This window comes from Rhodococcus mengyinensis (assembly GCF_048381435.1).
Classification (GTDB): domain Bacteria; phylum Actinomycetota; class Actinomycetes; order Mycobacteriales; family Mycobacteriaceae; genus Rhodococcus_F; species Rhodococcus_F opacus_D.
The window spans coordinates 1-115,343 of the sequence record NZ_JBLWIT010000133.1; the positions used below are offsets into that span (position 1 = coordinate 1).

The 115,343-nt window shown below is 68.1% G+C and carries 105 protein-coding genes and 3 pseudogenes (1 of these 108 running past the window's edge); 72 read left to right on the plus strand and 36 right to left on the minus strand.

The window, feature by feature from the left end; all coding sequences use genetic code 11:
• Positions 1-251, minus strand: a 251-nt coding sequence (locus ACNJ7E_RS31110) for a DJ-1/PfpI family protein (RefSeq protein WP_418341750.1), incomplete at its 3' end; no start/stop codon positions are given.
• Between the two features lie 131 nt (positions 252-382).
• Here ACNJ7E_RS31110 and ACNJ7E_RS31115 point away from each other — a divergent pair.
• Positions 383-1,021: an HD domain-containing protein gene (locus tag ACNJ7E_RS31115; RefSeq protein ID WP_418341753.1), complete on the plus strand. Its 639-nt coding sequence runs from the start codon at positions 383-385 to the stop codon at positions 1,019-1,021.
• A 55-nt stretch (positions 1,022-1,076) separates the two neighbouring features.
• Entirely contained in the window at positions 1,077-1,514 is a 438-nt protein-coding gene (locus tag ACNJ7E_RS31120) for a carboxymuconolactone decarboxylase family protein (RefSeq protein ID WP_418341754.1), read from the plus strand.
• 90 nt (positions 1,515-1,604) lie between these two features.
• Here ACNJ7E_RS31120 and ACNJ7E_RS31125 read toward each other — a convergent pair whose 3' ends face one another.
• A complete protein-coding gene (locus ACNJ7E_RS31125) occupies positions 1,605-1,826 on the minus strand; it encodes a hypothetical protein (protein WP_418341755.1) in 222 nt (73 codons plus the stop codon).
• A gap of 258 nt (positions 1,827-2,084) precedes the next feature.
• Here ACNJ7E_RS31125 and ACNJ7E_RS31130 point away from each other — a divergent pair, with 258 nt between their 5' ends.
• From ACNJ7E_RS31130 to ACNJ7E_RS31170, 9 genes are all read left to right on the plus strand, one after another.
• Positions 2,085-3,629 (plus strand): flavin-containing monooxygenase, encoded by a 1,545-nt coding sequence (locus ACNJ7E_RS31130; RefSeq protein ID WP_418341832.1) that lies wholly within the window; start codon positions 2,085-2,087, stop codon positions 3,627-3,629.
• A complete protein-coding gene (locus tag ACNJ7E_RS31135) occupies positions 3,626-4,558 on the plus strand; it encodes a metal-dependent hydrolase (protein WP_418341756.1) in 933 nt (310 codons plus the stop codon). The genes ACNJ7E_RS31130 and ACNJ7E_RS31135 overlap by 4 nt, the downstream gene beginning before the upstream one ends.
• Positions 4,555-5,658, plus strand: a complete 1,104-nt coding sequence (locus ACNJ7E_RS31140; protein WP_280782213.1) for a PDR/VanB family oxidoreductase — start codon at positions 4,555-4,557, stop codon at positions 5,656-5,658. Before ACNJ7E_RS31135 ends, ACNJ7E_RS31140 begins: the two co-directional genes overlap by 4 nt.
• Positions 5,655-6,167, plus strand: coding sequence for an SRPBCC family protein (locus tag ACNJ7E_RS31145; protein ID WP_418341757.1), 513 nt, complete (start codon positions 5,655-5,657; stop codon positions 6,165-6,167). The genes ACNJ7E_RS31140 and ACNJ7E_RS31145 overlap by 4 nt, the downstream gene beginning before the upstream one ends.
• Positions 6,164-7,648: an aldehyde dehydrogenase family protein gene (locus ACNJ7E_RS31150; protein WP_418341758.1), complete on the plus strand. Its 1,485-nt coding sequence runs from the start codon at positions 6,164-6,166 to the stop codon at positions 7,646-7,648. The genes ACNJ7E_RS31145 and ACNJ7E_RS31150 overlap by 4 nt, the downstream gene beginning before the upstream one ends.
• Positions 7,648-8,619: an SDR family oxidoreductase gene (locus tag ACNJ7E_RS31155; protein ID WP_418341759.1), complete on the plus strand. Its 972-nt coding sequence runs from the start codon at positions 7,648-7,650 to the stop codon at positions 8,617-8,619. The genes ACNJ7E_RS31150 and ACNJ7E_RS31155 overlap by 1 nt, the downstream gene beginning before the upstream one ends.
• Entirely contained in the window at positions 8,616-10,457 is a 1,842-nt protein-coding gene (gene fadD11, locus ACNJ7E_RS31160; protein ID WP_418341760.1) for a fatty acid--CoA ligase FadD11, read from the plus strand. Before ACNJ7E_RS31155 ends, fadD11 begins: the two co-directional genes overlap by 4 nt.
• A 49-nt stretch (positions 10,458-10,506) precedes the next feature.
• Complete coding sequence (locus ACNJ7E_RS31165; protein ID WP_489686849.1) at positions 10,507-11,676, plus strand: acyl-CoA dehydrogenase family protein; 1,170 nt, start codon at positions 10,507-10,509, stop codon at positions 11,674-11,676.
• A gap of 178 nt (positions 11,677-11,854) precedes the next feature.
• A complete protein-coding gene (locus ACNJ7E_RS31170; RefSeq protein ID WP_418341761.1) occupies positions 11,855-12,151 on the plus strand; it encodes a hypothetical protein in 297 nt (98 codons plus the stop codon).
• Positions 12,152-12,430: 279 nt separating this feature from the next.
• On the opposite strand, the gene ACNJ7E_RS31175 is transcribed toward ACNJ7E_RS31170, so the two are convergent.
• Positions 12,431-13,684: an MFS transporter gene (locus ACNJ7E_RS31175; RefSeq protein ID WP_280782207.1), complete on the minus strand. Its 1,254-nt coding sequence runs from the start codon at positions 13,682-13,684 to the stop codon at positions 12,431-12,433.
• 21 nt (positions 13,685-13,705) lie between these two features.
• Between ACNJ7E_RS31175 and ACNJ7E_RS31180 the strand changes: the two genes are divergently transcribed.
• A complete protein-coding gene (locus ACNJ7E_RS31180; protein WP_280782206.1) occupies positions 13,706-14,056 on the plus strand; it encodes an ArsR/SmtB family transcription factor in 351 nt (116 codons plus the stop codon).
• A gap of 87 nt (positions 14,057-14,143) precedes the next feature.
• Here ACNJ7E_RS31180 and ACNJ7E_RS31185 read toward each other — a convergent pair whose 3' ends face one another.
• From ACNJ7E_RS31185 to ACNJ7E_RS31230, 10 genes are all read right to left on the minus strand, one after another.
• The gene (locus tag ACNJ7E_RS31185; protein ID WP_418341762.1) at positions 14,144-15,367 is read right to left on the minus strand and encodes an acetyl-CoA C-acetyltransferase; all 1,224 of its coding nucleotides are present in this window, start codon (positions 15,365-15,367) and stop codon (positions 14,144-14,146) included.
• Positions 15,360-16,199 carry an MBL fold metallo-hydrolase gene (locus ACNJ7E_RS31190; RefSeq protein ID WP_280782204.1) on the minus strand — a complete coding sequence of 280 codons (840 nt, stop codon included), beginning with the start codon at positions 16,197-16,199 and terminating at the stop codon, positions 15,360-15,362. The genes ACNJ7E_RS31185 and ACNJ7E_RS31190 overlap by 8 nt, the downstream gene beginning before the upstream one ends.
• A 5-nt stretch (positions 16,200-16,204) precedes the next feature.
• Entirely contained in the window at positions 16,205-18,070 is a 1,866-nt protein-coding gene (locus ACNJ7E_RS31195) for an acyl-CoA synthetase (protein WP_418341763.1), read from the minus strand.
• A 139-nt stretch (positions 18,071-18,209) separates the two neighbouring features.
• Entirely contained in the window at positions 18,210-19,010 is an 801-nt protein-coding gene (locus ACNJ7E_RS31200; RefSeq protein WP_280782202.1) for an enoyl-CoA hydratase/isomerase family protein, read from the minus strand.
• 28 nt (positions 19,011-19,038) lie between these two features.
• Positions 19,039-19,335 (minus strand): hotdog family protein, encoded by a 297-nt coding sequence (locus tag ACNJ7E_RS31205; protein WP_280782201.1) that lies wholly within the window; start codon positions 19,333-19,335, stop codon positions 19,039-19,041.
• Positions 19,332-20,651, minus strand: coding sequence for an MFS transporter (locus ACNJ7E_RS31210; RefSeq protein ID WP_418341764.1), 1,320 nt, complete (start codon positions 20,649-20,651; stop codon positions 19,332-19,334). Before ACNJ7E_RS31210 ends, ACNJ7E_RS31205 begins: the two co-directional genes overlap by 4 nt.
• Positions 20,652-20,952: 301 nt before the next feature.
• Positions 20,953-23,064: a 3-hydroxyacyl-CoA dehydrogenase NAD-binding domain-containing protein gene (locus ACNJ7E_RS31215; protein WP_418341765.1), complete on the minus strand. Its 2,112-nt coding sequence runs from the start codon at positions 23,062-23,064 to the stop codon at positions 20,953-20,955.
• A gap of 30 nt (positions 23,065-23,094) precedes the next feature.
• Positions 23,095-23,883 (minus strand): crotonase/enoyl-CoA hydratase family protein, encoded by a 789-nt coding sequence (locus ACNJ7E_RS31220; RefSeq protein WP_418341766.1) that lies wholly within the window; start codon positions 23,881-23,883, stop codon positions 23,095-23,097.
• Between the two features lie 35 nt (positions 23,884-23,918).
• Complete coding sequence (locus ACNJ7E_RS31225; protein WP_418341767.1) at positions 23,919-24,698, minus strand: SDR family oxidoreductase; 780 nt, start codon at positions 24,696-24,698, stop codon at positions 23,919-23,921.
• A gap of 92 nt (positions 24,699-24,790) precedes the next feature.
• Positions 24,791-26,539 carry an acyl-CoA dehydrogenase family protein gene (locus ACNJ7E_RS31230; protein ID WP_489686850.1) on the minus strand — a complete coding sequence of 583 codons (1,749 nt, stop codon included), beginning with the start codon at positions 26,537-26,539 and terminating at the stop codon, positions 24,791-24,793.
• A gap of 313 nt (positions 26,540-26,852) precedes the next feature.
• Here ACNJ7E_RS31230 and ACNJ7E_RS31235 point away from each other — a divergent pair, with 313 nt between their 5' ends.
• Positions 26,853-27,467, plus strand: coding sequence for a response regulator (locus ACNJ7E_RS31235; RefSeq protein WP_280782195.1), 615 nt, complete (start codon positions 26,853-26,855; stop codon positions 27,465-27,467).
• 18 nt (positions 27,468-27,485) lie between these two features.
• On the opposite strand, the gene ACNJ7E_RS31240 is transcribed toward ACNJ7E_RS31235, so the two are convergent.
• The 5 genes and pseudogenes from ACNJ7E_RS31240 to ACNJ7E_RS31260 all read right to left on the minus strand — a co-directional run bounded on the left by ACNJ7E_RS31240 (position 27,486) and on the right by ACNJ7E_RS31260 (position 30,306).
• Complete coding sequence (locus tag ACNJ7E_RS31240; protein ID WP_280782194.1) at positions 27,486-28,592, minus strand: PAS domain-containing sensor histidine kinase; 1,107 nt, start codon at positions 28,590-28,592, stop codon at positions 27,486-27,488.
• An 88-nt stretch (positions 28,593-28,680) separates the two neighbouring features.
• On the minus strand, positions 28,681-28,809 hold the full coding sequence (locus ACNJ7E_RS31245; protein WP_418341768.1) for a hypothetical protein: 129 nt from the start codon (positions 28,807-28,809) through the stop codon (positions 28,681-28,683).
• Positions 28,782-29,567, minus strand: a pseudogene (locus ACNJ7E_RS31250) (IS3 family transposase); the annotation flags it as partial. The gene ACNJ7E_RS31245 and the pseudogene ACNJ7E_RS31250, both read right to left, overlap by 28 nt.
• A 5-nt stretch (positions 29,568-29,572) precedes the next feature.
• Positions 29,573-29,836, minus strand: a pseudogene (locus ACNJ7E_RS31255) (transposase); the annotation flags it as partial.
• An 80-nt stretch (positions 29,837-29,916) separates the two neighbouring features.
• Positions 29,917-30,306, minus strand: a complete 390-nt coding sequence (locus ACNJ7E_RS31260) for a RidA family protein (protein ID WP_418341769.1) — start codon at positions 30,304-30,306, stop codon at positions 29,917-29,919.
• A 115-nt stretch (positions 30,307-30,421) separates the two neighbouring features.
• On the opposite strand from ACNJ7E_RS31260, the gene ACNJ7E_RS31265 reads away from it, so the two are divergent.
• Entirely contained in the window at positions 30,422-31,474 is a 1,053-nt protein-coding gene (locus ACNJ7E_RS31265; protein ID WP_280782192.1) for an Rv2578c family radical SAM protein, read from the plus strand.
• On the opposite strand, the gene ACNJ7E_RS31270 is transcribed toward ACNJ7E_RS31265, so the two are convergent.
• Positions 31,461-31,883, minus strand: coding sequence for a PPOX class F420-dependent oxidoreductase (locus ACNJ7E_RS31270; RefSeq protein WP_280782191.1), 423 nt, complete (start codon positions 31,881-31,883; stop codon positions 31,461-31,463). The two genes, ACNJ7E_RS31265 and ACNJ7E_RS31270, sit on opposite strands and share 14 nt — an antisense overlap.
• Before the next feature lie 130 nt (positions 31,884-32,013).
• Here ACNJ7E_RS31270 and ACNJ7E_RS31275 point away from each other — a divergent pair.
• A pseudogene (locus ACNJ7E_RS31275) lies at positions 32,014-32,474 on the plus strand (hypothetical protein).
• Between the two features lie 17 nt (positions 32,475-32,491).
• Here ACNJ7E_RS31275 and ACNJ7E_RS31280 read toward each other — a convergent pair.
• The 3 genes from ACNJ7E_RS31280 to ypfJ all read right to left on the minus strand — a co-directional run bounded on the left by ACNJ7E_RS31280 (position 32,492) and on the right by ypfJ (position 34,829).
• Positions 32,492-33,208 carry an SRPBCC family protein gene (locus ACNJ7E_RS31280; protein ID WP_280782188.1) on the minus strand — a complete coding sequence of 239 codons (717 nt, stop codon included), beginning with the start codon at positions 33,206-33,208 and terminating at the stop codon, positions 32,492-32,494.
• Between the two features lie 2 nt (positions 33,209-33,210).
• A complete protein-coding gene (locus ACNJ7E_RS31285; RefSeq protein WP_105421883.1) occupies positions 33,211-33,837 on the minus strand; it encodes an ArsR/SmtB family transcription factor in 627 nt (208 codons plus the stop codon).
• A 65-nt stretch (positions 33,838-33,902) separates the two neighbouring features.
• A complete protein-coding gene (ypfJ, locus tag ACNJ7E_RS31290) occupies positions 33,903-34,829 on the minus strand; it encodes a KPN_02809 family neutral zinc metallopeptidase (protein ID WP_105421881.1) in 927 nt (308 codons plus the stop codon).
• Between the two features lie 143 nt (positions 34,830-34,972).
• Between ypfJ and aspS the strand changes: the two genes are divergently transcribed.
• From aspS to aroB, 14 genes are all read left to right on the plus strand, one after another.
• Entirely contained in the window at positions 34,973-36,781 is a 1,809-nt protein-coding gene (aspS, locus tag ACNJ7E_RS31295; RefSeq protein WP_418341770.1) for an aspartate--tRNA ligase, read from the plus strand.
• A gap of 70 nt (positions 36,782-36,851) precedes the next feature.
• On the plus strand, positions 36,852-37,823 hold the full coding sequence (locus ACNJ7E_RS31300; RefSeq protein WP_105421877.1) for a DUF389 domain-containing protein: 972 nt from the start codon (positions 36,852-36,854) through the stop codon (positions 37,821-37,823).
• Entirely contained in the window at positions 37,823-40,402 is a 2,580-nt protein-coding gene (locus tag ACNJ7E_RS31305) for a circularly permuted type 2 ATP-grasp protein (RefSeq protein WP_418341771.1), read from the plus strand. The genes ACNJ7E_RS31300 and ACNJ7E_RS31305 overlap by 1 nt, the downstream gene beginning before the upstream one ends.
• Positions 40,399-41,349 carry a transglutaminase family protein gene (locus ACNJ7E_RS31310; RefSeq protein ID WP_418341772.1) on the plus strand — a complete coding sequence of 317 codons (951 nt, stop codon included), beginning with the start codon at positions 40,399-40,401 and terminating at the stop codon, positions 41,347-41,349. The genes ACNJ7E_RS31305 and ACNJ7E_RS31310 overlap by 4 nt, the downstream gene beginning before the upstream one ends.
• Positions 41,350-41,414: 65 nt before the next feature.
• Positions 41,415-42,590: a phosphotransferase family protein gene (locus tag ACNJ7E_RS31315; protein WP_009480406.1), complete on the plus strand. Its 1,176-nt coding sequence runs from the start codon at positions 41,415-41,417 to the stop codon at positions 42,588-42,590.
• Positions 42,591-42,644: 54 nt separating this feature from the next.
• Positions 42,645-44,081: a replication-associated recombination protein A gene (locus tag ACNJ7E_RS31320; protein ID WP_016880315.1), complete on the plus strand. Its 1,437-nt coding sequence runs from the start codon at positions 42,645-42,647 to the stop codon at positions 44,079-44,081.
• Between the two features lie 88 nt (positions 44,082-44,169).
• Positions 44,170-46,842 carry an alanine--tRNA ligase gene (alaS, locus tag ACNJ7E_RS31325; protein ID WP_280782184.1) on the plus strand — a complete coding sequence of 891 codons (2,673 nt, stop codon included), beginning with the start codon at positions 44,170-44,172 and terminating at the stop codon, positions 46,840-46,842.
• A 2-nt stretch (positions 46,843-46,844) separates the two neighbouring features.
• The gene (gene ruvX, locus ACNJ7E_RS31330; protein WP_105421869.1) at positions 46,845-47,381 is read left to right on the plus strand and encodes a Holliday junction resolvase RuvX; all 537 of its coding nucleotides are present in this window, start codon (positions 46,845-46,847) and stop codon (positions 47,379-47,381) included.
• On the plus strand, positions 47,378-49,087 hold the full coding sequence (locus tag ACNJ7E_RS31335) for an endolytic transglycosylase MltG (RefSeq protein WP_280782182.1): 1,710 nt from the start codon (positions 47,378-47,380) through the stop codon (positions 49,085-49,087). Before ruvX ends, ACNJ7E_RS31335 begins: the two co-directional genes overlap by 4 nt.
• Entirely contained in the window at positions 49,077-49,904 is an 828-nt protein-coding gene (locus tag ACNJ7E_RS31340) for a shikimate dehydrogenase (RefSeq protein WP_280782181.1), read from the plus strand. The genes ACNJ7E_RS31335 and ACNJ7E_RS31340 overlap by 11 nt, the downstream gene beginning before the upstream one ends.
• A 34-nt stretch (positions 49,905-49,938) precedes the next feature.
• Entirely contained in the window at positions 49,939-50,598 is a 660-nt protein-coding gene (locus ACNJ7E_RS31345) for a prepilin peptidase (RefSeq protein WP_280782180.1), read from the plus strand.
• 75 nt (positions 50,599-50,673) lie between these two features.
• On the plus strand, positions 50,674-51,861 hold the full coding sequence (gene aroC / locus ACNJ7E_RS31350; RefSeq protein ID WP_009480413.1) for a chorismate synthase: 1,188 nt from the start codon (positions 50,674-50,676) through the stop codon (positions 51,859-51,861).
• A gap of 38 nt (positions 51,862-51,899) precedes the next feature.
• Positions 51,900-52,406, plus strand: coding sequence for a shikimate kinase (locus ACNJ7E_RS31355; RefSeq protein WP_005241678.1), 507 nt, complete (start codon positions 51,900-51,902; stop codon positions 52,404-52,406).
• Between the two features lie 94 nt (positions 52,407-52,500).
• The gene (gene aroB / locus ACNJ7E_RS31360; RefSeq protein ID WP_005262316.1) at positions 52,501-53,613 is read left to right on the plus strand and encodes a 3-dehydroquinate synthase; all 1,113 of its coding nucleotides are present in this window, start codon (positions 52,501-52,503) and stop codon (positions 53,611-53,613) included.
• A gap of 86 nt (positions 53,614-53,699) precedes the next feature.
• Here the strand turns inward: aroB and ACNJ7E_RS31365 are convergent, their stop codons facing one another.
• Positions 53,700-54,446 carry a B-4DMT family transporter gene (locus tag ACNJ7E_RS31365; protein ID WP_283332340.1) on the minus strand — a complete coding sequence of 249 codons (747 nt, stop codon included), beginning with the start codon at positions 54,444-54,446 and terminating at the stop codon, positions 53,700-53,702.
• A 135-nt stretch (positions 54,447-54,581) separates the two neighbouring features.
• On the opposite strand from ACNJ7E_RS31365, the gene ACNJ7E_RS31370 reads away from it, so the two are divergent.
• The 19 genes from ACNJ7E_RS31370 to ACNJ7E_RS31460 all read left to right on the plus strand — a co-directional run bounded on the left by ACNJ7E_RS31370 (position 54,582) and on the right by ACNJ7E_RS31460 (position 75,415).
• Positions 54,582-55,685, plus strand: coding sequence for an aminopeptidase P family protein (locus tag ACNJ7E_RS31370; RefSeq protein ID WP_280782178.1), 1,104 nt, complete (start codon positions 54,582-54,584; stop codon positions 55,683-55,685).
• Between the two features lie 34 nt (positions 55,686-55,719).
• On the plus strand, positions 55,720-56,283 hold the full coding sequence (efp, locus tag ACNJ7E_RS31375) for an elongation factor P (RefSeq protein WP_009480417.1): 564 nt from the start codon (positions 55,720-55,722) through the stop codon (positions 56,281-56,283).
• Positions 56,284-56,793, plus strand: coding sequence for a transcription antitermination factor NusB (gene nusB / locus ACNJ7E_RS31380; protein WP_280782177.1), 510 nt, complete (start codon positions 56,284-56,286; stop codon positions 56,791-56,793). It begins immediately after the preceding gene.
• Positions 56,794-56,933: 140 nt separating this feature from the next.
• The gene (gene pyrR / locus ACNJ7E_RS31385) at positions 56,934-57,563 is read left to right on the plus strand and encodes a bifunctional pyr operon transcriptional regulator/uracil phosphoribosyltransferase PyrR (protein ID WP_280782176.1); all 630 of its coding nucleotides are present in this window, start codon (positions 56,934-56,936) and stop codon (positions 57,561-57,563) included.
• On the plus strand, positions 57,564-58,508 hold the full coding sequence (locus ACNJ7E_RS31390) for an aspartate carbamoyltransferase catalytic subunit (RefSeq protein WP_418341773.1): 945 nt from the start codon (positions 57,564-57,566) through the stop codon (positions 58,506-58,508).
• An 11-nt stretch (positions 58,509-58,519) separates the two neighbouring features.
• Positions 58,520-59,863: a dihydroorotase gene (locus ACNJ7E_RS31395; RefSeq protein WP_280782174.1), complete on the plus strand. Its 1,344-nt coding sequence runs from the start codon at positions 58,520-58,522 to the stop codon at positions 59,861-59,863.
• Positions 59,860-60,426: a PH-like domain-containing protein gene (locus ACNJ7E_RS31400; protein ID WP_120659116.1), complete on the plus strand. Its 567-nt coding sequence runs from the start codon at positions 59,860-59,862 to the stop codon at positions 60,424-60,426. The genes ACNJ7E_RS31395 and ACNJ7E_RS31400 overlap by 4 nt, the downstream gene beginning before the upstream one ends.
• On the plus strand, positions 60,423-61,583 hold the full coding sequence (gene carA, locus ACNJ7E_RS31405; protein WP_222820817.1) for a glutamine-hydrolyzing carbamoyl-phosphate synthase small subunit: 1,161 nt from the start codon (positions 60,423-60,425) through the stop codon (positions 61,581-61,583). The genes ACNJ7E_RS31400 and carA overlap by 4 nt, the downstream gene beginning before the upstream one ends.
• Positions 61,583-64,951, plus strand: coding sequence for a carbamoyl-phosphate synthase large subunit (gene carB, locus ACNJ7E_RS31410; RefSeq protein WP_418341774.1), 3,369 nt, complete (start codon positions 61,583-61,585; stop codon positions 64,949-64,951). The genes carA and carB overlap by 1 nt, the downstream gene beginning before the upstream one ends.
• Complete coding sequence (gene pyrF / locus ACNJ7E_RS31415) at positions 64,948-65,787, plus strand: orotidine-5'-phosphate decarboxylase (protein ID WP_183102180.1); 840 nt, start codon at positions 64,948-64,950, stop codon at positions 65,785-65,787. The genes carB and pyrF overlap by 4 nt, the downstream gene beginning before the upstream one ends.
• Positions 65,788-65,913: 126 nt before the next feature.
• Entirely contained in the window at positions 65,914-66,234 is a 321-nt protein-coding gene (gene mihF / locus ACNJ7E_RS31420; RefSeq protein ID WP_005262298.1) for an integration host factor, actinobacterial type, read from the plus strand.
• Positions 66,235-66,242: 8 nt separating this feature from the next.
• Complete coding sequence (gene gmk, locus ACNJ7E_RS31425; protein ID WP_418341775.1) at positions 66,243-66,866, plus strand: guanylate kinase; 624 nt, start codon at positions 66,243-66,245, stop codon at positions 66,864-66,866.
• 41 nt (positions 66,867-66,907) lie between these two features.
• On the plus strand, positions 66,908-67,213 hold the full coding sequence (gene rpoZ / locus ACNJ7E_RS31430) for a DNA-directed RNA polymerase subunit omega (protein WP_005241734.1): 306 nt from the start codon (positions 66,908-66,910) through the stop codon (positions 67,211-67,213).
• 14 nt (positions 67,214-67,227) lie between these two features.
• Positions 67,228-68,532, plus strand: coding sequence for a bifunctional phosphopantothenoylcysteine decarboxylase/phosphopantothenate--cysteine ligase CoaBC (gene coaBC / locus ACNJ7E_RS31435; RefSeq protein ID WP_280782169.1), 1,305 nt, complete (start codon positions 67,228-67,230; stop codon positions 68,530-68,532).
• A gap of 132 nt (positions 68,533-68,664) precedes the next feature.
• Positions 68,665-69,879, plus strand: a complete 1,215-nt coding sequence (gene metK / locus ACNJ7E_RS31440; protein WP_005241739.1) for a methionine adenosyltransferase — start codon at positions 68,665-68,667, stop codon at positions 69,877-69,879.
• 46 nt (positions 69,880-69,925) lie between these two features.
• Entirely contained in the window at positions 69,926-71,944 is a 2,019-nt protein-coding gene (locus tag ACNJ7E_RS31445; protein WP_418341776.1) for a primosomal protein N', read from the plus strand.
• Positions 71,945-72,115: 171 nt separating this feature from the next.
• Positions 72,116-73,543, plus strand: coding sequence for a rifampin monooxygenase (rox, locus tag ACNJ7E_RS31450; protein WP_280782167.1), 1,428 nt, complete (start codon positions 72,116-72,118; stop codon positions 73,541-73,543).
• 139 nt (positions 73,544-73,682) lie between these two features.
• Positions 73,683-74,339 carry a PadR family transcriptional regulator gene (locus ACNJ7E_RS31455; protein ID WP_105421831.1) on the plus strand — a complete coding sequence of 219 codons (657 nt, stop codon included), beginning with the start codon at positions 73,683-73,685 and terminating at the stop codon, positions 74,337-74,339.
• Positions 74,340-74,437: 98 nt separating this feature from the next.
• Positions 74,438-75,415 (plus strand): esterase/lipase family protein, encoded by a 978-nt coding sequence (locus tag ACNJ7E_RS31460; RefSeq protein ID WP_280782166.1) that lies wholly within the window; start codon positions 74,438-74,440, stop codon positions 75,413-75,415.
• A gap of 61 nt (positions 75,416-75,476) precedes the next feature.
• Here the strand turns inward: ACNJ7E_RS31460 and ACNJ7E_RS31465 are convergent, their stop codons facing one another.
• Positions 75,477-75,716, minus strand: a complete 240-nt coding sequence (locus tag ACNJ7E_RS31465; protein ID WP_418341833.1) for a hypothetical protein — start codon at positions 75,714-75,716, stop codon at positions 75,477-75,479.
• Between the two features lie 31 nt (positions 75,717-75,747).
• On the opposite strand from ACNJ7E_RS31465, the gene fmt reads away from it, so the two are divergent.
• From fmt to ACNJ7E_RS31480, 3 genes are all read left to right on the plus strand, one after another.
• Positions 75,748-76,671, plus strand: a complete 924-nt coding sequence (fmt, locus tag ACNJ7E_RS31470; protein WP_280782165.1) for a methionyl-tRNA formyltransferase — start codon at positions 75,748-75,750, stop codon at positions 76,669-76,671.
• Positions 76,668-78,095 carry an RsmB/NOP family class I SAM-dependent RNA methyltransferase gene (locus tag ACNJ7E_RS31475; RefSeq protein ID WP_011598870.1) on the plus strand — a complete coding sequence of 476 codons (1,428 nt, stop codon included), beginning with the start codon at positions 76,668-76,670 and terminating at the stop codon, positions 78,093-78,095. The genes fmt and ACNJ7E_RS31475 overlap by 4 nt, the downstream gene beginning before the upstream one ends.
• A 129-nt stretch (positions 78,096-78,224) precedes the next feature.
• On the plus strand, positions 78,225-79,082 hold the full coding sequence (locus tag ACNJ7E_RS31480; RefSeq protein ID WP_016880326.1) for a mycofactocin-coupled SDR family oxidoreductase: 858 nt from the start codon (positions 78,225-78,227) through the stop codon (positions 79,080-79,082).
• A gap of 61 nt (positions 79,083-79,143) precedes the next feature.
• On the opposite strand, the gene ACNJ7E_RS31485 is transcribed toward ACNJ7E_RS31480, so the two are convergent.
• On the minus strand, positions 79,144-79,482 hold the full coding sequence (locus ACNJ7E_RS31485) for an MmcQ/YjbR family DNA-binding protein (protein WP_120659108.1): 339 nt from the start codon (positions 79,480-79,482) through the stop codon (positions 79,144-79,146).
• Positions 79,483-79,540: 58 nt separating this feature from the next.
• Here ACNJ7E_RS31485 and rpe point away from each other — a divergent pair, with 58 nt between their 5' ends.
• The 15 genes from rpe (at position 79,541) to ppc (ending at position 95,860) form a co-directional block, all read left to right on the plus strand.
• Complete coding sequence (gene rpe, locus ACNJ7E_RS31490) at positions 79,541-80,224, plus strand: ribulose-phosphate 3-epimerase (RefSeq protein ID WP_280782164.1); 684 nt, start codon at positions 79,541-79,543, stop codon at positions 80,222-80,224.
• A 29-nt stretch (positions 80,225-80,253) separates the two neighbouring features.
• Entirely contained in the window at positions 80,254-81,306 is a 1,053-nt protein-coding gene (gene ribD / locus ACNJ7E_RS31495) for a bifunctional diaminohydroxyphosphoribosylaminopyrimidine deaminase/5-amino-6-(5-phosphoribosylamino)uracil reductase RibD (protein ID WP_280782308.1), read from the plus strand.
• 11 nt (positions 81,307-81,317) lie between these two features.
• Positions 81,318-81,926 (plus strand): riboflavin synthase, encoded by a 609-nt coding sequence (locus ACNJ7E_RS31500; protein ID WP_105418502.1) that lies wholly within the window; start codon positions 81,318-81,320, stop codon positions 81,924-81,926.
• A gap of 80 nt (positions 81,927-82,006) precedes the next feature.
• Positions 82,007-83,260, plus strand: coding sequence for a bifunctional 3,4-dihydroxy-2-butanone-4-phosphate synthase/GTP cyclohydrolase II (locus tag ACNJ7E_RS31505; protein ID WP_009480441.1), 1,254 nt, complete (start codon positions 82,007-82,009; stop codon positions 83,258-83,260).
• The gene (gene ribH / locus ACNJ7E_RS31510; protein WP_005241766.1) at positions 83,257-83,748 is read left to right on the plus strand and encodes a 6,7-dimethyl-8-ribityllumazine synthase; all 492 of its coding nucleotides are present in this window, start codon (positions 83,257-83,259) and stop codon (positions 83,746-83,748) included. Before ACNJ7E_RS31505 ends, ribH begins: the two co-directional genes overlap by 4 nt.
• Before the next feature lie 13 nt (positions 83,749-83,761).
• Complete coding sequence (locus tag ACNJ7E_RS31515; RefSeq protein ID WP_120659106.1) at positions 83,762-84,214, plus strand: PH domain-containing protein; 453 nt, start codon at positions 83,762-83,764, stop codon at positions 84,212-84,214.
• Positions 84,215-84,282: 68 nt separating this feature from the next.
• Positions 84,283-86,490 carry an excinuclease ABC subunit UvrC gene (gene uvrC / locus ACNJ7E_RS31520; RefSeq protein ID WP_280782163.1) on the plus strand — a complete coding sequence of 736 codons (2,208 nt, stop codon included), beginning with the start codon at positions 84,283-84,285 and terminating at the stop codon, positions 86,488-86,490.
• Between the two features lie 44 nt (positions 86,491-86,534).
• Positions 86,535-87,401: an RNase adapter RapZ gene (rapZ, locus tag ACNJ7E_RS31525; protein ID WP_050787545.1), complete on the plus strand. Its 867-nt coding sequence runs from the start codon at positions 86,535-86,537 to the stop codon at positions 87,399-87,401.
• Complete coding sequence (locus ACNJ7E_RS31530; protein WP_280782162.1) at positions 87,398-88,423, plus strand: gluconeogenesis factor YvcK family protein; 1,026 nt, start codon at positions 87,398-87,400, stop codon at positions 88,421-88,423. Before rapZ ends, ACNJ7E_RS31530 begins: the two co-directional genes overlap by 4 nt.
• Entirely contained in the window at positions 88,414-89,397 is a 984-nt protein-coding gene (gene whiA / locus ACNJ7E_RS31535; protein ID WP_005262275.1) for a DNA-binding protein WhiA, read from the plus strand. Before ACNJ7E_RS31530 ends, whiA begins: the two co-directional genes overlap by 10 nt.
• Before the next feature lie 263 nt (positions 89,398-89,660).
• The gene (gene gap / locus ACNJ7E_RS31540) at positions 89,661-90,680 is read left to right on the plus strand and encodes a type I glyceraldehyde-3-phosphate dehydrogenase (RefSeq protein ID WP_005241784.1); all 1,020 of its coding nucleotides are present in this window, start codon (positions 89,661-89,663) and stop codon (positions 90,678-90,680) included.
• A gap of 17 nt (positions 90,681-90,697) precedes the next feature.
• Positions 90,698-91,909 (plus strand): phosphoglycerate kinase, encoded by a 1,212-nt coding sequence (locus tag ACNJ7E_RS31545; protein WP_280782161.1) that lies wholly within the window; start codon positions 90,698-90,700, stop codon positions 91,907-91,909.
• Between the two features lie 3 nt (positions 91,910-91,912).
• Complete coding sequence (gene tpiA / locus ACNJ7E_RS31550) at positions 91,913-92,698, plus strand: triose-phosphate isomerase (RefSeq protein ID WP_280782160.1); 786 nt, start codon at positions 91,913-91,915, stop codon at positions 92,696-92,698.
• 125 nt (positions 92,699-92,823) lie between these two features.
• Entirely contained in the window at positions 92,824-93,057 is a 234-nt protein-coding gene (gene secG, locus ACNJ7E_RS31555) for a preprotein translocase subunit SecG (RefSeq protein WP_005241788.1), read from the plus strand.
• 46 nt (positions 93,058-93,103) lie between these two features.
• On the plus strand, positions 93,104-95,860 hold the full coding sequence (ppc, locus tag ACNJ7E_RS31560) for a phosphoenolpyruvate carboxylase (protein WP_317567312.1): 2,757 nt from the start codon (positions 93,104-93,106) through the stop codon (positions 95,858-95,860).
• 321 nt (positions 95,861-96,181) lie between these two features.
• On the opposite strand, the gene pgl is transcribed toward ppc, so the two are convergent.
• Genes pgl through tkt form a run of 5 tightly spaced genes read right to left on the minus strand, consistent with a single transcriptional unit; the run spans position 96,182 to position 102,617 of the window.
• Entirely contained in the window at positions 96,182-96,925 is a 744-nt protein-coding gene (gene pgl / locus ACNJ7E_RS31565) for a 6-phosphogluconolactonase (RefSeq protein ID WP_005564790.1), read from the minus strand.
• Complete coding sequence (opcA, locus tag ACNJ7E_RS31570; RefSeq protein WP_009480448.1) at positions 96,918-97,829, minus strand: glucose-6-phosphate dehydrogenase assembly protein OpcA; 912 nt, start codon at positions 97,827-97,829, stop codon at positions 96,918-96,920. The genes pgl and opcA overlap by 8 nt, the downstream gene beginning before the upstream one ends.
• On the minus strand, positions 97,830-99,374 hold the full coding sequence (gene zwf, locus ACNJ7E_RS31575; RefSeq protein WP_054248525.1) for a glucose-6-phosphate dehydrogenase: 1,545 nt from the start codon (positions 99,372-99,374) through the stop codon (positions 97,830-97,832). It lies immediately after the preceding gene.
• 3 nt (positions 99,375-99,377) lie between these two features.
• Positions 99,378-100,502 carry a transaldolase gene (gene tal, locus ACNJ7E_RS31580; protein ID WP_280782158.1) on the minus strand — a complete coding sequence of 375 codons (1,125 nt, stop codon included), beginning with the start codon at positions 100,500-100,502 and terminating at the stop codon, positions 99,378-99,380.
• A gap of 6 nt (positions 100,503-100,508) precedes the next feature.
• Positions 100,509-102,617 carry a transketolase gene (gene tkt / locus ACNJ7E_RS31585; RefSeq protein WP_317567311.1) on the minus strand — a complete coding sequence of 703 codons (2,109 nt, stop codon included), beginning with the start codon at positions 102,615-102,617 and terminating at the stop codon, positions 100,509-100,511.
• 216 nt (positions 102,618-102,833) lie between these two features.
• On the opposite strand from tkt, the gene ACNJ7E_RS31590 reads away from it, so the two are divergent.
• Positions 102,834-103,817 carry a heme o synthase gene (locus tag ACNJ7E_RS31590; RefSeq protein WP_280782156.1) on the plus strand — a complete coding sequence of 328 codons (984 nt, stop codon included), beginning with the start codon at positions 102,834-102,836 and terminating at the stop codon, positions 103,815-103,817.
• Positions 103,818-103,876: 59 nt separating this feature from the next.
• Here the strand turns inward: ACNJ7E_RS31590 and ACNJ7E_RS31595 are convergent, their stop codons facing one another.
• Positions 103,877-104,842 (minus strand): quinone oxidoreductase family protein, encoded by a 966-nt coding sequence (locus ACNJ7E_RS31595; protein ID WP_283332357.1) that lies wholly within the window; start codon positions 104,840-104,842, stop codon positions 103,877-103,879.
• An 80-nt stretch (positions 104,843-104,922) separates the two neighbouring features.
• Between ACNJ7E_RS31595 and ACNJ7E_RS31600 the strand changes: the two genes are divergently transcribed.
• Positions 104,923-105,288: a hypothetical protein gene (locus tag ACNJ7E_RS31600; protein ID WP_005565772.1), complete on the plus strand. Its 366-nt coding sequence runs from the start codon at positions 104,923-104,925 to the stop codon at positions 105,286-105,288.
• On the opposite strand, the gene ACNJ7E_RS31605 is transcribed toward ACNJ7E_RS31600, so the two are convergent.
• The 5 genes from ACNJ7E_RS31605 to mptB form a co-directional block, all read right to left on the minus strand.
• Positions 105,285-106,247: a COX15/CtaA family protein gene (locus ACNJ7E_RS31605; RefSeq protein WP_283353660.1), complete on the minus strand. Its 963-nt coding sequence runs from the start codon at positions 106,245-106,247 to the stop codon at positions 105,285-105,287. The genes ACNJ7E_RS31600 and ACNJ7E_RS31605 overlap by 4 nt on opposite strands.
• Before the next feature lie 69 nt (positions 106,248-106,316).
• On the minus strand, positions 106,317-107,762 hold the full coding sequence (locus ACNJ7E_RS31610) for a hypothetical protein (RefSeq protein WP_418341777.1): 1,446 nt from the start codon (positions 107,760-107,762) through the stop codon (positions 106,317-106,319).
• Complete coding sequence (locus ACNJ7E_RS31615) at positions 107,759-108,559, minus strand: ABC transporter permease (protein ID WP_105418530.1); 801 nt, start codon at positions 108,557-108,559, stop codon at positions 107,759-107,761. The genes ACNJ7E_RS31610 and ACNJ7E_RS31615 overlap by 4 nt, the downstream gene beginning before the upstream one ends.
• Complete coding sequence (locus ACNJ7E_RS31620) at positions 108,556-109,500, minus strand: ABC transporter ATP-binding protein (RefSeq protein ID WP_037203409.1); 945 nt, start codon at positions 109,498-109,500, stop codon at positions 108,556-108,558. Before ACNJ7E_RS31620 ends, ACNJ7E_RS31615 begins: the two co-directional genes overlap by 4 nt.
• 6 nt (positions 109,501-109,506) lie before the next feature.
• Positions 109,507-111,291, minus strand: coding sequence for a polyprenol phosphomannose-dependent alpha 1,6 mannosyltransferase MptB (gene mptB, locus ACNJ7E_RS31625; RefSeq protein WP_411194543.1), 1,785 nt, complete (start codon positions 111,289-111,291; stop codon positions 109,507-109,509).
• Positions 111,292-111,423: 132 nt separating this feature from the next.
• On the opposite strand from mptB, the gene ACNJ7E_RS31630 reads away from it, so the two are divergent.
• The 4 genes from ACNJ7E_RS31630 to sufC all read left to right on the plus strand — a co-directional run.
• Entirely contained in the window at positions 111,424-112,173 is a 750-nt protein-coding gene (locus ACNJ7E_RS31630; protein ID WP_280782152.1) for a helix-turn-helix transcriptional regulator, read from the plus strand.
• 95 nt (positions 112,174-112,268) lie between these two features.
• On the plus strand, positions 112,269-113,729 hold the full coding sequence (sufB, locus tag ACNJ7E_RS31635; protein WP_009480461.1) for a Fe-S cluster assembly protein SufB: 1,461 nt from the start codon (positions 112,269-112,271) through the stop codon (positions 113,727-113,729).
• Positions 113,729-114,958: a Fe-S cluster assembly protein SufD gene (sufD, locus tag ACNJ7E_RS31640; RefSeq protein ID WP_280782151.1), complete on the plus strand. Its 1,230-nt coding sequence runs from the start codon at positions 113,729-113,731 to the stop codon at positions 114,956-114,958. The genes sufB and sufD overlap by 1 nt, the downstream gene beginning before the upstream one ends.
• Before the next feature lie 45 nt (positions 114,959-115,003).
• On the plus strand, positions 115,004-115,343 hold the 5' portion of the coding sequence (gene sufC, locus ACNJ7E_RS31645) for a Fe-S cluster assembly ATPase SufC (RefSeq protein WP_280782150.1). The gene runs 470 nt beyond the window's last position; the window shows 340 of its 810 coding nt (coding positions 1-340); it begins with the start codon at positions 115,004-115,006; the stop codon falls past the right edge of the window.

Genomic DNA, 115,343 nt, shown 5'->3' on the forward strand with positions numbered 1-115,343 from the left:
GGGTAGATGTCGCCGCCGGCCACGAGGAAGGTGTCGGGGGCAGGCTCCGATCCTGCGTCGCCGTCGACGGAGACTCTTATGCCAATAGACGACGCCACGTCTGCCCCGGTCGGCGACAACAACACGATCTGGTAATCGGCGCCGCATAGATTCGCCTCCGCGAACACCTCGGCAGGGCCGGCGACATCGAGCAGTTTCACCCCGTCGTAGACCAGGACCGCGACCCGATGCGGGTGGGGGCTGGTGTGCATGCTCACTGCCTGTCCGGATTCGAGTGGGTCATGGCCGGACTGAGGCGGCGCCGGAGGCCAGGTGTGCGGCACCGTTGGGGGACGGACACATCGTCTGTTCTACAACATCGAAACCTGAAAGTGCAGGATCCATGACCGAGATCATCGCAGGAGTGGAGATTCCCGAGACGCAGGCGGCGGCCGAGGCCACTCGCCTCGTCCAGGATACGACGAACCCGCTGATTTTCCATCACTCGCGGCGGGTGTTCCTCTTCAGCACGCTGCGGGCTCGCGTACTCGGCCTGCGGCCGGACCCTGAGCTGCTGTATCTGTCGGCGCTGTTCCACGACACGGGTCTGCTCACGCCCTTCTCGGATGTGGAGCAGCGGTTCGAGCTCGATGGGGCCGATCATGCTCGTAAGTTTCTGCTCGATCGCGGTTTCTCCGACGCCGCCGCCGAGGTGGTGTGGACGGCGATCGCGTTGCACACGACGCCGGGGATTCCCGGCCGGATGGGGGATGAGGTCGCTGCCACGAACTTCGGTGTTCTCACCGATGTGGTCGGGTTGGGTTTGGACGGTCTGGACCCGGATCAGGTGGAGGAGATCACCGCTGTCCATCCGCGGGGTGACTTCAAGAACGAGTTTCTGCGTGCTTTCGTCGACGGGCTCAGCTATCGGCCGGACACGACCTACGGCACCGTCAATGCCGACGTGCTCGAGCACTTCGTTCCGGGCTTCCGCAGCATGAGCATGGTCGATCGGATCACGGGGTCGGCGTGGTCCGCGTGACCGGAACGCACGCGCGACCATTCGTCAGTCCGGCACACTATTCGAAGGAAACATGATGACCAGCGTGAATCTCGGTAAGCAGCACCCGTCCGTTTACCAGAGCCTGACGAAGTTGGACGCGGAGGTGAAGGCAGCTCTGGAGGCGGCGGAGGTGGACCCGCTGCTGGTGGAGTTGGTGAAGATTCGGGTCTCGCAACTCAACGGCTGCGCGTTCTGTCTTCGTTTGCATACCCGCGACGCGCTGGCCAACGGGGAGAGCGCGGATCGACTTGCGGTCGTGGCGGCGTGGTGGGAATCGCAGTACTTCAGCGACCACGAGCGGGCGGCGCTCGGGCTCGCCGAACAGGTCACGGCGCTCGCTGTCCCGGAACGGCGGACCTGGGACGACGGCTCACTCACCGACGTGCAGGTGTCCGCGATCAGCTGGCTGGCGACCGTGATGAACGCCTGGAACCGGGTCGCGATCACCAGCCACTACCCGGTTGCGCCGTAGAGTTCTCGGTCGTCGCGGCACGAGGCAGACGGTGACGGCGAATCGGGCCGGCGCGAGTGCGGGAATCGCGGTGGTTGTCCATGGCGAGTGTCACCTGGTTGGATCCGGCGTGCTGTTGACGTTGGCCTGGGCTTCGATTGCCAGCGAAACATGGTCTATGAACCGGCTTTTGGAAATTTTCGAGTTGCCGGTGAGCCAGTGCTGATACCGGAACGCGAGAGCGCCGAACATCGTTATCGAGTTGAGTTGAGTGGTGACCTTGTCGCGTTTTTCGTCGCCGCTCAGCGTGTCGAGCGATGCCGCGATCGGCACCGTCCGTGCCCATGATTTCCAGGCCTGCTTCGATCAGTTGTTCCCGGCGCGTGGCCCGTCGGTCTTCCGGCTCCTGTCCACACCATCGGCGGGGTGCGCGCGGCCGGTCTCGGTCATGTCCTCATCCTCTCACTGCGGCGTGCAGGTCGGATGCCGGTGTGATCCTCTCCCTAATGTTGACATCGATCGCTGTTGACAGCGTGTGATGTCAGTTCTAGTGTTGCCGGCATGCGCGGCATCAACGAGGAGGGCGCCCGAATGGTCAGGTCTGCAACACCGGTGGAACTTCCGGTCGACAGCGTCGATGACCCACCCGAAGTGATCGACGTACTCGTCGTCGGAGCGGGATTCGGTGGGCTGGGAACTGCGATCAGACTGAAACAAGCCGGCATCGACGACTTCGTCGTGCTCGACCGCGCGGAGGACATCGGCGGGACGTGGCGGGTCAACACCTACCCGGGAGCGCAGTGCGACATCCCCTCGATCCTCTATTCATTCTCTTTTGCGCCCAACCCGAACTGGACCAGGCTTTACCCGCTGCAGCAGGAGATCCACGACTATCTCCGCGCCTGCACTGAGAACTTCGGCATCGTCCCGCATCTGCGGATGGGTCACGACGTGCGGGACGCGACCTGGGACGACGACTCGCAGGTGTGGCACGTGACCACCAGTCGTGGAACCTGGGAGGCGCGGATCCTGGTCGGGGCGATGGGCCCGTTCAGTGAACCGGCGGTACCGAACCTCCCGGGACTTGCGAGCTTTCGAGGCGCTGTCTTTCACTCGGCTGCCTGGGATCACGAGCACGATCTCGCGGGGGAAAGGGTCGCGGTGATCGGAACCGGTGCCTCTGCGGTCCAGATCATCCCCCGAATCCAGCCGATCGTCGGTTCGATGACAGTGTTCCAGCGGACCCCGACGTGGATACTTCCGCACCCCGACCAACCGATGACCGGATGGCCCCGGAAACTGTTCGCGCGGGTACCTGTTGCCCAGCGGCTGGCACGGACCGGTCTCGATCTGGTCCAAGAGGCGATGGTTCCCGGATTCGTGTACAAGCCGGCGCTACTGAAAGGGCTGGCGGCACTCGGCCGCGCCCACCTGCGCCGCCAGATCCACAACCCCGAACTGCGGACAAAACTTACGCCCACCTATGCGTTCGGCTGCAAACGACCAACGTTTTCCAACTCGTTCTATCCGGCGCTCGCGCAGCCGAATGTGGACGTGGTCACCGACGGAATTCGTGAAGTGCGATCGAACGGGATCGTCACCGAGGACGGCGCTCTCCACGAGGTCGACACGATCGTGATGGGAACGGGCTTCCGGCTGACCGACAATCCCGCGTTCGATGTGGTGCGAGGGCGCGACGGTCGTACCCTGGCCGAGGCGTGGAACGGCAATGCCCGAGCCTATCTAGGCACCACAATCAGTGGATTCCCCAACTTCTTCATGTTGCTCGGCCCCAATTCCGTCGTCTACACCTCGCAGGTGGTGACCATCGAAGCTCAGATTGCGTACATCCTCAGTTGCCTGCAGGAAATGAACGCGCAGGGGGCGGCGAGTATCGACGTCCGCCCCGAGGTTCAGCAGGCATTCGTCGACGAGGTCGACAAGAGGCTACAGACCTCGGTGTGGAACACCGGTGGGTGCACCAGCTATTACCTCAGCGGCGAGGGCCGCAACTTCACCTTCTACCCGGGGTTCAACCGCCGCTTCCGCGCGCGGACCCGGCGGGCGGACCTCGACCAATACATCCTCAGCGGGGTCGGAGCCTCGGCAAAATCGACAGTGAGGACAGCAGGATGATGTCGTTTCCCCGAATAGGCCGAAACCCTGTGGTCGATCCGGTCGGTGCGCGGCGATACACGGACGAAGCGCACGCGATCACCGCTCGTGACGTCGAGTTCTCCTGGGACGGAGTGCCGTTGCACTATGTTCCCGGCGAGCCGATGGCTACGCATGTCATCAACTTCATGCACTTGGTACTTCCCGAAGGCGAGCGCGCGATGTCCGCGACGTTGGCCGAGGCGCTGCCACTGATCGAGGACGAGCGGCTCCACGAGGAGGTCGTCGGGTTCGTCGGCCAGGAGGCGACTCACGCCGCGTCGCACAAGGGGGCCCGTGAACACCTCGCGGAACTGGGCATGGACATCGAACCGATGTCGAAGAAGATGGACTGGCTCGTAGACCGGATTCTGGGAGATCGAGGGCTGTCCGGCCGTGCGAAACGGGCGTGGCTGTGTGAGCGGCTGGGTTTGTTCGCCGCCATGGAGCACTACACCGCCGTGGTGGGGGAGTGGCTGCTGACGGACCCCGCACTGGAGAAGGCGGGCATGCACCCGATGATGCTCGACATGGTCCGGTGGCACGGCGCCGAGGAGGTCGAGCACCGGAACGTCGCCTTCGACGCCTACATGTACGTCGACGGCAGCTATGCCCGCCGCGTACGAACGGCGCTGATCGCCAGCCTCACGCTCAGCTTGCTGTTCCTGACATCGATGAACTACCTCTTCTGCACCGACCCGTCGACGGACAAGGGTCGCTTCTGGCCGCTGCAGCTGATCCGTGCAACCAGGCGGGGGCTCGTGCCCAACATCACATTCCTGATCACGGAGATTCCGCCGTACCTCCGTCCCAGCTTCCATCCCTCGCAGATCGGTGACATGGATGTGGCGATGCGATACCTCGCACAGTCGCCTGCCGCCAACCGTTCCCACCGAGAAAGTCACTCATGACGATGACGACGTCGGACAGGTCCGCAGGTTCGGACTCCGATACGCCCCACTTCGAACCCTCCAGGGTTCTCCGGCTGGCCGCGCGGGCGACGGTCGCGTACCGGCACGTGTTCGCCGCCAGCCGGGCAGCTCCATGGCTGTCGAGGCCGAAGCCTGTGCGCAACTGGGGGTTCGATAGGGATCTGATTGTTGCGGAGGTGCGGACCGAGGCTGCTGATGTGGTCAGCCTGAAAGTGGTGTCGCCGGACGGGCGCGATCTTCCGTCCTGGATCCCGGGCGCTCACCTCGACCTGATCCTCCCGTCGGGAAAGCAACGGCAGTACTCTCTGTGCGGCGACCCCGACGACCTGTCGTCCTACCGCATCGCGGTCCGCCGGATCGACACCGGTCTGGGTGGCTCGATCGAGGTACACGACTCCCTGCGGGCAGGGACGTCGATCACCGTGCGGGGGCCGCGCAACGCCTTCCCGCTGGTGGCCGCGGACTCGTATCTGTTCGTCGCGGGCGGAATCGGAATCACTCCGATCCTGCCGATGCTGAAGAGATGCCACGACCGTGAACTGCCATGGCGGCTGGTGTATCTCGGCCGCTCCCGAGCGACCATGCCGTTCCTCGACGAACTCGCCCGGTACTCCCGTGGCCAGGTCGAGATCCGGCCGGACGACGAACTCGGCCCTCCCGACATCGCCGGAATCGTCGCCACGGCTTCACCGGGTTCCGCCGTCTACATGTGCGGCCCGACACCGTTGATGACGACCGCACGTCGGGTGATGCGCGAGATCGACCCGACCGGATCGCTTCACACCGAACGCTTCTCACCACTTCCGGTGGCCGATGGCCGCGAGTTCGAGATACACCTCGCCCGCCGAGGGGCGACCGTGTCCGTCGGGCCGGACGAGACCGCGCTGGCCGCGATCCGCCGGGAGGTCCCCGGCGTCGCCTACTCGTGTCAGCAGGGCTTTTGCGGCACCTGTCGCGTACGTGTTCTGGCCGGCGAGGTCGATCACCGCGACAGGATCCTGACGCACAACGAGAGGGAGGATTCGATGCTGATCTGTCTGTCCCGCTCGGCCGGTGGGTCACTGGTGGTCGACCTGTGACGCGCTGGTACCCACTCGCCGCGACCGACGACGAGTTCCTGCAGACCGCCCGATTCCGGATCGTGCACGTCGTGAATCTCTCGACGGACACCGGCCACGTGTGGAGTGTGTTGACCGCACACGACGCACTGGTGTCGTGGGCGCGGCTGATCACGGACAGCGAGTGGACATCGTCGCGGCCGTTCGGCGTCGGCACCACCAGGACCGTGACGCTCGGACACGGAGCCGCAGCGCTGAGGGAACGCTTCTACCGCTGGGACGAGGGCAGACGGATGACCTTCACCGCCGAGTCCGCCAGCAGACCCGGATTCCGCCGGTTCGCCGAGGACATCACCCTGGAACCGACGTCCGACGGAACCCGGCTCACCTGGACCTTTGCGATGGACACCACGCCCGGGTTCGCCCCATTCCTCGTACTGTCCCTGCCAATCCTCCGTCGGGTGACACGGGGATGGGCGCGCGCGCTCGCCGACAAGACGCTCGACGAACCGAAGGGAACCCGCCGATGATCACCACCACGGCTGCGGCCGACATGTTCGATGTGATCAGTCCGGCGACCGGGCAAGTGGTCGGTACTCACCCACGTGGGTCGGCCGACGACGTCGACGACGCGGTGCGCCGCGCGCGTGAGGTCGCCGGATGGTGGGCGGAACTGGGATTCGAGGCACGCGCCCGGCGACTCGATGCGTGGCGGGGCATCATCGCCCGCCGGGCACCGGAACTCGCGGAACTCACCCACCTCGAGATGGGCAAGCCGCAAGCGGACGCGATGCTCGAAATTGCGATGGCCTTGGAACACCTCGCGTGGGCAGCGAAGAACGCCGCCCGGGTACTGGGTCGTCGCACGGTCCGCCCAAGCCTCCTCACCGTCAACCAGGCGGCCGGCATCGAGTATCTCCCCCTCGGAGTCGTGGGGGTGATCGGACCGTGGAACTTCCCGATTTTCACCCCGCTCGGTTCTCTGTCCTTCGCGCTCGCAGCCGGGAACACCGTGGTCTACAAGCCCAGCGAGTACACCCCGGGAGTCGGTGTGTGGTTGGCCCAGACATTGTCCGAGGTCGTGCCGGAACACCCGGTTCTGCAGGTGGTCACGGGTGACGGCTCGACGGGAGCAGCGCTGTGCCGATCGGGTGTGGACAAGATCGGGTTCACCGGTTCCACCGCCACCGGAAAGCAGGTGATGACCGCGTGCGCGGCGACGCTCACCCCGGTCCTGATGGAGTGCGGCGGAAAGGACGCCTTGATCGTGGACGCTGACGGCGACCTCGACGCCGCGGCCGATGCGGCGGTGTGGGGTGGGTTCTCCAACGCCGGTCAGACCTGCCTCGGGGTGGAGCGGGTGTACGTGCACGAAGAGGTATTCGACCTCTTCGTCGATCGGGTGGTCACCCTCGCAGGCACGATCCGGGCCGGTACCGGCGGGAACGCCCAGATCGGCCCCGTCACCATGCCCACGCACATCGACGTCATCCGTCGCCACATCGACGACGCGATCGGAAGGGGCGGCCGCGCCGTGCTCGGAGGACCGGACGCCATCGAGGGCAACGTGGTGCAGCCGACCATTCTTGTGGACGTGCCGGAGGACAGTGTCGCGGTCACCGAGGAGACATTCGGGCCGACACTGACCGTCGCCAGGGTGCGGGATATGGACGAGGCGGTCGAACGGGCCAACGCGACCCGATACGGGTTGGGGCTGAGCATCTTCTCCCGCCGTCACGGCGACGAGATCGCGACACGAATCCGCACCGGCGCGGTGTCGGTCAATTCGTACGTCATGTACGCCGCCGTCCCGAGCCTGCCGCTGGGTGGTGTCGGTGATTCCGGATTCGGCCGGGTGCACGGCGCTGACGGGTTGCGGGAATTCACGTTTCCCCGTGCGATGACGAGGCAGCGATTCCCGTCGATTCTTCCGCTCACCACGTTCCGGCGCACACCACGCATCGACGCTCTGGTCCGCGTTCTCGTCCGACTGCTCCACGGAAGGCATTGATGATGGCCACGTTCAGAACCCGGTCGACAATTGCGCGCACCCTGAGAGACCTGGGCCTCCCAGTTCCCGGTCGAGGCGCCGAGTACAACGTTGCCGGCAAGGTGGTCCTGATTACCGGCGGAGGTGACGGTATCGGCCTGGCATCGGCGCGAGCGCTGCATGCCCGCGGCGCAACGGTCGCACTGCTCGACGTCAATCAATCATCGCTGACGGCAGCCGAATTCGCGCTCGGCCGACGGCGGGTCCTCACCCTGGTCGCCGATGTCCGCGACCGTCCCGGCATGGATGCGGCCGTGCACGCGGTGATCGAGCGGTATGGGCGGATCGATGTGGTGATCGCGAACGCCGGAGTGACCCCGCCCCCGTCCACCCTCCGCCAGATCGATCCGGCGGGCTTCGACCGCGTCATCGACATCAACCTCACCGGTGTCTTCAACACCGTCCATCCTGCGATCGACGAAGTGATCGCGCGACGCGGCCACATCGTGGTGGTGTCGTCTGCCGCGGCCTTCGCACCCGGTCTCGGTGGCGCGTCCTACATGATCAGCAAGGCCGCCGTCGAACAACTCGGCCGGGCGCTCCGTCTCGAACTCGCCGGATACGGCGCCTCCGCGGGTGTGGCGTACTTCGGGATGGTCGACACCCAACTGGCTCGGGCAACACTCGACGACGACGAGATCGGCAGAAGGCTCGATGCGCGCCTTCCGCGTCCGCTGCGCCGCCGCATCAGCCCGGAGGATGCGGCGACGGTGATCGCAGACGCTATCGCCCGCCGCGCGGGACGCACCCTCGCTCCAGCGGCATGGCAACCGTGGGCCCTGGGACGAGGACTGGTGAACGTGCTCGCCGACGGCTACCTCGCGGCCGACGCCGAATGCCACCAACTGATCCGTGAGCTCGAAGAACGCCCCATCACCACACATGCGAGTGGATCCACGACAGCCGGTCCCGACGCGAGGAGAACACCATGACCATCGAGGAAGCGCCCCACACCCTGTGCGCAGCTTTTCAACGCACCGCCGCCATCGACCCGGACGCCATCGCGCTGCGAACGGTCGGTGATGCACAGACGTTGACCTGGCGGCAGTACTCGAGCCAGGTCCGCGACGTGGCAGCCGGATTCGCCGCACTCGGAGTCCGCCGCGGCGACACCGTCGCCGTGATGATGGCCAATCGTGTGGAGTTCTACCCCATCGATGTCGGAGCCCAACATGTCGGGGCGACGTCGTTCTCGATCTACAACACGCTTCCCCCCTCTGCCATCGCATACGTTCTCGGCAACGCCGAAGCCAAGGTCGTGGTGTGCGAGGCCCAGTACGTGGAGCGGATCAGGGAATCCGGCGCACAGCTGAACCAGATCGTCGTCATCGACGCCGAGGGAGGAATTGCCCCGGCCGGGACACTCACCTTGAACCAGATGAAGGCGCTCGGCTCACCGGACTTCGACTTCGACGCCGCGTGGCAATCGGTGCGGCCCGACGATGTTGCAACCCTGATCTACACCTCGGGCACCACCGGCAAACCGAAAGGCGTGGAGTCGACTCATGCCGCATTGCTGTTCGAGGCCGGCGCGGTGTGCTGGATCCTCCCGATCGAGTTCGGAGACCGCATCACCTCCTTCATGCCGTCGGCACACATCGCCGATCGGATGACGGCGCTGTACTTCCAGATGGTGTTCGGAACGCAAGTCACCGTCGTCGCGGACGTGCGGGAGATCGCTGCCGCACTTCCCGACTGCCGGCCGACCATCTGGGGCGCGGTGCCGCGTGTCTGGGAGAAGCTGAAGATCGCGGTCGAACGGGCGGTGGCGAACGAGCCGGACGACGCACGACGGCACGCGTTGCAGTGGGGGCTCGATGTCGGCGCACGCCGGATCGAGATGCTCCGGGCAGGGCTGCCGGTACCGGAGGAACTGGAACACGAGTTCGTCAAGGCAGAATCGATGGTGTTGGCGCCGATGCGCGCCGAACTCGGATTCGACAAGCTCAGATGGGCCGTGTCGGGGGCGGCACCGATACCCGCCGACACGTTGGCGTTCTTCTCCGGGCTCGGGCTGCAGATCTCCGAGATCTGGGGGATGTCGGAACTGACCTGCATCGCCAGCGCGGCCCCGGCCGATCCCGCCAAACTGGGAACGGTCGGCAAGATCGTGCCCGGCATGGACATGCGGGTCGCGAACGACGGTGAGCTTTTCGTTCGTGGCCCCCTCGTCATGAAGGGTTACCGGGGGGAGCCCGCCAAGACTGCCGACGCCGTCGACGCCGACGGATGGCTGGCCACCGGTGACGTGGTGTCCATCGACCCGGACGGATACCTCGCCGTGATCGATCGGAAGAAGGAACTGATCATCAACTCGTCGGGGAAGAATATGTCCCCCGCCACCATCGAGAACGCAATCAAGGCCACCTCCTCGCTCATCGGCGGCGTGGCCACCATCGGAGATGCGCGGCCGTACAACACGGCCCTGATCTCACTCGATCCCGAGGCCGCAGCCAATTTCGCTGCGACGAAGGACATCCTGGTCGACGCCGCTTCCCTGGCACGAGACCGCGACATGATCGCGATGATCGCGACCGCCGTCGCGACGGCCAACACGTGCCTCTCTCGCGTGGAGCAGATCAAGCGCTTCCTGATCCTCCCCACCTTCTGGGAGCCGGGCGGTGACGAACTCACCTTGACGATGAAGCTGCGCCGCAAACCGATCGCCGAGAAGTATGCCTCCGAGATCGAGCTGCTCTACCGCGAACCACTCGCCCAAGGTGTGTATGAGCCCGCCGCCCGGACGTCGGAGGTCCCGGTGGGGAGGTGAGACACCTGATCCCTCATGACTCGTTCGCAACAACTGTGGAGACGAACCCTTGACTGCTCACCCTGCCATCACCGACATCGCGTCCCCATGGATGGACGACGAACTCGGCGCGGTTGCCGAACTCGCCCGCAACTTCTTCGCCAAGGAGGTCACCCCCCACCAACGCCGGTTCGCCACACAGGGCTTTCCGGACAAGGAGGTCTACGGCACCCTGGGCAAGCTGGGCTTGTCGGGTATGTCGATTCCTACGGAGTTCGGCGGAGGGGGAGGAACTTTCGCTCACGATGCCGTGCTGTTCCACGAACAGGTGATGGCGGGTGACCACTCGTTGCAGCTCGGTGTGCACTCGGGAATCGTTCCGCACTACCTGAACGCGTACGGAAGCCGCGAGCAGAAATCGCGATGGCTTCCCAAGCTCACCAGCGGTGAATGGGTCGGTGCCATCGCCATGACCGAACCGGGCGCCGGCTCGGATCTGCAAAATATCACTACCAAGGCCGTGCGTGACGGGGGTGACTACGTCATCACCGGCGCCAAGACCTTCATCTCCAACGGTCGCAACTGTGACCTCGTGATCATCGCGGCCAAGACCGATGCCACGCTCGGGGCGAAGGGTGTGTCTCTCGTTGTCGCCGAGGTGAACGACGACACGCCCGGATTCTCGCGCGGACAGATCTTCGACAAGCTGGGCCAGAAGGGGCAGGACACCACCGAACTGTTCTTCGACGGACTTCGCGTCCCCGTGGACAACCTCCTCGGAGAACGCGAGGGTGCCGGCTTCGTTCAGCTGATGCAGCAGCTACCACAGGAAAGATTGATCTGCGGCGTCGCTGCCGTCGCCGCGATCGAACGCGCGGTAGCTCTCACCATCGAGTACACCAAATCGCGGACAATGTTCGGAAAGACCCTGTTCGATCTCCAGAACACGCGCTTCGAACTTGCCGAATGCGCCTCCCTCGCAAGGGTATCGCGCACCTTCATCGACGACTGCATCGACAAGCACCTTCGCGGCGAACTCGATGTCACCACCGCCGCAATGGCGAAATACTGGTTGACCGACCAGCAGTGCGCCGTGATCGACCGCTGTCTCCAACTGTTCGGAGGATACGGTTACATCCTCGAATACCCCATCGCCCAGATGTACGCTGACGCCCGCATCCAGCGCATCTACGCCGGATCCAACGAGGTCTTGAAAGAACTGATCTCGAGAGCGCTATAGCAAGCAGGCAGCTCAGCGTCGTCGCATGGTGGATGATTCAGCAAGTGCCTACCAACATGCACACGATCGGCTCGGCCTGGTCTGGGGACGTGCCGGGGCGGAAAACAGATCTGACAGAAGAGCAATCGGCTCTACTGGACCGTTGGTTCGGGCAGTGGCAGGTTCTCGCGGATCATTCGTGGCCATTGCAGGACACGACCGTACTGAGAGTGCGGACAGCTTGCAACGACTTCATCGTGAAGGCATCACGGTCGAGGGGTCGCCAGCGGAATGGGACCCGGCCACCTACCTGCAGGCGGGGCAGGCACTCGCTGGCCTGCTGTTGCCGGGCGAGGTGTCTGCCGTGTACTACGCAAATCTGATCGAGCGCAGGCATGGGTACATCGACCGGGCGGACGATCTGATGTCGGCTGACCAGCTGGGGTGTTCACCTATGGCGAGCGATGATGCGGGCCTTGGTAGCTCCATGAACTGACTGACCGGTAATCACATGTAAGAGGGCCTTCGTATCACACCTGATTCCGCCCGACACCGGTCGATGGGGGATCGAGGACGGTGCTGGGGGTGGTCGCCGCGAGCGGATTCGGAAACGGTGTCGCCTCGGGGCCGAGCACGTCGAGGTAGTTGAACAAGGCGGTCGATGGCAGCAGTCGGAACTTGATCTGAACTTGATCCGGGACGGATCACCGAATGGGTCGGGTGATCTCGTGCGATGTCGTCGTCGAATCCGGAGATGGTTGTGTGCGAGGCGGGATCAGACGTGCGACCCGAAGCGGCGCAGGAGTGTGGCGGTTGTGGCGAGGAACACGATGACGGTGCCGTACCAGTTGGTGGTGGTTGCGAGTCCGAGGTGGGGGACGAGGAGGCCGGCGACGACGGCGGGCACACCGAAGGCGGTGTAGCTGACGACGAAGATTGCGGCGAGCACTTCGGCTCGGTTCTCGGGCCGTGTGAGGGGAGTGATGGATCGCAGGACTCCGGAAAATGCTGTGCCGAATCCGGTTCCGGCGATCATGACGGCGAGGTAGTACAGCGAGAGCGATTCGAGTGCGAGAGCACCGAGTGTGCAGGCGCTGCCGACGGCGAGCGCGGTGGTCCCGTACAGCGTGATGGTACGGGGTGTGCGGCGGCGGATCAGGTATCCGGCCAGAGCTCCCGAGCCGGCAAGAATGGTCACCACGAGGCTTTGCGGCAGGTGTGAGGTTCGGTGGAGTTGGGTTGCCACGACGGCCGGTCCGAGGGAGAGGTAGAGCCCGCCGGTCGCCCATCCGGCGAAGACGGCGGGTGCGCTCTGCAGGAACGTCGTCCGTATCTCCTTGGGTAGCGCGGCACTGGGGCGCAGCGATGCCCACACCCCGTGGTGTCGTGGTGCTGTTTCGGGCAGGTGCCAGATCCCCACTGCCATGAGGAGATACAGCCCGGCGAAAGCGCCGAAGACTGCCCTGGGCGCATCGTCGCCGACGCGATCGAGGACGAATCCGGCGATCAGCGCCCCGCTTGCGAGCCCGGTCATCGCCGTCACCGAGTTCCAGGCGGCGGCCGTTCCCGGCCGGTTCCGGGGTTCGAGGTCGACCACCGTCGCGGCGAGTGTGGACAGCAGAAGGCCGCTGGTGATGCCCTGCAGGGCGCGGGCGGTGATGAATCCGGTGGCGCTGTCCGCGTGGGAGAACAGCAGGACGCTGAGTGCGAGCAGTCCGAACCCGACCGAGATCATCGGTCGTCTGCCCAGGTGGTCGGAGAGGGAACCGGCGACGAGCAAGGTGGCCAGCAGGGCGACTGCGTAGACGGCGAAAACGGTGGTGGTCATGACTGGGGTGAATCCGAGCTCGGCCTGAATCACCGGGTAGAAAGGGGAGGGGGCGCTCGCCCCGGCCATCATGGCGGTCGTTGCGGCCAGTAGGAAGCGGAAACCCCGGCGTTCACGTGGCTCGGCAGACGTAGTGGGAAGAAGTTCTGGCGCAAGTGAATTGGACGGGTCGACCACAAGGTTCGACTTATTTAGAACCATTAGCAAAGCGTATAATATTCGGTGAAATGGTTCAACTATTATCGAACGATGACTGAGTCGACAACGTTTCCGCACCCGGATCGTGGGGCCATCGAACTCACGGCCGTGCTGTTCGCGCTCAGTGACAGAGCGCGGTCGGAGCTGGTGTGGCAGCTGTCGGACGGTCCTGTAGATATGGTTGACTGCTCGGCTCTCGGCGCGGACACACCGAAGTCCACCCGCTCGCATCATGTGAAGGTTCTGCGGGAGGCGGGCGTGATCATCAGTGAGTTGTGTGGGCGCAACCGTCGGCTGACGCTGCGCCGCGCCGATCTTGATGATCGATTTCCGGGGCTTCTCGGTGCGGTGTTATCGGAGCATCACCAGGGCTGATGTAGCTCGACGGGGTTCGGCGGTCCCGCCCCGGTAGCGGGTCGAGCGCAGGCTCACTCGCTCCGCTACCGGGCCGTTTCGCTGCCGTCAGGACAGGCGTTCGATGATGAGCGCCATGCCTTGACCTCCACCGACGCACATGGTTTCGAGCCCGAACTGCTTGTCGTGGAATTGCAGCGAGTTGATCAGGGTTGTCGCGATGCGCGCACCGGTCATGCCGAACGGATGCCCTACCGCGATACCACCACCATTGACGTTGAGTTTGTCCATGCTGATGCCCAGTTCGCGGGCCGACGGGATGACCTGCGCTGCGAACGCCTCGTTGATTTCGACGAGGTCGATGTCGTCGATGGTCAGGCCCGCGAGCGCCAACGCCTTGCGGGAGGCCTCGATCGGGCCGAGACCCATGATTTCGGGAGACAGGCCGGACACGCCGGTCGACACGATCCGGGCAAGTGGGGTGAGGCCCAGTTCCTTGGCTTTGGTGTCGCTCATGATCACCAGGGCGGCGGCGCCGTCGTTGAGGGGGCAGGCGTTGCCGGCGGTGACGGTGCCGTCCGGGCGGAAGACGGGCTTCAGTTTCGCCACCGCCTCGAGCGTGGTCCCGGGCCGGGGGCCGTCGTCCTGGCTCACGACGGTGCCGTCGGCCAGGGTCACGGGCACGATCTCCCGGTCCCAGAATCCGTTGGCCTGCGACTTCTCCGTCAGGAGCTGCGAGCGGACCGCGAATTCGTCCTGCTCGGCCCGGCTGATGCCCTTCAGTTGTGCGACGTTCTCGGCGGTCTGCCCCATCTGGATGTAGACGTCGGGGAGCAGTCCGTCGGCGCTCGGGTCGTGCCAGGTGTCGGCTCCGGCCTCGGCGCTGCGTTCGGACCGGGTGAGCGCGTCGGCGAAGCGCGGGTTCTTGGTGCCGGGCAGGCCGTCCGAGCGTCCGGCGGTCATGGAGCGGCTGACCGATTCCACTCCGGCCGAGATGAAGACGTCGCCTTCACCGGCCTTGATCGCGTGGAACGCCATCCGGGTGGTCTGCAGGCTCGAGGAGCAGTAGCGGTTGACCGTCGTACCGGGGACCTCCGTCATGCCCGACAGGATGGATACCACGCGGCCCATGTTGTATCCGGCTTCTCCGGCGGGTTGTCCGCAGCCGAGGATCAGGTCGTCGATCTGGGTGCGGTCGAGCGCGGGAATCTTGTCCAAGGCTGCTGTGACCATTTGGGCGGTGAGGTCGTCGGGACGCAGGTCCTTGAGCGACCCCTTCACGGCCCTGCCGATGGGGGAGCGGGCGGTCGACACGATGACTGCTTCAGGCATGAGTGTTCGTCTTTCTCTTGAATGCGGCTGCGGCGGAGCCGATGAGCGCGCTGGGATTTCCGTAGTCGGGGAAGAGGGAGTGCATGTGGTGGACGACGTCCCGCGCGGTGTCCTTGTCGTCGACGGCGCCCATGAACGCTTCGATGAACGCGCGGGTCCCGCCGAGGGAGGCGGTCGGGTCGTCATCAGGGAGGTCGGGGCGTTTGTGGCCGGCGACGACGATTCGGGGAGACAACGCGGCTACCTCGTCGATACTGGCGATCCACTGCGGCCACTCGTTCGGGCCGGAGGCGGCAAGAAACGGATTGATCCCGTTGTAGACGATGTCGCCGGCGATCACCGCCTCGATCGCGGGGATGTGGACGACCGTGTTGTGCGGGATGTCGCCCTGGCCGATCGTGAGGATCCGCAGTTCGTGCCCGTCGACTGGCAGTACAGTGCCCTCGAGCGGCTCCGGGACGGCCGAATTGTCCAGTGCGAGGCCGCCGAACATCGCCGTCCAACGCCTCCGGGTGAGTTCGAGGTCGTCCGCGATCTTCTCCGCGACAGCGGGGACCGCCACTGCACGTGCCTGGGGGAAGCGTGTCAGCAGCCATTCGAGTCCGAGGTAGTGATCCGGGTGCGCATGGGTGATGTAGATAGTGGTCAGCGACCGCCCCGAGATCTCGATGCGACGGGCGACTTCGTGCACGTCGTCGAGGGTGTATCCGGTGTCTATCAGGACCGCCTGGGTCGGCCCGAGGACTAGGGTCGCCGTCGTGGGGGAGAACGAGCCCCCGGCGGGTAGGTCGCGTTGCGGACTGGTGTAGACGTCGAGTGTCAGGGTCGGCATAGAGGTCACCTTGTGGTCGAGTGGATTCGGTGCCGGACGGTCACCGAGGACAGCGCCGCCTGGGCCCGGTCGAGCAGCGCAGGGCCGTCGGCGAGCAGTCGCACGACGACGTCGATTCCCGCGGCGCCCTGATCCTGGGAGTGCAGCTCGTATCGGCTGTGTAGTCCGGCCTCGTCGAGCAGTCGCGTGAAGGCACGTTCGACCGCGTCCACCCGCAGTTGGTTCTTCAGGATCTTGCCGACCGGTGATTTCGGCAGTTCGTCGAGGACGAAGAACTGTTTGGGCTGTGCTGCGCGTTCGCGGACCCGCTCCCGCATGTGCGAGGCCAGTTCGTCGACATCCAGGTACGCGCCCTCGACTACGACAACATAGGCGACCGGTACCTCCCCGGCATCGGGATCCGGCATCCCGACCACCGACGCCTCGGCGACGCCGGGGTGTTCGAAGAGGGCCTCCTCCACCGGGGCGGGATCGATGTTGTGGCCGCCACGGATGATCAGATCCTTGGCACGCCCGGTAATCCGGAGGAACCCGTCGGCCTCGATGCTGGCGAGGTCGCCGGTGTTCAGCCAGCCGTCGTCGAGGACGACCCCGTCGTTCTGCCGTGCGTCGAGATAGCCCGCGAACAACCCGGGGCTGCGCAGCAACAGGATTCCCGGCTCGCCGGTGGCGCACTCGTGGTACTCGCCGTCCGTGTTCTGCTGGACGATCCTGGCGGCGGTGTACGGTGCCGGAATCCCGATGATGCCGGGTCGCGGCTCCACCCCACGCGGGCAGCCCACGACCGCGCCGGAGGTCTCGGTCAGGCCGTATCCCTCGGCGATGCTGACTCCGGTGAGGGCTCGGAAGCGGTCCGCCACCTCCATGGACAGCGGCGCGGACCCGCTCGTGACTCGGTCGAGGGTGTGCGTCGCCGGGATCGTATCCGGCCGCTGGACGAGTCGATTGGCAATGGTCGGCAACAGGGGAACGCTCGTCACCGAGAACCTCTGCACAATCGGCCAGAAGTTGTCGACCACCCCGGGCCCTCGCCACCCACCCGATGTCGGGAAGATGTCGGTCCCACCGAGGGCCAGCCCGGTGAGCTGCGTGACGGCGATCCCGTGAACATGGAACGTCGGGGAGGCGCAGAACCGCACCGAGCCTACCGGCACCTGGTGCGATACGGCCATACCCCACGAGGAGTAGATCTGGCCGCCATGGGTGACCCGGGCCAGTTTCGGGGTGCCGGTAGTGCCGCCGGTGCCAAAGATCGCTGCGACGGTGTCCCACTGGATGTTCCTGGGCTCGATCAGTGCGCCGCCGGGGTGCTGGTCGAGTTCGTCGACCAGTTCGAGGAATCGCACACCACCTGGTACGGGGCCGGATCGCGAGCCACCGGCCCGGATCACCGTGTCGACGGTCGGTGCGTGGGCGAGGATCGCCGCGATCTTGGGCCACACATCCGTGGTGGCGTCGCCGCCGAAGCTGACCAGGATCGTCGATCCGGCGGCGGCGATGAGTTCGCCGAGCAGTTCCGGCTCGAGCATCCAGTTCAGCGGATTGGCGATTCCGGCGGTCTGGGCGCCCCACAACGCGAACTGTGGTTCGGGCGTGTTGGCCGTCAGGATCGACACGACGTCCTCGCCGCGAACGCCGAGGGAATGAAACAGGTTCGCGGCCTGGGTGATCCGGTGCAGTACCTGCCGATGAGTGATGTGTTCGACGTCGTCGAGATCATTCATGTCAGGGAGGTAGGTGAAGGCGATCGTATCCGGGTCGATCATCGCGCCGTTGCGGATGTAGTCGTACACACTGGTCGGGAGGCCTCGCTCCGAGAGCGGGGTTCGCTCGTACTCTTCGATCTTGGCCCGGCTCGACAGATCCCGCATGGCCCAATAGGGCGGGATGGGTGCGCCTGCAGTGCCGTCACATTCACTTGTTCGATCGTTTTCTCGGGTCGCACTCTGTGCGTTGATCATCTGGGGTTCTCCGTCGCTTCCAATCGTGGCTGCCTGCGTCGATGACCGACTACGCCTTGGCGGTGAAGCGACCGAATGCGGCCTTCGCGTCATCGCTCACAAGTCGCTCGGCGAACACCGTGTACTCGTCGGCGAGCGCGTCGCGCACGGCAGAGTGCCGGTGCTTGCGGAGCAGTGCCTTCGTCGCTTCGATCGATCCGGCCGGAAGTGCGGTGAGACCTGTGGCTCGGTCCAGGGCTTCGGTCAGTGCAGCTCCCTGCCCGACGACACGATTGATCAAACCGGCCTCAGCCGCTGCATCGGCGCCGAATATCTCACCCAGCAACAGCAGTTCCGCGGCCTGTTTGTCGCCCGCAATGCGGGGCAGTAGATAGGTCGATGCTCCCTCTGGGCTCAACCCCAGTGAGGTGAAGGGAAGCCGGAATCGGGCGCCGTCGCCGGCGAACGCGAGGTCGCAATGCAGCAGCATGGTGGCCCCGATGCCCACCGCGTAACCCTCCACCGCGGCGATGACCGGCTTGCGGGCAACAAGGAGAGCGCCGAAGAGCAGCGTTCCGCCGCGCGGCTCCGGTTGCGGGGTGCGCCGGAAGTCGTCGATGTCGTTGCCGCTGGTGAAGTTTCCGCCGGCACCGGTAAGCACGATTACACGTACGGTGGGATCGTTGTCGGCGTGCTCGATTGCGTTGGCGAGTGCGACGTAGGTCGCGTGATCGAGGGCGTTCCGGCGCGTGGGTCGGTCGATCGTCATCAACCGCACGCCGTCCCGCACGTCCTCGATGCGCAGGCTTCCGTGATCGCCGGCCGAGGGTGTGCTGCGGGGCGACGATGCTGCCTGCTGAGTGCTCGTCATCAGATTTTCTCCTTGCGTTCCAAGCGATTCAGGGAACAAGTAGGGATAGGGTTTCGGCCACGCAGGCCGGCTTGTCGCTGCCTGCTCGCTCGATCGTGATTCGTGTTCGGCATCGGGTGCCGGATGTGCCGGTAGTGAGTTCGCGCAACTCCACGCCGGCGCGGAGTCGTGACCTCACCGGGACGGCCGAATGGATCCACTGGTGATCGCCGGTGGCCGCCGCGAAGCGATCGATCTGGCCCTGGGTGGGATGGTGCCGATCGCTGTATCCGAGATGGGTGCCGACGGCTTTCTCGAGTTCGGAGATGCCGGCGAAGGTTCTCACACTGCCTCCGTGTCTGCTGTCGTCGCCGGGAGTACCCGGAGTCGATCTCTGTCGGGGTTGATGAACGTCAGCGCGAGCAGAGCGAACACTCCGGCGGCCGCACCGAGGATCTGGAAGGAGAGCGCGAACCCGTCCGCCTTTGTCGCGGCGTGGTCGACGATGACTCCGGCCAGCCAGGGGGCGATCAGGCCGCCGACCGACATGATCGCCATGTACACCCCCAGCGTTCCGGCCAGCTGCCGCTGGGGGCAGATCACGCTGACCGCGGTGTTGAGCAGCGGAGCGGCACCAGATGCGACACCGTAGGCCAGCGAGATCATTGCAACCACCACCAGAGGTGAGTCGACGTACGGGACGAACAGCAGGATCACGGCGCCGAGCGCGACACCGGAGGCGGCGACGACCGCGCGCGCCCGCCGTATGGTGGAGCCGCGGGCGATCAGGCGGTCGCTCACGCGCGAGATCGTCAGCATGTAGACGAGGGCGAAGATGCTGGGGATCCCGAACATCGACCCTGCCTGCTGGGCTGAGAAGCCGAGTCCGAGTTCGAAGTACGACGGCAGCCAGGTCAGAATCACCGCCTGCAGCGCGTAATAGGCCATGAACAGCAGGGCGCCGAAGATGAAGGTGGGCGTGCGGAAGATGGACAGCCACGGCACGGCGTTGTCGGACTGCTGCTCGCCCGTGGACTTGGCGGCCGGCGCCAAATGCGGTCCTTGCGACCAACTGGTCACCCACAGGATGCACCACAGGGCGCCCATGATCGCCATCGTGATCAGGGCGGTCCGCCAGCCGAAGGAGACGGTGATGTAGGTCAGCAGTGGCGCGAAGACGATCTTGGCGATCGAGACGGAGCTGAGAAGAAGCGCACTGGGGAAGCCGCGCTTGTCCGGTGCATGCCAGGAGTACACCGCGGTGTGCATGAGGGCCGCACTCGGGCCTTCGGCGAAGCCGAGGACCATCCGGCTGGCGATCAGCACCGCGAGGGTGGCCGACAGCACCACCGGTAGGACTGTGGCTGACCAGACCAGCGCGAGCGCCAACAGTGCCCAGCGCAGACCGAACCACCGGCTCAGGAGCCCTGAGGCGAAGCCGCCGATGGTGAACATCAGGAAGAACAGGCTGCCCACCATGCCGATCTGCGACGACGTCAAGCCCAGCTCACGAGCAAGCGGCTGGGCGATGATGCCGTACACGGCCTTGTCGGCGTAGTTGATCATGTACAGGAGAATGACCACCGCGGTCATCGACCAGGCAGTTCTCCGAGTCCCGGACGACTGCGCGGCTGCCGTCTCCTCGAGTTTTCCGACGGTCACTGGATGTTTCCTTCCGAATACGGGGCCGGTAGGCGCCCCGACGATGACGACACCCCCCGATGTCCGTGGCATGTGATCCGCGCCACGAAGAGAATTCTCGCCGGATGCCGTCACGGTGTCTGTAGGACAACCGAGGCCGCTCGTGTCGGAATCTTCTGACACCGCTTCCGGACGGCTGCCCGCAGGAAGAGGCTGTTCCTCTACCTGCGGGCAGGCCGATACCGGTGTCGGCCTGCCCAGCTCCGAACGGGGGGCGACACCGGTATGAACTGCCGCGTTGCGCCTTTCGCGCAGCGGTGGTCTATTGGAAGGTGGTTTCCCCGTCGCGGACGAGCTTTTCGAGCAGCGGCGCGGGAGTCCAGCACTCCCCATGCGTTGCTTCGAACTCGCGGATCTTGCGGAGCACCTCGGCAAGGCCGAGGGTCTGCGCGTAGTGCATCGGCCCACCCCGGTAGGCGGGGAAGCCGTACCCATCGACGTAGACGACATCGATGTCGGACGCGCGCTGAGCGATGCCCTCACCGAGGATCTTCGCGCCCTCGTTCACGAGCGCGAGGATGCACCGGTCGACGACCTCGGCGTCACTGATCTCCCGGCGCTCGATCCCGTCTTCTGCGGCGCAGCGCAGGATGACCTCCTCGACCACCGGATCAGGCACCGGATTCCGGCTGCCATCCTCGTACCGGAAGTAGCCGGCAGCGGTCTTTTGTCCGAAGCGGCCACTCTCACAGAGAACGTCGGCGACCCGGGAGTACCGCAAGTGCTGGGGCCGCGTCGGAGCCAGGCGCTTGCGGGCTGCCCATCCGATGTCGAGCCCGGCCAGGTCGGACATGGCGAACGGTCCCATGGCGAGGCCGAAGTCCCGTAGGACGCTGTCGATCCGCTCCGGCGTGGTGCCTTCTTCGAGAAGGAAGTCCGCCTCGCGGCGGTACGGCGAAAGCATCCGGTTCCCGATGAACCCGTCACACACCTTCGACAACACCGGAACCTTCGCGATCTTCTGCGCGAGCGCCAGGCTGGTGACGACGACGTCGTCCGCCGTCGCGTCGCCGCGCACCACCTCGAGCAACTTCATCACATTCGCCGGACTGAAGAAGTGCAAACCGATGACGTCCTGCGGCCGGGAGACAGACCGGGCGAGTTCGTCGACATCCAACCGGGAGGTGTTCGAGGCCAGCAGCGCGCCCGGCTTGCAGAGGGCATCGAGTTTCGCGAACACCTCCTTCTTCACCGCCATGTCCTCGAAGACCGCTTCCACGACGAGGTCCGCCGTGGACGCGGTTCCGAGGTCGAGGCTCGGCTCGATCAAGGCGATTCGCTGCTCCACTTGTTGCGCGGTCAGCCGACCCTTTGCGGCGGTGGCCTCGTAGTTGCTGCGGATCGTCGCCACGCCGCGCTCGAGAGCGTCGGTGTTCTGCTCGATCAGGTCTACCGGGAAGCCACCGTTGGCGAAGGCCATCGCGATCCCGGTGCCCATGGTGCCGGCGCCGATCACGGCGACCCGTTCGATCGGCCGTGGAGCCGTGGCACGGTCGATGTCGGCGACCTTGGCCGCTTGTTTTTCGGCGAAGAAGACGTGGCGCAGTGCCTTCGCTTCGGGGCTGTCGACCAATCGCACGAATGCGGTGCGTTCGAGCGCCAGGCCTTCTCCGATCGGGTGAGTGGTGGCAGCCTCGACCGCATCGATTGCCGCGAGCTGTGCCACCCCATTGCGCGTGCTCGGCCGAACGCGGCTGCGGGCGGCGTCGAAGTCGACGCCATCGCCACTCGCGAGCGACCGATCATCGATGACTGGTGCCGAGGTACTTTCGGGGACACTGTTGTTCAGGAAGGCCAGTGCAGCCTCGAGTGGGTCGCCGGCCACACAGTGGTCCACGATGCCGAGTTCTGCGGCGCGGGACGCCGACACGGTGGCACCGTTCTGGATCATGTGCAGCGCCTCGGCCGTGCCGATCAGCCGCGGCAGGCGCTGGGTGCCGCCGGCACCGGGGAGCAGACCCACGTTGACCTCGGGAAGCCCGATCGTCGCCCCGGTCTGGGCGATGCGGTAGTTGCACACCAACGCCAGCTCGAGGCCGCCGCCGAGGGCGAAGCCGTGGATGGCGGCCACCACCGGTTTGCGCAGGGCCTGAATCTGGTCGAAGACCTCCGCCACTGAGGGTTTCACGGCGGCGGCCGGTGTTCCGAACTGGCGCAGGTCTGCCCCGCCGCAGAATCCCTTGCCGTCACCGACGATGACCACGCCGCGGACCGCATCATCGTGCGCCGCGGAGATCCCTGCGGACAGTCCGGTGCGGATGGTGTCACCGAGTCCGTTCACCGGCGGGTTCGCCAACCGGATCACCGCGACATCACCGCGCACCTCGTATCGCACGGTCTGTGACAGGTCCACGATCTGCGTTGTCTCGCTCATACGAAAAACTCTTCTCTTTCTGAATCCGGCTCAGCGACCCTGAAATACGGCTTCGCGCCGCTCGATAAAGGACTGGATGCCTTCCTTGCAGTCCTCGGAGTTCATCACCTGCTCGCGAATAGCCGGTATCTGCGCGATCGCGGCCTGCTCGGCTGCGTCGAGGAACGCCATCGCACCGACCTTCGTCGCCCGGATCCCGAGCGGGGCGTTCGTGCAGATCTTCCGGGCGAGTTCGATCGCTCGGTCGATCTGCTGCCCGAAGGGTACGACCTCCTGGACGAATCCCATCCGCAGGGCGGTATCAGCATCGAACTGGTCGCACAGGAACAGGTGGTACATCGCGTTTCCCCACCCGGTGCGTGTCAGGTAGCGGAAATGGGCGCCGCCGATCGGTGCGATGCCCCGCTTGGATTCGAGCTGCTGGAACCGGGCGGTGTCGGCGGAAACGACGATGTCGGCGGCGAGCATCATCTCGATGCCCACGGTGAAGGTGAGGCCCTGGACGACCGCGATGACCGGTTTGCGGCATCGGCGGCCGAGGCCGAACGGATCGACCTTGTCGGGATCGCGGGGCTTCGCCGTCGCATTCGGGCCGAAAAACTTGGGCATGTCCAGGCCAGCGGTCGTATCCTTGCCGGCCGAGCAGAACACGGCCACCCAGAGGTCGTCGTCATCATCGAAGGCAGTCAGATGGTCGCTCAGCTGCTCCATCATCTCCGGGCTGTAGGCGTTCTTCTTCGCCTCGTTCTCGACGGTGATGAGGGCGATCCGGCCGTCGATCCGCATGGTGACCTGACCGGGCTTCGTTTCGGTAGTCATCGGGTACCTTTCATGGAAGACAGAAGATAGGACGGTCAGATTGCGGTGGCGCCGCCGTCGACGGCGAGGATCTGGCCGGTGATGTGCTTGCCGGCGTCACTGGCGAAGAGCAACGCGGCACCCTTGAGGTCGTTATCGTCGCCGATCCGGCCCTGCGGAATGCGGGCGGTGATCGAGTCGAGCCGCTTCTCCAGCGTGCCGCGGGTCATGTCGGACGGGAAGAAGCCGGGTGCCAACGCATTCACGGTGATGCCGTGGGGGGCCCATTCTGCGCCGAGGGCGCGGGTGAAGTTGATGACCGCGGCCTTGCTGGTGTTGTAGGCGATCGTCTTCGCGCCGGTGGGGGCGTTACCTTTCATGCCGGCGATCGAGGCGAGGTTGATGATTCGCCCGTATCCGGCCGGGAGCATTGAGCGCTTGCCGATCTGCTGCGACAGCAGGAACAGCGAGCGGACGTTCAAATTCATGACCTTGTCCCACGCGGCGAGCGGGAGGTCCTCGGCCGGGGAGCCCCAGGTTGCACCGGCGTTGTTGACGAGGATGTCGATCGTTCCGACTCGCTCGAGGACCTCGTCCGCCAGCCGTAGGACCTCCTCCTCGCGGCTCGAGTCGGCGGCGATCCATTCACTCTTGATTCCCTTGGCGGACAATCGTTCCTGCGCGCTCTGCAAGGTGTCAGCCTTGCGTGAGCTGATCACCACGTGAGCGCCCTGCTCGCCGAGTGCCTCGGCGATCTGCAGGCCGAGGCCACGCGATCCGCCGGTGACGAGAGCGGTGCGTCCGTCGAGTGCAAACAAGTTCTTGGTGTTGGTCATCGTGTGCGGCCTTCTGTGATCGTGCCTCGAAGAATCGATGTCGTCGAGGCGTGTGGAGAAGAGGAGAGTCCTGTGGTGACGCGGCGGAACCCTTAGAAGGCGATGGCTGCGTCGTCCATCAAAATCTTTGTGTCCGAGCGGGCTCGGACCAGCAGCGAGAACGTATCGGGCAGCAGCTTGTCGAAGTAGAAGCGCGCGATGGCGAGTTGCTGACGGTGAAAGTCGGTGGCCTGATCGCCCAGTTGCAGCACGGTGTCCGCGGCACGCGCCCAGAAGTAGGCGAGTACGTAGTAACCGACGAGATTGAGGAAATCGACCGCACTGGTCCCGACCCGGCAGTCGTCATCCTGCGCCCAACGGGCCAGGTCGGTGACTAGGGTGTCGATCTCCCCGGCCAGCGTTATGAGAGCAACCCGGAAGAGATCCATCTCCTGCCGGCCGTCGAGTGTCTGTGCATAGCCACTGACCATTTCGACGAGCTGCTTGAACCGGCGACCGCCGTCGCTGAGTACCTTCCGTTGCAGCAGGTCGTGGGACTGCACACCGTTGGTCCCCTCATAGATCGGGAGAATCCGGGTGTCCCGGAAGGTCTGCTCGGCGCCGTAATCGGCGATGTAGCCGGCGCCGCCGTGGACCTGCATCCCCAACGATGCAGAATCGACCGCACGATCGGAGACGAATGCCTTGGCCACCGGGGTCAGCAGGGACAGCATGTCTTCGGCGTACTCGCGGACCGACGGATCGGGCGACGACTTGCGGAGGTCGACCTGCAATGCCAACCAGTACAGGAACAGCCGCGATCCACCCGACCAGGACTTCTGGGTGAGCAGCATGCGCCGCACATCCGGTTGATCGATGATCGGGTCCGCGGCCTGATTCGGTGAGCGCATCGACTCCGGTGCCCGAGACTGGATGCGTTCACGGGCGTACGTCAGGGCCTTCTGGTTCGCCACCTCGTTCATGCCGAGCGCTTGCACACCGGTGCCGAGGCGGGCGCCGTTCATCATCACGAACATCGCCGCCAAACCCTTGTTCACCTCGCCGACGAGGTGTCCGACGGCGTTGTCGAAGCGCAGCACGCAGGTCGCGCTTCCGTGCAACCCCATCTTGTTCTCGATGCTGTCGCAGAACACACCGTTGCGGTCGCCGACGGAGCCGTCGGGGTCGACCGTACGTTTCGGGACGACGAACAGGCTGATACCGCGGGTGCCCTTGGGGGCATCGGGGGTCCTGGCCAGCACGAGGTGCACGATGTTCTCGGCAAGGTCGTGTTCACCGGACGTGATGAACATCTTCGCCCCCGTGATCCGGTAGCTGCCGTCATCGGCCGGTACCGCGCGGGTGGTGAGCAGGCCCAGGTCGGTGCCGCAATGCGGCTCGGTCAGGCACATGGTGCCGGTCCACTGACCGGAGGCCAGTTGCGGCAGGTAGCGGCGCTTGAGTTCCTCTGACGCATTTGCGTTGAGGCATCGGTACGCGCCGGCGGACAGGCTCGTGTAGAGGGTCCAGGAGGGATTGGCCGACGCGAGCATCTCCTTGATAGCGGAACCGACGGTGGACGGCATACCACCGCCGCCGTGCTCGACATCGCAGTCCACCGCCGGCCACCCGCCGGCGACGTACTGGTCGTACGCCTTCTTGAACCCCGGGGGAGTCACCACCGTGTCGCCGACCAGACGGCACCCGTCGCGGTCACCCACGGTGTTGAGCGGAGCGAGTACGCGAGCACAGAAGTCGCCGGCACCCTCGATCACTCCGTCGATGGTGTCGCGGTCGACGTCGACCCCGGCGCCTTGAAGCGTAGCGGCGGCGTCGAGCACCTCGTGCAGTACGAACTGCATCTCACGGATCGGAGGTGTGTAGTTCATCGGGTTTCGGCCCTTCCCACTGGTATGCCTTGGTAAGGCCGATACTTCCGCGGTTCGCCCCTCGGTGTCTGTCGGAAGAACACCACGCTCGGCGTCGGAGTTATCCGACACACATCGACATCGATCGCCCGATCGTCACGCCGGAAATGCCGATCACGGCTCTGCGTAAACCCGCCCGGCATCGGCACGCCCGGAAAATTCCAGGGTCCGGCGGTGCTCGGCGGGTCGCTACCATCAGGACCGACTATTCGGGAAGGGCACCGAGAAAATGATCAACGTGTTGCTCGTGGACGACCACACCATCTTCAGAGCCGGACTTGTGCGCCTACTCGAAGAAGACCGCAGCATCGACTCCGTGATGCAGGCCGCCGACGGAACCACCGCGTTAAAACTCATCCGAGAACATTCGTTCAGTGTGGTTCTCCTCGACATCAACCTACCGGTCCGCAGCGGTCTCGAACTCCTGCCCGCAATCGCGCGCATCGCACCGCATCTGCCGGTCATCATGTTGAGCATGTACTCGGCCAAGCAGTACGCGCTTCGCGCCTTCGAGTCCGGCGCGAGCGGCTATGTGTCGAAGGACATGGACGCCGAGGTGCTCATCGCCGCGATCCGTAAAGTGGTGGCGGGCGGCCGGTACATCACTCCAGACGTTGCGGAGCAGATGCTCGAGAACGTCGACGTCCTGCAGAGCGAAAATCGGCACCTGACACTGTCGGAGCGTGAATATTCGGTCATGATGCAGATTGCCAATGGCGTCAGTCTGACCGCTATTGCGCAGGAAATGCACGTCAGTATCAAGACGGTCAGTACCTACAGGTCCCGGCTGCTGAAGAAGATGGGGCTGGACGGAAATGCGGCGTTGGTGCAGTACGCGGTACGTAATCGACTCATCGATTGACCGCCCCGGTGCTCGTGGCTACCTCGCGAACGCCCACGGGACCCGTACCTCGATGCGTGCGCCACCCGCGGTCGAGTTTCCGATCGTCGTGTGCCCTCCGATACGCCGGGCGCGTTCGCGTATTCCCGCCAGACCCAGCCCGTCGGTCGACTCCTCGATTGAGGTCGGAAGCCCGACGCCATCGTCTTCGATCGTCGCCTCGAGGGTGTCGTCGTCACGCACGAGCGTTATGGTTACCTTCGTCGCAGATGCGTGTCTGGCGACGTTCGTCAACGCTTCCTGAATGATCCGGAACAGGTCTCGTTCCGACGCCGGGTCGGCCGCGGACTCGGTCTGCGGAACGGTGACCGAACAGCTAATGCCGTAGCGTGCCTGGAACTTCGCGGCGTGATCGCGGATCGCGTCGAGCATGCCCAGGTGATCGATGAGGGAAGGGCGCAGCTCATCCGAAATCCGGCGCACCGCGTCGATCGCTTCCTGCGCCGTACCGGAGATCTCGTGCGTCAACTGCAGTAGTCCAGCGATGTCGGTGGGCTCTGATCGGGTTCCGGAATTCGGCGCGGGCGCGTCCGTAAGGCGTCGCCGCAGTCGCGCAACATCGAACTTCAACGCCGTCAGCAACCCCCCGATATCGTCGTGCAACTCCAGGGCGATGTGCGCGCGCTCGGTGTCCTGAATCGTCTCGACGGCCGACATCAACGCCCGCAATTGCGATCGAGACGCCTCAATGTCCTTGAGCGCCTTCTCGCGTTCGGTCACGTCGATACCGATCCCCACGACCGCCGACCGGTTTCGATAGATCACCTGCCGCCCATGGATTTCGATCAACCGGGGGCCTCGGCGTCGGACATTGGCACGAATGAGAAAATGAGACCCCTGGTCCGAGCCCTGAACTCGCCTTTCGTATTGCGCCACCAAACTCTGGCGTTGCTCAGGCGGAGCAACATCTGCTAACGGTCTACCGATGAACCGTGACGGCGTGGTCCCGAAGAAGTCCGCGAACTTATCGTTCACGTACTGCATCGTGCCGTCCTGAATAAGATAGATACCAGCAACGGACTGCTCGACAATACCGTGAAACAATTGCGCGATATTTGCATGATCGCCGTCTTCGAATCCGTTCACCGCTCATACTTTCTGTCTAGTATTCGACTCTGCGCACGAACAAACGCTCGAGGGCAGTCTGCGGTTCACCCAAACAGCGGACAGCTGGTTAAGCGGCTTGATCCGAACCGGGCATAGTCAGAGATCGTTCGTAGTTGTCCGGACTGAGCACCCCGATTGACGAGTGCCGACGACGACTATTATAGGTGTTCATCCATTTGTCAATGGCGGCAACCAATTCCGCTTTGGTGACAAATTCATGCCGGTAGTATTACTCGTGTTTGAAAGTGGACATAGCGATTCGGCGCCCGTGTTGTCCCAACAAACTCCGGTCCGGCCCATTGATCGGCGCAGCCCGTGCCGGGTGCAGGTGGAGTCCATGGCATCGGCCGTGTATTGCACCCCACGGTCCGAGTGCACAATGGTGCCTTCGCATTTGCCGCCGCGGGCTGCGACCGCCTGCTCGAGCGCGTCGGTGACCAGCTCGGTCCGCATATGGTCGTCGGCACTCCACCTGAGCGCCCTCTTGGAGTGTTCGTCTTTGAACGCGCACAGGTACATGTCACCTTCTCCGCAGTTCAGGTAGGTGATATCGGTGGTCCATACGGCGTCGATCCGACCCTGGTCGAACCTCCGCCGGACCAGATCGGGCGGGAATGAGGCGTTCGGCCCCACGCGGGTGGTGACGGTGAAGGTGCGGGGACTGATCCCGGCGATGCCGATCTCCGCCATAATCTTAGCCACCGTTTTCTCGGTCACGACCTCGCCGGCGTCCCGCAGATCGGCGGTGATCCGCGGGGCGCCGTAGACCCCGTCCGACGCCCGGTGGAAGTCGAGGATCTTGACCGTCAGGTCCGCTCGTCGTTGTCTGAGTGAAGTCATCTCCGTGGTGGTGGAACGGTTTTTGTGGTCGTAGTATCCGGAGGTCGACACGCCCAGCAGACGCGCCATCCGGCTGATGCCGGTGTCGGCGCACTCTGCAGCCATCAGCTCGAAACGCTCTACTTCTGATGGTTCGCCGCAAAGTACGCCGACGCTTTTTTCAAGAAACTGATGTCCTTTTCCTGCTCGACGACCTGCTTGCGCAGTCGGGTGAGTTCGTCGCGCTCGGCCGGGGTCAACGGCGTGTCCCCCTGGGCGGCGGCCTCGGTGCGGCGGCGTTCGTCGGCGACCCACGACCCGAGCAGGCTCTCGTTCAGGCCGAGATCACGGGCGACGGAGGCAATGGTCCGGCCCGAATCGATCACTCGATGGGCCGCCTCGACCTTGTACTCGGTCGGCGGTGCTCAGCACGCAATTGCGTGCGTCGTGAACGGGTTGGTGAGGTGCCGCCTCCCCGCGTCGGTCAGTCGCCGATGACGGCGTCGGCCTCGATCTCGATGAGCAGGCCGGGGGCAATCAGCGCGCTGACCTCGAGGATCGTGGTGGCGGGTCGGATTTCGCCGAAGACCTCGCCGTGCGCGATGCCGGCCTCTTCCCACCGGCTCATGTCGGTGAGGTACATGCGGGTGCGGATCACATCGGTCGTGCTCGCGCCGGCCTCCGTGAGTGCTGCCTCGATCCGGCGCAGTGCCTCCCGGGTTTGTTCGCCGAGATCGTTTCCGCCGACGGGGCCGTCGGGACCCGACGCCGTGGTGCCCGACACGGACACGAGCGGGCCGATGCGCACGGCGCGGGAATAGCCGATCTTGGCTTCCCATTCGGAACCGGACGAGACGTTGTTTCTGTTCGACATGGGCAACATTGTCGCAAGCCCCGATCCGGCGCTCACCAGCGCGGTCTTTCCCCACGATCCGGTCTCCGCGGGTCGAAGTCTTGACACCGGTTAGAACAAATGTTCGCATGTACTCATGAGGTGGGATGGGCAAGCGGTCGACGCCGACGACGGTGCATTGCCGGGGCTGGAGCGCGCCGGGCTCGTGCGCAGCGTGCAGACACCCGAGTTCGACGGCATCACCTTCCACGAGGTGCTCTGCAAGAGCGCGCTGAACAAGATGCCCGAGGAGTCGCAACTGCCTTTCCGCTTCACCGTCAACGCTTTTCGCGGATGCTCACATTCCTGTCGCTACTGCTTCGCGCGGCCCACCCACGAATACCTCGACCTCGACGCGGGCCGCGATTTCGACAGTCAGATCGTCGTGAAGACCAACGTCGCGGCGGTGCTGCGCAAGGAACTGGGGCGCCGGTCGTGGAAGCGGGAGCACGTGGCGCTCGGCACCAACACCGATCCCTATCAACGAGCGGAGGGCCGGTACCGTCTGATGCCCGGCATCATTCGAGCGCTGGCCGAATCCGCCACCCCGTTCTCGATACTGACCAAGGGGACGTTGCTGCGGCGCGACCTCCCGCTGCTGACGCTCGCGGCCCAGCAGGTGCCGGTCAGCATCGGCGTGTCGCTGGCGATCCACGATCCCGACCTCCAGAAGTCGATCGAGCCGGGCACACCCACTCCGAAGGCGCGCCTCGATCTGATCCGGGCGATCACCGACGCCGGCCTGCCCTGCAATGTGATGGTGGCCCCTGTCATTCCCTTCCTGACCGATTCGGTACGGCATCTGGACGGACTACTCGAATCCATCGCAGATGCCGGGGCCTCGGGTGTGACCGTCTTCCCGATGCACCTGCGCGGCAGTACCAAGGGCTGGTTCATGAACTGGCTGTCGACGGAGCATCCGGCGCTCGTCCGTCAGTACCGGCAGTTATACGGGCGGGCGGCCTACGTTCCGCCCGAGTACACATCGTGGCTGAAGCAGCGCGTCGACCCTCTCGTCGACCGGTACGGTCTGGGCGGCGCGGCGAACCATCGGGAGGCCGGACAGGCCGGACAGGCCGAGGCCGTCGAGCCCGATCGCGGTGAACTGGTCGGGGTCGGTCGTCCCGGACCGGCGCTCACTCTCTTCTGACGTGAACGGTCCGCCTCGGCTCGTACCATTCGGCGCCGGCAGGTTCTCCCGCCATGTTCCAGCTCCACGAGATGGTTGGTGCGATGCGCACATAGAGACCGGGGCCGACCATTCCGTCCCGTTCCACCGGCTGATCGGCCGTGCCGTAGACCCGGATGGATCGCGCGACGAACGGCTCGAACGACACCAGGTCGTCGACGACCAGCGACACCTTGTCGTTCCCGGCCCGGATGTTCCGGAACTTGCGGGTACCGGCGACGGACGGTCCGGAACCTCCCACCCAGAAGTCCGTTCCGTCGAACTCGAAGGCGAGTGGAACGACGTCGGGTTGCCCGTCCGCGCCCACGGTGGCGACGCGGGCGATCGGCTGCGACCGCAGGTAGGCGATCTCTTCGTCCGTGAACGACATGGAAATCTCCTCGTCGATGTCGACCGATGTTTCTGCGTCGACACTAGCCAAGCGCACGAGTAACGCTCCCCGCATTCCCGGAGACAAGGGGAAGAGAGGTTCGCCCGACGCACAACGACCGAGGAGCGCCATGCCTGTGGGAAATCTGGTTGTCCGGTCGGCGGTGGTGGGTTCGCTCGCCGCGGCCGCACTACTCGGTGCACCGGCCGCCGCCGGGGCGGATGCTGCGACGCTGACCCCCACCTACACGATCGGGCACGGTCTGAACCCCGGCGACCTCAGCGTGTGCGGAGGGCGGATCGACGCCCACGCGTCGTCCGACTACCCGGAGCCGTACGGTCCGAACTACGTGCTGTTGACGACGTACTTCGTCGGCCCCTCCCGGGTCTGCATGGTCGACGGCACCCTGCATTGGCGCAACCTCGACACCGGCGCCTCCGGAACGAAGCAGTGGGCGTGGCGTTGAGCGGCTGGGACGGTCCGGGCGCGCCGACAGCCGTGTACTTCGATCCGGGGGCGGGCCGGGTCAGCATCGAGATCGCCACGAGCACCCCGAACATTCCGGGGAGGGGCGAGTTCACGGCGTCCTGAGCGGAGGTGTGCCGGGTTCAGGCGAAGGCGTTGTCCAGCCAGGACTTCCACGCGTCCTGCGACTTCTTTTGGTCGGCACCCGCAGTGAACAGGTGGTGCGCCGCGTCGACCGTTCCGCCGAACGCGTTGCGGCCGTAGAACCGGTACAGCGCATCGGCGGTCCGGATGCCGATGAAGTGCGGCGTCAGGTAGTCGACGACACCGTCGACGGTGCCGAAACCGGGCACGTCGACGGACACGGCGTCGCCTGCGGCGGAAGTGTCGGTCAGCCCCAGCGCGCCGCGGAGTGTGGCCATCGCGCCCGGACCGGTGGACGTATCCGGGCCGGCGGTCGTGATGTAGGTGGCCGCGCGGCCTGCGAAGTACTGGACGTACTGGCCGAGGCTGTGGAGGTAGAACGTGGTGTGCTTGTCGGCGCCGTCGTACTGCGCGTCCCAGTCGTCGGTGAAGATGCCGCTGTGGACGTAGCGCAGCGCCGCGGTGCCGCCGTCGCGGGCCTCGATGAGGTATTCGAGGGCGTTGAACCAGCCGTCGGGACCTTCCTGCCGCACGGCGAACTTCTGCGGCGGCTCCCACGCGACGACGGTGGGGTCGTCCGGTCCCTCGCTGCCCACGCCGGGATCGAGTTCGGAGGGGAACATCCAGCCCCCGGTGCCGGTGGTGACGGCGGCGAACACCTCCTCGGGGCCGGCGTTCAGGACGACTTCGCGGCGAATCTCGAAGTTCTGGGACATGGCTAGCTCTCCTCGTGACGGTTGTCGGGTGACTTGGCTTGCGCGGTCGGTGTTTTCAGGCTGGGGTGTAGTGCGACGACGAGTCGGTGCCTGCGTCCGTTCGGGGCGTTCTCGTGGTGGTATCGGGCCACCAGGTGCTTCACGGACTCGCCGAGTTCGTCGGCGAAGGCGGACCGGTCGGCCGCGGACGCGAACCGGATCTCGCTGTCGATCGCGTAGGTGGCCAGCGGCTGCCGCGCCGCGGTGGCGCCGGCGATCAACTCGCCGACCTCACGCACCAGTCGCGCGGCCAGTGCCACCAGCCAGCGGGCCGACAGTTGGTCCGGCGACCGGTCGGGATCGGGTGCGAGGGCGGCGAACGCGGCGGGGGAGATGACGTACGACGCCGCGGTGGCCTGGAAGACCCGCTCGGTGACGTTGCCCTTCTTGCGTTCCTCGACGAGTTCGACGAGGCCGTGCTCCTCGAGTGCCCGCAGGTGGTAGTTGGCCTTCTGTCGCGTCAATCCGACCGTCGCGGCGATGGAACTCGCCGAACCGGGTTCGGCCAGCGCCGCGAGCAACTGCGCCCGGACCGGGTCCAGGGAGATCTCCGCGGCGGCCGCCTGATCGATCACTGCTACGTCCAACATGCGTCAACCCTCGCACCGACGATAAATCCTGTCAAGACAAAAATAATTGTCGGTGAGTCCAGTGGTCAGCGCAGCGCGGGTGGGTTGTTCAGATCGCGCGCCGAATAGGTGTCGCAGGCCTGGACCTGACCCGTCCGGTACCCGGTGGCGAACCACTTCTGGCGCTGCTCCGAGGAGCCGTGCGTCCAGCCCTCCGGATTCACCCGGGCGCCCGCGGACTGCTGGATCCGGTCGTCACCCACCGACGAGGCGGCGGAGAGGGCGTCGTCGATGTCGGTGTCGGTCAGGGTGTTCAGGAACGGCGGCCCGCCGTCGGGGCCGGGGAGGCTGTCGGCGTAGTGGGCCCACACACCCGCGTAGCAGTCGGCCTGCAACTCCGTTCGCACCGCCGCCGAGTCGGCGCCCCGCGGGTCGGCCTGCGCCCGCCCGATGTCGCCGAGCTGATTCTGGATGTGATGGCCGAACTCGTGCGCCACGACGTACTCCTGCGCCAGCGGTCCGCCGCTGGACCCGAAACGGTCGACGAGGAGCTGGAAGAAACTGGTGTCGAAGTACGCCGTCGAGTCCGCCGGACAGTAGAACGGTCCGACCTCGCTGGTGGCGTTGCCGCAGCCGGTGTTGACCGAACCGGAGAACAGCACCACCTCCGGCGGCACGTACGCGGTGCCGGTCTGTTTCGCGAGCTCCTGCTCCCACACGGAGTCGAGACTGCCTGCGGTGAACACCACCCGGCAGTTCACGTCGCGGTTGGCGTCCGCGCCGGTCTCGCATCCGGCGAGGCCCGCGCCGGAATTCTGGGCGGAGGAATCGGTGGTGCCGCTGAGGCCGCCGAGTAGCGAGCCGGGATCGCCGCCGAGGAGCAGTGCGAGGACCAGCACGATCAGACCGCCGGCGCCGCCGCCCATCGCGAACTTTCCGCCGAGGCCACCGCCGCCCCCGCCGCCGACCGACACCCGGCCGGAGTCCATTCGGGCGCCCTCGTTGAAGGTCATGTGTCGTCGCTTTCTCTGCAGTTTTCCGGTGCGTGCCGATCGAGCCTCGCACGTGAAGCGGGTATGCGTTTCCGCTCACGCCCGGTGTCTCCGTAGGATCTCAGCCAACGAAGTAGCTTGCCCCATGTTTCGAAAGGAATCCCGTGCTGCGCACACATCTCGCCGGTTCATTGCGAGCCGAGCAGGCCCAGCAGACCGTAACCCTCACCGGTTGGGTTGCCAGGCGTCGTGATCACGGCGGGGTGATCTTCATCGATCTGCGTGACGCGTCGGGTGTCTCCCAGGTGGTGTTCCGGGAGGGCGCCGCCGCCGAGCAGGCTCACCGTCTGCGCGCGGAGTACTGCGTCAAGGTGACCGGTGTGGTCGAGGTGCGTCCCGAGGGCAACCAGAACTTCGAGATCCCCACCGGGGCCATCGAGGTCAACGTCACCGACCTCGAGGTCCTCAACGAGAGCGCGCCGCTGCCGTTCCAGCTGGACGACCATGCCGGTGAGGAAGCGCGCCTGAAGTACCGCTACCTGGACCTGCGCCGTGAGGGCCCCGGCCACGCCATCCGGTTGCGGTCCAAGGTCAACGCCGCGGCCCGCGCCGTGCTCGCGCACCACGAGTTCGTCGAGGTCGAGACGCCCACGTTGACGCGGTCGACGCCGGAGGGCGCCCGCGACTTCCTGGTTCCTGCGCGACTGCAGCCGGGCACCTTCTACGCGTTGCCGCAGAGCCCGCAGCTGTTCAAGCAGCTGCTCATGGTCGGTGGCATCGAACGCTACTACCAGATCGCGCGCTGCTACCGCGACGAGGACTTCCGCGCGGACCGCCAGCCCGAGTTCACCCAGCTCGACATCGAGATGAGCTTCGTCAACCAGGACGACGTCATCCTCCTCGCCGAGGAGGTGCTGTCGTCGCTGTGGAAGCTGGTCGGGCACGAGATCAAGACGCCGATCGCGCGCATGACGTACGCGGAGGCGATGCGTCGCTACGGCTCCGACAAGCCGGACCTGCGCTTCGGCGTCGAACTGGTCGAGTGCGCCGAGTTCTTCAAGGACACCACGTTCCGGGTATTCCAGCAGGAGTACGTCGGCGCGGTCGTCATGCCCGGCGGCGCGAGCCAGCCGCGTAAGCAGCTCGACGCCTGGCAGGAATGGGCGAAGCAGCGCGGGGCCAAGGGCCTGGCGTACGTGCTCGTCGGCGAGGACGGCACGCTCGGCGGACCGGTGGCCAAGAACCTCACCGACACCGAACGCGAGGGCCTCGCCGCGCACGTCGGGGCGAAGCCGGGCGACTGCATCTTCTTCGCCGCCGGCACCACCAAGTCGTCGCGTGCGCTGCTCGGTGCCGCGCGTGGCGAGATCGCCCGCAAGCAGAACCTCATCGACCCGGACGCGTGGGCTTTCGTGTGGGTCGTCGACGCACCGCTGTTCGAGCCGACGGCGGACGCCACCGCGAGCGGCGACGTCGCGCTCGGCTACAGCGCCTGGACGGCGGTGCACCACGCGTTCACCTCGCCCAAGCCGGAGTCGATCGACACGTTCGACACCGACCCGGGGTCCGCGCTCGCCTACGCCTACGACATCGTCTGCAACGGCAACGAGATCGGTGGCGGCAGTATCCGTATCCACCGCAAGGACATTCAGGAGCGAGTGTTCAAGGTGATGGGCATCTCCCACGAGGAGGCCGAGGAGAAGTTCGGCTTCCTGCTCGACGCGTTCGCGTTCGGCGCCCCGCCGCACGGCGGCATCGCGTTCGGCTGGGACCGCATCACCGCCCTGCTGGCCGGTGTCGATTCGATCCGCGAGGTCATCGCGTTCCCGAAGTCGGGCGGCGGCGTCGATCCCCTGACCAATGCTCCGGCTCCGATCACCGCGCAGCAGCGCAAGGAGTCCGGGGTGGACGCCAAGCCGGAGCCGAAGGGCGATGCCGCTGCGGCCAAGCCCGACGCACCCGCAGCCAAGTAGGCGGGCCCGCCGGCGCGATCTGCCGGCAGGACTCGATTGACCGGACGACGCGGAACAGCCGGGGGACACGATGTTGCACCTGCGAGTGATCTGTCCGGCCGAGCGCACCGAGGACGTCCTCGGTGTGCTCGCCGCGGAACCCGGGGCCACCCACGTGGTGGTGCTGCGCGCCGCCGCGATCGACCCCGCCGGCGACGCGATCCAGACCGACGTGGCCCGCGAGTCCGCGAACGACGTGATCGACGCGCTCGAGGCCCTGGGAATCGATCGCACCGGCGCGATCACGGTGGTGCCCGTCGAAACGGTGCTGTCGAAGTCCGCACACGACGCGGAGAAGGCGGCTCCGGGCGATCCCGCGGACAGCGTCGTGTGGGAGGAACTGGTCAGCCGGACGCGCGAGGAGTCGACACTCAACGGCACCTTCCTCGCGTTCCTCACCATCGCCTGCCTGCTGGCCGCGGTGGGTGTGGTGACCGACTCGCCGATCACCGTCGTCGGGGCCATGGTGGTGGGGCCGGAGTTCGGTCCGCTCGCCGCGCTCGCCGTCGCGCTGATGCGGCGCAAGCTCGGTCTGGCCCGGCGATCGCTGATCGCCCTGCTCTTCGGTTTCCCGTTCGCGATGGCGGCGACGCTGGTCGCGACGCTGCTGATGGAGCGGGTCGGCTGGATGGACTTCGAGAGTATCGAGTCCCTCGACCAGGTCGACTTCATCTACCGGGTCGGACCGCTCTCACTGATCGTCGCGCTCCTCGCCGGCGCGGCAGGCATGCTCGCGCTCGTGTCCGCGAAGTCGGCGGCACTCGTCGGCGTCTTCATTTCGGTCACCACCGTCCCCGCAGCGGGATTCGCCGCCGTCGCGGTCACCGTGGGCGAATGGCGCGTCGCGGCGCTGGCGGCGCTGCAACTCGGTGTCAACATGGTGGGCATCGTGATCGCAGGCGTCCTGGTTCTGGCACTGCGATTGCGCAGCGGCGGCGATCCCCGCCGGCTCCTCGAGCAGGCGCGGAAAGAGCGGTCCGTGGCACAGAGGCGGAGGGCCTGATGATCGTGTCGCCCCACGACGGCGCGGGCTACGACGAACTCTTCGACGACGGCGGCGACGTCCGGGACCCGTGGGCGGAGCTGGCCCAGGACTTCACCGGAGGCGGGCCGGACTCCGTCCGCCGCCTGCAGTCCCGCATCCGGCTTCTCGTCGACAACCATGGGATCACCTACAACCCCCTCGACGGATCGGACGCCCCGACCGTGCCGCCGCGGTGGGCGATCGACGCGGTCCCGCTGATCGTGGCGGCCGAGGAATGGGAGCAGCTCGCGGAGGGCTTCGTGCAGCGCTCCCGCCTCCTCGACGCGGTACTCGCCGATTTGTACGGACCGATGGCGCTCGTCCGGAGCGGCGCCGTGCCTGCCCGCACGGTGTTCGGACACCCGGGGTACGTCCGTGCGGCGCACGGCATCACGGTGCCGGGCCGCCATCAACTGTTCCTGCACGGACTCGACGTCGGCCGCGGGGCCGACGGCACGTTCCACGCGCTGCGCGACCACACGCAGTCGCCGGCAGGCGCCGGCTACGCGATGGCGGATCGCCGCGTCGTCGCCCGGGCGATGCCCGGCATCTACGAGAGCGTGGGCCCGCGTCCGCTGTCCTCCTTCGCCCAGTCGATGCGGCTGGCGGCGATCGACGCCGCCCCCGCGGGCACCGAGGACCCCCTGGTCGTGGTCCTCAGCCCCCGTACTCGGTCCGAGGCGGCATTCGATCAGGCGTATCTCGCGACCGTCCTCGGCTTCCCGCTCGTGGAGAGCGCCGACCTGGTGGTCCGCGACGGCCACGTGTGGATGCGCTCGCTCGGCAACCTGGAACGCGTCGACGTGATCGTCCGGCGGGTGGACGCCGACCTCGCCGACCCCCTCGACCTGCGCCCCGACTCCCGGTCGGGCGTGGTCGGGCTCGTCGAGGTGCTGCGACGGGGAGCGGTGACCGTCGTCAACCCTCTCGGCAGCGGAATCCTCGAGAACCCGGCCCTCACCCGGCTGCTCCCGGACCTGTGCCGTCGTCTCCTCGACGAGGACCTACTCCTGCCGTCGGTGCCGAGTTTCTGGGGTGGCGACCGGTCGGAGCTGTCGCACATCCTCGCGAACGTCTCGTCGATGGTGCTGCGCGCGGTGCACGGGGGGTCGCCGATCGTGCCCGCCGAGCTCGGTGCCGCCGACCGGGACACCCTGCTGGACCGGGTGCGGGCCGAACCCGAGCGGTGGGTCGGGCAGATCGTCCCGGACCCCTCGTATGCGCCGGCGGCCGACGGATCCGGGGACGTCTTCCTCGCACCGGTCGGGGTGCGGCTGTTCAACGTCGCGCAGCAGGTCGGATTCACCCCCATGGCCGGAGGTCTCGGCACGTCCCTCGTTCCCGGGGCCGAGCGCGGCGACCGGCGTCACGCCGGCGCGAAGGACGTCTGGATCCGGCTGGCCCAGCGCACCGCGTCCACCGATCCGGGGGACGCCGCCGACCGCGACGGGGAAGCCCTGCCCACGTATGCGGCGACGACGTCCGACCTGATGACGTCGCCGCGCGCACTGACCGAACTGTTCTGGATGGGCCGGTTCGCCGAGCGCGCCGAGGGTGCGGCACGCCTGATGATCGCCGTCGGCGAGAAGTACCGCGACTACCGTCTGCGACCGTGGCTCGCGGGCGGCGGAAGCCTCCCGATCCTGCTCGACACGGTCCTGCGGGTCGCCGACGCCGGGAACCGCCCGCAAGGGCCCGATCGCGGTGCCGAGGCAGGCTCGGATCCGGTTGCCGACCAGCCGCGGGTGCGCTCGGAGTTCCGTTCGCTGACGGTCGACCCCGACCGGGACGGGTCGCTCGCGCATGCGGTCCGCGGCGTCGAGCAGGCCGCGCGGGCCGTGCGCGGGCAACTGTCGAACGACATCTGGGCCGTCCTCAGTTCCGTCGAACGCGCACTCGGGCAGGTCGCCGCCGACACGGCCGACGACGGTTCCCTGCTGTTCGAGGCGCAGTCCGCCGTACTCGGCGGGATGCTCGCACTGTCCGGAGTCGCCGCGGAATCGCTGGTGCGGGACACCGGCTGGCACGTCATGGACATCGGCAAACGGATCGAGCGGGCATCCACCCTGATCGCGCTGGTGGAGTCCACGCTGCGACGGAGGACGGACCCGGCGACCGAGCGGGCGGTGATCGAATCGCTCCTCGTCGCCACGGAGAGTTCCGTCGTCTACCGCCGCCGCAATCGGAGCATCCGCCCGGCCGCCGTGGCCGAGTTGCTGCTGTTCGACGTGAAGAACCCGCGGTCGCTGGCGTTCCAGCTCGAGGCGCTCCGTGCGAATCTGGCTGCACTGCCGGACGCCTCGGGTGCGTCGCGTGCGGAGCGGCTCGTCGAGGACATGGTCAACACCGTGCGACGCGTCGACCCTGCTCGACTCGAATCGGTCGACGCGAACGGGTCCAGGAAGGAGCTGGGTGAGCTGACGACCACGATGCGCGCACTGCTGAGCGAACTGTCCGACGTGATGCTGAAAGGTCAGCTGTCGCTGCCGGGCGGCACCCAGCCGCTGTGGGGTAGCGGGACCACGTGGAGCGCCGCGCAGGGCGGGGTTCCCGCATGACCGATGTGTCGCCCCGCGCGGACGAGGCAGCGGAACGGCCGGTGCTGCGCCGATACAAGATCACCCACCGCACCACGTACACGTACTCGGGGCCGGTGTCCTCGTCGTACGGCCGGGGTTATCTCCTGCCCCGCGACACCGATGAACAGCGATGCGTGAGTTCCGTCGTCGACATCTCGCCGGCGCCCGCAGACCGTTCCACCGGGTCCGACGTGTACGGCAACCGGGACCTGTACTTCCAGGTGAGCACGCCGCACGAGGAACTGGTCGTGGCGGCCGAATCCGAGATCGAGGTCTACGGACCCGACAAGACCCGACTCGCCGCCGCACCCGCGAACGCGCCGTGGGAGTTGTCCCGCCCCGTGGGAACCGAGGGAGCGATGGCGCAGGAGTTCGTGCTCGACCTCGAACCCCCCGAGATCAGCGACGCGGTCCGCGAGTACGCGGCGCCGAGTTTCCCGCCGGAACGGCCCCTCGCCGACGCGGTGGTCGATCTCACCACGCGCATCCATCGCGACTTCCAGTACAAGTCGGGGTCGACGTCGATCTCCACGCGCGTCGCGGAGGTGCTCGAGAAGCGGTCGGGGGTGTGCCAGGACTTCGCCCGGCTCGCCATCGCCTGCCTGCGCTCGCGCGGACTGGCGGCCCGGTACGTGTCCGGCTATCTGGCGACGCAACCGCCGCCCGGCAAGGAACGGATGATCGGCGTCGACGCGACCCACGCCTGGGCGGCCGTGTGGATGCCGGGGGACCGGTGGCTCGCCTTCGACCCCACCAACGACCAGCTGGTCGACGAGCGGTATACCGTGGTCGCGTGGGGCCGGGACTACGCGGACGTGCCGCCGCTGCGCGGTGTCATATACACAGAGGCACGAAACAGCACCATTGCGGTGTCGGTTGACGTGGCGCCGATCGAAGTGCTCGCGCCGGATCAGCCGAAATGCTGAAATTCATCCGGGCTTCCGGTGGAGGACTCGATGATCCGTGTCACTAGCAGGTAAGTTGGTCCGCGATGACTGCAATACTGGCAGACCCCGTTTCAGAGGTAGTTGCCGCAGCCGAGAAGCTGCTCACCCGTCGCACAGGGGCACCCGTGACACTGGTGGATCCCGTGGATCTCGGCGGTAGTGGCCGCACCATCGTGCTCCGCGTGCGCGTGGCGGAGAATCCGTTCTCCCTTCCGCGGACGTTGGTGATCAAGCAGGTCCGCGAGGAGTCCGGGGTGTCCGGCGCGCGGGCCGTCGATCCCGACGATCTCACCGGCGACAGCCGCAGCGCCTTCCTCCGGGAGGCCGTCTCGTACCAGTTCGCCACGGCGCTGGCGACGGACAGCCGCCCCGGAGCCGAACTGCTCGCATCCGACCTCGACGCCCGGCTCCTCGTGCTCAGCGACCTCGGGGACGCCACCCCGATCAGCGCCCTGCTCGAGCACTCCGACTCCGACACCGTCACCAACACCCTGATGGCGATGGCCCAGGCGCTCGGCCGCATGCACGCGGCCACCGTGGGCCGCGAGGAGGACTTCACCGCGCTGCTGCGCCGCGCCGAGGTGGCGCACTGCGACGACACCGTGGCCGAACAGGTGGAGCGCGCGGTGCCCGCCGTGCCCGGCCTGCTGTCCGAGATCCTCCGCGTCGATGTCTCCCCGGATCTGACCGATCAGGTGGCGCGTGCCGCGAAGCTGTTCGAGAGCGGCCGGTTCCGGGCGTTCAGCCCGTCCGACCTGTGCCCGGACAACATCATCGTCAACGACGAGGGCGTGCGGTTCCTCGACTACGAGTGGGGCGGTTTCCGCGACGCCATGCTCGACATCGCGTACGCGCTGGTCTCGTTCCCCGGCTGCCTGTGCAGCATCGAACTGTCCGAGGACCGGACGCAGGCGATGATCGAGGCCTGGCGTGCGGAGGTCGTGGGGATGTGGCCTGCGCTCGCCGACGACAACGTGCTCGCCGCCCGCATGGTCGAGGCGCAGCTGATCTGGGTGTGGCTCAGCACCTACCTGTTCCTACCGGAGAACCACACCCGCATCGCCGCCGTCCGCGAGCACCACCTGTCCGTGCCGCGGTCCGAGGCGCTGACCCAGCGCTGGGACAAGCTGGCCCGCTCGGCCGATCACGCCGGGAACACGGTGGTCGCCCACCACGCCCGCGTCATCGCCGACAAGATCCGGGGACTGTCCGTCGGCTGACCCACGGTCCGGCCGGACTGGGTCGGACGGTGCGGTTCCAGTAGCGTCGAACTTGTGAGCGATCTTTTCGGTTCGGATGTCGGCGAGGACGAGTCGGCAGGCCTGTTCGAGACGGCGCAGCCCGACGAGGCGGCATCGGCCCCGCGATCGGTTCCCGGTCCCGTGTCGGTCGACCACCACGCACCGCTGGCCGTGCGGATGCGTCCCCGCACGCTCGGCGAGGTGGTCGGGCAGCAGCATCTCCTGGGCCCCGGCGCGCCGCTGCGGCGCCTCGTGGAGGGGTCGGGGGCCGCGTCCGTCCTCCTGTACGGTCCGCCCGGCACCGGCAAGACCACGCTGGCGTCGCTGATCTCGGGGGCCACCGGCCGCCGCTTCGAGGCACTGTCCGCGTTGTCCGCCGGGGTGAAGGAAGTGCGCGGCGTCATCGAACTGGCCCGCCGCCGCCTGCTCGCGGGCGAGCAGACGGTGCTGTTCATCGACGAGGTGCACCGCTTCTCCAAGACCCAGCAGGACGCCCTGCTGGCGGCGGTGGAGAACCGGATCGTGCTCCTCGTGGCCGCCACCACCGAGAATCCCTCGTTCTCCGTGGTGTCCCCGCTGCTGTCCCGCTCACTCGTGCTGCAACTGCAGTCGCTGACGGCGGACGACATCGAGAACCTTCTGGAGCGGGCGCGCACCGACGAGCGGGGTCTCGGCGGGGAGATCGAGATCGCGGGTGACGCGATGGACCATCTGGTGCGCCTCGCGGCCGGTGACGCCCGCCGGGCGCTCACCGCGCTCGAGGCGGCGGCGGGCGCTGCGCTCGACCAGGCCGGTGACGCGGACCGTCCGGTGCTGCTGGACCTCGCGACCGTGGAGGCGAGCGTCGACAAGGCGGCCGTCCGCTACGACCGTGACGGCGATCAGCACTACGACGTGATCAGCGCCTTCATCAAGTCGATCCGTGGTTCCGACGTCGACGCCGCCCTGCACTACCTGGCCCGGATGCTCACGGCGGGCGAGGACCCCCGCTTCATCGCGCGGCGGCTGGTGGTCCATGCCAGCGAGGACATCGGCATGGCCGACCCCACCGCGCTGCAGACCGCGACCGCCGCCGCGCAGGCAGTACAGCTGATCGGTATGCCCGAGGCCCGCCTGGCCCTCGCCCAGGCCACGATCCACCTCGCGACCGCGCCCAAGTCGGGGGCCGTCATCGCCGCGCTCGGTGCCGCGATGGCGGATGTCGCCGCCGGAAACGCCGGGCTCGTCCCGCCGCATCTGCGCGACGGCCACTACGCGGGGGCGGCGAAACTCGGCAACGCCGTCGGATACCGCTATCCCCACGATCACCCCGACGGGGTACTGGCGCAGCAGTATCCGCCGGACGAGCTGGTCGGTGTCGACTACTACCAGCCCACCACTCACGGCGGTGAGCGGGACATCGCGGGGCGCGTGGACAAATTGCGCGCCATCGTCCGCGGCACGAACCGTCAGGGTGGCCGGTTAAGCTGAATGTTGCCGAACTGCGCGGTGGACGCGTGGTTCGCTCCGCTTGTTCGACCCATCGTTGCCCTCGAGACAGACAATAAGGATCACTGACGTGCAGACCCACGAGATTCGCCGGCGCTTCCTCGACCATTTCGTCAAGGCAGGCCACACCGAGGTACCCAGCGCCTCGCTGATTCTCGACGATCCGAACCTGCTGTTCGTCAACGCCGGGATGGTGCAGTTCGTGCCGTTCTTCCTCGGCCAGCAGACGCCGCCGTACCCGAGGGCGACCAGTGTCCAGAAGTGTGTGCGCACCCTCGACATCGAGAATGTGGGCATCACCACACGGCACAACACGTTCTTCCAGATGGCCGGGAACTTCTCGTTCGGCGACTACTTCAAGCGCGACGCGATCAAGCATGCGTGGGCGCTGCTGACCTCGAGCGTCGACGACGGGGGTTACGGCTTCGATCCCGAGCGCATCTGGGTGACGGTCTACCTCGACGACGACGAGGCCCGCGACATCTGGCGTGACGAGGTCGGCGTTCCCGAATCGCGGATCCAGCGCCGCGGCATGGCCGACAACTACTGGTCCATGGGTATTCCCGGCCCCTGCGGCCCGTGCTCGGAGATCTACTACGACCGCGGCCCCGAGTACGGCAAGGAAGGCGGCCCGGAGGCCGACGAGGACCGCTACATCGAGATCTGGAATCTCGTGTTCATGCAGAACGAGCGTGGCCTGGGCATCAGCAAGGACAACTTCGAGATCCTCGGCCCGCTGCCGAAGCAGAACATCGACACCGGCATGGGTGTCGAGCGCGTCGCGTTCCTGCTCCAGGGCGTCGACAACGTGTACGAGACCGACCTCGTGCGTCCGGTCATCGCGAAGGCCGAGGAACTGTCGGGCCGCAAGTACGGCGCCGTCCACGACGACGACGTGCGCTTCCGGGTCATCGCCGACCACGCGCGCACCGCGGCGATGCTCATCGCCGACGGCGTGAACCCCGGCAACGACGGGCGCGGCTACGTCCTGCGCCGCCTGCTGCGGCGCATCGTCCGGTCCGCGAAGCTACTCGGTGCCGACAAGCCCAGCATGCGGGAGTTCATCACCGTCGTCCGCGACACGATGGCGCCGTCCTACCCGGTCCTCGACACCGACTTCGGCCGCATCGAGACGGTCGCGGTGGGGGAGGAGACTGCGTTCCTCAAGACCCTCACGTCCGGCTCGAAGCTGTTCGAAGGCGCCGCCGAGTCGGTGAAGGCGTCCGGCAAGTCGACGATCGGCGGCGACCAGGCCTTCGCGCTCCACGACACGTACGGCTTCCCGATCGACCTGACCCTGGAGATGGCGTCCGAGGCCGGCCTGACCGTCGACGAGGAGGGGTTCCGCACGCTGATGGCGGAGCAGCGGCAGCGCGCGAAGGACGACGCCCAGGCCCGTAAGCACGCGCACGCCGACCTGACCGTCTACAAGGAACTCCTCGACCGCGGACCCACCGAGTTCACCGGATTCCACGAATTGGTCTCCGAGGCACATGTTCTCGCGCTGATCTCGCAGGGGCAGCGGGTCCCCGTCGCGACGGCGGGCCAGGACGTCGAGGTCATCCTCGACCGCAGTCCCCTGTACGCGGAGGCGGGTGGCCAGATCGCCGACCTCGGTACCCTCACCGGCCCGGGCCTGCGGGTGAAGGTCAACGACGTCCAGAAGATCGCCAAGAAGCTGTGGGTCCACAAGGTGACCGTGCAGGAGGGTCAGCTCACCGAGGGCGACGTCGTGCTCGCGCAGGTCGACGCCGCGTGGCGCAAGGGTGCCACGCAGGGTCACTCCGGTACCCACATGGTGCACGCCGCGCTGCGACAGGTGCTCGGCCCCAACGCGGTTCAGGCCGGCTCGCTGAACAAGCCGGGCTACCTGCGTTTCGACTTCTCCTGGCAGGGCGCGCTGACGGAAGCGCAGAAGCAGGACATCGAGGTCGTCGCGAACGAGGCGGTGGCCGCCGACTACTCGGTGAACACGTTCGTCACCGATCTCGACAAGGCGAAGTCGATGGGCGCGATGGCGCTGTTCGGCGAGAACTACGGCGACGAGGTGCGGGTCGTCGAAATCGGCGGGCCCTTCTCGATGGAGCTGTGTGGTGGAACTCACGTGGGCAGCTCCTCGCAGATCGGCAACGTCACGCTGCTCGGTGAGCAGTCCGTCGGTTCCGGTGTGCGCCGCGTCGAGGCGTACGTCGGGCTCGATTCGTACCGCTACCTGGCCAAGGAACGCGCGCTCCTCGCCGGTCTTTCGTCGTCGCTGAAGGTGCCTTCGGAAGAAGTGCCTGCCCGCGTCGAAGCGCTGGTGGAGCGACTCCGCGTGGCGGAGAAGGAACTCGAGCAGACCCGCGCGCAGGCGGTTCTTGCCGCGGCGGGCACGTTCGTCGACAAGGCGCAGAGGGTCGGGCCGGTGCTGCTGGTCGCGGATGCCGCCCCGGCCGGTGTCGGCGGCAACGACCTGCGTGGTCTCGTCACCGACATCCGCGGCCGGTTCGGCACCCAGCCCGCCGTGGTCGCGCTGCTCGGCGACGTCGACGGCAAGGTTCCGTTCGTGGTGGCCGTGAACAAGGCGGCACAGGAACTCGGCCTGGCGGCCGGCGACCTCGTGAAGGGATTCGGTCCGAAGATCGGCGGCCGCGGAGGCGGAAAGGCCGACATGGCACAGGGTTCCGGTTCGGACACCAGCGGAATTGCGGCCGCCCTCGACGCTGTCCGGGGACAAGTGGCGGACAAGGTGGGGAGCCAGTAGCGGTGGATCACGCGGAACAGGGTCCGGATCGACCGGGAGCCGACGACCCTGGGCGTGGTCGGCGCATCGGCATCGATGTGGGCAGCGTCCGGATCGGGGTCGCGTCGAGCGACCCCGACGGGATCCTCGCCACCCCGGTGGAGACGGTGCCCCGGTCCAAGGATCGGGGACCCGACGCGCCGGATATCCGGCGCATTGCCGACATTGTCGAGGAATACGAGGCCGTGGAGGTTATCGTCGGTCTGCCGCAGACCTTGCGGGGTGAACGGGGGAAGGCCGCCTCGATCGCTACTGTGTTCGCGAAGCGATTGCGAAGGAAGGTCGACCCGATACCGGTGCGGATGGCGGACGAACGTCTGACGACCGTCACTGCCGCGCGGGCGCTTCGCGAGAGCGGTGTCAGTGCGAGGGGCCAGCGTCCTGTGATCGACCAGGCTGCGGCGGTGGCGATCTTGCAGGGATGGTTGGACGAGCGGAGCAGGTCGGTGAATGCAGGGGATTCAGGTGGGGACGTGCAGCTACCGGAGGGGGGCCAGTGAGCAATCATCGGCGACCCGCAGGTGAGCGACCCGAATTCGAGTACGTCCCCCGCGAACCCCGACGGCACCGCTACCTCGACGAGGACGACGACCACGTCGACTACGCGCCGCCCCCCGAGGACGACGACGTCGTCACTACGGGGCGCCACGCGGTGGTGTACGACGACCGTGAATTCGACGAACCCCACGCCGACTACACAGAGCCGGTGTACGAGCAGCCCGCGTACGAGAACCCGGTGTACGAGCAGCCGTTCGACCCCGAGCCCGTCTACGAGGACGGATACGGTCCCCGTTCGTACGGCGACGCCCGCGCCTACCGGGCACCGGCAGCCGACGAGCACGCGTACGACGAGCCCGCCTACGCCGACGAGCCGGTGCACGTCGACGAGCAGTACGAGGCCCACACCTATGCCGACGACCGCTACGGCACACCGCCCGACGAGCCCGATGTCGCGTTCGCGGAGGCCGAGACACAGATAATCTCCGCGATCCCCGAGGAGATCCCGCCGACTCGCGCCCACGCCCGCACGCAGGCCCGCCGGCGCAAACAGGCCACGGGACGCGCACGCAGGGGCAAGCTGTTCGGCGCCCTCGCCGCCGCGACGGTCCTGATAGTGCTGGTCGGCATCGTGTTCGTCGGCGGCAAGATGTTCTTCGGCGGTCCCGACGCGCCCGCGGACTACGCGGGCCCCGGTGGTCCCGAGGTGGTCGTGCAGGTTCATCCAGGCGACACCGCCGAGGAGATCGCCTCCACTCTGGCCGAGCGGGACGTCGTCGCCAGCGGATCGGCCTTCTTCAACGCCGCGGTCCAGAGCAACGCGATGAACTCGGTGCAACCCGGCTTCTACAGCCTCTCGACCCAGATCCCGGCAGATGACGCCGTGCAGGAACTGGTCGACCCCACCTCCCGCGTCGGGCAGATGATCATCTCCGAGGGCAGGCAGCTCCACGACACCACCGATGTGCAGACCGGGGCCAAGAAGAAGGGGATCTACACCCTGATCTCCGAGGCCAGTTGCGTCGGTGAGGCCGGCCAGGAGCAGTGCATCAGTTACGACGATCTCAACGCCGCCGGCGCGGGCGACCTGTCCGCGCTCGGGGTACCCGACTGGGCGAAGGACGCGGTCGCCGGCGTTCCGGACCGGGACCGCCAGCTCGAGGGGCTCATCGCCGCGGGCAGCTGGGATTTCGACCCGACCGCCGGTCCCGCCGCCATACTCCAGAGGCTGGTCACCGAGAGTTCCGCGAGCTACGAGAAGACCGGCATCCTCACCGCGGGCAACCAGGTCGGACTCACGCCGTACAAGATGCTGATCGCCGCGTCCCTGGTGGAACGGGAAGCGATGCCGGACGACTTCTCGAAGGTCGCTCGCGTCATCCTCAACCGGCTCGCCGTCAACCAGGCGTTGCAGTTCGACTCGACGGTCAACTACGCGCTCGACACGACCGAACTGGCCACCACCGACGCCGACCGCGCACAGGTGACACCCTGGAACACGTACGCCAGCCCCGGTCTGCCCGCGACGCCGATCTCCTCGCCGAGCATCGGGGCGTTGCAGGCGGTCGAACAACCGGCGCCCGGCGACTGGATCTACTTCGTGACGGTCGATTCGAAGGGCACCACACTGTTCACGAAGAGCTACGACGAACACCTGGCCAACATCGACCAGGCTCTGAACAACGGGATTCTCAACAGTGGACGATGAAGTGGTGACCGCACGCAAAGCTGCGGTGCTGGGCAGCCCGATCGCGCATTCGCGCTCGCCGCACCTGCACCTCGCGGCGTATCGGGCGCTCGGTCTCACCGGGTGGACGTACGACCGGATCGAGTGCGACGGGGCGCGACTGCCCGGCCTGGTGTCCGGGCTCGGCCCGGAATGGGTCGGACTGTCCGTCACGATGCCGGGCAAGATCGCCGCACTCGAATTCGCGTCCGAGCGCACCGAACGGGCCGTGGTGATCGGCTCCGCGAACACCCTCGTCCGTATCGAGGGTGGCTGGCGTGCCGACTGCACCGATGTCGACGGGGTCAGCGGTGCGCTCACCGCGGGTGGTGTCGGAACCATCGCGGGCGCCGAGGCGGTCGTCGTCGGCGCCGGGGGAACGGCCAGACCCGCGCTCGTGGCGCTCGCCGACATGGGCGTGAAATCGGTGACCGTGGTGGCACGCGACGCGGGTCGCGCGGCAGGCGCACTGGGGTGCGCGGAATCGGTGGGGCTCGACGTCCGGTTGCTCGGCTTCGACAGCCCGGAACTCGGTGCCCGGTGCGCGGCGGCCGCCGCGCTCGTCAGCACCGTTCCGTCCGCCGCGATCACCGAGTACGCGGACATTCTCGGGCGGGCGCCGTTCGTGCTCGACGCGATCTACGACCCGTGGCCGACCCCGCTGGCAGCGGCCGTCGAGGCGGCGGGCGGCACCGTCGTCGGCGGTCTCTCGATGCTTCTGCACCAGGCGTTCGGGCAGGTGGAGCAGTTTACCGGTCGCCCGGCGCCGCGCGAGGCGATGGCGGCCGCTCTCGGCTAGTTGTCCACAGGCCGGACCGCTATCCACAGGTCGATTGTCGTGCCAGGTCACGGTGATCCACACGGTGATCCGGTCACGCATGCTGCTCGGCATGTGGTGGCTGATCGCGGCGAGTGTGGTGGCGGGTGCGGGTGCGGGCTGGGCAGCCCGCCGGACGGCCGGTCTGTTCGTGGGCACGGTGCGGGCGGGCTGGTGCGAGGCGGTGTGCGCGGTCGGCGTCCCCGCCACGGTCTGGGCCGGTACCACCGCATCCGCACTGTGGGTGCTGCCGTGTGCGCTCGTGTTCTGGTGGTGGTGTGTCAGTCTCGCCGCCACCGACCTGTGTGCACGGAAGCTGCCGAACCCGCTGACCCTGCCCGGATTCCTCGCGATCGTCGGCGTCGGCGCCGCGACCGGATCCGCGGCCACAGCCGTGATCGGCGGGTTCCTGTTGGCGTCGGCGTATCTCGCCCTGTACCTCGGCGCACCCGGGGCGGTCGGTGCGGGTGACGTGAAACTCGCGCTCGGGGTGGGCGCCGCCGCCGGGCTTGCCGGGGGAGAAGCCTGGGTGCTCGCGGCCGGGCTCGCGCCGGCGCTGACAGCGCTGGCGGGCTGCATCGTCCTCGCCGCCCGGCGTTCGCCGAAACCGCTCCCGCACGGCCCGGCCATGTGTGCCGCGACACTGGTTGCGCTGTTCGCCGTGCACATCGCGTGAACGAGTCCACGCCTGGCACACGGTTGGGAGGACCACCGTCACTGCCGGGCGCGGCGACATGGAAGGATATTGGGCGTGCTGCGCTGGATAACTGCCGGAGAATCCCATGGTCCCGCCCTCGTCGCGATGCTCGAGGGGATGGTCGCGGGCGTCGAAGTGACGTCCGAGGACATCTCGACCCAACTCGCGCGACGCCGACTCGGCTACGGCCGCGGCGCGCGGATGAAGTTCGAGGCCGACAAGGTCACCATCGTCGGTGGTGTACGCCACGGGCGGACACTCGGCGGACCGATCGCCGTCGAGGTGGGCAACACGGAGTGGCCCAAGTGGGAAACCATCATGTCCGCGGACCCGGTGGACGCCGAACTGCTCGCCGACCAGGCGCGGAATGCGCCGCTGACCCGCCCGCGCCCCGGTCACGCCGACTACTCGGGCATGCTCAAGTACGGATTCGACGACGCTCGCCCGGTTCTCGAACGCGCGAGCGCACGCGAGACCGCGGCCCGGGTCGCGGCCGCGACGTTCGCCCGGAGTTTCCTCCGCCAGGTGTTCGGTGTGGAGGTGCTGTCCCACGTGATCTCCATCGGCGCGTCCGATCCGTACGTCGGTCCCGAACCCACCGCGTCGGATCTGGCGGCGATCGACGCCAGCCCGGTACGCGCCTTCGACAAGGCCGCCGAGGAATCGATGATCGCCGAGATCGAGGCCGCCAAGCGTGACGGCGACACCCTCGGCGGGGTCGTCGAGGTCGTCATCCACGGTCTCCCCGTGGGTCTCGGATCGTTCATCAGCGGCGCGGACCGTCTCGACGCCCGTCTCGCGTCCGCCCTGATGGGCATCCAGGCGATCAAGGGTGTGGAGGTCGGCGACGGCTTCGAGACCGCGCGCCGACGCGGCAGCCAGGCGCACGACGAGATGCGTCCGGGCCCGGACGGAATCCTGCGTTCGACCAACCGCGCGGGCGGCCTCGAAGGCGGCATGACCAACGGGGAGGCGCTCCGCGTGCGCGCGGCGATGAAGCCGATCTCGACGGTCCCGCGCGCGCTGGCCACCGTAGACATGTCGACCGGTGAGGAAGCCGTGGCCATCCACCAGCGGTCCGACGTGTGCGCGGTGCCCGCCGCCGGTGTCGTGGCCGAGGCGATGGTGGCGTTGGTCGTCGCCCAGGCGGCACTCGAGAAGTTCGGGGGCGACTCGGTTGCCGAGACGACCGCCAACTACGAGCGCTACGCATCGGGCGTCGCAGCCCGGCTCGCGCGATGACCACCCGGTCTGCCGTCGCATCGGGGCGGTGACGGATGATGGCACCGAAAGCCGTGCTGGTCGGCCCCCCGGGAGCGGGTAAGTCCACGATCGGGCGGCGCCTCGCGCAGGCCCTGGACCTTCCGCTGTTCGACACCGACGTGGCGGTCGAGGAGGAGGCGGGACGCACGATCGCCGAGATCTTCGTCCAGGAGGGCGAACCCGCCTTCCGCGCCCTCGAGGAAGAGATCGTCCGGAAGGCCATCGAGAGCCACGAGGGGATCGTGTCGCTCGGCGGTGGATCCATCCTCTCCGAGCGGACCCGGGAATTGTTGAAGGGCCACACCGTGATCTATCTCGAGATCAGCGTGGCCGAGGGGCTCAAGCGCACGGGGACCAACACCGCGCGCCCCCTTCTCGCCGGTGGCGACCCCCGCCAGAAGTACACCGAGTTGATGCGCAAGCGCCGACCGCTGTACCGGCAGGTGGCGTCCATCCGGATACGCACGGACGGGCGGAGTCCCGCCCGCGTGGTGCAGCAGCTGGTGGCGAAACTCGCCGAGTGATCGGCGACCCCGGCGGAGTCGCCGAGTGATGGGCGACCCCGGCGGAACAGAGACATCCGAGAATCTCGGACACGACGGAGCGGAGCAGCAGACAGTGACCGAACCGGTACGCGTACAGGTGCAGACGGCGAACCCCTACCCGGTCATCATCGGGCGCGGATTGCTCGGCGAGCTGGTGGACGAACTCACCGGCACGAGGACGGTGGCGATCTTCCATCAGCCGCCGCTGGCCGAGACGGCGGAGGCGGTGCGCGCGGCACTCGCCGAGAAGGGAATCGATGCGCACCGCATCGAGATTCCGGACGCGGAGGACGGCAAGGATCTGGCCGTGGCCGGATTCTGCTGGGAGGTCCTCGGCCGCATCGGGCTGACCCGCAGCGACGCCGTGGTCTCCCTGGGCGGCGGCGCGGCCACCGACCTCGCCGGGTTCGTCGCGGCGACGTGGATGCGCGGTGTGCGCGTGATCCACGTGCCCACGACATTGCTCGCGATGGTGGATGCGGCGGTCGGCGGCAAGACCGGCATCAACACCGAGGCCGGCAAGAACCTGGTGGGCTCGTTCCACGAGCCGTCGGCGGTGCTGATCGACCTGGCCACGCTGGAGACGGTGCCCCGCAACGAGATCGTCGCCGGAATGGCGGAGGTCGTGAAGACCGGCTTCATCGCCGACCCGGTGATCCTGGACCTCATCGAGAAGGATCCCGAAGCCGCCCTGGACCCGACGGGAACCGTTCTGCCCGAACTGATCCGGCGGTCCGTTGAGGTCAAGGCCAAGGTCGTGGCCGCCGATCTGCGCGAATCCGATCTGCGGGAGATCCTGAACTACGGGCACACCCTCGGGCATGCGATCGAGCGGCGTGAGCGCTACCGCTGGCGCCACGGTGCGGCGGTCGCCGTCGGGCTCGTGTTCGCGGCGGAGCTGGGGCGTCTGGCGGGACGCCTGGACGATGCGACGGCGGACCGGCACCGCACCATCCTGGAACTGGTGGGTCTGCCCACCACGTACGACGCGGACGCGTTCGGCCAGTTGGTCGAGGGGATGCAGACCGACAAGAAGAACCGGGCGGGCGTCCTGCGGTTCGTCGTGCTCGACGGGCTCGCGAAGCCGGGACGGCTCGAGGGCCCGGACCCGTCTCTGCTCGTGGCCGCGTACTCCGCGGTGGCGCGGGAGGAGAAGCCGGGCACCGGCGGTGCCGTCCTGCTGTGACGTAGCGGCACGAAGTGAGACGCGGCGGTGTGAGCGAGTGCGCTCACACCGCCGCGTCGTCTGTCGGTGTGGTGAAGCCGAGGCTGTTACTCGCCGCGGCGCTGGTCGTCGGTGGTGCGCTTCCCGAGGTCGACGGGGTCCTGCCACGCGGTGTCCCCACCCTGCGGCTGATCGAGGTCGGACGTGTCCTCGCGGTAGTTGTGCACCGGTTCGAACACGGCCGTGTCGGCGTCGGACCCGGCGTAACCGGTGTCCGCGGTCTGCTCGTAGGCCTGGCCGGGATAGTTCTGTCCGTAGCCCTCGTCGTCGGCGACGGCTGCTGCTGCGGTTCCCCCCGCTGCGGCCCCTGCGGCCGTTCCGGCGCCGCGTGCCGTCGGGTGACGCTCGCCGCGGTCCTTCTCCGTCTTCCTGGACTCGCGGCTGACGAAGAACCGGCCGAGGAACACGGCGAGCATGGCAGGCACGAAGATCAGCAGGACCGTGAACGCGGCCCCGGACGTGATCTCGAAGAAGAACGAGTTCTGGGTGACGTTGAGGGACGGAATCAGGTTGGCCAGCCAGCTCCCCACACCCGCCACGATGCCGCCGAGCAGGGCCGCCTTCAGCCACAGCATCGTCAGGTCGGCGCCGTCCTCCGGCTCGGGGTTCCGGCGACGGTCCCGGATGCCGTCGATGCCGGCCCAGATCAGCGCCACGAACACGACGATCAGCAGTGCGAGCCATCTCAGAGCGGATCCCTGAAGGGGCCACTGTGTGATCGACACACCGAGGATCACACGAACGAAAACATGTATCAGGGCCATGCCGAGGCCGCGTACCACCCACGCATTCATGGGCACAGCGTAACGAGCGGGTTTTCACCCGTGTGGTCTAACCCACACGGCGCGCTCTGAAACCTGTTCTCGCCACCGGACGGGTGCCGTCGATCCGCGCCCTCCGGGCGGCGATTTGCCGGTACGTTTGACGACATGCCTGCTGATCATGGTTCGCGGCGCGCGGCGCTGCGCGCGGCCCTCGCCGCCCGGGATCTCGACGCACTTCTGGTGACGAATCTGGTGAACATCCGCTATCTCACCGGGTTCACCGGATCGAACGCCGCCCTGCTCGTGCACGCCGCCGACGCAGAGGGGGCCGAGGAGCGCACCGTCATCAGCACCGACGGCCGCTACCTCACGCAAGTCGGGGAACAGGTTCCCGATCTGCGGGCCGAGATCGCCCGCGCCAGCGCCGCGCACCTCATCGAATCGGTGGGTCGGCGGAGCCCGTCCTCGCTGGCGTTCGAGAGCCACGTGGTGACGGTGGACGAGTTCGCGGCCTGGTCGGTGCTCGCGCCGGACGCGCGCCTCGATCCCGTTCCGGGTCTCGTCGAGGAACTGCGGATGGTGAAGGACGATTTCGAGGTCGGATTGCTGCGGGCGGCGTGCACGGCCGCCGACTCCGCGCTCGCCGACCTGATCGAACGGGGTGGCCTCCGCCCGGGACGCACCGAGAAGGAGGTGGGCCGGGAACTGGAGGCGCTGATGCTCGCGCACGGCGCCGACGGCATCTCGTTCGAGACCATCGTCGCGGCCGGCGCCAACTCGGCGATCCCGCACCACCGCCCCACCGAGGCGGTCCTCGCCGGCGGCGACTTCGTGAAGCTGGACTTCGGCGCCGAGGTCGGCGGATACCACTCGGACATGACCAGAACGTATGTCCTGGGGCAGGCCGCCGACTGGCAACGGGACGTGTATGCGCTGGTCGCGCGGTCGCAGGAGGCCGGGCGGGACGCGTTGCGCCCGGGCGCCGAGGTGTCCGCCGTGGACGGTGCCGCCCGCCGGGTCATCGAAGACGCGGGCTACGGGGAACTGTTCCTACACGGGCTCGGACACGGCGTCGGCCTGGAGATCCACGAAGCTCCGGGAATCGGCAAGCTCGGCACCGGTACACTTCTGGACGGTGCGGCGGTGACCGTCGAGCCGGGCGTGTACTTCTCCGGGCGCGGAGGCGTGCGGATCGAGGACACGCTCGTGGTTCGTGAGCAGGGACCGGAGCTGCTCACACTCACCACCAAAGACCTGACTGTCGTGTAGACGGTTTCGACCTTATCGAGGAGACGCGAAGCAAGTGGCTTCCACTAGTGATTTCAAGAACGGCCTGGTCCTGCAGATCGAGGGCCAGCTGTGGACGATCATCGAGTTCCAGCACGTGAAGCCCGGCAAGGGTCCCGCGTTCGTGCGCACCAAGTTGAAGAACGTGCTCTCGGGCAAGGTCGTCGACAAGACGTTCAACGCCGGCGTCAAGGTGGAGACGGCCACGGTCGACCGCCGCGACATGACGTACCTGTACCACGACGGCACCGACTACATCTTCATGGACGGCGACACCTACGACCAGATCTCGATCAGCGAGGCCACCGTCGGCGACGGCGCACGCTTCATGCTCGAGAACATGGCCGTGCAGGTTGCGACGCACGAGGACGTCCCGCTGTTCGTGGAACTGCCCGTCACCGTCGAACTGGTGGTCCAGCACACCGATCCCGGTCTGCAGGGCGACCGCTCCACCGGTGGCACCAAGCCCGCCACCCTCGAGACCGGTGCCGAGATCAACGTGCCGCTGTTCATCAACACCGGTGACAAGCTGAAGGTCGATTCCCGCGACGGCAACTACCTCGGGCGTGTGAATTCCTGAGTGTCCGGTACGCATAAGAAACTCGGCGCACGGCACAAGGCCCGCAAGCGCGCCGTCGATTTCCTCTTCGAGGCCGAGGCGCGAGATCTCGACCCGGTCGATCTCGCCACCGAACGCGCGGAGCTGTCCGGCAAGGACGACGCCGTGGCGCCGGTTGCTCCGTACACCGTCACCGTGGTGACCGGGGTGGCGGAGAACCTGGACCGACTCGACGAGGTGATCAGATCCCACCTGCAGGACTGGACGCTGGAGAGGCTGCCCGCCGTCGACCGCGCCATCCTGCGCATCGCCGTCTGGGAGCTGTTCCACGCCACCGACGTGCCTCCGGTCGTGGCCGTGGACGAGGCGGTGGAGCTGGCCAAACAGCTGTCCACCGACGAGTCGCCGGGGTTCGTGAACGGCATCCTCGGTCAGGTCGTGCTGGTGGCGCCGCAGGTGCGGTCGGCTGCGGCCGCGACGTCGCGGCGCACCGAGACCGCCGGCGGCGAGTCGAACGACGCCGGTTCGTAAGTTCGTGTCCCGCTGCGGGCCCGCGACTGCGGGCCCGCAGGTCAGGGGTCCGGGCCTGGCGCAGTCGACGCGCTGATAAGCTGTCCGCGTCAGGCATCCTTTAACGATCCGTCCAGTGAGGCGGAGAAGGAGGTCGTTGTATGCGCGTGCCCGAAGGGTCTCGCCCCGCCGGGGAACCGGCGGAATCAACACCAGAGTCGTCCCCGTCCGTCGAACCCGCACGCGAGCTGCTGTCCGCAGCCGATGTGGGACGGACCATTGCGCGAATCGCGCACCAGATCATCGAGAAGACCGCGCTGGACGCCGCCGACGGTGACGCGCCGCGGGTCGTCCTGATCGGCATCCCCACCCGGGGCACGACGCTCGCCGCCCGCCTCGCCGGGAAGGTCGAAGAATTCTCCGGGGTGCGCCCATCGGTCGGCTCCCTCGACATCACCCTGTACCGCGACGACCTGCGCACCAAACCGCACCGTCCCCTCGAACGCACGTCGGTGCCCGAGGGCGGCGTCGACAACACCCTGGTGGTGCTCGTCGACGACGTGCTGTTCTCCGGCCGCACCGTCCGCTCGGCACTCGACGCCCTCCGCGACCTCGGGCGGCCGCGCGCCGTTCAGCTGGCCGTCCTCGTCGACCGCGGCCACCGCGAACTGCCGCTGCGCGCCGACTACGTGGGCAAGAACGTGCCCACCGCCCGCACCGAGGACGTCAAGGTGCTCCTGAGCGAACACGACGGCCGCGACGCGGTCATGATCTCCGGGGGGAAGAGCTAAGTGAAGCACCTGTTGTCGATCGCGGACCTGACACGGGAATCGGCTGTCGAACTCCTCGACGAGGCCGAACGCTTCGAACAAGCCCTCCTCGGACGTGAGGTGCGGAAGCTCCCGACGCTGCGGGGCCGGACGGTCATGACCGTGTTCTTCGAGAACTCGACCCGGACCCGGGTGTCGTTCGAGGTCGCCGGGAAGTGGATGAGCGCGGACGTCATCAACGTCAGCGCCTCGAGTTCGTCGGTGTCCAAGGGTGAATCCCTCCGGGACACGGCGATGACACTGCGCGCGGCCGGCGCCGACGCCCTGATCGTGCGCCACCCCGCCTCGGGTGCGGCCCACCAGATCGCGAAGTGGACCGGGCATCAGGACGACGGCGGCCCGGCGGTCATCAACGCCGGCGACGGTACCCACGAACATCCCACCCAGGCGCTGCTCGACGCGCTCACGCTGCGTCAGCGTCTCGGCGACATCGAGGGCAAGCGCATCGCCATCGTCGGCGACATCCTGCACAGCCGGGTGGCGCGGTCGAATGCACTGCTGCTGTCGATGCTCGGCGCCGAGGTGGTCCTGGTCGCGCCGCCCACGTTGCTCCCCGTGGGGGTGTCCACCTGGCCGGTGTCGGTGGCGCATTCGCTGGACGCGGAGCTTCCCGGCCTCGACGCCGTCCTGATGCTGCGTGTGCAGGCGGAACGGATGAACGGCGGATTCTTCCCGTCCCAGCGGGAGTACTCGATCAATTACGGCCTGTCGGAGAAGCGGCTCGCGCTGCTTCCCGACCACGCGGTGGTGCTGCATCCCAGCCCGATGCTGCGCGGCATGGAGATCGCGTCGGCGGTTGCCGACTCGACGAGGACCGCCGTGCTGCAGCAGGTGACCAATGGTGTGCACATGCGGATGGCGGTGCTGTTCCGGCTGCTGGTCGGAGCGGAGGAAGTTGCGGGATGAGTGGTAGCGGGATGAGTGACAGTGCAGTGACAGGAGAGACAGTGCTCATCAAGAACGTGTTGCTGTACGGCGAGGGCGAACCCACCGACGTGCTGCTCGGGGACGGCGTCATCGCCGCGATCGGTGCGGACGCGGGCAAGGACAGCGGGCCGGACGTCGACGTGATCGACGCGGCGGGGCAGATCCTGCTCCCCGGTTTCGTCGACCTGCACACCCACCTGCGGGAACCCGGCCGCGAGGACACCGAGACCATCGATTCCGGTTCGGCCGCCGCCGCGCTCGGCGGGTACACCGCGGTGTTCGCGATGGCCAACACCAGCCCGGTCGCCGATTCGGTGGTCGTCACCGACCACGTGTGGCGCCGCGGCCAGGAAGCCGGACTCGTCGACGTGCATCCCGTCGGCGCCGTCACCGTCGGGCTCGAGGGCAAGCAGCTCGCCGAGATGGCCACGATGGCGTCGGGGGTCGGCCGGGTGCGGATGTTCTCGGACGACGGCCACTGCGTCTACGACCCGCTGATCATGCGCCGGGCGCTCGAGTACTCGAGCTCGCTCGGGGTGCTCATCGCGCAGCACGCGGAGGAGCCGCGGCTCACCGTCGGCGCCGTCGCACACGAGGGCCCCACCGCCGCCCGGCTCGGGCTCGCGGGCTGGCCGCGCGCCGCCGAGGAGTCGATCGTCGCCCGCGACGCGCTGCTCGCCCGCGACGCCGGGGCGCGCGTGCACATCTGCCACGTCTCCACCGCGGGGACCGTCGAACTGATGAAGTGGGCACGCGGCCAAGGCATTTCGATCACCGCCGAGGTCACCCCGCACCATCTGCTGCTCGACGACTCCCGGCTCGAGACGTACGACGCCGTCAACAAGGTGAATCCGCCCCTGCGGGAGGCGAGCGACGTCGCCGCGCTCCGGGCCGGACTGGCCGAGGGGATCATCGACTGCGTCGCGACCGATCACGCACCGCACGCCGAGCAGGACAAGTGCTGCGAGTTCGCGGCCGCCCGACCCGGAATGCTGGGACTGGAGACGGCACTGTCGATCGTCGCGCAGACGATGGTCCGCACGGGCCTGCTCGACTGGCGCGGCGTCGCGCGGGTGATGAGTGAGCGGCCCGCCGAGATCGTCGGACTCGACGACCAGGGTCGCCCGATCGAGGTCGGCGAGCCCGCCAACCTGGTGCTGATCGATCCGGACGCCGAATGGACGGTCCACGGCCCCGATCTCGCCAGCGTCGCCCACAACACGCCGTACGAGTCGATGACGCTGCCGGCGCGGGTGACTACGACGATCCTCCGTGGCCGGGTCACCGCGAGCGACGGCCAGGCCCGCGTCCCGGTGCGGAACGGTAGGGGATGACGGTGGAGAGAATTCTGTGGATAGTCGGCCTCGTCGCGTTCTGGGCGCTGGCCATCTTCCTCATGTACATCGGGTGGCGCGGTCGTGCCCGCCGACAGGCCGACCGGGTCGGGCAGCTTCCCGCCGTGCCCGCGCACCTCGGCGAGCAGACGATCGCCCCGGCCACCGGACTGTATGTGGGCAGCACCCTGGCCCCGAGCTGGCAGGACCGGATCGCGGTCGGCGACCTCGGTTTCCGGGCGACGGGGGAAATCTCCCGCTACGCGGCCGGGATCCTGCTCGAACGTGACGGGGCGTCGGCGATCTGGATTCCGCAGGACGCGGTCCGCGCCGTGCGCACCGAGCGCGGTCTCGCGGGCAAGGTCATGAGCAAGGACGGCGTCCTCGTGATCCGGTGGGAACTGCCGACGGGCACCGAGATCGACACCGGTTTCCGGAGCGACGACAAGTCCGTGTACCCCGCCTGGGTCGGCGCAGGGGAGCCGGACGGCAAGACAGACAGTGAAGATTCAGCGAATGCGGCGAGCTCTGGTGAGGTCGAGCAGAACGGAGAGAACGCATGAGCGGCTACGACACCGACTCTGCAGTACTGGTCCTCGAGGACGGACGGGCATTCCGGGGCACCACGTTCGGTGCCGTCGGCCAGACCCTCGGTGAGGCCGTCTTCAGCACCGGCATGACCGGCTACCAGGAGACCCTCACCGACCCCAGTTACCACCGCCAGATCGTCGTGGCCACCGCGCCGCAGATCGGCAACACGGGATGGAACGACGAGGACGACGAGTCCGTCGGCCCCACCGGCAGCAGCGCCGAGGCGAAGATCTGGGTGGCCGGGTACGTCGTCCGCGACCCCGCCCGCCGCACCTCCAGCTGGCGCGCCACCGGGTCCCTGCAGGACGAGCTCGTGAAGCAGGGGGTCGTCGGGATCGCCGGCATCGACACCCGCGCACTGGTCCGCCACCTGCGCACCCGCGGCTCGATGCGCGCCGGGGTGTTCTCCGGCGACGCACTGGCCGAGACCGACGTACTGCTCGACCGGGTGAAGAGCCAGCCGTCGATGCTCGGCGCGGATCTCGCCGGCGAGGTCAGCACCACCAGCGGGTACGTCGTCGAGCCGACCGGGGGAGACGCGCGCTTCACCGTCGCGGCGATCGACCTCGGCATCAAGACCAACACCCCGCGCATGTTCGCCGAGCGCGGCATCCGGGTGCACGTGCTCCCATCCAACGCGACGCTCGAGCAGATCCTCGACCTGAAGGCCGACGGCGTCTTCCTCTCCAATGGTCCCGGTGACCCGGCGACCGCCGACGGCGCCGTGCACCTCACCAAGGAAGTCATCGGGCAGGGCCTGCCCCTGTTCGGCATCTGCTTCGGCAACCAGATCCTCGGGCGGGCTCTCGGTCTCGGCACCTACAAGATGAAGTTCGGTCACCGAGGCATCAACATCCCGGTCGTCGAACACGAGACGGGACGCATCGCGATCACCGCACAGAACCACGGGTTCGCGCTCGAGGGCGAGGCCGGGCAGGAGTTCGACACCCCGTTCGGTAAGGCCGTGATCAGCCACACCTGCGCCAACGACGGTGCCGTCGAGGGGGTCCGCCTGCTCGACGGATCCGCCTTCTCGGTGCAGTACCACCCCGAGGCCGCGGCGGGCCCGCACGACGCCGCGTACCTGTTCGACCGCTTCACCAGCCTGCTCGAGGGAGTCAAGAACTAATGCCACGCCGTACAGATCTCTCCCACATCCTGGTGATCGGCTCCGGGCCGATCGTCATCGGCCAGGCCTGTGAGTTCGACTACTCCGGAACCCAGGCCTGCCGGGTGCTGCGCGAGGAGGGCCTGCGGGTCAGCCTCGTCAACTCCAACCCGGCCACGATCATGACCGACCCCGAGTTCGCGGACGCCACGTACGTGGAGCCGATCACCGCCGAATTCGTCGAGAAGGTCATCGCCCTCGAGGCGGAGAAGGGCCACCCGATCGACGCCGTCCTCGCGACGCTCGGCGGCCAGACGGCCCTCAACACCGCGGTGGCGCTGCACGAGCAGGGCATCCTCGAGAAGTACGACGTCGAGCTGATCGGTGCCGACTTCGACGCCATCCAGCGCGGCGAGGACCGGCAGAAGTTCAAGGACATCGTCGCCAAGGTCGGCGGCGAGTCCGCGCGCTCCCGTGTCTGCTACACGATGGACGAGGTCCGCGACACCGTCGCTGAACTGGGCTTCCCCGTCGTGGTGCGGCCGTCGTTCACGATGGGCGGCCTCGGCTCCGGCATGGCCTACGACGACGAGGACCTGACGCGGATCGCCGGCGGCGGTCTCGCCGCGTCACCCACGGCCAACGTGCTGATCGAGGAGTCGATCCTCGGGTGGAAGGAATACGAGCTCGAGCTGATGCGCGACGGCCGCGACAACGTCGTGATCGTGTGCTCGATCGAGAACGTCGACCCCGTCGGCGTGCACACCGGCGACTCGATCACCGTCGCCCCCGCCATGACGCTCACGGACCGTGAGTACCAGGCGATGCGCGACCTCTCGATCGACATTCTCCGCGAGGTCGGCGTCGACACCGGCGGCTGCAACATCCAGTTCGCCATGGATCCCACCGACGGACGCCTCGTCGTCATCGAGATGAACCCGCGCGTGTCGCGGTCCAGTGCACTCGCCTCCAAGGCGACCGGCTTCCCGATCGCGAAGATCGCCGCGAAGCTCGCGATCGGCTACACGCTGGACGAGATCGTCAACGACATCACCAAGGAAACCCCGGCGTGCTTCGAGCCGACCCTCGACTACGTCGTCGTCAAGGCGCCGCGGTTCGCGTTCGAGAAGTTCCCCGGCGCCGACGACACCCTCACCACGACGATGAAGTCGGTCGGTGAGGCCATGTCGATCGGCCGCAACTTCACCGAGGCGTTCGGCAAGGTGCTGCGCTCGCTGGAGACCAAGCGGGCCGGGTACTGGACCGGACCCGACGTGGAGGCCACCGACCTGGACAGCCTCCTGGCGGAACTGAGCATCCCCCGCGACGGCCGCGTGTACGGCCTCGAGAAGGCGTTCGCTCTCGGCGCCACCGTCGAGCAGCTGTTCGACGCCACGAAGATCGACCCGTGGTTCCTCGACCAGATCCTGCAGATCCACGAGCTCGGCGACACGCTGCGCGAGGCGCCCGAGGTGACCGAGCGGGTACTGCGCCGCGCCAAGCACCACGGCCTGTCGGATCGGCAGATCGCGGCCCTGCGCCCCGAGATCGGCGGCGAGGACGCCGTCCGGGCGCTGCGTGAGCAGTGGAACGTCCACCCCGTGTACAAGACGGTCGACACCTGCGCCGCCGAGTTCGAGGCGAAGACGCCGTACCACTACTCCACGTACGAACTCGACCCGGCGGCCGAGTCCGAGGTGGCCCCGCAGACCGAGCGTCCGAAGGTCCTGATCCTCGGTTCCGGACCGAACCGCATCGGTCAGGGCATCGAGTTCGACTACTCCTGCGTCCACGCCGCACTGACGCTGTCGGAGGCCGGCTACGAGACGGTGATGGTCAACTGCAACCCGGAGACCGTCTCCACCGACTACGACACCGCCGACCGCCTGTACTTCGAGCCGCTCACGTTCGAGGACGTGCTCGAGGTGTACCGGGCCGAGACGCTGTCGGGCACCGTCGCCGGCGTGATCGTGCAGCTCGGCGGACAGACCCCGCTGGGTCTGGCGAAGCGGCTGAAGGCCGCGGGCGTGCCGATCGTCGGCACCAGCCCGGAGGCGATCGACCTCGCGGAGGATCGCGGCGAGTTCGGCAAGGTGCTGGTCGAGGCCGGTCTGCCCGCTCCCAAGTTCGGTACCGCCACCACGTTCGCCGCGGCCCGCGAGATCGCGGCAGGCATCGGGTACCCGGTGCTGGTGCGCCCGTCGTACGTCCTCGGTGGCCGCGGCATGGAAATCGTCTACGACGAGGCGTCGCTGGAGAGCTACATCTCCCGCGCCACCGAGATCTCCGACGATCGGCCCGTCCTGGTCGACCGGTTCCTGGAAGACGCCATCGAGATCGACGTCGACGCGCTCTGCGACGGCTCCGAGGTGTACCTCGGCGGTGTGATGGAGCACATCGAGGAGGCCGGCATCCACTCGGGCGACTCGGCCTGTGCGTTGCCGCCGATCACCCTCGGCCGCGCCGACCTCGAGAACGTCCGCCGCTCCACGGAGGCGCTCGCCAAGGGCATCGGCGTCAAGGGCCTGCTCAACGTCCAGTACGCCCTGAAGGACGACATCCTCTACGTCCTCGAGGCCAACCCCCGCGCCAGCCGCACCGTGCCGTTCGTGTCGAAGGCGACGGCGGTGCAGCTCGCCAAGGCGTGCGCTCGTGTCATGCTGGGCGAGTCCATCGCCGATCTGCGTGCGAGCGGTGTGCTCCCGGCCACCGGCGACGGCGGCTCGACCCCGGCGGACGCACCCGTCGCCGTCAAGGAGGCCGTGCTGCCGTTCAACCGGTTCCGGCGCGCCGACGGCACCGGCATCGACACCCTGCTGAGCCCGGAGATGAAGTCGACCGGCGAGGTCATGGGCATCGACGCCGACTTCGGCACCGCGTTCGCGAAGAGCCAGACGGCCGCGTACGGCTCGCTGCCCACGTCGGGGTCAGTGTTCGTCTCCGTCGCCAACAAGGACAAGCGATCGCTGATCTTCCCGGTCAAGCGGCTCGCCGACCTGGGTTTCCGGATCCTGGCCACCGAGGGCACCGCGGCGGTTCTCCGCCGGAACGGGATCACCTGCCAGGAGGTGCACAAGCACTCCGGCGAGAAGCTGGAGGAGGGTGAGCGCACCATCGTCGAGATGATCCGCGACGGCGAGGTCGACATGGTGATCAACACGCCGTACGGCAACTCCGGACCGCGCGTCGACGGTTACGAGATCCGCAGCGCGGCCGTCGCCATGAACATCCCGTGCGTCACCACCGTGCAGGGTGCGTCCGCCGCGGTGCAGGGCATCGAGGCCGCGATTCGCGGCGACATCGGTGTCCAGTCGCTCCAGGCGCTGCACGAGCGGCTGCGGTCGCCCGCCGTCGTCGTGGCTCCCGCGAGCGGTTCCGCGTCGTCGTGAGCGGACACCATCACCACCACTCCTGGGTGCATCGGCTGACATCGGCGGTCGAGCACCGGGGGCGGTTGTGCGTCGGGATCGATCCGCATCCGGGACTGCTCGAGGCGTGGGGGCTGCCCGTCTCCGCCGAGGGGCTGGAGACGTTCGCGGAGATCTGCGTGGAGGCCTTCGTCGGTGAGGTGGCCGTCGTGAAGCCTCAGGTGGCGTTCTTCGAAGCGTACGGCTCCGCCGGGTACGCGGTGCTCGAACGCACCATTTCGGTCCTCCGAGAGGCAGGGACGCTCGTCGTCGCCGATGCCAAGCGCGGGGACATCGGGTCGACTATGGCGGCGTACGCGCAGTCCTGGCTGGGTGCGGAGTCGGCCCTGTCCTCCGATGCGGTGACGGTGTCGCCGTATCTGGGATTCGGTGCGCTCGACCCGGCGCTGTCGCTGGCGGCGGAGCAGGGCCGCGGGCTCTTCGTGCTGGCCCGGACGTCCAATCCCGAGGGCGGCGACCTGCAGGCGGCGCAGACCGCCGGGGGAGCGTCCGTGGCCCAGTCCGTGGTGGACGCGGCGGTCCGGCACAACGACGCGCAACCCGGTCTGGTGGGTCTGGTGGTGGGCGCGACACGCGGACACGGCCTGGATTTGTCGAATTTTTCCGGACCGATTCTCGCGCCCGGTCTCGGCGCCCAGGGCGCGACTCCCGGTGACCTCGCCGACATTTTTCCCGATTCTCGAAAACTGTTGTTGCCGAACAGTTCTCGCGGTGTTCTCCGTGCCGGACCGTCGGTGACGGCACTGCGTGAGGCGGCCGTGAAGGTCCGCGACGAGATCGAGTCCGCACTCTCATAGCCCACCCGAATCCGGCTCTGACCTCGGGGGGTGGGTTCGCAATCGGCGCCGGGCGTGAGTACGGTCGCTATCGCTGCTGGTTATCCAGTGGTTTGGACTATTTGCCAACGACGAGACGGAGGAACCGTGGCCCTTCCCCAGTTGACTGATGAGCAGCGCGCTGCTGCTTTGGAGAAGGCAGCTGCTGCCCGCAAGGCCAGGGCTGAGCTCAAGGAGCGCCTGAAGCGTGGTGGCACCGACCTCAAGCAGGTTCTCAAGGACGCCGAGGACGACGAGATCCTGGGCAAGATGAAGGTGTCGGCACTGCTCGAGGCGCTGCCCAAGGTGGGCAAGGTCAAGGCGCAGGAGATCATGACCGAGCTGGAGATCGCTCCGACCCGTCGCCTCCGTGGCCTCGGCGATCGGCAGCGGAAGGCTCTGCTCGCCAGGTTCGACTTCGAGGCCTGAGCACGACAGTGGTAGCTGACGCACAAGTGTCAGAGAGCGAGACCGCAGTGCGGAGGGGTCGGCTGGTAGTTCTGGCCGGCCCCTCGGCCGTCGGTAAGTCCAGCGTGGTGCGACTCCTGCGTGAACGGATGCCGGAGCTCGTCTTCAGCGTGTCCGCGACGACGCGCGACCCACGCCCGGGCGAGGTGGACGGCAAGGACTACCGGTTCACCTCTCGCGACGAGTTCGAGCGGATGATCGAATCCGGTGAGCTGCTCGAATGGGCCGAGATCCACGGCGGACTCCAGCTGTCGGGAACCCCGGCCGCACCCGTACGCCGGGCCATCGAGCAGGGCAAACCGGTGCTGGTCGAGGTCGATCTCGCCGGTGCGCGGGCCGTCCGCGCCGCGATGCCGGAGGCTCTGCTCGTCTTCATGGCGCCCCCGAGCTGGGACGTGCTGGTCGAGAGATTGACCGGCCGGGGCACCGAATCCGCCGAGGTGGTGGAGCGGCGTCTCGCGACCGCGAGAGTCGAGCTGGAGGCGCAGGACGAGTTCGACGAGGTCATCGTGAACGAGGATGTCAGCCGATCGTGCGACGAGTTGGTATCCTTGTTGGTTGGACGACCGGAACAGTCCGAGTCGACCCACTAGATCTCACATCAACTAGCCAGAACTATTTCAGGAGATACCGAGTGAGCAGCACCCCCGCAGTAGCGTCCGCAACTCCCAGCCACGGCGCCCTGCCGGCTTACGACACCCCGCTCGGCATCACCAATCCTCCGATCGACGAGCTTCTCGCCCGCACGTCGTCGAAGTACGCGCTGGTGATCTACGCGGCCAAGCGTGCGCGTCAGATCAACGATTACTACAACCAGCTCGGTGACGGCATCCTCGAGTACGTCGGCCCCCTCGTCGAGCCGGGCCTGCAGGAGAAGCCGCTGTCGATCGCGCTGCGTGAGATCCACTCCGATCTTCTCGAGCACACCGAAGGCGAGTGAGCGGAGGATCTGCCGTGCCTGAACAGGCAGCGGGCCCGGCCACCGGGCACGTGACGGATTCACCGGAACCGGTTCTGGCGGGGGCAGCCCGCAAGCGGATCGTCGTCGGTGTCGGCGGCGGCATCGCCGCGTACAAGAGCTGTGCCGTCATCCGGGCCTTCACGGAGGCCGGTCACCACGTGCGGGTCATCCCGACGGAGTCCGCGCTCGAGTTCGTCGGCAAGGCGACGTTCGAGGCGCTGTCGGGCAACCCCGTGCACACGGGTGTGTTCACCGACGTTCCGCAGGTTCCGCACGTCCGTCTCGGGCAGGAAGCGGACCTCGTCGTCATCGCGCCCGCCACCGCCGACCTCATGGCGCGGGCCGTGGCGGGACGCGCGGACGACCTCCTCACCGCGACGCTGCTCACCGCACGATGTCCCGTGGTGTTCGCTCCCGCGATGCACACGGAGATGTGGGAGCACCCGGCCACCGTCGCCAACGTCGCCACGCTGCGCGCACGCGGCGTCACCGTCATCGAACCCGCATCCGGCCGCCTCACCGGCAAGGACACCGGCGCCGGCCGGCTGCCGGAACCCGACGAGATCGTCGGGTTGGCGTCGTTGCTGGTGGAGCGTCCCGACGCGCTGCCCCGTGATCTCGAGGGCCGGCGGGTCCTCGTGTCCGCGGGCGGCACCCGCGAACCGCTCGATCCGGTGCGGTTCCTCGGTAACCGCAGTTCGGGCAAGCAGGGATATGCCATCGCCCGGCTCGCCGTGCAGCGCGGGGCCGAGGTCACCCTCGTCTCCGGCTACACCGCCGGCCTCGCCGACCCGGCCGCCGTCGACATGGTGCACGTCCGCACGGCGGAAGACATGCGGGTCGCGGTCGCCAAGCACGCGCCCGGATTCGACGCCGTGATCATGGCCGCGGCGGTGGCCGACTTCCGGCCGTCGACGACGGTGGCGAGCAAGATCAAGAAGGGTGCGGGCGAGCCCGACTCGATCGCACTCACCAAGAACGAGGACATCCTCGCCGGGCTGGTGCAGTCCCGGCGGGACGGCGAGATCCCGTCCAAGACCGTGATCGTCGGATTCGCGGCCGAGACGGGCGACGCCGATGGCGACGTCCTCACCTACGCACGGGCCAAGCTCGCGCGTAAGGGCTGCGACCTCCTCGTCGTCAACGCGGTCGGCGAGGGCAAGGCGTTCGAGGTCGACCACAACGACGGGTGGCTGCTCGGAGCCGACGGTTCAGAGTCCGCGCTCGAGCACGGATCGAAGGCGTTGATGGCCAGCCGGGTACTCGACGCCGTCGACCAGCTGTTCCGAACACTCTGACGGCACATCCGGCAGAGTTTCGGTGATTCGAAAGGTGTCACTCCCGCCGGGGTGGCGCTAGGGTCGTTCGCGGTATTACGCAGCTAAGCTGTTTTCACGTGCTGTTCAGGACAACTGTCGAGAGGGAATTCTGTGAGCCAGTCCGGTAGTCGGCTATTCACCAGTGAGTCTGTGACCGAGGGGCACCCGGACAAGATTTGTGATGCGATCAGCGACTCCATCCTCGACGCGCTCCTCACCGACGACCCGCGCGCCCGCGTCGCCGTCGAGACCCTGGTGACCACCGGACAGGTCCACGTCGCCGGTGAGGTCACGACCACCGCCTACGCCGACATCCCCAAGATCGTGCGCGACACCGTGCTCGAGATCGGGTACGACTCCTCGGCCAAGGGATTCGACGGCAACTCCTGCGGCGTCAACGTCGCGATCGGTGCACAGTCCCCGGAGATCGCCCAGGGCGTCGACCACTCGCACGAGGTCCGCACCGGCGAACTGAGCGACGACGAGATCGACCGTCAGGGCGCCGGCGACCAGGGACTGATGTTCGGGTTCGCGACCACCGACACCCCGGAACTGATGCCGCTGCCGATCGCGCTGGCGCACCGCCTGTCGCGGCGTCTCACCGAGGTCCGCAAGTCCGGTGTCCTGCCGTACCTGCGCCCGGACGGCAAGACCCAGGTCACCATCGAATACGACGGTGACAAGGCGGTTCGCCTCGACACCGTGGTCATCTCGACGCAGCACGCCGCCGACATCGACCTCGACAACCTGCTCACCCCGGATCTGCGGGAGAAGGTTCTCGGATCGGTTCTCGCCGAGATCGACATGCCCGAACTCGACGTCTCGGACATCCGTCTGCTCGTCAACCCCACCGGCAAGTTCGTGCTCGGCGGCCCGATGGGTGACGCCGGCCTGACGGGTCGCAAGATCATCGTCGACACCTACGGCGGCATGGCCCGCCACGGCGGCGGCGCGTTCTCCGGCAAGGACCCCTCGAAGGTCGACCGGTCGGCGGCCTACGCCATGCGCTGGGTGGCCAAGAACGCGGTCGCGGCGGGCCTCGCGGACCGGATCGAGGTTCAGGTGGCGTACGCGATCGGCAAGGCGGCGCCGGTGGGTCTGTTCGTCGAGACGTTCGGTACCGAGAAGACGGATCCGGCGCGGATCCAGCAGGCCATCACCGAAACGTTCGACCTGCGGCCCGGCGCCATCATCCGCGACCTCGACCTGCTGCGTCCGATCTACGCGCAGACCGCGGCCTACGGCCACTTCGGTCGCACCGACATCGACCTCCCGTGGGAGAGCATCGACCGGGCGGAGAAGCTGCGGGCAGCCGCAGGCCTCTGATCGGTAGTCACGGCGCGGCGGGCGCCGCTCCGGTAGGGGCCGTCGCGTGAGCGCGGAAAAGGTTGCGGCAGAAGTAGATCCGGTTGCCCGGGTGCTGCCGCTGCTTCCGCTTGCCCACCTCGACCGCGAATTCGACTACCTGGTTCCGCAGGACCTCGACGAGCAGGCGCGGCCCGGGGTCCGGGTGCGCATCCGGTTCGCCGGGCGTCTCGTGGACGGGTTCGTCGTCTCCCGGAACGCGACGAGCGACCATCAGGGCCGTTTCGGCTGGCTCGAACGGGTGATCTCGCCCGAGCGGGTCCTGACCGAGGAGATCACCCGGGTGGTCGACCTCGTCGCCGGCCGATACGCCGGAACCCGCGCGGACGTCCTGCGGCTCGCGATCCCGCCGAGGCACGCGCGGGCGGAGTCCGAGGCCGCGTCCGAACCCCCCGAGGTGCCGGATACCGCAATCGAGACCGAGGCGTGGGACCGGTACGTGCACGGCGGCGCATTCCTGACCGCACTGTCGGGGGAGCGTGCCCCGCGCGCGGTCTGGCAGGCGCTCCCCGGCGAGGACTGGCCTGCGCGTCTCGCGGAACTGTCGGGGCTCGTTGCCGCAACCGGGGCGAGCACCGTCGTCGTCGTGCCCGATCAGCGTGATCTCGACCGTGTGGTCGCGGCGGTGGAAAAGCTCCTGGGCAAGGACGCGGTCGTCGGACTCGCCGCCGGTCTCGGTCCGGCGCTGCGGTACCGGCGTTGGCTGGCTGCGCTGCGCGGGACGGCCAAGGTCGTCGTCGGGACCCGGAGTTCGGTGTTCGCGCCGACTCCGCGCACCGGGCTGATCGTGGTCTGGGACGACGGGGACGACAACCATTCCGAGCCGCGCGCACCCTATCCGCACGCCCGCGAGGTGGCGCTGCTCCGCGCGTACGCCAGTGGCTGCGCGGTGGTGCTGGCCGGACACGCGCGCACCGCGGAGGCGCAGGCCCTGGTCGATTCGGGGTGGGCGCACGACCTCGTGGCCTCCCGGGACTCGGTGCGGGCGGCCGCCCCGAAGATCACCGCACTCGCGGACAGTGACCACGCCCTGGCCCGCGATCCCGGTGCACGCGCCGCCCGGTTGCCCGCGATCGCGTTCGCGGCTGCCCGGGAGGCGCTCGGCGCCGGCCGGGGAGTGCTCGTCCAGGTGCCCCGGCGCGGCTACGTGCCCAGCCTCGCGTGCGGCAAGTGCCGGGCGCCCGCGCGATGCCGGCGATGCAACGGACCTCTCGCGCTGCCGTCCGCGGCCGGCCCGGACGGGGCGGGGACCCCCGCGTGCCGATGGTGTGGCGTCGCCGACGCCGCACACCGCTGCCACGCGTGTGGAGCGAAGGCGCTGCGGGCCGTCGTGGTCGGTGCCGGACGGACCGCCGAGGAACTGGGTCGCGCGTTTCCCGGGGTTGCCGTCCGGATGTCGGGGGGCACGGACGTCGTGGACGAGGTGAAGCAGGGTCCCACCCTCGTGGTGTCGACGGTCGGGGCCGAACCGGTGATGCCGGGCGGCTACGGCGCGGCGTTGCTGCTCGACGGCTGGGCGCTGCTGGGCCGTCCCGACCTGCGCGCCGCGGAGGAGACGCTGCGGCGATGGATGACGGCATCGTCACTCGTGCGGCCGTTCGCCGAGGGCGGTCAGGTGGTCGTGGTCGCCGATTCGGGGATTCCGACCGTGCAGGCGCTGGTTCGCTGGGATCCGGTCGGTCACGCCCGTGCGCAGTACGAGGAGCGGGCGGAAGTCGGATTTCCGCCCGCCATCCACCTTGCGGCGATCGACGGCAGTGCGAAGGCGATCGCCGACCTCCTGGACCTCGCCGATCTGCCGGCGAATGCGGAATTGCTCGGCCCGGTCCAGTTGCCTGCGGGGGAGCGGCTGCCGTTCTCCGGCGACGCGCCCGAGCCGGCGGACACGGAGCGCATGCTGATCCGGGTGCCGCGGGGCGAGGGGAAACCACTGGCCAAAGCGCTCGGAGAGGCGCAGTCGGTGCGCAGTGCGCGCAAGGACTCGCAGCCTGCCCGGGTCCAGATCGACCCCATTCGGATCGGCTAGCTCCACCCCGGGGGTGACAAAAGGAATGGCAAGGAGGTTATGCATTCCCTGCCACTCTCAACATATAACGCACCGGGGGCCTTGCGGCAAGACCCGGGTCGTGCCGCAGAATCTCCCACCGAAGTCAGGACCAGCGGAAATCAGTATTCGCGGCATACGTGTGGGGGTTTCATGATCGACGTGATCGTTGCAGGCAGCGGACCGACCGGGCTGATGCTGGCCTGCGAGTTGCGGTTGCACGGCGTGCAGGTGCTCGTGGTGGAGAAGGAGGCGGAGCCGACGAGGGTTGTCCGTTCGCTGGGCCTGCACGCGCGCAGCATCGAGATGATGGACCAGCGCGGTCTGCTGGAGCGGTTCCTCGCGCTCGGTACGCAGTACCCGCTCGGTGGCTTCTTCGCCGGCATCAGAAAGCCGGCACCCGAGCGGCTGGACACCGCACATCCGTACGTTCTCGGCATCCCGCAGACCACCACCGAGCGACTGTTGACCGAGCACGCCACCGAAGTCGGCGTCGAGATACGGCGCGGCTGCGAACTGGTCGGCCTGAATCAGGACGAACACGGGGTGACCGCCCTGCTGGCCGACGGCACCCAGCTGCGCTCGCGCTATCTCGTCGGCTGCGACGGCGGCCGCAGCACGGTGCGGAAGCTGCTCGGCGTCGATTTCCCCGGCGAGCCCAGCAGAGTCGACACACTGCTGGGCGAGGTGGAGCTGACCGCGCCGCAGGAGACGCTGGACGCCGTGGTGGCCGAGGTCCGCAAGACCCAGCTCCGGTTCGGCGCCATGCCGCTCGAGGACGGGGTGTACCGCATCGGCGTCCCCGCCGCAGGGGTGGCCGAGGACCGCACGGTCGCGCCGACCCTGGACGAGTTGAAGCAGCAGCTGCGGGCAACCGCGGGCACCGACTTCGGCGTGCACTCGCCGCGGTGGCTGTCCCGCTTCGGCGACGCCACCCGGCAGGCCGAGCGGTACCGGGTCGGCCGGGTGCTGCTGGCCGGCGACGCGGCGCACATCCACCCGCCGGTCGGCGGTCAGGGGCTGAACCTCGGTATCCAGGATGCGTTCAACCTCGGTTGGAAACTGGCAGCCGAGGTCGGTGGCTGGGCGCCGGAGGGGCTGTTGGACAGCTACCACACCGAACGGCACCCGGTCGCCGCCGACGTGCTGACCAATACCCGCGCCCAGATGGAGCTGATGTCCCTCGATCCGGGGCCCCAGGCGGTGCGCCGGCTGGTGTCGGAATTGATGGATTTCGAGAACGTGAACCGGTACCTGACCGAGAAGATCATCGCGCTCGGGGTCCGCTACGACTTCGGCGAGGGGCATGAACTGCTCGGCCGGCGCCTACGGGACGTGGGGCTGAAGCGGGGACGACTCTACGAGCTGATGCACGACGGTCGCGGCTTACTGCTCGACCAGACCGGCCGGCTGTCGGTGACGGGCTGGGCGGACCGGGTCGACCACGTCGTCGACGTCAGCGAGGAACTCGACGTGCCCGCAGCGCTGCTGCGACCGGACGGGCATGTGGCGTGGGTCGGTGACGACCAGCAGGATCTGGTCGGCCGGCTGCACGAGTGGTTCGGCGCCGCCGCCGACTGAGCGCGAACGCCTCCGGACTCGGCCGGCGCAGCGCCCGCGAGTCCGGGGGCGACTTGACCACCGTCACAGAAAAGGACCTTGCCGAGTGTCTATTGCCGATATATCGTTGATGCATCAGCGATACAGAAGGAGGCTGATGATGGAAAACTTCCATTTCGAACACAGAGGTCCCCGACGGGACCGATTCGCGCGCGAGCGGACGGGACGGCCCGAGGGCCCCCACCGTCACGGACACCGGCGAGGCCGCTTCGGGCCCGAGGGTGATCCCGGGTTCGGCCCGGGAATGCACTTCGGCCGCGGACGCGGACGGGGTGGCAGGGGACGGCGCGGCGATGTCCGCTCCGCGATCCTGCTGCTGCTCACCGAGGAGCCGATGCACGGCTACGAGTTGATTCAGCAGATCGTCGAACGCAGCGACGGGGTGTGGAAGCCCAGTCCGGGTTCGATCTACCCCGCGCTGTCACAACTCGAGGACGAGGGTCTGGTACTGATCGAAAAGGTGGCGGGCCGCAAGACCGCACGCCTGACGGACGAGGGCAAGGCCTTCGTCGAAGCGAACAAGACCGAACTCGGCACCCCGTGGGACGACGTGCGGGAGAGTGTCGGCAGGCCCGCCGAGGACCTGCGGGGCCTGATCGGGCTGCTGATGGGTGCCGCGGGGCAGGTCGCCGCCGTCGGTGACGACGAACAGGTTCGGCGTGCCGGCGAAATCCTCACCGAGGCGCGTCGCGCGATGTATCGCCTTCTCGCGGAAGACGATCAGAGCGAAGCCGGCAAGGCTGACACCGACTCGTAGGGCGTCGCGGTTCACCGCGGGCCCGCCGCCTCGACGCGACAGCGCGTGCACATTCTGGGAAGGTTCACAGAAATGTCACGGCGAAGTCGGGAGAGATCATGAGATTTCGGGGTGCCGGTGCGGTCGTCGCGGGTGTCGTCCTGCTGATGTCCGGCGCAGTGTCCACCGCCCATGCGGACGACTCCTCACCGCCCCAACCCGTCGTGCCCGCCACGGCCGGGCTTCCCCAGACCGGCCGTAGTGCCGCCGCCGCGTATGCGCACGAGCACCCGGGCAGCGCACCCGCGGGATCGAACGACTTCTCCTGCACACCTTCCCCGGACCACCCCGAGCCGGTGGTGCTCGCACACGGCACTGACGCCAGCGCCTACGCGGACTGGGCCGCCCTGTCGCCGATGCTCGCCGCGGACGGCTACTGCGTGTTCGCGCTCAACTACGGCGGAGCGCCGGGCGCCGATACGTACGGCACCGAGGACATCGTCGCGAGCGCGGAGGAGTTCGGCCGATTCGTCGACCGGGTCCGCGACGCGACCGGCGCCGACAAGGTCGACACGGTCGGGTACTCACAGGGTGCGAACGTCACGCGGTACTACGTCAACAAGCTCGGCGGCGCCCCGTTCGTCGACCACTGGGTCGGGCTGGCGTCGCCCAGCTACGGGGGAGTGATGTACGGCCTCGTTCCGATCGTCCAGGCGCTTCCCGGCGGACCGGACTTCGCCCGCACGGTGACATCGGTGGCCGTCAGCCAGCAGATGCAGGGCTCGCCGTTCATGAACGCCCTCAACGCGGGCGGTGACACCGTGCCCGGTGTCGCGTACACGACGATCGGGTCTCGGTACGACGAGATGATCCAGCCGTACACGAACATGGCGCTCCACGGCGCCGGGGCCGACAACATCCTGATCCAGGATCGATGCCCCCAGGACGGCACCGGACATTTCCAGGCGCCCTACGATCCGTTCGCGCTCGACCTCGTCCGGGCGGCGCTCGACCCGGACGCGGCTCCGCTGGCTCGTTGCGAGTTCGTCCCGGTCGGTGCGGGTATTCCGCAGGTGATTCTCGACAGCAACAGATAGACCCACACGAATGAGGCGGGGAGCCGTGCGCTGCACGACTCCCCGCCTCCGCGTGTGTGCGCTACTCCGCCAGTTTCGTGACCGCCTGCGCCCACAGGAAGTACTTGTTGGTGCCGAGGTCCTTCACGGTCTTGATGTCGAATGCGGCCGCGAGGTGTTCGGCGTCGGAATCGCTCACGCCCTGCAGGGCGGCGACGACAGTTCGCCGAGTGTTATGGCCCGGGGTCGACTCCCTAGACTGGTCGGCACATCGTCGATCAAAGGGGAGCTTTCTTCGTGAGTATCGTTTCGGCCCGCGCAGCGGTCCACCGTCCGTCGTGTGGGTCGCCGACGTGCGCATAGTCTTCGCCGGAACCCCCGAGCCCGCTGTTCCCTCGCTCGAACGCCTGATCCGTTCGCCGCGCCACGACGTCGTGGCGGTGATCACCCGCCCGGACGCGGTCGCAGGCCGCGGACGCAAGGTGGTCCGTTCACCGATCGGTGAACTCGCCGACTCCCACGGCATCGAGGTGCTGACTCCCGAGCGGCCCTCGGAGCCGGACTTCCTGGCGCGTCTCGCCGACCTCGCACCCGACTGCGCGCCCGTCGTCGCCTACGGGGCGCTGCTACCGCAGAAGGTCCTCGACATCCCGGCCCATGGCTGGGTGAACCTGCACTTCTCGCTGTTGCCGGCGTGGCGCGGGGCAGCCCCCGTGCAGGCCGCGATCGGTGCGGGCGACGACATGACCGGCGCGAGTGCGTTCCGGCTCGAGGCGGGAATGGACACCGGGCCGGTCTACGGGGTGGTCACCGAGAGGATCCGCGATACCGATACCGCCGGGGATCTGCTGGGGCGCCTGGCCGACAGCGGTGCGGTCCTCCTGGAGTCGGTTCTCGACGGGATCGAGGACGGCGCGATCACCGCGGTCCCGCAGTCGGCCGACGGAGTGTCGCACGCGCCCAAGGTGAGCGTCGAGGCGGCCCGGATCCGTTGGGACAGAACAGCTGCCGTGGTTGACCGGCACGTCCGCTCGGTGACCCCCGCGCCCGGCGCCTGGACCATGATCGGCGATCTGCGCGTCAAGGTCGGTCCGGTCACTCCGACGGAGGAGCGACTGGAGCCGGGAGAGATCTCGGTGACCAAGGCCGGATTCCTGATCGGCACGTCCACGGTGGCGGTGCGGCTCGACCGCATCCAGCCGCAGGGCAAGAAACAGATGGCCGCCCTGGACTGGGCGCGAGGCGCACGACTCGACGCGGAGGTACGGGCACAGTGAGCGAATCCAGAAGGCCTGCACGTCGCGGCCAGTCCGGCTCGGGGGCCCGCAACAACCGTCCCCGACAGGCCCGCCGGCCCGACGCGTCGCAGTCCGGTCTCGACCAGCCGCGGCTCGCCGCGAGGGACGTGCTGCGCGCCGTCCGGGAACGCGACGCCTACGCCAATCTCGTGCTGCCCGGGCTGCTGCGTGAGCGGCGCCTGGACGGACGTGACGCGGCCCTCGCCACGGAATTGGCCTACGGCGCCGCCCGCGCCCGTGGGCTCCTCGACGCCGTGATCGCCGACTGCGCCGGCAGGCCGATCGCCGAGATCGACGGACCGCTCCTCGACGTCCTCCAGCTGGGCGCCTACCAGCTGCTGCGCACCCGCGTCGCCCCGCACGCCGCCGTCGCCACCTCCGTCGATCTCGTGCGCGCGGAGGCCGGTCCGGGGAAGGCGGGCTTCGTCAACGCCGTGCTGCGCCGGGTGTCGGAGCGGTCCGAAGCGGAATGGGTGGAGCGCCTCGCCCCGGCCGACCCAGTGGGGCGGCTGGCGTTCGAGCACGCGCATCCCACGTGGATCGCGCAGGTGTTCGCCGACGCGCTCGGTGCCGACGCCGGCGAACTCGAGGACGTCCTCATCGCCGACGACGCCCGGCCGGTGGTGCATCTCGTCGCCCGCCCGGGGGAGATCTCGTCGGAGGAACTCGCGCTCGCCACCGGCGGCGAGGTGGGGCGCTACTCGCCGTACGCGGTCTATCTGGACGGCGGCGACCCGGGGCTGCTCGACGCCGTCCGTGAGGGGCTCGCCGGAGTGCAGGACGAGGGCAGTCAGCTCGTCGCCCGGGCGCTGTCGCTGGCACCCTTGGACGGTCCGGACGCGGGCCGCTGGCTCGACCTGTGCGCGGGCCCGGGTGGCAAGGCGGCCCTGCTCGGCGCCCTCGCCGGAATCGAGGGCGGACGCCTCGACGCCGTGGAGCCGGTGGAACACCGCGCGGACCTGATCCGCAAGACGACGAAGGAACTCCCGGTCGACGTGCACGTCGCCGACGGGCGGGATCCCGGGCTGGCGGGCGGGTACGACCGCATCCTGGTCGACGCGCCGTGCACCGGACTGGGTGCGTTGCGCCGACGTCCGGAGGCGCGGTGGCGCCGGCAGCCGTCGGACGTGGCGGGTCTCGCGAAACTGCAGCGCGAACTCCTGGCATCGGCCGTCGAGTTGGTTCGTCCGGGCGGCGTGATCCTCTACGCGACGTGTTCGCCGCACCTGTCCGAGACGGTGGCCGTGGTCGCGGACGCGGTGCGCCGCTACGGGCTCACGGCACTCGACACGCGTGAACTCGTTCCCGGTGTGCCGGGTCTGGGAGACGGTCCGGGCGTCCAGCTCTGGCCGCACCGGCACGGCACCGACGCGATGTTCATGGCCGCGTTGCGCAAGCCGTAGGGCGGGGGCGTCCCCACTACCTGGACATCTGCCCGACTCTCGGTAGAACCTGTTCCACTTTTCCGTGAAACGTGTTCTAATTCTTCTCGCGACAGAGACGTACGTCACGAAGCGAGTGGAGGACTTCAGATGAATCGGGTAGCGGGGAAGGTCGTTCTGATCACGGGAGCGGCGCGGGGTCAGGGGCGTAGTCATGCAGTGCATCTCGCCGACGAGGGCGCCGACATCATCGCCTTCGACCTCTGCGAGGACATCGCATCCAACGAATACCCGCTGGCGACCGAGGCCGACCTCGCGGAGACGGGACGGCTGGTCGAGAAGGCGGGGCGCCGGGTCGTCACCGCCAAGGTGGACGTGCGCGACCGCGCGGCCCTGCAACGCGAACTCGACGCCGCCGTCGCGACGCTGGGCCGGCTGGACGTCGTGGTCGCCAACGCCGGGATCGCGCCTCTCGGGAACGACGTGCCCGTCGAGGGATTCGTCGATGCGTTCGACGTCGACTTCGTCGGAGTGATCAACACCATCCACTCGGCCCTTCCGCACCTCGACGCCGGCGCCTCGATCATCGCGACGGGATCGGTGGCCGGGCTGGTCCCGCAGACCGGTCTGAATGGCCAGCAGGCCCTGCAGGGCCCGGGCGGCGACGGCTACGGTCTCGCCAAGAAGATGCTGTGGACGTACACCAACTCGCTCGCGCTCACCCTGGGCCCGAAGTCCATCCGCGTCAACGCGATCCATCCCACGAACTGCAACACGGACATGCTGCAGAGTCCGCCGATGTTCCGCACGTTCCGCCCCGACCTGGAGAACCCGACCGCCGAGGACGCGAAGGTCACGTTCCCGTTCATGCAGGCGATGCCCACCCCGTGGGTCGAGCCCGAGGACATCTCGCACGCGGTGGTGTTCCTGTCCTCCGACGAGTCCCGGTTCGTCACCGGTCAGCAGCTCCGGGTCGACGCGGGGGCGGGTCTCAAGCTCGGCGTCTGACGCCGATCCGATGAGGGTCCGGGCCGGTGTGCGGGCGCTGCCCGGGCCCTCGCCTTTCGCGTCAGGTCTGGTCGAACTGCTTACGCAGCTTCGCCGGTGCCTTGATTCGCCAGGCATCCTGCAGCAGTTCGGTCAGCTGCGGAACGTCGACGTTCTCGAGGTCGACGACGATCGAACCGTGACCGTCGTAGTGCGGAGTGGTATAGAACGGCGCGCCCTGGGCCAGCAGGGCCGCCTTCTCGTCGAGGTCGCACATCACCACCAGGCCCCCGTCCGACTCGGCCCGCAACCGGGCGAGCAGCTTGCCCGCCACCTTCAGAGCCGGGGTGCGATACGACGTGCTCTCCTGCACCTCCGGTAGTGACGCACCGATCGCCACGACGTCCGTCCAGGTCGGCATGAGCCCAGTATGGACCGCGGGACCCGGGCACGGCACGCGTACGACTAAACTGCGGCCCGTGGCAACCCCGATGATCGCACCGTCCATTCTGTCTGCAGATTTCGCGCGTCTCGCCGAGGAGGCGGACGCCGTCGCCGGTGCCGACTGGCTGCACGTCGACGTGATGGACGCACATTTCGTGCCCAACCTGACGCTCGGCCTTCCCGTCGTGCAGAGCCTGCTCGCGGCGACGGACATCCCGCTCGACTGCCATCTCATGATCGACGACCCCGGCCGCTGGGCGCCGCCCTACGCGGAGGCGGGCGCGCACAACGTCACCTTCCACGCGGAGGCGACCGACGACCCCCGGTCCGTGGCCCGGGACATCCGCGCCGCCGGCGCCAAGGCCGGTCTCAGCGTCAAGCCCGGCACGCCGATCGAGCCGTACCTCGAGATCCTGAAGGACTTCGACACGCTCCTCGTCATGAGCGTCGAGCCCGGCTTCGGTGGTCAGTCGTTCATCCCCGAGGTGCTGTCGAAGGCGAAGGCCGTCCGCCGGCTCGTCGACTCGGGTGAACTGAGACTGGTCGTGGAGATCGACGGCGGCATCAACGCCGACACCGTCGAGGCCGCTGCCGAGGCGGGCGTCGACTGCTTCGTCGCCGGGTCCGCCGTCTACGGCACGAGCGATCCCGCGGAGGCCGTGCGCGCCCTGCGCGCCAGCGCCGCCCAGGCGTCACCGCACCTGAGCCTGTCGCGGTAACGGCGCTCCGGTAGAACGTGAACTCCCACGTGCGGCACGATAATTCGGCGGCGGACCTCGACGCCGCGATGCAGATCGCCATCGGCGCCGCCGAGTCGGCGCGCGGATTCACCAGCCCCAATCCGGCGGTCGGCGCGGTGGTCCTCGACGCCGCGGGACGCATCGCCGGTGTCGGGATGACGCAGCCTCCCGGCGGTCCCCACGCAGAGGTCGTCGCACTGCGGGAGGCGGGGGACGCCGCCCGCGGCGGCACCGCCGTCGTCACACTGGAACCGTGCAACCACCACGGCCGGACCGGGCCGTGTTCGCAGGCGCTCCTCGATGCCGGTGTGGTCGCGGTGCACTACGCGGTGGGTGATCCGAACCCCGAGGCCGCGGGCGGCGCGGAAACCCTCGTCTCGGCGGGTGTCGACGTGACGTCCGGGCTGCGGGCCCAGGACGTCGAACGCGGCCCGCTCCGCGCGTGGCTGCACCGGCAGCGCACCGGACGGCCGCACGTGACCTGGAAGTACGCGGCCACACTGGACGGGCGCAGCGCCGCCGCCGACGGCACCAGCCAGTGGATCACCGGTCCCGAGGCGAGGGAACGCGTCCACGCCGACCGGGCGAAACTGGACGCGATCGTGGTCGGCACCGGGACGGTGCTCGCCGACGACCCGCGGCTGACCGCCCGGATGCCCGACGGATCGCTCGCGGCGCACCAGCCGGTGCGCGTCGTCGTCGGACTCGGCGACATCCCGGCCGACGCCCGGGTCCTCGACAACTCCGCGCCCACCCTGCTGCTGCGCACGCACGACGTGGACGAGGTCCTCGCCGCACTCGCCGAGTACACCGATGTGCTGCTCGAGGGCGGGCCCCGGCTGGCGGGCGCATTCCTCGCCGCGGGCCGCGTCGACCGCATCCAGGCGTACCTCGCCCCGCTGGTCCTCGGCGCCGGCCCGTCCGCGGTCGCGGAGGCGGGAGTGCACTCGATCGACGGCGCGCTGCGGTTCCGTCACGAGTCGGTCGAAACAATCGGCCCCGATCTGTTGTTGAGTCTGGTTCCAGCAGTGTCCGAAAACCCTGACAGCCACCGAACGTAGGAGAAGCCATAGTGTTCACCGGGATCGTCGAAGAGTTGGGTGAGGTCGTCGCCAAGGAGGAACTGGCCGACGCCGCACGGTTCACCGTCCGTGGTCCGGTCGTGACTTCCGACGCGTCACACGGGGATTCGATCGCGGTGAACGGTGTGTGCCTGACCGTCGTCGAGGTGCTGGCCGACGGCTCCTTCACGGCCGACGTCATGCAGGAGACGCTGAACCGGTCGAGCCTGCAGAAGATCGACGTGGGCAGCCGCGTCAACCTCGAGCGGGCCGCCGCCCTGAACAGCCGCCTCGGCGGCCACCTCGTCCAGGGCCACGTGGACGGCACCGGGCACATCATCAGCCGCAGCCCGTCCGAGAACTGGGAGGTCGTGCGCATCGCGCTGCCCGACGCCATCTCCCGGTACGTCGTGGAGAAGGGCTCGATCACGGTCGACGGTGTGTCGCTTACGGTCTCGGCTCTCGGCGGGGAACGCGGCGACGAGTACTTCGAGATCTCGCTCATCCCGACCACGCTGCAACTGACCACGCTCGGGGCGGCGTCCGTCGGGACGCCCGTCAACCTCGAGGTCGACGTGATCGCGAAGTACGTGGAGCGGCTGCAAGCGGCCGGCCGCTGAGTCGTACTGTTGAGGAGCATCCCACGGATGCATCCGTTGTATTCGAAGATGCCTAAGTCAAGACTTTGGAGACCGAGCACGTGACCAGGTTCGACAGTATCGAGCGCGCCGTTGCGGACATCGCCGCAGGCAAGGCAGTCGTCGTCGTCGACGACGAGGACCGCGAGAACGAGGGAGACCTCATCTTCGCCGCGGAGAAGGCCACCCCCGAGTTGGTTGCCTTCATGGTTCGATACACGTCCGGGTATCTCTGTGTGCCGCTCGACGGCGCCGATTGCGACCGCCTCGGCCTGCCCCCGATGTACGCCACCAACCAGGACAAGCACGGCACCGCGTACACCGTGACCGTCGACGCCCGGGAGGGCATCGGCACCGGCATCTCCGCGTCCGACCGCGCCGCCACCATGCGGTTGCTGGCCGACCCGTCCAGCGGCGCCCAGGACTTCACCCGGCCCGGCCACGTGGTGCCGCTGCGCGCCAAGGAGGGCGGCGTGCTGCGCCGTCCCGGCCACACCGAGGCCGCCGTCGACCTCGCCCGGATGGCGGACCTGCGGCCTGCGGGTGTGATCTGCGAGATCGTCAGCCAGAAGGACGAGGGCCACATGGCCCAGACCGACGAGCTTAGGGTCTTCGCCGACGACCACAACCTCGCCCTGATCTCGATCGCCGACCTCATCGCGTGGCGCCGCAAGCACGAGAAGCACGTGGAGCGGGTCGCGTCCGCGCGCATCCCCACCCGGCACGGCGAGTTCACGGCCGTCGGCTACCGGAGCATCTACGACGACGTCGAGCACGTGGCGCTGGTCCGCGGCGACCTGCCCGGACCGGACGGCGACGGTAGCGACGTGCTCGTGCGCGTGCACTCCGAATGCCTCACCGGCGACGTGTTCGGTTCGCTGCGCTGCGACTGCGGTCCCCAGCTCGACGCCGCCCTCGACATGGTCGCGCAGGAGGGCCGCGGTGTGGTCCTGTACATGCGCGGGCACGAGGGCCGGGGCATCGGGCTCATGCACAAGCTGCAGGCCTACCAGCTGCAGGACGCGGGTTCGGACACCGTCGACGCCAACCTCGAGCTGGGGCTGCCCGCCGACGCCCGCGACTACGGCATCGGCGCGCAGATCCTCGTGGATCTGGGCATCTCCTCGATGCGTCTGCTCACCAACAACCCGGCCAAGCGGGTCGGCCTCGACGGCTACGGCCTGCAGATCACCGAGCGGGTGTCGATGCCGCTGCGGGCGAACGCCGAGAACCTGACGTACCTGCGCACGAAGCGCGACCGCATGGGCCACGACCTGATCGGGCTCGACGACTTCGAAGCGGGAGAAATGCTGTGAGCGGTGAGGGATTGCCGGAGCTGCAACTCGGTGAGGCGGGCGACCTCCGGCTCGCCATCGTCGCCGGCAGCTGGCACGCCGAGATCTCCGAGGCGCTGATCGCCGGCGCGCAACGGGTGGCGGCCGAGGCGAACGTGAAGAACGTCACCCTGGTCCGGGTCGCCGGTGCCATCGAGCTTCCGGTGGTGGCGCAGGCCCTGGCCCGCACCCACGACGCCGTCGTCGCGCTCGGTGTCGTGATCCGCGGCGGGACGCCGCACTTCGAATACGTCTGCGACGCCGTGACGGCCGGTCTGACCCGGGTCTCGCTGGACGAGAGCACCCCGGTCGGGAACGGTGTGCTCACCACGGACACCGAGCAGCAGGCCGTCGACCGCAGTGGCCTGCCCGGCTCCGTCGAGGACAAGGGCGGTCAGGCGTGTGCGGCCGCGCTGGACACCGCTGTCACGTTGGCGCGACTGCGCCGCGCCGAGGAGTCGTTCGTATGATCCGGATCCATCCATGACCACTCCCGAATCCGAGTGGACACTCGTCGCGACGCCACGCAAGTCGCGTCGATACGCGATCGGTGTGGCGGTCCTTCTCGTCGTCGTGCATGTGACGTTCGCTATCCTGCTGCGCGGCGATTCGACGGGCGTGTACTTCCGGCTCGCCGACCAGCTGGCGTTCGCGGGCATCGGCTGCCTCCTTGCGGCAGCCGTCTTGCTGCTGACCCGGCCCCGGTTGCGGGTCGGGCCCCGCGGCATCGCCGTGCGCAACGTGCTCGGGGAGCGCATCGTCGACTGGGACCTGTACGAGGGGTTGTCCTTCCCGGACGGCGCGGCGTGGGCCCGGATCGAGCTGCCCGACGACGAATACCTGGCCGTGATGGCCATCCAGTCGAACGATCGCGAGTACGCCGTGGACGCCGTCGACCGCTTCCGCGCACTCGCGTCGGAGTACGCACCGTCCTGAACCGGGGGTCGTCCCTCCGTGACGTCGCGGATGCGGGGTTGGTCGGTGGCGCCGACTAACGTGGAGGGGTGCCCGATCCTTCGACATATCGCCCCGCGACCGGAACGATTCCGGTCGACCCGGGGGTGTACAAGTTCCGCGATCCGCACGGCCGGGTCATCTATGTCGGGAAGGCGAAGAGTCTTCGATCACGGCTGAATTCCTATTTCGCCGACGTCTCGACGCTGCACCCGCGCACCCGCCAGATGGTGACCACGGCCGGCAGCGTCGAGTGGACCGTGGTGAGCACCGAGGTCGAGGCCCTCCAGCTCGAGTACAACTGGATCAAGGAATTCGATCCCCGGTTCAACGTCCGTTACCGCGACGACAAGACGTACCCGGTTCTCGCGGTCACCCTGAACGAGGAGTACCCCCGGCTGTTCGTCTACCGCGGGCCCAGACGCAAGGGTGTCCGCTACTTCGGTCCCTACTCGCACGCGTGGGCCATCCGCGAAACCCTCGACCTGCTGCTGCGGGTGTTTCCCGCCCGCACCTGCTCGGCCGGGGTGTTCAAGCGTCACAACCAGATCGGCCGTCCCTGCCTGCTCGGCTACATCGACAAGTGCTCCGCGCCGTGCGTCGGACGGGTGTCCGCGGCCGAGCACCGCAAGATCGTCGAAGACTTCTGCGACTTCCTGTCGGGACGCACCGACAAGCTGGTCCGGCAGCTGGAGGCCCGGATGCAGGAGGCGTCGGAAGAACTCGACTTCGAGACGGCGGCGCGGCTGCGCGACGACGTGGGCGCGTTGCGGCGGGCGCTCGAGAAGCAGGCCGTCGTGCTCGGCGACGGCACCGACGCCGACGTCGCAGCCTTCGCGACCGACGAGCTCGAGGCCGCGGTGCAGGTGTTCCACGTCCGGGGTGGCCGCGTGCGCGGCCAGCGCGGTTGGGTGGTCGAGAAGGCCGGTGACGTCATCGACTGGGCCAGCGTCGATTCCGAGGCGGGATCGGACCTGCCGCTGCTCGTCGAGCAGTTCCTCACCCAGTTCTACGGTGAGCAGGCGGCGCTGTCGGGCGCGACCGACCAGGAGGCCGGCACCAGCGGCGTGCCGCGGGAGGTCCTGGTGCCCGTGCTGCCGCCCGACGCCGAACAGGTGCAGGAGTGGCTCAGCGGTCTCCGCGGATCCGCGGTCCGCCTCCGCGTGCCGCAGCGCGGCGACAAGAAGGCTCTCGCCGAGACCGTGCAGCGCAACGCGATGGAGGCGCTGCAACAGCACAAGCTGCGCCGCGCCGGCGACTTCACGTCGCGGTCGGCGGCCCTGCAGGGCATCCAGGAGGCCCTCGACCTGGATTCGGCGCCCCTGCGGATCGAATGCGTCGACATCAGCCACGTGCAGGGCACCGACGTGGTGGCCTCCCTCGTCGTCTTCGAGGACGGCCTGCCCCGCAAGTCCGACTACCGCCACTACGCGATCAAGGAGGCGGCGGGCGACGGCCGCTCCGACGACGTCGCCAGCATCGCCGAGGTCACCCGCCGGCGGTTCCTCCGGCACAACCGCGACGTCGGGGTGCTGCGTGCCGAAGCGGCCGGGGCGGACGCCGACCAGGTGTCGGGCGGGGACGCCGACCAGGTGTCGGGCGGGGACGGCGGCGACCTGGCCCCGGAGGCGGCGATCGATCCGCAGACCGGCAGGCCGCGGCGGTTCGCGTACCCACCGAACCTGTTCGTCGTGGACGGCGGAGCCCCGCAGGTGGCCGCGGCCTCGGCGGTCCTCGACGAACTGGGCATCACCGACGTCGCCGTGATCGGGCTGGCCAAACGGCTCGAGGAGGTGTGGGTGCCGGGGGAGGAGGACCCGGTCATTCTCCCGCGCACGAGCGAGTCGCTGTACCTGCTGCAGCGGGTACGCGACGAGGCGCACCGCTTCGCGATCACGTTCCACCGCAGCAAGCGGTCCCGCCGGATGACGGCGTCCGCACTCGACTCGGTCCGCGGCCTCGGCGAGACCCGGCGCAAGGCCCTGGTGACGCACTTCGGTTCCGTCGCCCGCCTCAAGCAGGCCTCCGTCGAGGAGATCACGGCGGTGCCGGGCATCGGAACGGCCACGGCGAAAGCGGTACTCACCGCTCTCGGGGCGGAGGAACCGTCTGCGGACGTCGCGGGAGTGGGGGATGATGAACCAGATCGGAACGGGCCGGGCACGGCAGAACGGAACGGCGCGGACATTCCCCGCGAACCGGTAGCACAGCACGGCCCGGCAGCACAGAGCGCTTCGCAACGGACAGGTGTCGAGTGAACGAGCAGCACGCGCAGAGTGACCGTCCATCCACGGTCCGGCCGATGGACTTCCTTCTCGTCACCGGGCTCTCCGGGGCGGGTCTGCAGACGGCGGCGAAGGTCCTCGAGGACCTCGGGTGGTACGTCGCGGACAATCTTCCCCCGGAACTGATTTCCCGGATGGTGGATCTGAGCCTGGAATCCGATTCGCGGCTCGAGCGGCTCGCCGTCGTCATCGACGTGCGCAGCCGGTTGTTCACCGGCGACCTCGGCTGGGTCCTCACCGAACTGGAGAGCAAACCCGTGCACACGCGGGTGCTGTACCTCGACGCGTCGGACGAGGTCCTGGTGCGCCGTTTCGAACAGGTGCGCCGAAGTCACCCGCTGTCGGGGGGAGGCGCCGAGGGCACCTTGTCGGAGGGCATCGCCGCCGAGCGCGATCAGCTCGCGAAGGTGAAGGCCGCCGCGGATCTGGTGATCGACACGTCGTCCCTGGCGGCGCACCAGTTGCGGCAGAAGATCGAGGACGCGTTCGGCGACGCCGAGAACCGGACCATGCAGGTAACAGTCCAGTCGTTCGGTTTCAAGTACGGTCTTCCGATGGACGCCGATCTCGTCTGCGACGTCCGCTTCCTGCCCAACCCGCACTGGATTCCGGAGTTGCGTCCGCACACCGGGCAGAGCGAGGACGTGCGGGACTACGTGTTGTCGCAGGACGGTGCCGAGGACTATCTGGCCACATATCACCACCTGCTGGATCTGACGATCGCGGGATATCGTCGGGAGGGGAAGCGCTACATGACCATCGCGGTGGGGTGCACCGGAGGGAAACATCGGAGTGTCGCGATGTCGGAGGCCTTGGCGAGCCGACTCGGAAAGGACTCCGGGCTGAACGTGCGTGTCGTCCATCGTGATCTGGGGCGCGAATGAGGCCGGTGCATCAGCCGCCTGCGATCGTCGCGCTCGGCGGGGGCCACGGGCTGTTCGCCACCCTCAGCGCCGCGCGCCGGCTCAGCCGTGACGTCACGGCCGTCGTCACCGTCGCGGACGACGGCGGCTCCTCGGGACGGCTGCGCGCCGAACTGGGTGTCATCCCGCCGGGGGACCTGCGGATGGCGCTCGCCGCACTCGCCGCGGACGACCCCGAGGTGCAGGGCTGGACGGACACCATCCAGCACCGCTTCGGCGGAATCGGTGCCCTCGCCGGCCACTCGGTGGGCAATCTCATCCTGGCCGGCCTCACCGAAGTGCTCGGCAACCCCGTCGCGGCGCTGGACGAACTCGCCCGGTTGCTGCGGATCAACGGGCGCGTGCTGCCGATGTCGCCGATCGCCCTGGACATCGAGGCCGACGTGCAGGGCCTCGAGGCGGACCCGCGGGTCAGCCGCTGCATCCGCGGTCAGGTCGCGGTCGCGACCACCCCCGGCAAGGTGCGGCGTGTGCGACTGCTGCCGGCGAATCCGCCCGCCTGCCCGGACGCGGTCCGGGCGATCGACGTCGCCGACATGGTCGTCCTCGGCCCGGGGTCGTGGTTCTCCAGCGTCATCCCGCACGTCCTCGTGCCGGAACTCCTCGACACGCTGATCGCCACCGCCGCGCGGAAGGTGCTGGTGCTCAACCTGGCTCCGGAGCCGGGCGAGACCGCAGGATTCTCCACCGAGCGTCATCTGCACGTACTGTCCCAACACGCACCCGAACTCACCGTCGACTTCGTCGTGGTCGATTCGGGTTCGGTTCCGCCGGGGCGCGAGCGCGAGCACCTCGCCCGCGCCGCCGGACAGTTCCAGGCACGCGTCGTGTACGCCGACGTGTCGGAGCACGGCACCCACACGCACCATGCAGGAAAACTTGCGTCCGTTCTCGAACAGCTCTGGAGCGACCCCGATGCGGGGTCTCGGGGGAGCGAAGTGGCCGAGACACCAGAGGAAAGGGAGAGCGCTTCGTGGCAATGACAGCAGAGGTCAAAGACGAACTCAGTCGTCTCGTCGTCACTCATGTGAGTTGCCGGAAGGCCGAGGTCTCGTCGCTGCTGCGGTTCGCCGGGGGATTGCACATCGTCGGCGGCCGGGTCGTGGTCGAGGCGGAAGTGGATCTGGGGTCCACAGCCCGCCGGTTGCGCCGCGAGATCTTCGACCTGTTCACCTACAGCGCCGACGTCCACGTCCTCAGTGCCGGCGGGCTGCGCAAGTCGTCCCGGTACATCGTGCGGGTCGCGAAGGAGGGCGAGGCCCTCGCCCGCCAGACCGGTCTCCTGGACCTGCGGGGACGCCCCGTGCGCGGGCTTCCAGCACAGGTGGTCGGTGGCAGCGTCGCCGACGCGGAAGCCGCGTGGCGCGGCGCGTTCCTGGCGCACGGTTCGCTGACCGAGCCGGGCCGGTCGTCGGCGCTCGAAGTCAGCTGCCCGGGCCCGGAGGCGGCGCTCGCGCTCGTCGGGGCGGCGCGCAGGCTGGGCATCTCCGCGAAGGCGCGTGAGGTCCGCGGCACCGACCGGGTGGTGATCCGCGACGGCGAGGCCATCGGCGCGCTGCTCACCCGGATGGGCGCCCAGGACACCCGCCTCGTGTGGGAGGAACGCCGCATGCGCCGGGAGGTCCGGGCCACCGCCAACCGGCTCGCCAACTTCGACGACGCCAACCTGCGCCGGTCCGCGCGGGCGGCCGTCGCGGCCGCGGCCCGCGTCGAACGGGCCCTCGACATCCTGGGTGACGAGGTGCCCGACCATCTGGCGGCGGCCGGTCACCTCCGGGTGGAGCACCGGCAGGCGTCCCTCGAGGAACTCGGCCAGCTCGCCGACCCGCCGATGACGAAGGACGCCGTCGCCGGCCGCATCCGGCGGTTGCTGTCCATGGCGGACCGCAAGGCCAAGGAAACCGGCATCCCCGACACCGAGTCGGCCGTCACCGCAGATCTTCTCGACGACGCCTGACCGTCGTCGGCGGTCGCCTCCCACCACCCCCACTCCCGGACGAACGGGACGCTCGTTGCGTCAGATCGGACGAGCGTCCCGTTCGTTCGGGTCGGGGCGGCCCGGGAAAGGGTGCCCGGAGGTGACTGCGCGCGCGCGTGCCGCGCGCACTAGGGTTAGAGCCACATCGACCGATGAAACCTCGCGCCGACCACCCGTCGGTGGTGTCGTAGCGGCGCGGGAGCAGAGCTGCACAACCAGAATCATGCGCAAAGGAGCAGATTGTGACTGTCCGGGTAGGCGTAAACGGTTTCGGCCGTATCGGACGTAACTTCTTCAGGGCGGTGGATGCGCAGAAGGCGCTCGGAACCACCGACATCGAGATTGTGGCGGTCAACGACCTCACGGACAACGCTACGCTGGCGCATCTCCTGAAGTACGACTCCATCCTGGGTCGTCTCCCGCACGACGTCTCGCTCGAGGGTGAAGACACCATCGTCGTCGGAAACCAGAAGATCAAGGCACTCGCCATCAAGGAAGGCCCCGCGGCGCTTCCCTGGGGTGACCTGGGCGTCGACGTCGTCGTCGAGTCCACCGGCATCTTCACCGACGCAGCCAAGGCGAAGGGCCACCTCGAGGCCGGCGCCAAGAAGGTCATCATCTCCGCCCCGGCCAAGGGCGAGGACATCACCATCGTGATGGGCGTCAACGACGACAAGTACGACGGCAGCCAGAACATCATCTCCAACGCCTCGTGCACCACCAACTGCCTCGGCCCCATCGCCAAGGTGCTCGACGACGAGTTCGGCATCGTCAAGGGCCTCATGACCACGGTCCACGCCTACACCCAGGACCAGAACCTGCAGGACGGCCCGCACAGCGACCTGCGCCGCGCCCGCGCCGCCGCGCTGAACGTGGTCCCCACCGGCACCGGTGCCGCCAAGGCCATCGGCCTGGTCCTCCCGCAGCTGCTCGGCAAGCTGGACGGCTACGCGCTGCGTGTCCCGATCCCCACGGGCTCGGTCACCGACCTCACCGCGAACCTGAAGAAGTCGGCCAGCGTCGAGGACATCAACGCCGCGATGAAGGCTGCCGCCGAGGGACCGCTCAAGGGCATCCTGAAGTACACGGACGCCCCGATCGTGTCGTCGGACATCGTCACCGACCCGCACAGCTCGATCTTCGACTCCGGCCTCACCAAGGTCATCGACGATCAGGCCAAGATCGTGTCCTGGTACGACAACGAGTGGGGTTACTCCAACCGTCTGGCCGACCTCATCGGTCTCGTCGCCAAGTCTCTCTGAGCAAAGGTTCGGTAACAGTGGCAGTTCAGACTCTCGACGACCTGCTGAGCGCTGGGGTCGAGGGGCGCGCCGTGCTGGTGCGCTCCGACCTCAACGTTCCGCTCGACGGTGACCGGATCACCGATCCCGGACGCATCATCGCTTCCGCGCCGACGCTGAAAGCGTTGGCGGAGGCGGGCGCCAAGGTCATCGTCACCGCCCATCTGGGTCGCCCCAAGGGCGAGCCCGACCCGCAGTACTCCCTCGCACCGGTGGCGGTGAAGCTCGCCGAGGTACTGGGACGCAACGTCCAGCTCGCCGGCGACGTCGTCGGGCAGGACGCTCTGGCACGTGCCGAGGGGCTCACGGACGGCGACGTTCTCCTGCTGGAGAACATCCGCTTCGATCCGCGGGAGACCAGCAAGGACGAGGCCGAGCGGACGAAGCTCGCCAAGGCCCTGGTCGAACTCGTCGGCGACGACGGCGCGTTCGTGTCCGACGGATTCGGTGTCGTCCACCGCGCGCAGGCGTCGGTGTACGAGGTGGCCAAGCTGCTCCCGCATTACGCGGGCAGGCTCGTCGAATCCGAGATCAAGGTGCTCGGCAAGCTCACCGAGGAGCCCGAGCGGCCGTACGCGGTCGTGCTGGGTGGGTCCAAGGTGTCGGACAAGCTCGCGGTGATCGAGGCGCTGGCCCCCAAGGTCGACACCCTCGTCATCGGTGGCGGCATGTACTACACGTTCCTGGCGGCGCAGGGCGTGTCGGTCGGCAACTCGCTGTGCGAGGAGTCGATGATCGACACATGCAAGGCGCTGCTCGAGCAGTACGCCGACGTGATCCACATCCCGCAGGACGTGGTCATCGCCGATTCGTTCTCGGCGGACGCCGAGTCGAAGATCGTTTCGGTGCTCGAGATCCCGGACGGCTGGATGGGCCTCGACATCGGACCGCAGTCGGTTCGCCGGTTCGCGGCGATCCTGACCAGCGCGAAAACCGTCTTCTGGAACGGCCCGATGGGCGTGTTCGAGTTCGAGAAGTTCGCCGCGGGCACCAAGGGTGTCGCCGAGGCGATCATCGAGGCCACCGGGAAGGGCGCGTACAGCGTCGTCGGTGGCGGTGACTCCGCCGCGGCGGTCCGCCAGCTCGGTCTGCCCGAGGACGGGTTCTCGCACATCTCCACCGGCGGCGGCGCCTCCCTCGAGTACCTCGAGGGCAAGGAACTCCCCGGCATCGCAGTTCTGGAGGGCTGAGGCATGGCACGGAAGCCGCTGATCGCCGGCAACTGGAAGATGAATCTGAACCATCTCGAGGCCATCGCGCTGGTTCAGAAGATCGCCTTCTCGCTCCCGGCGAAGTACTTCGACAAGGTCGACGTGACGGTGATCCCGCCGTTCACCGACATCCGCAGCGTGCAGACCCTCGTCGAGGGCGACAAGCTCCTGCTCACCTACGGTGCGCAGGACGTGTCGGCCCACGATTCGGGTGCGTACACCGGCGAGATCAGCGGCTCCATGCTGGCCAAGCTTGGCTGCACGTTCGTCGTCGTCGGGCACTCGGAGCGCCGGACCCTGCACTGCGAGGACAACGACACCGTGCTGGCCAAGACCAAGGCCGCGCTGAAGAACGGGATCACCCCGATCGTCTGCATCGGTGAGGGCCTCGACGTCCGCGAGGCCGGCGAGCACGTGTCCTACAACGTCGAGCAGTTGCGAGGCTCGCTCGCCGGACTGTCCGCCGAGGACATCGCGAAGGTCGTCATCGCGTACGAGCCGGTGTGGGCCATCGGAACCGGCCGCGTGGCCAGTGCCGCGGACGCGCAGGAAGTCTGCGCCGCGATCCGCGCCACGCTCGGTGACCTGGCCTCGCCGGACGTCGCGTCCGGTGTCCGCGTTCTCTACGGCGGCAGCGTCAACGCCAAGAACGTCGGCGAGATCGTCGGTCAGACGGATGTGGACGGCGCCCTCGTGGGCGGCGCCTCACTGAAGGCCGACGAGTTCGCGACGCTGTCGGCGATCGCCGCGGGCGGACCTCTGCCGTAAGGCGCCTTCGGCGCCCGTGCGCCTTTCCGGTACCTACAGCTACCGGAAAGGCGCACGGGCGCGGAGCGCCTGTAGGGTGTACGAGGTCGTTGTTGTTCCTACTGGATGGGTGGACGTAGACAGACATGGAACTGTTCCTGGATATCCTGCTGGTGGTCACCAGCTTGCTGCTGATTCTGCTGGTGCTGCTGCACCGCGGTAAGGGCGGCGGTCTGTCCAGCCTGTTCGGCGGCGGCGTCCAGTCGAGCCTGTCCGGTTCCACCGTGGTCGAGAAGAACCTCGACCGCCTCACCGTCTTCACCGGCCTGATCTGGCTGATCGCGATCATCGGCATCGGCCTGGAGATCAAGTTCGGCTGATCGGCTTCATCATGCAGACGGGCCGTCATCGGTCGATACTGGATGAATGATCGAAACCCCACGTGAGGCCACTGAACCACTCCGCGAAGACATTCGGCTCCTGGGCGGCATCCTCGGTCAGATAGTGCGGGAACAGGCCGGGGACAGCGTCTTTGACCTCGTCGAGAAGGCCAGGGTCGAATCGTTCCGGGTTCGTCGTTCGGAGATCGACCGCGCAGATCTGGCGGACATGTTCACCCAGGTGTCCACGAGCGACACCATTCCTGTCATCCGGGCCTTCAGCCACTTCGCCCTGCTGGCCAATCTCGCCGAGGACATCCACCGCGAACGCCGGCGTGCCGTCCACGTCGCCGCCGGTGAACCCGCCCCCGACAGCACCCTGACCGCCACGTTCGCCAAACTCGACGCTGCGCACCTCGACAGCACCGTCGTCGCGGACGCGTTGCGCGGGGCGCTCGTGTCGCCGGTCATCACCGCCCATCCCACCGAGACCCGCCGCCGGACGGTGTTCGAAACCCAGTCCCGCATCACCGAACTGATGCGCTACCGCGAGCGCACCGCCCTGACCGAGAATGAGACGGCCGACGTCGACGTGCGGCTGCGGCGGCAGATCCTCACCCTGTGGCAGACGGCCCTGATCCGGTTGTCGCGGTTGCGGATCCAGGACGAGATCGAGGTCGGGCTGCGGTACTACGACGCGGCACTGTTCGAGGTCGTCCCGAAGATCAACGCCGAACTGCGCGGCGCCCTGCGATCGCGGTGGCCGGACGCGGATCTGGGCCGGGAGCCGATACTGCGCCCCGGCTCGTGGATCGGCGGAGACCGCGACGGCAACCCGTACGTCACCGACGAGGTGGTCCGGCAGGCCACCACCCGTGCCGCGGCCACCGCCCTCGAGCATCACCTCGGGGAACTCGAGACGCTCGAGCGCGAACTGTCCATGTCGGCTCGCCTCGTCACCGTCACGCCCGCGCTCGACCTCCTGGCCGCGGCGTCGCAGGACGATTCCCCGTTCCGCGCCGACGAGCCCTACCGGCGCGCGATTCGGGGTATCCGGGGGCGTCTCACGGCCACCGCGCACCGCATTCTGGGTGAGGCACCCGATCACGGGCTCGACCTCGGGCTCGCACCCTACGACACCCCGCGGCAGATGCTCGACGAACTCGACGTCGTCGACGACTCCCTGCGGCGCGGAGGTGACGGCACCATCGCCGACGACGGGCTGGCGAACCTGCGGGACTCGGTGGAGGTGTTCGGTTTCCACCTTTCCGGACTGGACATGCGGCAGAACTCGGACGTGCACGAGACGGTCGTCGCCGAGCTGCTGGCGTGGGCGGGCGTGCACGCCGACTACCCGTCGCTGTCGGAGGACGAGCGGGTGGAGTTGCTGTCGGCGGAGCTGTCGACCCGGCGCCCGCTGACCACCGCGAACGCGGAGTTCAGTGAGCTGACCGCGAAGGAGCTCGCCATCCTCCAGGCAGGCGCCGACGCGGTCCGGACACTCGGTGCGGGCGCCGTGCCCAACTACATCATCAGCATGTGCACCTCCGTCAGCGACATGCTCGAGGCCGCGGTGCTGCTGAAGGAGGTGGGTCTGCTCGATCCCGGATCGGGGGAGGCGCCGTCCTGTCCGGTGGGCATCGTGCCGCTGTTCGAGACGATCGAGGACCTGCAGCAGGGGGCCGCCACCCTCGAGGCCACCCTGGAGGTGCCGATCTACCGGGCCCTGGTGGCGTCGCGCGGCGACTCGCAGGAAGTGATGCTCGGGTACTCCGATTCCAACAAGGACGGCGGCTACCTGGCGGCCAACTGGGCGCTGTATCGCGCGGAGCTGGATCTGGTGGACGCTGCCCGCAAGACGGGAATCCGGTTGCGGCTCTTCCACGGTCGCGGCGGCACCGTGGGTCGCGGCGGCGGACCCAGCTACGAGGCGATCCTCGCGCAACCGCCCGGCGCGGTGGCCGGGTCGCTGCGGATCACCGAACAGGGCGAGGTGATCGCCGCCAAGTACGCGGAACCTCGCCTCGCGCAGCGCAACCTGGAAACGCTGCTCGCCGCGACCCTCGAGGCCACCCTGCTCGACGTCGAGGGCCTCGGCGACGACGCCGAACCGGCGTACCGAATCCTCGACGAGCTCGCTGCGCTGGCCCGCCGCGCCTACGGCGAATTGGTGCACGAGACACCCGGATTCGTGGAGTACTTCGAGATGTCGACTCCGGTCGCGGAGATCGGGGCCCTCAACATCGGCAGCCGCCCAGCCTCACGGAAGCAGACCACGTCCATCTCCGACCTCCGGGCGATCCCGTGGGTGCTGTCGTGGAGTCAGTCCCGGGTCATGCTGCCCGGGTGGTACGGCACGGGTGCGGCGTTCGAGGAATGGACGCAGGGCGACCCCGAGCGGGTGGCCACGCTGTCCCGCCTGTACGAGAAGTGGCCGTTCTTCCGGACCGTGCTGTCGAACCTGGCGATGGTGATGTCGAAGTCCGACATGGGTCTCGCCGCCCGCTACGCGGAACTGGTTCCCGACGAGGAACTCCGCCGACGGGTGTTCGGCAAGATCGCCGAGGAACACGAGCGGACCATCCGGATGTACAAGGCGATCACCGGGAACGACACCCTGTTCGCCGACAACCCCGGTCTGGAGAGGTCGGTGCACAACCGGTTCCCGTACCTCGAACCCCTCAACCACCTGCAGGTGGAACTGCTGCGCCGCTACCGGGCCGGGGACGACAGTGATCAGACGCGCCGCGGCATCCAGCTCACGATGAACGGGCTGGCGACCGCGCTGCGCAACAGCGGGTAGCCGGACGGCTTCCTTCGCCCCGCGAGAACTGCGTGAACTTTCTTGCGGGGCGGGGGAACCGAACCGTCCGTCGCTGCGTCAAAACGGGAAAGAGCACGAACGTTTCCGAGACGAATTGGGGCGACGGATGAGGCGCTGCGCGGGCAACCCGGACCATTGGCGCGGGGGAATCGGACGGCGGGGGACGAGCACGGCAAGCCCCCGTCGTGCCGGTCGGATCGTCCCCGAATGCCGGGTCACCCGGTCACCGGTCGAGCGGGACCCTCGGTCGCCCGCCGGGTTACCGGCGGACGACGACGAGGACCCCGTCGGATGAGGGCGTCAGTTCGGCAGCCGGGACGCGGCCGACGTGTCGAGCAGCCACCGGGTCGCCGACAGCCCGCGGGCCCCGGACGCCGGGATCTCGACGGGGGGAGCGCCCGCGATGGCGGCGGCCACGGCCTCGGCCTTCGCGTCACCCGACACGACCAGCCACACCTCGTCGGCGTGCCGGACGGCGGGCAGGGTCAGCGTGACCCGCACCGGCGGCGGCTTGGGGGAGTCCGTCACCGCGACCACGAACCGGTGCTCCTCGCGGACCGCGTCGGTGTCGGGGAACAGCGAATTGACGTGTCCCTCACCGCCCATGCCGAGCAGGTGGACATCGAACACCGGGACCTGCTTGCCGCCGGCGTGCGCCCCGAGTACCTGCGCGTACGCGACGGCGGCCGCCTCCGGATCGTTCTCGTAGATGCCGTCCGCGACGGGCATGGTGTGCACCCGGTCGGGATCGACGTCGACGTGGTCGAGCAGCGCGGCCCGCGCCTGCACGTCGTTGCGTTCCGGGTCACCGGCCGGCAGGAACCGCTCGTCACCCCAGAAGATGTCGATCGCACGCCAGTCGATGTCGCCCGGGTTCTCCCGGACCTTCTCGAGCAGGCCGATCCCGGTGCCGCCGCCGGTGAGGACCACCGACGCCGTGCCGCGGTCCTTCTGGGCGGCGACGACGGTGTCGACGAACCGCTCCGCGGCCTTCGTCACCAGCGTGTCGGTGTCGGGGTGGACCTCTACGTGGATGTCACTCATACGTCACCTTCGTCAGCCCGGCGAGTGCGGTCTCGTAGACCTCGTCGGGGTCGAGCCTGCGTAGTTCTTCGGCCAGGCACTCGCTCGTTTCCCGCCTGCGGAGCGCGACCCGCGCATCGGGCTTGCCGGTGCGCGACAGCGTCGCCGTGGTACCCGTCTGGGGGCGGCTGATGGTCAACGCACCACCGTCGGCGAAGTTGATCTCCACGAACAACGGGCCGACCCGCCGGGTGACCGGGACGTCGACGCGGCTCGCCAACCACCCCGCGATCATGTCGACGGCGGGTTCGTCCACCAGTCCGGACACCACCGCCGACGTGATCGGCGAGTGCGGCGGCTGGTCGACGGCCGAGGTCAGGAGCGCACGCCAGTAGGTGATGCGACTCCAGGCCAGGTCCGAGTCACCGGACGAGTACGACGCCAGGCGGCTCTTGATCTCCGCGGCTGGATCCGCGCGATCGGTCGCGTCGGTGATCCGTCGGATCGCGAGCTTGCCCACCGGATCCTCGGCGGGAACCTCCGGGGCGGTCTCCGGCCACCACACGACCACGGGAGTGTCGGGGAGGAGGAACGGCACCACCACGCTGCTCTCGTGGTCGGCGAGTTCGCCGAAGAGGCGGAGCACGACGACCTCCGACGCGCCGGCGTCGCCGCCGACGCGGATCTGCGCATCCAGGCGGGGTTCCGCGTCACGGGACCCCCAGGCGACGACGATGACGCGGCACGGATGCTCCCGGCTCGCCTCGTTGGCGGCGTCGATGATGTCCTCCGAGTACTCACTGTCGCGGGTGCACACCACCAGCGTGAGTACTCGTCCCAGGGTCACCGCGCCGCCCGTCTTGCGCAGCTCCACCAGTTTCTTGTTGACCTGTCCGGTGGTGGTCGCGGGAATGTCGGTGATCATCTACGGCCTTCTCCATTCGCGACCGGTGCGGTGCATCATTTCGTCTGCCGACGGCGGGCCCCACGTGCCGGCCTCGTACGGTTCCGGCCTGCCGTCCGCGGCCCAGTGCTCGAGCACGGGGTCGAGGATTTCCCAGGACAGTTCCACCTCGGCGTTCACGGGGAACAGCGAGGGCTCACCGAGGAGCACGTCGAGGATGAGGCGCTCGTACGCCTCGGGCGACGACTCCGTGAACGCCTGACCGTAGCTGAAGTCCATGTTGACGTCGCGGACTTCCATGCTCGACCCCGGCACCTTGGACCCGAACCTCATGGTCACACCCTCGTCCGGCTGCACCCGGATGACGAGGGCGTTCTGCCCCAGTTCCTCGGTCATGGTCTGATCGAACGGCAGATGGGGTGCGCGCTTGAAGATCACGGCGATCTCGGTGACCCGACGTCCGAGCCGCTTCCCGGTGCGGAGGTAGAACGGCACCCCCGCCCAGCGGCGGGTGTCGACCTCGAGGGTGATCGCCGCGAACGTCTCCGTGGTCGAGTCCTTCGAGAACCCTTCCTCCTCCAGCAGACCGACCACCCGGGTACCGCCCTGCCAGCCGCCCGCGTACTGGCCGCGCGCGGTGGTCTCGTCGAGCGGCTGGGCGAGCCTGGTGGCGGAGAGCACCTTGATCTTCTCCGCCTGCAACTCGGACGGTTCGAAGCTGATCGGCTCCTCCATCGCGGTGAACGCGAGGAGTTGCAGCAGGTGATTCTGGATGACGTCGCGTGCCGCCCCGATGCCGTCGTAGTACCCGGCGCGTCCACCGAGACCGATGTCCTCGGCCATGGTGATCTGGACGTGATCCACGTAGTGGGCGTTCCAGATCGGATCGAACAACTGGTTCGCGAAGCGCAACGCCAGGATGTTCTGGACGGTTTCCTTGCCGAGGTAGTGGTCGATCCGGAAGACCGTGTCCTCCGGGAAGACCTCGTTCACGACCGCGTTGAGCTCACGTGCGCTCTCGAGGTCGTGACCGAACGGCTTCTCGATGACCACCCGACGCCACTGGTCGTCGTTCGACTGCGCGAGACCGGCCTCGGACAGCTGCTTCAGGACGACCGGGAACGCGTCCGGCGGAATCGCGAGATAGAACCCGTGATTGCCGCCGGTCCCGCGTTCGCGTTCCAGCGTCCCGAGAGTGTTGGCCAGTTCCTGGAAGGCCGCCGGGTCGTCGAAGGTGCCCTTGACGAAACGCAGGCCCTCCGATAGTCGCTCCCAGACGTCCTCCCGGAACGGGGTGCGGGAATGGTCGCGGACGGCATCGTGGACGATCTTGCCGAAGTCCTCGTCCGACCAATCCCTGCGGGCGAACCCGACGAGAGCGAACCCGGGCGGCAGCAGACCACGATTGGCCAGATCGTAGATGGCGGGCATCAACTTGCGCCGGGCCAGGTCGCCGGTGACACCGAAGATCACCAGCGCACACGGCCCGGCGATGCGTGGTAGGCGCTTGTCCCTACCGTCGCGGAGTGGATTGACCCAATCGTCTGACGCTGCGGGCTCGCTCACGTATCAGCTCTTCTGCCCTGCTGCGCGCAACTGCTCCGCGGTGGCCTCCAGGAGCTCGGTCCAGGACACCTCGAACTTGTCGACGCCCTCGTCCTCGAGGACCTTGAACACGTCGGTGAGATCGATGCCGACGGCGCTGAGCTTGTCGAACACCTCCTGCGACTCGACCGCGGTGCCGGAGACCGTGTCGCCGGCGACCTCACCGTGATCGGCGAACGCGTCGAGGGTCTTCTCGGGCATCGTGTTCACGGTGTTCGGAGCCACCAGTTCGGAGACGTACAGGGTGTCGGGATAGTCGGGGTTCTTGACTCCGGTCGACGCCCACAGCGGGCGCTGCGGGCGGGCACCGTCAGGCAGCAGACCCTGGAACCGCGGCTGCACCTCGAAGATCTGCTGGTACGCGGCGTACGCGAGGCGGGCGTTGGCGAGCGCCGCCTTGCCGCGCAGCTCGAGAGCCTCGGGGGTGCCGATCTTGTCGAGCCGCTTGTCGATCTCCGTGTCGACGCGGGAGACGAAGAACGAGGCCACCGAGTGGATGCGGGACAGGTCGTGACCGGCCGCCTTCGCGGCCTCGAGGCCGTCCAGGTAGGCGCCCATGACGAGTTCGTAGCGTTCCACGGAGAAGATCAGCGTGACGTTGACGCTGATGCCCTCGCCGAGCACCTTGGCGATGGCCGGGATACCGGCCTCGGTGGCCGGGATCTTGATGAACAGGTTGGGGCGGTCGACGATCTTCCACAGTTCGACGGCCTGCGCGACCGTCTTGTCGGCGTCGTGCGCGAGGCGCGGGTCGACCTCGATGGACACCCGGCCGTCGACGCCGTGGCTCGCCTCGAACTGCGGGGCGAGGACGTCGCAGGCGGCGCGCACGTCGTCGGTGGTCACCGTGCGGATGGTGGCCTCGACGTCGGCGCCGCGCTCGGCGAGCTCCCGAACCTGTGCGTCGTAGACGTGGCCCTTGCTCAGTGCGGCCTGGAAGATCGACGGGTTGGTGGTGACACCGACGACGGACTTGGTCGCGACGAGCTCGGCGAGGTTGCCGGACTCGATGCGGTCACGGGAGAGGTCGTCGAGCCACACCGACACGCCTGCTTCGGAGAGCTTCTGGAGGTTGGGGTTCTGAGTCATGGCGGTCTATCCCTTCACGCGTGCGAGTGAGCGCTGTGCGGCGGCGGTGACGGCTTCGGCGGTGAAACCGAACTCGCGGAACAGGGTCTTGTAGTCGGCGGACGCGCCGAAGTGCTCGATGGAGACGATTTCGCCCGCGTCGCCGACGAAGCGGTACCAGGGCATGGAGATGCCGGCTTCGACGGAGACCCGAGCCTTGACCGTCGGGGGGAGGACACCGTCGCGGTAGGCCTGGTCCTGGGCGTCGAACCATTCGACGCAGGGCATGGACACCACCCGGGTGGGGATGCCGTCGGCCTCGAGGGTCTCGCGGGCGGCGACGGCGAGCTGCAGCTCGGACCCGGTGCCGATGAGCACGACCTCCGGTGCCCCGGTGGAGGCGTCGGCGAGGACGTAACCGCCGCGGGAGACACCCTCGTAGCTGGTGCCCTCGAGGACGGGCAGGTCCTGGCGGGTCAGGGCGAGGCCGGCGGGAGCGCGGGTGGCTTCGTCGGCGCCCTTCTCGAGGACGGCGCGCCAGGCGTGGGCGGTCTCGTTGGCGTCGCCAGGCCGCACGACGTACAGGCCGGGGATCGCGCGCAGCGCGGCGAGGTGCTCGATCGGCTGGTGGGTGGGCCCGTCCTCACCGAGTCCGATGGAGTCGTGCGTCCACACGTAGGTGACCGGGGTCTTCATGATCGCGGCGAGCCGCACGGCGGGACGCATGTAGTCGCTGAAGACGAGGAAGGTGCCGCCGTACGGTCGGGTCGGTCCGTGCAGCGCGATGCCGTTGAGGATCGAGCCCATGGCGTGTTCGCGGACCCCGAAGTGCAGGGTGCGGCCATAGGGCTGGGCCGTCCACATCCGGGTGGAGATGGCCTCGGGACCGAAGGAATCGGCACCCTTGATGGTGGTGTTGTTGCTCTCGGCGAGGTCGGCGGAGCCGCCCCACAGTTCGGGGAGCACCGGTCCGACGGCGTTCAGAACGGCGGCGGACGCCTTGCGGGTCGCGACGCCCTTGGGATCCGGCTCCCAGGTGGGGAGCACGTCGGCCCAGCCGGCGGGAAGGTCGCGGCCGATCAGACGGTCGAGGAGCTTCTTACCCTCGGGGGCGCGCTGCGTCCACTCGTCGTACTGGGCCTGCCACTCCTTGTGTGCCTGCGCGCCGCGCTCGACGACCTTGCGGGTGTGGGCGATGACCTCGTCGGCGACCTCGAACGTCTTGTCCGGATCGAAGCCGAGAGCCTTCTTCACGGCCGCGACCTCGTCGGCACCGAGGGCGGCGCCGTGCGCCGCGCCCGTGTTCATCTTGGTCGGGGCGGGGAAGCCGATGATCGTGCGGAGCAGGATCAGCGACGGCTTGTCGGTGACCTCGCGGGCCTTGTTCAGGGCCTCTTCGATGGCGACGACGTTCTCGCCACCCTCGACGATCTGCACGTGCCAGCCGTACGCCTCGTAGCGGGCGGCGGTGTCCTCCGACAGCGCGATGGCGGTGTCGTCCTCGATGGAGATCTTGTTGTCGTCGTAGATCAGCGTGAGGTTGCCGAGCTGCTGCACTCCGGCGATGGAGGAGGCCTCGGAGGTGACGCCTTCCTCGATGTCGCCGTCGGAGGCGATGACGTAGATGTGGTGGTCGAACGGGCTGTCGCCGAGGGCGGGCTCGGGGTCGAAGAGGCCGCGCTCACGGCGGGCGGCCATCGCCATGCCCACCGCGGAGGCGAGGCCCTGACCGAGCGGTCCGGTGGTGATCTCGACACCGCGGGTGTGGCCGTGTTCGGGGTGGCCGGGGGTCTTCGAGCCCCAGGTGCGCAGCGCCTCCAGGTCGTCGAGTTCGAGACCGTAGCCGGCGAGGTACAGCTGGATGTAGAGGGTGAGGCTGGAGTGCCCGCAGGACAGCACGAACCGGTCGCGGCCGATCCAGTCGGCGTCGGTGGGGTCGTGGCGCATGACGCGCTGGAAGAGGGTGTAGGCGAGGGGGGCCAGGCTCATGGCCGTGCCGGGGTGGCCGTTCCCGACCTTCTGCACCGCGTCCGCGGCGAGCACCCGGATGGTGTCGACGGCCTTGGTGTCCAGGTCGGTCCAGTCGGCGGGGTGAACCGGTTGCGTGAGGACGTGGATGTCGTCTGTGATCGACACGGGCAGAAGTCTCCTGACATGGGTGAACGTGGAGCCTGAGGATGCGTGGGCCTCTTGTGCGACTCCAGCCTAGTGTGCGGTCGTATCCGGGTCGATTCGGTTCGCGCATTGCGGCGGTCTACCATCGTTTGTAGTAGACGGCCGGCCGTCGCGAAGGACTTCGGGAGCAGTCGCCGGCATTCGGATGTGGAATTACGCGTGGTGCGAGGAGAGAACGTGCGGACAGGGCATCAGCCGAGCGGACACGGCTTCGGCAGCCCCAGCCCCGCCCCCCGCGCGACCGACACCGGTACGGTGCTGGGTCGCGTCACGGGCAAGGTCCTGGCCTACATCGCATTGACCAAGCCGCGGGTGATCGAGCTGCTGCTGGTCGCCACCATCCCCGCGATGCTGCTGGCGGACCGCGGCAACGTCGACATCGCGCTGATCCTCAGCACGCTGTTCGGCGGATGGATGGGCGCGGCGAGCGCGAACTCGCTCAACTGCGTCGTCGACGCCGACATCGACAAGGTCATGAAACGCACCGCCCGCCGGCCGCTGGCCCGCGACGCGGTGCCGACGTCCCACGCGTTCGTGTTCGGCATGACTCTCGGTGTCGCGTCGTTCCTGTGGCTGTGGTGGCGGGCCAACCTGCTCGCCGGCTGCCTGGTCGTCCTGACCATCGCGTTCTACGTGCTCGTATACACGATGGTGCTCAAACGCCGGACCTGGCAGAACGTGGTCTGGGGCGGCGCCGCGGGCTGCATGCCCGTCATGGTCGGCTGGTCGGCAGTCACCGGGTCGCTGAGCTGGCAGCCCATCGTGCTGTTCCTGGTCATCTTCTTCTGGACGCCGCCGCACACGTGGGCCCTCGCCATGCGGTACAAGGAGGACTACAAGGCGGCCGGTGTCCCGATGCTGCCGGTGATCGCCACCGAGGAGCACGTCACAAAGCAGATCCTGCTGTACAGCTGGGCGATGGTGATCACGTCCCTCGCGCTCGTCCCCGCCGCGGGCGTCGTCTATGCCGCCGTGACCCTCGTCGCGGGCGCCTGGTTCCTGCTGATGGCCCACCAGCTGTACCGCAGCGTCCGCGGCGGAGCGGCCGTGAAACCGCTCCGCCTGTTCCTGCAGTCCAACAACTATCTGGCCATCGTCTTCGTCGGTCTCGCCGTCGACTCCGTGCTCGGACTGCAGACCGTCGGCAGCCTGCTGAGCTGACCTTCCGCGTCAGGTCCTCAGTTGACGCTCCGCGTCAGGGCCTGAGTTGACGCTCCGCGTCAGGGCACCAGCACGATCGATCCCGTCGTCGCACGCGCCTCGAGGTCGCGGTGCGCGTCCTCGGCCCGCTCGAGCGGGTACTCCGCGCCCACCCGGACCGTCAGCGAACCGTCGGCCAAGGCGGAGAACACGTCTCCCGCCCGCCACGTCAGTTCCTCACGGTTGCGGATGTGGTGCGCGAGTGTCGGCCGGGTGAGGAACACCGAACCGGCCGGATTCAGCCGTTGCGGATCGAACGGCGGCACCGGGCCACTGGCCGCACCGAACAACGCGACCGTCCCACGGATCCGCACCGACGCGAGACTGGCCTCGAACGTGGACGCGCCGACACCGTCGTAGGCGGCTGCGACGCCTTCGCCGTCGGTCAGTTCACGCACCCGGGCGGCGACGTCGTCGTCGTATCGCAGCACCTCGTGTGCGCCGGCGTCACGGGACAATTGTTCCTTGGCGTCGGAGGACACGGTGGTGATCACCCGCGCGCCCAGCGTGGTCGCCATCTGGGTCAGCAGCAGACCGACTCCGCCCGCTCCGGCGTGGACGAGGACGGTGTCGCCGGACTGGATCGGGTAGGTCGAGTGGGCCAGGTAGTGGGCGGTCATTCCCTGCAGCAGAGCGGAAGCGGCCTGCGGGGCGGGCACGGAGTCGGGGACGGTGATCGCGGCCGCCGCGGGGACGACCACCTTCTCGGCGTAACTGCCGGGGGCGGAGCACCACGCCACCCGGTCACCGGGAGCGATACCGGTCACGTCGCCGCCGACGGCCTCCACGACTCCGGAGCCCTCGTCTCCGGGAATGTAGGGCAACGGCCGCGGGTACAGCCCCGTCCGGAAGTAGGTGTCGATGAAGTTGATGCCGATCGCCTCGGTGCGAACCAGAAGATCCGTCGCTCCGATCCGGGGTTCGGGAACCTCCGCCGGTTCGAGGACGTCGGGACCACCGAGACGGGAAACCTGTATAGCGCGCATGGATTCAGTTCTACACGGCGAGTGTCGCCGATCGGAGCCTGGCGGACACGACGCCGCTACCGCCCAGTATTCTCGGGGTCATGAGTACCGACACCCACGCGGATCAGGCGCCCGCGAGCCCGGCGCCCTCGCTGCCGTCCCACACGGTCGACGCGATCAAGAAGTTCGTGGCCGAGCACGGCGGTTCCGCCAGTGCCGTCATCCAGCCGATCGGACTCGCCGGCGTCCGCATCACGCTCGTCGGAGCCGACGGCATCCTCGGTGACCAGGTGGTCAAGGATCTCGCCACCGCGAACGCCGTCGTCGCATCCTTCGACGACGTCACCGTCTCGGAGTGGGATCGCGCGATCACCAGCATCGTCACGCCCCGCAAGGGTCACTTCCAGAAGATGGCCGGCTGGGTCGCGCGGCAGACGCGGTTCCCGAAGGCGCGCAACGAGCGCTAGACGCTCGCGGTGTCCGGCTGCGTGACGTACTCGCGGGTGCGTCCCGCAGCCCATACCGCCGCGGTGGCCGCGGTGCACAGCCCGGCACCCGCGACATGGACTGCCACCAGGGCCGCGGGAACGTCCGTGAAGAACTGGACGAGTCCGACCAGCGCCTGTGCCACCACCAGTGCGAGCAGAACCTGCACGCGGATCTTCACCGCGCGGGTGGCGCCCACGGCGTACAGGCCGAAGCACAGGCCGACCAGCAACGCCAGGTAGCCCACCAGCAGCTGGGCATGCAGGTGCACGAGCGTGACGATCTCCACCTCGAGGCGCGGAACCACGCGGTCGAGACTCTTGTCTCCCGCGTGCGGTCCGGCGCCCGTGACCAGCGTTCCGGCGGCGAGCACCCCGGCCAGCGCGACACCCGACAGCGCGGTGAGCCACCGCAGCGGGGCGGGGATCACGTCGATCGCCGGCGCGTCGTCGGGTTCGCAGATCTTCGCGTACATCACGGTCGCCAGCCACACCATCGCCATCGACGCGAGCAGGTGTACCGCCACCGTCCACCACAGCAGTCCGGTGAGCACCGTGACACCGCCGATGACGGCCTGCACGACGGTGCCGAGAGGCATCATCCACGCGTAGACGAGGACCTCTCGACGACGGCGGGCGCGGGTGACCGCGAGAACGATCAGAGCCGCGGCCACGACGACGACGAACGTGAGCAACCGGTTGCCGAACTCGACCGCCTGATGGACGACGGCGACCTCGCCGTGCCCGACCGGCACGAAACTGCCGGGGAAGCACTGCGGCCAGGTGGGGCACCCGAGGCCGGATGCGGTCACCCGCACGACGGCCCCGGTGACGGCGATACCGCCCTGCGTGAGGATCACCGCGAACGCGATGACACGCTGCACGGTCAGCGACGGAAGGGGGAGACGGTCTACCAGGCTCAGAAACCCGCGATACAGCACGACGTCGATGGTAGAGGGCCGTCAACTACAGCGTGTCGTTGGGCCGGTGGCGGCGCGCTCGACTCCGTGCTACTCGCCGCGAATCCGCAGGATGCCGGTGACCGTGCCCTGCCAGAAGTCGCCGGTGTCGGTGACGAGTCCGGACATCTGCAGAGTGTCGTTGACCGCGGTGCCGGGGAGTGGGCTGGTGTGCTCGACCGAACCGTCCGCCGGATCGATCACCGCGAACGAGAAGCCGTCCAGGGGCGTGGTGACGTCGAACCCGTGACGAATCACGGTGTACAGCAACCCGTCACCGGTCGAGAGATGGGGTACCGCGGCGCTGCGGACGTCGTTGCTCCACACCTGGTGGCAGCCGATCGGGTCGATGTCGACACGGGTCATGCCGCCGGTGAACGGGGCGTTCGTCGGCACCGCCGGGCCCGCGCCGTCCGGAACCGCGGGATACGGGTAGCCGTACGTCCCCGCGACATACACCGAATTGGCTATACCGATCGGCGAGTTCTCGCTGCCGCCCGGGCTGCCGAGCACCGGAAGGGAGCAGATCTCGTCACCGGAATCGGCGCGGAAGACCCGAAGACTCACCTGCGGGTCGGCGTTGTCGACGATCGCGACGAAATCGCTGCCGGTCGACGGCCCGAAGTAGGTGGGGGTGGATCCGGTGCCGTGGCTGAGTTGCCCCGGCTTACGGTCCGGGCCGCGGTCGTAGTCGCGCCGCCAATCCACCCGCACCGCCCCGTCGCGGAACGTGAACTGGTACAGGGCATGCGTCGTCGCGACCGCGGTGCCGGCGGGCGAGGTGGAGATGCTGTTCTGGACCTGTTCGCCCGCGGCCAACGGCAGAGCATGCGCGACGCCGGCGCGATCCACGGCTCCGACGACACCGCCACCCGTGGCGAACCAGACGTTGCCCTGCCAGTCCGGTGTCAGTCCGGTCACGGTGTCACCCGGCGGAACACTGCCGGACAGGTCGACGCGCGAGTCGACGGTGATCCGCCAGCGGCCTTCGGGATCCTGCGAATGTCCGAGGCGCAGTAGCTGACGGTTGCCGTCCACCACGACCAGCCGGTTGTCGTTGTCGAGGAACGCGTACACGCCGCCCAGGAGGCTGCCCTTCGCCAGCGCGAACGTGGCGAGCGAGCTGCCGAACGGGGCCGCGGGGGCGGCGGGATCGATGAGGTGAACGGTCGGGACCTGGCCGGCCACGGACGTGCACAAGGCGACGACGAGCCGGTCGGAACCCTGCAGGAGGGTCGGGCACGCCGACACCAGCGGGTACGCGGACAGGGTGAACGGGCCGGTCCCGGGACCGGGCAGCGGAGTCACGTCGGTGGACCCCGCGTCGCCGTGCATCGTGGACGTGCCGGCGGGTCCGAGGAACGGGTTCGGCGCGGCGGGCGGACCCCACTGCGGTGCGGCGCCCGCGGGCAGGGTGCCGCAGCCGAGGACGGCGAGCAGGACTGCCAGAACGGTGCCGACGCTGCGGGCGCGCCCGGCTGCGGGACGGCGGATCACGTGAATCGGAACGTCCGGGCCGCCAGGGCTCCCGCGGCCGCACCCCAGACGACGAGGACCACGACGCTGAGCAGATCCACCGACCCCGACAGTGCGGCGTCGAGCGCGTGCGCGAGCGCACCGGACGGGATCAGCCGGGCCCCGGTGTGGAGGAGCCAGGGCAGCTCGCCGGTGGCGAACACCACGCTGCCGACGCCGACCATGACGAACCACAGGATGTTGGCCAGCGCGAGGACGATGTCGGCACGGAGGGTGCCGCCGAGCAGCAGTCCCATCGCCGCGAACGTCACGGTGCCCAGGGCGATGATCACGGCGCCGAGAACCAGTCCCCACGCACTCGGACGCCAGCCGAGCGCCAGCCCGATCGAACCGAGGAGCACCGACTGCAGGGCGACGACGATGACCACGGCGGCGCTCTTCCCGGCGATGATTCCCCACGTCGGCAGGGGGGTGGCGCCGAGCCGCTTGAGCGCCCCGTACCGGCGGTCGAAGCCGACCGCGATGGCCTGGCCGGTGAACGCGGTGGACATCACCGCCACCATCATGACGGCGGGGACCACCTTGTCGACCCGCGACGTTCCGAGGTCGCCGATGGGCAGCAGACACAGGCCGATCAGCAGTGTGATCGGGATGAACATGGTCAGCAGCAGCTGTTCGCCGTTGCGCAGGAGCAGTTTGAGTTCGAGCGCGGTCTGGGCCCGCAACATGACCGCCGCGCCACTCGGGCGGGGGTCGGGCGCGAACGTGCCCGGGGCGAAACGATTCTCCGTCAGACGGTCGCTGGTGCTCATCGTCATCCCCTCAGTTCCCGGCCGGTGAGTTCGAGGAAGACGTCCTCGAGGCTGCGCTGGTCGACGCGGATATCGCTGATCAGGGCATCCAGATCGGCGCACCACGACGCGACCGACGCCACCACCTTCGGATCGATCGGCCCTTCGACGAGGTAGGTGCCCGGTCCGGACTCGGCCACCCGGAAACCGTCGGGGAGGGCTCTCGCGAGGGGCTCGGTGTCCAGACCGGCGGGCGCGCTGAGCCGCAACTGGCCCTCGGCGCCGCGGCTGGTGACCTCGGCGGGCGTGCCCGCCGCGACGATCGACCCGTGGTCGATGATGACGAGCCGGTCCGCGAGCTCCTCGGCCTCGTCCATCAGGTGCGTCGTCAGCAGCACACTGACGCCGTCGCGGCGCAGGGCGTCGATCAGTTCCCACACGAGCAGGCGGGCCTGGGCGTCGAGTCCGGCGGTGGGTTCGTCGAGGAAGACCAGTTCCGGCCTGCCGACCAGCGCGCAGGCCAGGGACAGGCGCTGCTGTTGCCCGCCCGACAGCCTGCGGTAGGGGGTGCGACGGGAATCCTCGAGTCCGAGGCTGCGCAGCAACCAGTCGGGGTCGAGGGGGTCGGCCGAGTAGGCGGCGACGAGGTCGAGCATTTCTCCGGCGCGGGAACCGGGGTAGGCGCCGCCGCCCTGGAGCATCACACCGATCCGGGCCCGGACGGCGCCGGCATCCGCGACGGGGTCGAGTCCGAGGACGCGGACGGTGCCGCTGTCCGGGCGGACGAAGCCCTCACACATTTCGACTGTGGTCGTCTTACCCGCGCCGTTGGGACCGAGCAACGCGACCACCTGTGCAGGTTCGACGGTGAGATCGAGTCCGTCGACGGCCCTCACACCGTCGAAGGTCTTCACCACGCCTTCCAGGCGTACAGCAGGTTGCGCCGATCCGGGCGTTCGCGAGGTCACGGGGAATCAGCGTAAGCCCTGGCCTGGTGTGACCCGGCCGGTGCCCCGGCTTTCCGCGTCGGCGTCGTCCCGGGGCGGATATTGGGTGTCCGGCACGGTCGGCTGCTGCTCCGAACCGACCCGCCACGGCAGCCGGTTGCGGGTGATCACGATCAGCGTTCCGGCTGTGAAGATGGTGGCGATGGCGGCCTGCACGATGACGAACGGCTGGTACTCGCCGCCGTTCGGCATCAGGATGACGCTGACGATGGACGAGAAGACGATGGCGGGGACGCGGAACGCGGGTGCCGTGGCCCAGGCGGCGAGCGGCAGGACCGCCCACAGCAGATACCAGGGCTGCACCACGGGAAAGAGGAGGACGACCGCGCCGAGGGACAGCCCCAGCGCGCCGACCGCGTGGATGCGGCCGACGAGCGTGGCGACGAGCATCCGCAGTGTGATGAACGCCGCAGCGACGGCCGCGATCGGCCGGGTCAGGCTCAGCACCGCCGTCGTGTGGTCGCCGAGGCCCAGCAGGACCCCGGCCAGTCCGGTGCCCAGCCCGAGGAGCGTGGGGATGGACATCCAACTGCGGACCGCGTTCGCAGTGCCGAGGGTGTGTACCCAGCCGATGCCGAGTCCGCTGGACGTGCTGATGGCGAGGGTGACCACCAGGGCCACCCCGCCGAGCAGGGCGGCCGCGGTGAGCACCGCTTTCGGGGTTCCGCCCCATCTCCGGGCGAGCGCCATCCCGACGAATCCCAGCGCGAGGAGGGAGGGGATCTTGATCGTCGACGACAGGGCGATGAGTGCCGCCCCCGACAGCAGGAGGAGGAGAGATTGCCCGCGGATCGGCTCCGATCGTTCGACGGCCCGCAGCGCCAGCTCGATCCCGGCCAGCATGAGGCCGAGCATCAGAGCCTCGTTGTGAATTCCGGCGACCAGGTGGAACAGCAGCAGGGGGTTGGCGGCGCCCAGCCAGAGGGCGCTGACCTCGGCGACACCGCAGCGCCGCGCCAGCCGGGGGAGTGCCCACACGATCATCGCCACACCGGCGAGGGCCAGCAGCCGGTGCAGGAAGATCCCCGCGACGATGTTCTCGCCGGTCAGCCAGCTGATTCCACGCCCCATCCAGAGGAACAGCGGCCCGTACGGCGCCGGGGTGTCGCGCCAGATCGTCGGCACGGTCCGGGTCAGGACGTGATCGACCCCGAGCGCACCGGCGGGACCGATCGCGTAGGGATCGAGCCCGCGGGCCGCGATCTCGCTCTGCGCGAGGTACGAGTACACGTCCTTGCTGAACATCGGCGGCGCGACGGACAGCGGGATGATCCACAGCAGCAGGGTGCGGTCGAGCTGAGACCGGTTGAGGCGACGCACGGCCCCGGACTGCAGGCTGCCGATCGCGAAGCGCCCGAGGAGTAGCCACGCGAGCACGATCATCACGGTGCCGGTCATGGTGAGCGTCAACGCGACGCTGGGGATCCGGGCGGGAAGCCCGATGACGCGAAGCCCCTGGACCGGGTTCTGCAGTACCGGCTGGGCGCCTGCGCCCAGCGCACCCACCGCCATCAGGACGGTTCCGGTCGCACCGAACCGGCGGATCCCGCGGAGCTGCGCGGTTTCCTGTTCGTTCAGCCCCGCGGTTTCCGGCTCGTCGCCGTGCAACGCGGCCGCCACCGAGGGGCGCGGGGAGCGGCCGTCGATGCCCAGCGCCCGGCGGGCGAGCTCGGCCGGATGTCGGAGAGCGGCGCGAGCCGTGAAGGTCGGCTCCGCGCGGGTCGGCTCCGGGTTCTCGGGGGTCTGCGGCACACAGGCAGCGTAGCGGTGCGCCGAACACAACCGGTTCGGCCAGTATTCCCGGGCCCGGGCGGCACATAATCACAGGTGTAAGGCAGGGCACCCTTAGTAGACCTGCGATCCGAATTCCGTCACACTGGTGTTGTGAAAACGGAAACGACACCACGTGCAACGAAGGAAAGCGCAGTTCACGCGCCTTCCTCGGCGGCGCCTGTCGGAACCGCGTCACCCGTCGCCGTCGGCCACGAAGGCCACACCCGCGCTGCCGTCGTGAAGCTCCTCCTCGAGGAGGGGCCGATCACCGCATCGGAAATCGGAACCCGCCTCGGCCTCAGTGCCGCCGGTGTCCGCCGGCACCTCGACGCACTCCTGGACTCCGGTGAGGCGCGCGAGGCGTCCTCCGTCGCCGTGCGTCACCGCGGACGAGGACGACCCGCCAAATACTTCCAGATCACCGCCAAGGGCCGCGGCAGGCTCGGACACGCGTACGACGACCTCGCCGGTGCGGCCATGCGTCAATTGCGGGAGGTCGGGGGAGACGCCGCGATCACCGATTTCGCTCGTCGCCGAGTCCAGGCGATCGTCGGAAACGTGACCCCGGCAGACGATCAGAGCGCCGAGGGCCTCGAGACCACCGCCGACGCCATCGCCGACGCGTTCACCACTGCGGGATTCGCGGCGTCGACGCGCCCGGTGGGCAACGGCGTGCAGATCTGCCAGCACCACTGCCCGGTCTCGCACGTGGCCGAGGAGTTCCCGGAACTGTGCGAAGCCGAGCAGGAAGCGTTCGCCCAACTGCTCGGCACCCACGTCCAGCGGCTCGCGACCATCGCGAACGGCGACTGCGCATGCACCACCCACGTTCCACTCGTCCCCCCGTCCGGTCCCAAATAACAACGATTTCCCGATAGATCCCCTAGTCAGCAACCTGTTCTCCACCGGCGACCAGCCCTCGCCGGTCTCGTAACAAGACTCCGGAAGGAGCTCGCATGACCGTCACATCAGACCAGGTGACATCCACTGCGTCGGCCAACGCCGAGCCGCTCACGCAGGAAGAGACCATCGCGTCACTCGGGCATTACGGGTACGGCTGGTCCGATTCCGACGAGGCCGGTGCCAGTGCGCAGCGCGGTCTGTCCGAAGACGTCGTGCGCGACATCTCGGCGAAGAAGAGCGAGCCGGACTGGATGCTCGACATCCGCCTGCGCGCGCTGAAGACCTTCGACAAGAAGCCGATGCCGAACTGGGGTTCGAACCTCGAGGGCATCGACTTCGACAACATCAAGTACTTCGTGCGCTCGAGCGAGAAGCAGGCCGAGAGCTGGGAAGACCTGCCCGAGGACATCAAGAACACGTACGACAAGCTGGGCATCCCCGAGGCCGAGAAGCAGCGCCTCGTCGCCGGTGTCGCGGCTCAGTACGAGTCCGAGGTGGTGTACCACTCGATCCGTGAGGACCTCGAGGCGCAGGGCGTGATCTTCCTCGACACCGACACGGGCCTGAAGCAGCACCCCGAGCTGTTCCGGGAGTACTTCGGCACGGTCATCCCGGCCGGCGACAACAAGTTCTCCGCGCTGAACACCGCGGTGTGGTCGGGTGGCTCCTTCATCTACGTCCCGCCGGGTGTGCACGTCGACATCCCGCTGCAGGCCTACTTCCGCATCAACACGGAGAACATGGGCCAGTTCGAGCGGACCCTGATCATCGTCGACGAGGGTGCCTCGGTGCACTACGTCGAGGGCTGCACGGCGCCGATCTACAAATCGGACTCCCTGCACTCCGCGGTCGTCGAGATCATCGTGAAGAAGGGCGGCCACTGCCGCTACACGACCATCCAGAACTGGTCGAACAACGTCTACAACCTGGTCACCAAGCGCACCAAGGTCGAGGCCGGCGGATCCATGGAGTGGATCGACGGCAACATCGGGTCGAAGGTCACCATGAAGTACCCGGCCGTCTGGATGATGGGCGAGCACGCCCGCGGCGAGGTTCTCTCCGTGGCATTCGCCGGTGAGGGACAGCACCAGGACACCGGTGCCAAGATGCTGCACCTCGCGCCGTACACGTCGTCGACGATCATCAGCAAGTCGGTGGCACGTGGCGGCGGACGCGCGTCCTACCGCGGACTCGTCCAGGTCAACAAGGGTGCTCACGGTTCCAAGTCGACGGTCAAGTGTGACGCGCTGCTGGTCGATCAGATCAGCCGCTCGGACACTTACCCGTACGTCGACATCCGCGAGGACGACGTGACCATGGGCCATGAGGCCACCGTTTCGAAGGTGAGCGACGACCAGCTGTTCTACCTGATGAGCCGCGGGCTCACCGAAGACGAGGCCATGGCCACGGTCGTGCGCGGCTTCGTCGAGCCGATCGCCAAGGAACTCCCGATGGAGTACGCCCTGGAACTGAACCGCCTGATCGAACTGCAGATGGAAGGGGCGGTGGGTTAGTGACCACGCCAGAAACTGGTGTCCAGAATCTCGGAGTCGCGGGAGCCGTCGCAGGCGAGAATCCGCGGATAGCGCGGACCGCCACCGGCTCGCCGATCAAGAACAAGGGTGAGGTCTTCACCTCGTTCGACGTCAACGCCTTCGAGATCCCGGGTGGTCGCGACGAGGTCTGGAGGTTCACCCCGCTGCGCCGACTCCGCGGACTGCACGACGGAACGGCCGTCGCGAACGGCACGGTCACCGTCGACGTCGCCGGTCCGGACTCCGTCCAGGTCGAGACCGTCGGGCGTGACGACGACCGGCTGGGCAAGGCCGGCGTGCCCGCCGACCGGGTGGCCGCACAGGCCTACTCGGGTTTCGAGACGGCCACCGTCGTGACGGTCGGCCGTGAGGTCGAGGTCGCCGAGACGATCAACATCACGGTCACCGGCCCGGGCGAGGACAAGGTCGCCTTCGGGCACCTGCAGATTCGGCTCGACGCCTTCGCGAAGGCGACCGTCGTCATCGACCAGCGCGGCAGCGGCACGTTCGCCGAGAACGTCGAATTCGTTCTCGGCGACAGCGCCCGCCTCACCGTGGTCGCCGTCCAGGACTGGGCCGACGACGCCGTGCACGTCGCGTCGCATCACGCGCGGCTGGGCCGTGACGCGGTGCTCCGCCACAACGCGATCAGTCTCGGCGGCGACCTCGTCCGCCTGTCCGCGACCGTCAAGTACGACGGCCCCGGCGGCGACGCCGAACTGCTCGGCCTGTACTTCGCCGACGCCGGACAGCACTTCGAGCAGCGACTGCTGGTGGATCACTCGCAGCCGCACTGCAAGTCCAACGTGGTCTACAAGGGCGCCCTGCAGGGTGATCCGAATTCGGGAAAGCCCGACGCCCACACCGTGTGGATCGGCGACGTGCTGATCCGCGCCGCGGCCGAAGGCACCGACACGTTCGAGCTGAACCGCAACCTCGTCCTGACGGACGGTGCACGCGCCGACTCGGTTCCGAACCTCGAGATCGAGACGGGTGAGATCGTGGGTGCAGGCCACGCCAGCGCCACGGGACGATTCGACGACGAGCAGTTGTTCTACCTGCGCGCCCGCGGAATCCCCGAGGACGCGGCACGGCGACTCGTCGTGCGCGGGTTCTTCCACGAGATCATCAACAAGATCGCCGTCGCCGAGATTCGCGAGCGCCTCGAGGCTGCTGTCGAGGCCGAACTCGCCGCAGTCGGCGTGTGACCCGCGCCGCCGGACCACTACTTCCCATTTCTTCGAAGGATCACAATGTCTACCCCTGACGCTTCCACCCCCGAAACCTCGGTCCTGGAAATCAAGGACCTGCACGTCGACGTCGCGAACACCGACGAGAACGCCGACCCGATCAACATCCTCAAGGGTGTGAATCTGACGGTTCGTTCCGGCGAGACCCACGCGATCATGGGACCCAACGGGTCCGGCAAGTCGACGCTGTCGTACGCCATCGCGGGTCACCCCAAGTACCAGATCACCTCGGGCTCCATCACCCTCAACGGTGAGAACGTCCTCGAGATGAGCGTCGACGAGCGTGCCCGCGCCGGACTGTTCCTCGCAATGCAGTACCCGGTCGAGGTCCCCGGCGTCTCGA

Excerpts from the sequence above, each read along its gene's own strand:
- ACNJ7E_RS31115 (WP_418341753.1), top strand. The coding sequence starts at position 383 with ATGACCGAGATCATCGCAGGAGTGGAGATTCCCGAGACGCAGGCGGCG.
- ACNJ7E_RS31120 (WP_418341754.1), top strand. The coding sequence starts at position 1,077 with ATGACCAGCGTGAATCTCGGTAAGCAGCACCCGTCCGTTTACCAGAGC.
- ACNJ7E_RS31130 (WP_418341832.1), top strand. The coding sequence starts at position 2,085 with ATGGTCAGGTCTGCAACACCGGTGGAACTTCCGGTCGACAGCGTCGAT.
- ACNJ7E_RS31135 (WP_418341756.1), top strand. The coding sequence starts at position 3,626 with ATGATGTCGTTTCCCCGAATAGGCCGAAACCCTGTGGTCGATCCGGTC.
- ACNJ7E_RS31140 (WP_280782213.1), top strand. The coding sequence starts at position 4,555 with ATGACGATGACGACGTCGGACAGGTCCGCAGGTTCGGACTCCGATACG.
- ACNJ7E_RS31150 (WP_418341758.1), top strand. The coding sequence starts at position 6,164 with ATGATCACCACCACGGCTGCGGCCGACATGTTCGATGTGATCAGTCCG.
- ACNJ7E_RS31155 (WP_418341759.1), top strand. The coding sequence starts at position 7,648 with ATGATGGCCACGTTCAGAACCCGGTCGACAATTGCGCGCACCCTGAGA.
- fadD11 (WP_418341760.1), top strand. The coding sequence starts at position 8,616 with ATGACCATCGAGGAAGCGCCCCACACCCTGTGCGCAGCTTTTCAACGC.
- ACNJ7E_RS31175 (WP_280782207.1), bottom strand. The coding sequence starts at position 13,684 with ATGGTTCTAAATAAGTCGAACCTTGTGGTCGACCCGTCCAATTCACTT.
- ACNJ7E_RS31185 (WP_418341762.1), bottom strand. The coding sequence starts at position 15,367 with ATGCCTGAAGCAGTCATCGTGTCGACCGCCCGCTCCCCCATCGGCAGG.
- ACNJ7E_RS31190 (WP_280782204.1), bottom strand. The coding sequence starts at position 16,199 with ATGCCGACCCTGACACTCGACGTCTACACCAGTCCGCAACGCGACCTA.
- ACNJ7E_RS31195 (WP_418341763.1), bottom strand. The coding sequence starts at position 18,070 with ATGCGGGATCTGTCGAGCCGGGCCAAGATCGAAGAGTACGAGCGAACC.
- ACNJ7E_RS31200 (WP_280782202.1), bottom strand. The coding sequence starts at position 19,010 with ATGACGAGCACTCAGCAGGCAGCATCGTCGCCCCGCAGCACACCCTCG.
- ACNJ7E_RS31215 (WP_418341765.1), bottom strand. The coding sequence starts at position 23,064 with ATGAGCGAGACAACGCAGATCGTGGACCTGTCACAGACCGTGCGATAC.
- ACNJ7E_RS31220 (WP_418341766.1), bottom strand. The coding sequence starts at position 23,883 with ATGACTACCGAAACGAAGCCCGGTCAGGTCACCATGCGGATCGACGGC.
- ACNJ7E_RS31225 (WP_418341767.1), bottom strand. The coding sequence starts at position 24,698 with ATGACCAACACCAAGAACTTGTTTGCACTCGACGGACGCACCGCTCTC.
- ACNJ7E_RS31230 (WP_489686850.1), bottom strand. The coding sequence starts at position 26,539 with ATGCAGTTCGTACTGCACGAGGTGCTCGACGCCGCCGCTACGCTTCAA.
- ACNJ7E_RS31260 (WP_418341769.1), bottom strand. The coding sequence starts at position 30,306 with ATGTCGAACAGAAACAACGTCTCGTCCGGTTCCGAATGGGAAGCCAAG.
- ACNJ7E_RS31265 (WP_280782192.1), top strand. The coding sequence starts at position 30,422 with ATGAGGTGGGATGGGCAAGCGGTCGACGCCGACGACGGTGCATTGCCG.
- ACNJ7E_RS31270 (WP_280782191.1), bottom strand. The coding sequence starts at position 31,883 with ATGTCGTTCACGGACGAAGAGATCGCCTACCTGCGGTCGCAGCCGATC.
- ACNJ7E_RS31280 (WP_280782188.1), bottom strand. The coding sequence starts at position 33,208 with ATGTCCCAGAACTTCGAGATTCGCCGCGAAGTCGTCCTGAACGCCGGC.
- ACNJ7E_RS31285 (WP_105421883.1), bottom strand. The coding sequence starts at position 33,837 with ATGTTGGACGTAGCAGTGATCGATCAGGCGGCCGCCGCGGAGATCTCC.
- ypfJ (WP_105421881.1), bottom strand. The coding sequence starts at position 34,829 with ATGACCTTCAACGAGGGCGCCCGAATGGACTCCGGCCGGGTGTCGGTC.
- ACNJ7E_RS31300 (WP_105421877.1), top strand. The coding sequence starts at position 36,852 with ATGTTGCACCTGCGAGTGATCTGTCCGGCCGAGCGCACCGAGGACGTC.
- ACNJ7E_RS31305 (WP_418341771.1), top strand. The coding sequence starts at position 37,823 with ATGATCGTGTCGCCCCACGACGGCGCGGGCTACGACGAACTCTTCGAC.
- ACNJ7E_RS31310 (WP_418341772.1), top strand. The coding sequence starts at position 40,399 with ATGACCGATGTGTCGCCCCGCGCGGACGAGGCAGCGGAACGGCCGGTG.
- ACNJ7E_RS31315 (WP_009480406.1), top strand. The coding sequence starts at position 41,415 with ATGACTGCAATACTGGCAGACCCCGTTTCAGAGGTAGTTGCCGCAGCC.
- ACNJ7E_RS31355 (WP_005241678.1), top strand. The coding sequence starts at position 51,900 with ATGGCACCGAAAGCCGTGCTGGTCGGCCCCCCGGGAGCGGGTAAGTCC.
- ACNJ7E_RS31365 (WP_283332340.1), bottom strand. The coding sequence starts at position 54,446 with ATGAATGCGTGGGTGGTACGCGGCCTCGGCATGGCCCTGATACATGTT.
- ACNJ7E_RS31370 (WP_280782178.1), top strand. The coding sequence starts at position 54,582 with ATGCCTGCTGATCATGGTTCGCGGCGCGCGGCGCTGCGCGCGGCCCTC.
- pyrR (WP_280782176.1), top strand. The coding sequence starts at position 56,934 with ATGCGCGTGCCCGAAGGGTCTCGCCCCGCCGGGGAACCGGCGGAATCA.
- ACNJ7E_RS31395 (WP_280782174.1), top strand. The coding sequence starts at position 58,520 with ATGAGTGACAGTGCAGTGACAGGAGAGACAGTGCTCATCAAGAACGTG.
- ACNJ7E_RS31400 (WP_120659116.1), top strand. The coding sequence starts at position 59,860 with ATGACGGTGGAGAGAATTCTGTGGATAGTCGGCCTCGTCGCGTTCTGG.
- carA (WP_222820817.1), top strand. The coding sequence starts at position 60,423 with ATGAGCGGCTACGACACCGACTCTGCAGTACTGGTCCTCGAGGACGGA.
- carB (WP_418341774.1), top strand. The coding sequence starts at position 61,583 with ATGCCACGCCGTACAGATCTCTCCCACATCCTGGTGATCGGCTCCGGG.
- rox (WP_280782167.1), top strand. The coding sequence starts at position 72,116 with ATGATCGACGTGATCGTTGCAGGCAGCGGACCGACCGGGCTGATGCTG.
- ACNJ7E_RS31455 (WP_105421831.1), top strand. The coding sequence starts at position 73,683 with ATGGAAAACTTCCATTTCGAACACAGAGGTCCCCGACGGGACCGATTC.
- ACNJ7E_RS31460 (WP_280782166.1), top strand. The coding sequence starts at position 74,438 with ATGAGATTTCGGGGTGCCGGTGCGGTCGTCGCGGGTGTCGTCCTGCTG.
- ACNJ7E_RS31480 (WP_016880326.1), top strand. The coding sequence starts at position 78,225 with ATGAATCGGGTAGCGGGGAAGGTCGTTCTGATCACGGGAGCGGCGCGG.
- ACNJ7E_RS31485 (WP_120659108.1), bottom strand. The coding sequence starts at position 79,482 with ATGCCGACCTGGACGGACGTCGTGGCGATCGGTGCGTCACTACCGGAG.
- ACNJ7E_RS31515 (WP_120659106.1), top strand. The coding sequence starts at position 83,762 with ATGACCACTCCCGAATCCGAGTGGACACTCGTCGCGACGCCACGCAAG.
- rapZ (WP_050787545.1), top strand. The coding sequence starts at position 86,535 with ATGGACTTCCTTCTCGTCACCGGGCTCTCCGGGGCGGGTCTGCAGACG.
- ACNJ7E_RS31530 (WP_280782162.1), top strand. The coding sequence starts at position 87,398 with ATGAGGCCGGTGCATCAGCCGCCTGCGATCGTCGCGCTCGGCGGGGGC.
- tpiA (WP_280782160.1), top strand. The coding sequence starts at position 91,913 with ATGGCACGGAAGCCGCTGATCGCCGGCAACTGGAAGATGAATCTGAAC.
- secG (WP_005241788.1), top strand. The coding sequence starts at position 92,824 with ATGGAACTGTTCCTGGATATCCTGCTGGTGGTCACCAGCTTGCTGCTG.
- ppc (WP_317567312.1), top strand. The coding sequence starts at position 93,104 with ATGATCGAAACCCCACGTGAGGCCACTGAACCACTCCGCGAAGACATT.
- pgl (WP_005564790.1), bottom strand. The coding sequence starts at position 96,925 with ATGAGTGACATCCACGTAGAGGTCCACCCCGACACCGACACGCTGGTG.
- opcA (WP_009480448.1), bottom strand. The coding sequence starts at position 97,829 with ATGATCACCGACATTCCCGCGACCACCACCGGACAGGTCAACAAGAAA.
- tal (WP_280782158.1), bottom strand. The coding sequence starts at position 100,502 with ATGACTCAGAACCCCAACCTCCAGAAGCTCTCCGAAGCAGGCGTGTCG.
- ACNJ7E_RS31595 (WP_283332357.1), bottom strand. The coding sequence starts at position 104,842 with ATGCGCGCTATACAGGTTTCCCGTCTCGGTGGTCCCGACGTCCTCGAA.
- ACNJ7E_RS31600 (WP_005565772.1), top strand. The coding sequence starts at position 104,923 with ATGAGTACCGACACCCACGCGGATCAGGCGCCCGCGAGCCCGGCGCCC.
- ACNJ7E_RS31615 (WP_105418530.1), bottom strand. The coding sequence starts at position 108,559 with ATGACGATGAGCACCAGCGACCGTCTGACGGAGAATCGTTTCGCCCCG.
- sufB (WP_009480461.1), top strand. The coding sequence starts at position 112,269 with ATGACCGTCACATCAGACCAGGTGACATCCACTGCGTCGGCCAACGCC.